Below are 115,343 nucleotides of genomic sequence, written 5' to 3' on the forward strand. Positions count from 1 at the left end.
GGCCTTTGAGGCCAAGGCCGGTAAGAGAGGCTTCCAGCCGCAGAGCAAACCACCAGTTCACACTGGTGGTTTTGATTTTTATAGAATATAGGTATACTAATAAGGGGAAATAGTGGTCAACCCCTGCGATTTTTCATATAATAACAAGAATACCTCTACTTATAGAGGGAAAAATAATCATACAATTTCATGGAGGCTTATCATGATACGGTTTGCAACCGAGAATGAGAATGAAGAAGATATACGACAGATTAATGAGTTAACGTACTCTATTTTAGAAACGATGGATCTTGAATTTATTCAACAAACACCAAAAGAGACGTTTCTAACATTTCTTGCTACATTGTTTGAAAAAGAAGGGAATCGATTTAGCTACCACAACTTTTTATTAAGTGAATTAGAAGGTAGAATTGCTGCAATCGCTATTGTTTATCATTACGAAGATGCAGTGTACTACGATCATCAATTAAGCAGTGAAATCGCTGCGTTTTTTAAGATTCAGACACCGGTTATTCAATTAGAGGCAAAACCAGATGAATATTATCTTGATTCAATTGCTGTAGCAGAAGATTTTCGTAATCAGAAGATCGGAACGATGCTTTTAGAAGCGGTTGAAGAAGAAGCCTATGACAAGGGATATCAAAAACTGTCATTAAACGTGGAACACTCGAATAATCGAGCAAAACGCTTGTATGAACGCTTTGAATTTACTGAACTCGAACAGTTTGATTTATATGATCACCCATATTATCATATGGTAAAACATCTAATTGGCTAACGAATTGCTTATGAGTTAGATGGAAAGTGTGGACTGACGAAGTACTATGACTACAAACAATCAAAATCAAGAGGCTTGGAACAATGAATCCTATCAAGCTTGGGTCAAGCGATTTGGTGTTCCGACTGAAGCTGCACAAAAGTTAAAAGCTCACCCAGAAAAGCCTTTAATTACATTATTACCCCACTTTGGTGAGGTCGCTGGCAAACGAATCATGAATCTAATGGGTTCTAATGGAACAAAGGCAGTACCACTAGCGCTTCTTGGAGCGGATGTTTCGGTTGCTGACTTTTCCCCAGGAAATAAGCGTTATGCGATGGAACTAGCGGAAGCATCGGGTATATCAATCTCCTATGTATTAGGTGACGTGCTCGAGTTACAGTTAGGCGATCAACCACCTTATGATCTTGTTTTTGCCGAGATGGGCATTCTACATTATTTTAAAGATTTGGGTCCTTTCTTTCAAATGATCTATTCTTTGCTCGATGAAGGTGGACAATGTGTCATTCGAGATTTTCACCCAGTTTCCACAAAGCTTATTACATCAAAAGGAACAACAGCTAAGATTCGTAAGCATAAAGTAAATGGAGATTATTTTGATTCCTCGCTTTATGAACAAAACGTTTCTTTCTCAAAGTTTGATACAGAGACAACATCTACGGTATTACTTAGAAAGTGGACGCTGGGAGAAATCGTCACGGCCACTGCCAATTCAGGTTTAATCGTAAGCGAGTTAATAGAAGAACCTAATCTATCAAGTGATGTCTTTGATAAAGGTATTCCAAAAACATTTGTATTAAAAGCAGTTAAGCCATAATAAAAAATGAACGTAAAATTTGACTGATGATCCTTAGGTAGGGTCATCAGTCTTTTATATTTTCATCTATTAAAATGAAATTCCCAATGAGGATGATTCGTAATTAAAGATTTTAACGACTCTTTACCCACTAAGACGGTCTCTTGTTTAATGTAGCATATACCTGTTCCACTTCAGACAATGTAAGCTTGTAAAGCTGCTGCCCATCCTTTTTATAAATGTGATGCTTAAGCAGTTTACTAATTAATTGTTGTTTGCGAATATCAACAGCATCTTCTAGTCTACCCACTTATGCGCCTCCTTTTATCCTTGAATTTGACCTGGTTCATTATAATATGTACACTATAAACAATCTATTCCTATCAGTCAAGTAAGGATTAAAAAGGTGGACATTTTTCTGTGTATTCTGTAATCTGTTAAGAATACATGGAGGAGTTAGAGAGAGAAGGAGAGATACAGCGTATGAGCATTGAACTAATTGAAAAGCTAAAAGCAGAAAAACAACAGGTGATTGATTGGAGAAGGTACTTGCATCAATACCCTGAGTTATCTTTCCAAGAGTCTAAAACATCAGCTTATATCGCTGAAACTCTAAAGGGATTTGGGCTTGAAGTTAAGACCAATGTTGGTGGGAATGGATTATTAGCGTATGTTCGAGGCGATCAAGATGGACCAACTATTGCACTTAGAGCAGACTTTGATGCCTTGCCGATTAATGAGTTAAATGACGTTCCTTATAAATCAACGGTAGAAAATGTGATGCACGCATGCGGTCACGATGGTCACACAGCCGCTCTTTTAGGTGTTGCTAAAGTATTATCAACGGTTCAAGATCAATTAAAAGGAACAGTGGTACTCATCTTCCAACATGCAGAAGAGCTATTACCAGGCGGTGCTAAATCAATGATCGAGGCAGGAGCACTTGATGGTGTTGATAAAGTATTTGGGGCACATGTCTCTTCTGACATTCCTTTAGGAAAAGTGGCTATTCGAGAGGGTGCAATTATGGCTGCTGCAGATTCCTTTTCCATACGTATTCAAGGAAAAGGAGGACATGGTGCTAAGCCACATACGACGGTTGACTCGGTGACCGTTGGAAGTCAATTAGTTACCCATCTTCAACAGATCGTAAGCAGACGCGTTAATCCAATTGATCCAGCTGTTGTAACAGTAGGTGTATTTCAAGCGGGTACAGCCTTTAATGTGATTGCGGATTCAGCTGAAATTAAAGGAACCGTGAGAACCTATAATCCTGACACAAGAACATTTATTGAAAGTGAGATGAATCACATCGTGAGCGGAGTATGTCAAGCTTCTCATGCAGACTATACGATTGATTACCAAAAGGGCTACCCTGCTGTAGTAAATCACGCTGACGAAACAGCTATGGTTCGCTCAATCGCAAGTACACATTTAGGTGAGGATGTACCGGTTGTGGTTGCTCCTTCATTAGGTGGGGAAGATTTTGCATACTATCTAGAGCAAAAACCAGGTGTGTTCTTCCATGTCGGAGGAAGAACAGATGACGTGTCAACTCAGTTTCCGCATCACCATCCGCGCTTTGATTTTGACGAAGAATCGTTACATATGATCGGCAAAATGTTTTTGGCCATCGTAACCGAATATATCGGATTTGAAGAATAAGAAAAAAGAACGACTCTAACCATGTTTATTTGGTAGAGTCGTTCTTTTTTGCGATCATTAACCAGACATATGCATTCAATGGCTTAAACGTAACAGAAAAACCAGTTGATTCTGCTATATCAGAGAGGATGGGCAGCGTCGTATATAATTGAATGAATTGAAAATCTTCCCTCAAAAATTTGTCTAAATGTCACATGTAAGCTCGTAAGCTCTGTTATACTAAAAGCAAAGTATAATGGGAGGAATTGAAATCATGCCAAAAGTCATTGTATACAGTCACGTTCCCGAAGATGTACTTGCCTGTCTAAAGGAAACATTTGAGGTAACCTATTATGAAAAACTAACGGATGATAATTACTCTGAATTTATGAAAGAGCTTACAGAAGCAGAGGGAGTTCTTGGTTCTGGATTAAAGGTTGATCGCGAATTACTTGAGAAAGCTCCCAAACTATCTGTTGTTTGTAACATAACAGTAGGATACGACAACCTTGTGTTAAATGACTTAAATGAATTTGGTGTGTTAGCAACCAATACACCAGAAGTACTTGACGACACAGTGGCGGATACGATGATGTCATTAATTCTTGCTACAAGAAGAAGAATTGTTGAACTCGATCATCTTGTGAAGAGTGGGGATTGGAAGGCATCGGTTACTCCTGACCTTTTTGGGTTCGATGTTCATCACAAGAAGCTTGGAATTATCGGAATGGGAAGAGTAGGACAAACCTTAGCCAAACGAGCAGCTGCAGGCTTTGATATGGAGATTCTTTATCATAATCGGTCAAGAAACCAATGGGCTGAGGATACATATGGTGCGACATACTGTTCTTTAGAAGAACTATTAAAAGAATCAGACATCGTGTGCCTGCTAACACCTTTAACAAAGGAAACACTTGATCTCATGGGGAAAGAGCAATTTTCTTTAATGAAAAAAGACGCTGTTTTTGTGAATGGCTCGAGAGGTCAAACGGTTGATGAAGAAGCTCTATTTCATGCATTAGAAAACGGAGAGATCTATGCTGCGGGTCTAGATGTTTTCAGAGAAGAGCCAGTTCCTGCAGACCATCCACTACTTAAGCTGAAAAATGTGGTTTCGCTGCCTCATATTGGTTCAGCTACTTTGGAAACAAGAAACAAAATGGCTAAGTTAGCTGCCGATAACTTAGTAGCGACGCTTACCGGCAAGGATCCACTGACACCAATTAATCCAGAGGTACGGTCTTAAATTTACTTAAGCAGTGAGGCATAAACTCTTGCATTCACTACAAATGAGAGTATAATACATTTGGCAAGTGAATACTTTCACAACTGCAGGTAGAATCTTGTCAAAAAGTAGTCACAAAGGTATGACAGCTTTTTGGATTGTAGAATTGGAATCTGTTATTTGCAAGGGTTTATGTTAGACTTAATAAATGAGCCAGGCGATTAAAAAAAGTGTCATGAAGGTAAGCTGTAAGACTCTTTTTTGAAAAAATCAGTGGCTTGATCTGGCTAACATGCAGATCTTTATACTGAGAGAGGAGTCCCAAATGAAAAGTGTGAAGTTAGAAAAGACAGTTGAACAGACAACTTCAGTTTCAAATGTATCCTATTACGCGGATATTCTCTTTGAAACCATTAAAACTGGAATTATAAAGTCAAATGTACTCGCTATGGTTGCGGGACTTTGTTTTGCTTTATTTATACATGGAGAAACACTTCTTACCCACATGGGGTCTATTATTCTAGCATTAGTAGGTAGTTCGCTAGTTATTGGTGCGGCAGGTACATTTAACAATTTGTATGACCGCGATATAGATGCAAAGATGGAGAGAACAAAGAAACGGCCGACTGTTACTGGCGCTATTTCAACGAAAGCTGGACTTATTTTAGGTTCTTCCTTTGCAGTGGCGGGGACAGTATTACTTGCATTTGCTAGTCCGTTAGCAGCACTACTTGGGTTTTTAGGGTTATTCCTTTATACTGTACCTTATACGATTTGGACTAAGCGAAGCACGATTTATAATACAGAGGTAGGAAGCTTATCTGGAGCGGTTCCTCCATTAATTGGTTGGGCTGCAGTATCGTCTGATATTTATCATCCAGCAGCTATTGGATTATTTGTACTAATGCTCATTTGGCAAATGCCGCATTTTTATGCGATTGCGATCCGTAAGCTTGAAGATTACCGAGCTGCAGATGTACCGATGTTACCAGTCGTAAAAGGTATCAAGCGTACAAAAATTCAAACGCTTGTTTATTTAGTTGTGTTACTTGCTTCTTCTGCACTCTTCTTCCCATTCAGTAAAACAATTGCTATTACTGCGTTTGTTTTAACACTAGGTTGGATGATTCTTGGCCTAGCTGGATATAAAAAGATGAGTGACTATAAGTGGGCAACGGCTATGTTTATTTATTCTCTTAATCATATTACGATACTCTTTGCATTAATCATTGGGTATTCGCTTATCCTAATGTATGTAAATGGTTAATCTCTTCCTGTTCCGCTCATAGCAGCGGAACAGGCTTTCATGTTTCATCAACCTCATATAGATGAATTTTACTGAAAAGGGGACCTCAAGTTGGATAACTTACTCCTCATTCCAATTGTACTTGCTTTTGTCATGGGTGGAATTGCATTGCTAGTGCGAATGAAAGCAGCGAAAAAGCCCGTTTCTTTAAAGAAAATTATCTTACCACCTATTTTTATGTCTACTGGTTTTTTAATGTTTCTATATGAACCAACTAGACCTGATTCTTTGCAAGTCGCGGAAGCGCTTGCAGTTGGAATGTTATTTTCAATCCTCCTTATCGTGACGTCAAAGTTTGAGATAAGAGATGGTCATATATATTTACAGCGTTCAAAAGCGTTTATGTTTATATTAATGGGGTTATTGGTCATACGAATTGCGGTTCGTGCGTTTCTTGGTCAAAGTATTAATCCCGAAGAACTATCGGGGATGTTTTTCCTTTTAGCTTATGGGATGATTCTTCCTTGGAGGATTGCTATGTTATTTTCATATCGTCGAGTTGAAAAACAACTACATGATCCGGAACATGAATCCATCATAACTGTGAATCAGGAGCCTGCTCCGAATAAGTAGGACAGGCTTTTTTGTTTCTAGGGTTAAAGTATTTGACCCGATCTTACATATAAAAAATTGAAAAGGAGTGCTTTGATGTATAATATGTTCTATCAATCTCATGCTGGTTCTTGGGCTATTATGATTCTTTTATTTCTACTTGCTTACTTCCTTTTTCGCTGGGGAAAGCCGAAGGGATCTAAAATTGTCTACATGATTGTGCGATTATTCTATGTAATTATGCTTGCATCAGGAATCGGACTATTAGTACTACGGTTCGGTAATTATAACAATTTTGGTGACTTTGTATCAGCAAATTGGAGCTTCCTAATCAAAGGTGTATTAGCGATCATGCTAATCGGGATCATGGAAGTCATCATGGGCAAAACAAAGCGTGTTGAACAAACAGGATCGGTTTGGATTGTTTTTATCGTTCTAACAGCAGTGGTTGTCACTTTAGGCTACTTAAAATTATAAGAGTCGAAGAGTTGAATGATATGTCATAGCGAACCTTCAAATCATATGAAGGTTCGCTATTTTTCGTTCATAACCCCATTAAATCTACACGTTTTGAAGTAAATAATGCTATGCTTAAATGAATTCAAGCAGGATCTGTTCCCTGCTATTTGTTGTTCAAGGAATATGTTTCTGTTTTAACAACCTACATAAATGGGAAAATAAGCTGTATAGAGCATCACGAAGTACGTACATATTGCTTAAAAAGAATGTTCATTCACAAAAGAAATGGAGGAATCTGTATGGATACGAATGTATCTTATCCACATATTTATTCACTAAGCGAAACATCTATGGTTGTTCAATTCGCAGATACAATTAATCCAGATACTCATCTGAGGATTTTGACCTTCATTGACCTTATAACGAGAAATCCGTTTCCCGGTTTTATTGAATGCGTCCCAAGTTATACAGGGGTTGCCATCTTTTATAAACCAACAGATGTATTGGCAAATGCACCAACAACACTTTTAAGCCCAAGTGACTTGGTTCGTCAACAACTAGAAGAATACACTGCGGAAAGTGCGGAACACTCTGCATCAGTCTCACAGGAAACAATTGAGATACCGGTTTGCTACGATCTCTCCTTAGGTCCTGATTTGCAAGAAGTAGCAGAGCATAACAGCTTAACAATAGATGAAGTTATTCAAATTCACTCGGAAGGCGTTTATCAGGTGTATATGCTTGGATTCTCTCCTGGTTTCCCTTTCCTAGGGGGGATGGATGAGGCCATCGCAACTCCACGTAAGAAGCAGCCGCGGCTGACAATCCCTGCAGGATCTGTAGGAATTGCTGGAAAACAGACAGGTATCTATCCGATGCAAACACCTGGTGGATGGCAGTTGATTGGACAAACCCCTTTTAAGCTCTTTGATCTTAATCGAAATGAACCAAGCCTACTAAAGCCGGGTCACTTAATCCGATTCACTCCAATATCCTTAGAGGAATTCAATGAGTTAAAGGAGCGTGACTAAATGAGCATCCATGTAATGAAGCCAGGTATGCAGACCACCATTCAGGATCTAGGACGCTATGGGTATATGAATCAAGGTGTTTCAGTAACAGGAGCCATGGATTCTAAGTCCCTCCGCGTAGCCAACCTACTTGTCGGAAATGATGAAGGGGAAGCGTGCCTAGAAATGACACTGACAGGTCCCTCTTTATCATTTGATGAGGATTTGTTAATTGCAGTTGCGGGAGGAGGAATGATTCCTGTACTTAATGGGAAGAGACGATCGTTACATACGCCATTGTTTGTTCCTAAAGGTTCGTACCTTCATTTTGAGCCAATACGTAAGGGCTGTCGTGCCTATCTTTCAGTAGCGGGTGGTTTTAATGTACCTGTACAATTGGGAAGTAAAAGTACGTACATACGAGCGAAAATGGGAGGACTTGACGGTAGAGCATTGGAAAAAGGAGATATTCTGGATCTTCTTCCTATGTCAGACCACGCCAATAAGTTAGTACAGCGTTTAGCTGAAGACCAGAAACCACTTCATTGGAGAGTTGCACAAACAATTGAATCTACAACAGATCAACCTCATCTAATTCGAGTGATGAAAGGGAGTCATTTTGATCGATTCACGACTGAGAGTCAAAAGATTTTTCTGGAAAAGCCTTTTCAACTTTCAACGCAATCTGATCGAATGGGGTACCGACTTGAAACAGAAGAGAGTATTGAACTAGCAGATTCATTTGAATTGTTATCAGAAGCAGTGGCACTTGGAACTGTGCAACTTCCACCTAGTGGAAAACCGATTATTCTTCTTGCTGACAGACAATCAACGGGCGGCTACCCTAGAATTGCTCAGGTGATGCTTGTTGACATTCCGAAGCTAGCTCAGATGAGGCCAGGTGAATGGATTCAGTTTACAGAAGTCTCCTTGCAAGAAGCAGAACAAGTTTATTTACAGTCAGAAAAAGAGTTAGCGGAAATAAAAGTAGCAATCCAATTAAAAGGGATTTAGGTTTAATAAGGAGGATTTAACATGAAGCAAATTGATCTGAATTGTGATTTAGGAGAAAGCTATGGTTCATTTAAGGTGGGAGAGGATGAAGCCATCATTCCTTTTGTCACTTCCATAAATGTTGCGTGTGGCTATCATGCAGGTGACCACAACACAATGGCAAAAACCGTGCAACTGGCAAAGGTTCACGGGGCAAGAATTGGAGCTCATCCAGGTTTTAATGATTTATTTGGCTTTGGAAGACGACCTATTCAAACGACGCCAGAAGACATTTATCATTTTGTTGTATACCAAATTAGTGCACTTGAAGGATTTTGTAAGCTACACAATCTGACGATGCAGCATGTAAAACCACATGGGGCGTTGTTTAATATGGCTGCGGTTGATCCTAAGATGTCTGATGCGATTGCTAGAGCGGTTAAAGATACGAACCCAGATCTTGTACTGTTTGGACTATCTGGTAGTGAATTAATTAAAGCTGGATTGAATCATGGTTTAAAAGTGGCGAACGAAGTCTTTGCTGATCGAACGTATCAACCGGATGGTACATTAACGCCTAGAACATCAGAACATGCGTTAATTACAAACCATGAACAGGCTATTGAACAAGTATTGCAGATGGTTAAGACTTCAACTGTAACAGCTGTTGATGGCAGTACCATTCCGATGGAGGCTGATACCGTTTGTGTACATGGAGACGGGGAGCACGCTCTGTTATTTGTCACAGAGTTAAGAAAACATCTAACAGAACAAGGAATCAACATTACATCTATTTTATAAATAATGGTCTACTCAGAAAGTGATTGGGGTAAAAAAGTAAATTACTAACGAAGACACGAACATAGCAATATATCCGCTACAGGAGAATCCTTCGCACCCACAAGAACGGCCTCAGCCCCTTCCGCGGAAAAAGCGCCGCTACAGTGTCTTCACCGCGTTCTGTTCCGTAGGAGTCTCCGGTTCTCCTTCCGCTCGTTTCGAAAAAAACGAATGGCGAATGATTCAATAAGCGAATCATTCGCCATTTTTCGTTTATTTTGAGTTATGTTCCAGGCTCTTATTATACACTTTTATCTAAATTTGCTTCAGTTTCAGGAGTTTGGTTTCTTGTTAGTGACTGGTACAAGTGATTGATTTCACTCATGCTCAATTCAAATAAGTGCCGATTTTTTAATTTATATACTCCGAGTTCAATAATACTTGAGATTAAATGATCTCTTTCAAACGATTCAGATGAATTCTGATTCATAGGAAACCCTCCTTCTTTTAAATATGAATTAAAGCTGAGCAAATGGAATGAGATACTCCATTAAGGTAGACACGATATACACAAAATACATGAATGGACGTATCTGATTTCACTTCCTCAGTCACTCGTCGTAGCTCTGTTTTGGTTTGGACATACCATTCTACTGGTACCCATTCATTTGATCCATCACTAAAGATAGCCTGTTCCTGTGCAGGAAACGATATAGTGTCCCGCTTATTACGAGTAGGAAGCGATGATACGTTCATTTGCACGGGATACCAGTTGATATATTGAATGCAATCCATAATTAATCCTAAGGTTCCTTTAGACCACTGCTTCTCAAGCTCTTTTTTTGTCCGAATGGTCCAATAAAAAGACTGAATTCCATCTCTATCATGCTTTGAGAAGAAATTTGTTCTTCGAATTTTCGGATTAAGGGACGCTTGTGTGTGTAATAAAGTCTCCTTTACGATAGCCTCAGAATGATGGACTCTTGAACCCTTGTTATGGGAATATAGTAAACTGACCCCCAATTGAGGCTCTAATGCTTGAACGTCCTTTAAGACTTTTGGAAGAAAACTCTGGATATGAACTTGATGCCAAAGCTCGTATTTTTGTATGAGCTTCACAACGCTCTGAACGATATGTTCTTCTTTTAGTTCAAGCAATAATGTGTGCGAGGTATGTTGGTATGTAGCTAAAAAGGTTTCAAGCTCCACAACGGGAGTCAGTGAATTCATCTCTTTTAGTGTTAGCTGTGCTACACGTCGTCTATCTCCAGTAAGTCTTTTTAACGTTGAATCATGAAACAAAACAAGGTGACCGTCCTTCGTTTCTCGAACATCAGTTTCAAGTATATCTGCACCGAATCGACTCGCCCATTTAAATGCAGCTAACGTATTTTCTTGCTTGAGCTGACACGCCCCTCGATGGGCGATGAAAACTGGACGATGAAGAATCCTTAAGTGACTATACGCTTTCCAAAGTGGTATGATCTCACTTTCGATTGGTACGGAAATAGATTGAACACTAGAAACCATAAGGTCGTGAAGGTTTGATTGACTTTCAGCCTGACTCCATATAGAAAATGCATGTTTCCTTAAAGAATGAGAAAGAGAGGATGCAGTCTCTGGTTCAAGCATAATTGTACGGATGCGATATCTATTTAAGTGAACAATTAGGTCGTTTATATTCCAGTTTGTGATGGTACTCTTATACACTCGTCTGTACGTTGGAAAGGCCATCTCAATCTTTTTTAACAAACATAGTTGCGTAGATAAAAAAATAGTCTGAGTTCTTTTAAGTCGTTTAAGCTGTAATTTGAGTACGTCTAATGTTTCTTCTGACTCCACCTGCAGGACCGTTGTGTGGCAGGATGTTATTAGCTTCTTCAATAAAGAAAAAGACATTCTCTTAAGTAGGGTAGCTGAAATAAGAACGCCGGCTGAAGTACCATGGAGGGTATGAATTTGATGTATGTAAGTTGGAGTGACTAATTGTGATGGTAAATGTTGACGAGGCATTCTAATCCCGCTTTCAAATTTGATCATCTTTCTTTTAATAAGTACCCAGTTATTATATAAAGAAAACATATAAAGGCTTTTAAATGCTAGTCATTGTCAAGCAGATCAGATATCTGTAAAATGGGTTCATTCATGAAAAAGGAGAAACCGATGAACCATAATAAAATTTTACTTAGTATAAGTTTTGTTACGCTTAGTTTGTTCATATTATTAGCATTTACATATGAACACTCTTTTTTTCAACAATTTGATGTTTTTATTGTTGAGCATGTCCCGAGTGTAAGGGCAGAATGGATCACATCTTTTATGCTTTTCCTTGCTTTGTTAGGTGGAACAAAAGTCATGGCGGCTTTAACATTGATATTGATGATTATTTTAGTACTCTGGCAGAAAAAATGGACTGCTGTTTTGCCGCCTATGTTAATAATGGGAGGAACTGCCCTATTAAACATGACAGTGAAGGAATGGATAGGAAGAGCTAGACCAGAGATTAATTATCTAATCGAACAACCAGGCTATAGCTTTCCGAGTGGGCACACAATGGCAGCTGTTTCCTTTGGTGGATTATGTATATATTTAATCTACCATTATGTTGATCGAAAGATGATTAGAATACTTTCCATTGTAGTAGCATTAGTCCTATTTGTATTAATGGGGATTAGCCGGATGTATTTAGGTGTTCACTTCTTAACAGATATTCTAGGAGGAACTTTATTCAGCATCACTTGGATTGCCCTGGCCATTTTAATACTAAATAGAATGAACAGACACAAAACACCCGACTTATAGTTGGGTGTTTTTGTATGACAAAAGTCTCTAATTGAAAATCATTCTTGACTAGGGCAATAAAGATGATAAGATAGAGAATGTAATTGATAATGAATATCAACATCATTGCTTGAGGGGGGACAGGGCTGTTTTAACCAACGGTTGCAACCATGAAGTTATATTACTTAATTATCTTGTTCATCCTTCTTTCTATCACATCAGTATTTGTTGGAGTGACAAATGTTTCTCCACTGGATCTTTTCTCACTTACAGAAGCACAGGAGAGAGTTCTAATTGAGAGTAGGGTACCAAGGGTCATCAGCATTATTATCGCTGGAGCTGCAATGAGTGTATGTGGTCTAATTATGCAACAGCTCACGCGGAACAAATTTGTTTCACCTACAACGGCAGGAACGATGGATTGGGCAAGGCTGGGAATTTTAATCTCACTCATTTTTTTCACAAATGCTAGTCCCATTGTGAAGATGCTTGTTGCTTCAACCTTTGCATTAGCGGGTACATTTTTGTTTATGAAGATATTAGATCGAATTAAGCATAAGGGCACCATTTTCATCCCACTTGTAGGAATGATGCTTGGAAACGTGGTTGGGTCAATCACAACGTTCTTTGCACTAAAGTATGACTTAGTACAAAATATGTCATCGTGGCTTCAAGGAGATTTTTCCTTAATTCTTAGAGGCCGTTATGAGCTACTTTACATAAGTATTCCGCTTCTACTTTTAGCCATTGTATATGCTAATCGTTTTACAGTTGCGGGCCTGGGAGAAGATTTTTCAAAAAATCTAGGGTTGAAGTACAAGTCAGTCGTTCAAGTAGGTCTGGTTATTGTAGCCTTGATGACCTCTGTTGTTATTCTGACAGTTGGAATGATTCCTTTCCTAGGGTTAATTGTTCCTAACATTGTATCGCTATACAAAGGCGATAACTTAAAAAATAGCTTAGCGCATACAGCGTTTTTAGGCGTAGTGTTTGTCTTATTCTGTGACATACTCGGTCGAATCATCATCTATCCATATGAACTTTCCATTGGAGTCATGGTAGGCGTGATAGGTAGTGCGATCTTCCTCTATTTGTTGCTCAGGAGGAAATCATCCTATGCCTAAAAAGAAAATGATACTACTCAGTATAATTGCCTTGGCACTGATTGCTATTTTTATGTTTATTCACTTAAATAGCTCTAATCTGGAGTACGTTCTCCCGAGAAGAGGGAAGAAGATTCTTGCCATTGTTTTAACTGGAGCAGCGATTGCCTTTTCAACGGTTGTCTTTCAAACCATTACAAATAATCGAATTTTAACACCGAGTATTTTAGGTCTAGATTCCTTGTATCTCTTAATTCAAACCGTACTGATATTCTTTTTAGGGTCGGGTTCAGGGTTAATGGATACGAACGTGAATTTCTTTCTTTCTGTTGGGTTGATGGTTCTTTTTGCATCGATTTTATATCGATTGATGTTTAAAAGAGAGGATCAAAATATATTCTTACTATTGTTAGTAGGAATTGTGTTTGGGAGCTTATTTGGAAGCTTATCATCGTTTATGCAGATGCTAATTGATCCAAATGAATTCTTGATTATTCAAGATCGTATGTTTGCTAGCTTTAATAATGTGAATGAGGATATCCTGTTATTTTCTCTGATTGGCTTCTTACTCATAGGGATATATGTTATCCGTTTCACTAAATTCTTTGACGTGATGGCGCTTGGTCGCGATGAAGCGATAAATTTAGGGATTCATTACGATCAGATCGTTAAGAGAATGCTAATCTTAATTGCCGTCTTGGTATCGATCTCTACCGCTTTAGTTGGACCGATCATGTTTTTAGGATTACTTGTTGTAAACTTGGCAAGAGAATTTTTAAAAACGTATCGTCACACATATCTATTAATGGGATCAACCTTAATTAGTGTGATTGCACTTGTTGGAGGATTATTAATAGTTGAACGTGTATTTACTTTTGAAACAACCTTAAGTGTCATTATTAACTTTGTAGGTGGTACCTACTTTATCTATCTATTATTAAAGGAGAGTAAAGCATGGTAGAAGTGAAGAATGTAACCAAATCCTACGGTGATAAGAAGGTTGTGAATAATGTATCACTAACCGTTCAAAAGGGTAAGATTACGTCTTTTATCGGACCGAATGGGGCCGGAAAAAGTACATTGCTCTCCATTATGAGTAGACTCATCTCAAAAGATAGTGGCCATGTCTATATAGATAATGAAGAGCTGACTGACCAGAATAATAGCGAACTTGCTAAAAAAATATCTATTTTAAAGCAAACAAATCACATTAGTATTCGGTTAACTGTTCGAGACTTAGTTGGATTTGGTCGATTCCCTTACTCGAAAGGAAGATTGACAAAAGAAGACAAGCGATATGTAGATGAAGCAATCCGATACTTAGAACTTGAATCAATGCAAGATCAATTCTTAGATAAATTAAGTGGAGGACAGCGTCAGCGAGCTTTTATTGCAATGGTTGTTGCTCAAAATACTGACTACGTGCTGCTAGATGAGCCTCTGAACAATTTAGATATGAAGCATTCTGTCCAAATCATGAAGGTCTTAAAAAAATTGGCAAGTGAATTAAATAAAACTATTGTCATTGTGATACACGATATTAATTTTGCTTCCGTTTATTCAGATTACATTGTGGCACTTAAAGATGGTGAAGTTGTAAACCAAGGCCCGACAGAAGAAATCATGAAGTCCAATGTACTTGAAGGAATTTATGAGATTGATATGGATATTAAAGAAATCAATGGCGACAAAATTTGTGTGTATTATTCATAAATAATTAGAGGAGAGTGTAGAAAATGAAAAAGAACTGGACACTAATGGGAGTAACTATTGTATTAGGCGCTATGCTTGCTGCCTGCGGAACGGATAGTAACGCAGCGCAAGGAGACCAGAATGATTCTGCAAGTGAAGCAGGGGAACAACCAGAGGAAGTAGTTGTAAGTCATGAACTAGGAGAAACAACCGTGCCTGTAAACCCCGAGAACGTAGTAGTCTTTGATTTTGGTGCGTTAGACACATTAGATGAATTAGGTGTTGACGTTGCCGGTGTGGCTCAAACAAACGTACCAAGCTACTTAAGTAAATACGAAGACTCCAAATATGAGAATGTAGGTAGTTTAAAGGAACCAGACTTTGAGAAGATTAGTGAAATGGCACCGGGATTAATCGTTATCTCTGGTCGACAAAGCGACGCATATGATGAGCTATCCGAAATTGCTCCTACTATTTATGTAGGTGTAGACAATGCTGATTACGTCAATTCTTTTGAAGAAAACACTCGTATATTAGGAGAGATTTTCGATAAAGAAGATGAAGTTGAACAGAAAATAGAGGAAGTTCATGCAAAAATAGATAAAGTAGCAGATCACGTTGAAGAAAATGGCACGGAAGGATTAATCGTACTTGTAAACGATGGGTCTTTAAGTGCGTATGGACCGAGCTCACGATTTGGATTAATTCACGACGTATTGGGTGTTAAACCAGTTGATGAAGATATTGAAGTGAATACTCATGGTCAAAGTGTTTCATTTGAATATGTAGCAGAGAAAAATCCTGATTATCTGTTTGTAGTTGATCGCGGTGCAGCAGTAAGTGGAGGTGATTCATCAGCTACTCAAGTGTTAGATAATGAGTTAATCAATAACACGGACGCAGCAAAAGAAGATCATATTGTAATGCTTAACCCAGATTACTGGTATTTATCAGGTGGAGGCTTACAATCAACAGCAGAGATGGTCCAAGAGATTGATGATGTTTTAGAATAAATGAAGTAACCCTGGAAATGACTAATTTCCAGGGTTTTTTCGTATTAGAACAAATAAACGTTTGAAAAGAGAGAAATTCGGGTAAAGTAACGGAGTCAAAAGACTTAGTATGTGAATCATTCTAAAGACTTAGTTATTTTTTTGGGGATTAACTCAAAAATTTGACCGCTTTCAAATAGCTCCGTCACTTCTGAAAGCCAATTGTAATATTTCTCTGCTTGCTCTAGTGTGTGTAAATCTGCTTTTACGACAGTGTATTCAGTTGAGTTCAGCTCTTGATTCTGCTCTATATCTAATAACGTATCTCTCATTTGATGAACAGCTTGCAGGTTGTTTACAACAGATACCTTCCATCTTTTCACGAAAGTCGTTGAAAAAGACTTATACCAATCATCAACAGGCTGGTATAAATCCTTGCGTACACCCTTCTTCCAGGCTTTCTCAACCATATTTGCTTCTGATAGTATTCTCATACCTGTGCTCATACTCGTTTTGCTCATTCCAAGTGATTGGCTCATTTCATCAAGCGTCACCGGTTCATTTGCAAATAAAACAGTACCGTACAGACGTCCAACCGACTCGGAGATGCCATATAGATGCATATTCTGAGAAAGCTCCTGGATCAAATCTTCGCGTGCTTTTTCAATTTGATGACATGGGTTTTCTGTTTCTTTGACCAAGTTAAGCGACCTCCTTATGTCTCCTACTAAAGTGTAGCAAATTAAATAAGGAGGAAGAACTGTTATGTGAGCGATGATACGTGAGGAATAAGGAGGATATGTTAGCATTAACATCGTTAAAAGCGTACAGTTTAAACTGTACATAAAATATAATCAATTCGTCCATTATATGAAAATTGCTCAATTTTTTTTAAAACTGTATAGTTAAGAAGTTGAATATGACAGGACGATGACAAAGAGGTGAACAATCTGTGGCAAAAATCAAGGTAGAAGGTTTGACGAAGGTATTTGGAAAAAAACCTAAACGAGCCTTAGACTTACTAGCAAAGAAAAACAGTAAAGACGATATCCTAAAAGAAACAGGAATGACAGTAGGAGTAAACCAAGCAAATTTTGAAGTACATGATGGAGAAATCTTTGTCATTATGGGGTTGTCAGGTAGTGGTAAATCAACAATTGTGCGCTTGCTTAATCGACTCATTGAGCCGACTACAGGTAGCATTATGATTGATGGAGACGATCTTGCGAAGATGGATGATAAGAAGCTTCGGGAAGTTCGTCGAAAGAAAATGAGTATGGTCTTTCAAAAATTCGGATTGTTTCCAAATCGAACAATCCTTGAAAATGTAGAGTACGGACTTGAGGTTCAAGGAGTTCCTAAAGGAAAGAGACGTGAGACTGCAACAACCTCTCTAAACTTAGTTGGGCTAAAAGGGTACGAATCAAGCTATCCTAGTCAGCTTTCTGGTGGAATGCAGCAGCGTGTTGGACTTGCGAGAGCACTTGCGAATGATCCAGATGTTTTACTAATGGATGAAGCCTTTTCAGCGCTTGATCCACTTATTCGTAAAGACATGCAAGATGAATTACTAGATCTTCAAGAAACAATGCAGAAAACAATTATTTTTATTACGCATGATCTTGACGAAGCTCTTCGAATTGGTGATCGTATTATGATTATGAAAGATGGAGCGATTGTCCAAGTAGGCACACCTGAAGAAATCCTGCAGAAGCCTAAAAATGAGTATGTTGAGAAATTTGTCGAAGATGTGGATCGTTCAAAAGTATTTACGGCAGAAAACGTGATGATTCGACCTGAAACTGTAAATCTTGAGAAAGATGGACCACGTGTTGCTCTGCAACGCATGAAGGATGCTGGGATCTCAAGTATCTTTGTAACAAGACGAAACAAAGAGCTTGTAGGAATTGTACATGCGAAGGAAGTGGCTGATCTGATCAAGTCAGGTGAGTCATCGGTTGAATCGATTGTTAAGAATGATTTAACCAGAGTTACACCGGAAACCACTTTGGCTGATTTGTTTGAACAGGTTTCAACAAGTTCAGTACCACTCGCAGTAGTGGAAGAAAACAAATTAAGAGGAATTATCGTAAGAGGAGCCGTACTTGGAGCTCTGTCTGGAAGTGAGGTTGATTTTGATGGATACACTACCACGTCTACCACTATCTGATTGGATTGAGTGGATTGTTGATTGGATAAAAGGTTCTGATGCAATAGGTGTTGTTTTCTCAGGAATAAGAAATTTTATCAGTTTGTGTGTGGATGGTTTTGGTTGGGTTTTATCATTACCTCCATCTTGGGTATGGATCATTTTAATAACTGTAGGTACTTTCTTACTTCATAAACGAAAATGGGGTCTAGCTTTATTTGTTCTCATTGGTCTACTACTAATTGACAATCTTCAGTATTGGAGTCAAATGATTGATACGCTATCCCTTGTGTTAACTGCTGGACTTATTTCTATTATCATTGGAATTCCACTTGGTATCTGGATGGCTAAAAGTTCTATTGTAGAGAGTATTTTTAAACCTATTCTTGATTTCATGCAAACAATGCCGGCTTTTGTTTACTTAATTCCTGCAGTTGCTTTCTTTGGAATTGGAATGGTGCCTGGTGTAGTTGCATCTGTTATTTTTGCGATGCCACCAACAGTTCGATTAACAAATTTAGGAATTCGACAAGTATCTACAGAGCTTGTTGAAGCTGCTGATGCATTTGGATCTACTGGTTCTCAAAAGCTTATTAAAGTGGAGCTGCCTATGGCAAAAGGTACAATCATGGCTGGTGTAAACCAAAGTATTATGCTTGCTCTATCAATGGTAGTTATTGCTGCAATGATTGGTGCACGTGGACTAGGACAATCCGTTTATACGGCTGTTGGTCAGAATAATGTAGGGGTAGGTTTTGAAGCTGGTATTGCTATCGTAATTGTTGCGATTATCTTAGATAGACTGACTCAAGTGTTCAACAAGAACATTGAACAAGGGCATTAATCAATTTTACGATTGGTTAAAATATATAAAGATAAAAGGAGAGGTTCAATTATGAAAATGAATACGAAGAAAATGGGACTTGCTATTGGGTTAACTTCAATCCTTGCGCTTGCAGCTTGTGGTGATAACAACGATGGTGCAGAAACAAGTAATGAAACTTCAGGTAATGATGGATCAGGCTTGAATGAAATCACTGGTATTGACGGTGGTGCTGGCGTAATGAGTGCTGCTCAAAACGCTATTGACACATATGGGTTAGATCTAGCTCTTCAAGCGAGTTCAGGTGCTGCAATGACAGAAGCGCTTGGTAATGCAATTGATAATGAAGAGCCAATTGTTGTAACGGGTTGGACACCACATTGGATGTTTACGACATATGATTTAAAATATCTTGATGATCCAGAAAATGTATTCGGAGAAGAAGAAAGTATTCATACATTTACGCGTGATGGTCTAGCGGAGGATGCTCCAGAGGCAAATACCGTATTAGATAACTTCTACTGGTCAGAAGATGATATGGGTGAAGTGATGCTTGATATACAAGAAGGAACAGACCCTGAAGAAGCAGCTGCCAAATGGGTTGAATCTCATCAAGATCAAGTGGATGAGTGGACTGACGGAGTAAGCGAAGTTGACGGAGATAGCATTTCTCTTGCATACGTATCTTGGGATTCAGAAATTGCTTCTACAAATGTTGTCAAAAACGTTCTAGAATCAATTGGGTATAATGTTGAAATCAACTCTATGGAAAGTGCATTTATGTGGGCAGGAATTGCAAATGGTGAACAAGATGCAATGGTTGCTGGTTGGTTACCACTAACTCACCAAGAGTACTTTGAAGATTACGAGGACCAAGTGGTAGATCTTGGTGTAAACTTCGAAGGTGCAAAAACAGGTCTAGTTGTACCTGAATACATGGACATTGATTCAATTGAAGATTTGAAATAAGGTAGAAAAGCTTTATACTAAAGAGTGCTAGCCCAAGGGCTATGCACTCTTTTTTTATAGGGAAGGAATTTTAAAGATGTTTGAAGTTAATAGCTCGTGGGCACTTATTATTGGGTTACTATTTGTAGGTGGACTGTTGTGGTTAATCCTGCGTCTAAAAAAGCGTAAGCGGTATGACGTTGCTAAAATCACAATGAAAGACATTGATCAGATGTCAGGACATGATTTTGAAGATTATTTATTAGTGCTTTTTACGGCCATTGGCTATGAAACATTTATCACTAAAAAAAGCCGAGATTATGGGGCTGATCTTGTATTTATGAATGAACAGGAACAGAAGGTAATTGTACAAGCCAAACGCTATCAAGCCAAGCTCGGGCTCACCTCTGTACAAGAAATACATGCAGCCAAGTCTTTTTACCAAGCTGATGCTGCGCTTGTGATCACGTCTGCAGAAGATGTAACTGACTCTTGCTGGAACTTAGCTGGAGCCACAAACGTCAGCTTTCTAATGAGAGAAGAGTTGGAGGAATTAATAAAGCTATGTAAGCAAGGAAAGATGGAAAAGGCGAGAAGCATTGTCGAAGAACCCGTGCGACCTGAATCTCCTTCAAATCAAGGAAGTCTCGAACCTGTAAAACACTCCCGCAACCGAATTGTAGCGGGGGAGTATTTTTTTAAGAGATAGTAGCGATATCAACGAAGAGAGAGCGATATCAACGAAGAGAGAGTGGAATCGACGAAGAGAGAGCGATATCAACGAAGAGAGAGCGGAATCGACGAAGAGAGCTCGGAATCGACGAAGAGAGCTCGAAAATCGACGAAGAGAGAGCAGAATCAACGAAGAGAGCTCAGAATCAACGAAGAGAGCTCGGAATCGACGAAGAGAGCTCAGAATCAACAAACAATTACGATCATACAAAGCCCCCTCCATCATGGAGGGGGCTCATCTTCGTTTATTCTGGAATTAATGCGCCAGGACGGCTCATTTTATCACCGATTTTTTTGATGATCGGCTCGAGAGTTTGATCATCGTTCAATAGATCATATTCGTTGATATTGATTTTTAAGACAGGGCATGCGTCAAACTCGGCAATCCATTTTTGGTAGCGATCGTACATCTCTTCCCAATAGGAGAGTGGAGTTTGTTTTTCCATTTCGCGGCCACGTAGCTGGATGCGATCGACGATGTCTTGGAAGCTACCATCTAAGTAAATAAGCAGATTCGGGTGTGGGAAATAAGGTGTCATGACCATGGCATCAAATAAGCTTTTATACGTAGAGTAATCAACGGCAGACATCGTACCTTTGTCTGCGTGCATTTTGGCGAATATTCCTGTGTCTTCATAGATGGAACGATCCTGAATAAAGTTCCCGCCAGCTTCAAACATTGCTTTTTGCTCTTTAAAACGTTCAGCTAAAAAGTAAATTTGAAGGTGGAAGCTCCAACGCTCAAAGTCCGCGTAAAATTTATCTAGGTACGGGTTATCGTCTACTTGTTCATAGGATGTGCGGAAACCAAGCTCGCTTGCTAGTGCTTTGGTTAATGTTGACTTACCAACACCAACGGTTCCGGCTACTGTAATTAAGGCATGATCTGGAATATTATATTTTTCTCGTAGGTTCAATTTCATAATCTCCTTAAGATGTAATCTCGCGAATGAGATTGAAAATGTGTTCTAGGTCTTTTGAATTTTCTACATAGTCGTATTGATCTCCATCGATTTTAATAATCGGGACATGCGGGTACATCGCTGCCATTTGCGAAATGGCTTCTTCATAATCAGTAATGAGCTGACTTAAATAGTCTGGATCAATTTGTTGCTCGATGCTTCGACCTCGTTGATTTATACGTTTTAATAAAGTAGGTAGGCTTGCATGGATATAAACGATAACGGATGGCTCTGGTACTTCCTCCGTTAAAATATCATAGATGCGAACATATTTGTCCAGCTGGTGCGTAGGCAATGTTCGTCTAGCAAAAATCAAATTCTTAAAGACGTGATAATCGGCAACTACCGGTATGCCGAGATCGAGCTTTTCCTGTGTGTCTTCAAGCTGTTTGTATCGATTACATAGAAAAAACATTTCAGTTTGAAAGCTCCATTCCTCGATATTCTCATAGAACTTACCGAGGAATGGGTTTTCTTCAACGATTTCAGTGAGACTGGCATATGAAAATTCAGCTGCCAACAGTTTTGTGAGTGTGGTTTTTCCCACTCCAATAGGACCTTCAACCACAATAAACGGTGTTTGTTCTGACATGTTCATCCCCTACATTTTGACCTTAAATCACTTTTGTTGTCCACTCTTCACAGTTCCAAACCTCTGTTACGAGACCATCGTAAAATTCAGGTTCGTGACAGATGAGTAAGACGGTTCCCTTATATTCTTGTAAGGCTCTCTTTAATTCGGCCTTGGCATCCACATCTAAATGGTTGGTTGGCTCATCGAGAACGAGTATATTTGTTTTGTTGTTCATCAGCTTACATAGTCTAACTTTTGCTTTTTCTCCACCACTCAGCACCATGATCTTACTTTCAATGTGTTTAGTGGTTAGGCCACATCTAGCGAGAGCAGAGCGAACTTCTTGCTGAGTAAATGAAGGAAAAGTATCCCAGATTTCTTCAATGCATGTTTTGTTTGAATCCTTAACCTCTTGTTCAAAATAACCAATCTCTTGATAATCTCCTTTAATCACTTGACCTTCTAGCGGATTGATTAATCCGAGTAAGCTCTTAAGAAGTGTGGTTTTCCCTATCCCATTGGCCCCTGTTAAGGCGATTTTTGAATTTCGGATAAGCTCCAGATTTAATGGTTTTGTTAAAGGTTCATCATAGCCAATGACTAAGTCTTTTGCTTCAAATACATATTTGGAAGGAGTTCTAGCTGTATGAAAATGAAAGTCAGGTTTTGGCTTGTCTTTGGCAAGCTCAATGACATCCATCTTATCTAATTTTTTCTGACGAGACATGGCCATATTACGAGTAGATACACGCGCTTTGTTTCTAGCAACAAAGTCTTTCAGCTGCGAAATTTCTTGCTGTTGACGTTTAAACGCTGCTTCTAGCTGCTGTTTCTTCATTTCATGTACTTCTAGGAAGTGATCATAGTCACCAACATAGCGGTTTAATTCTTGATTTTCCATATGATAAATGAGGTTAACAACTCGATTTAGAAATGGAATGTCGTGCGAAATCAGCACAAAGGCGTTCTCATACTCTTGTAAGTATCTCGTTAGCCAATTAATGTGTTGCTCGTCAAGATAGTTTGTAGGCTCGTCCAGAAGCAGAATGTCTGGCTTTTCAAGAAGAAGTTTGGCTAGAAGGACCTTGGTTCGTTGGCCTCCACTTAGATCGGTTACATCTTTATCTAGGCCGATTTCATCAAGACCAAGTCCACGCGCAATTTCTTCAACTTTTGAATCAACCACATAAAAATCATTCGTTGTAAGTGTATCCTGTATAACACCTACGTCCTCTAACAATTTTTCTAATTCGTCTGGATCTACGTCACCCATTTTATCGTATAGACTATTCATTTCGGCTTCCATGTTAAATAAATATTGAAACGCGCTTTTTAACACGTCGCGCATCGTCTGACCTTTTTGCAGTGTTGTGTGCTGATCAAGATAACCAACACGAACATTTTTAGACCATTCCACTTTTCCTTCATCCGGCATTAGCTTCCCGGTAATGATGTTCATGAAGGTGGATTTTCCTTCTCCGTTTGCACCAATTAATCCGATATGCTCTCCTTTTAAGAGTCGAAATGAAACATCTTGAAAAATGGCACGGTCTCCGAATCCGTGACTTAATTTACTTACTGATAACACGCTCATCTTTTAACACCCTTCTTTGCTAATCTCTACGCTTCAGTTTATCACACTCAGTTCAAGATGTCAGAGGACCAATTGAAGGAAGAGGGAATGAATGATGTGATATTAAAAAGTAGAGAGGTTTGTCCATTTCTGAATCGTGAAAATACCTCTAAGCCATAGAGAATCATCCGCATAGGTTTCGTAGTCAGAGGTATAGATGGCGCCATCATTCGACCATATCCGGTTAAAGTATACACGTGTCTCGTTCATGATTTCCGCATCCTGTGGACCGGTCAAATAAATGTTCGTCTCAAGGTTTAAATCATCAAGATTTCTACGTGTGAAATTGGCTGAGCCACTAAGTAACTGAGAACCCTTTGAGGAATCTAAAAAGAGAATCTTAGGATGATACTGTTCCTTATTCGTTTCATACCAACGTATCTCAAGATGATCTTCCGCTTCCTTCATTAACCTGGCTGCCACTGGCTTGTTGGGTAAGCCTATTTTTTTGTTTCCAAAGGATTCGACGTTTTGGTCTAACACAATATGAACGGCCACTTGATTGTTTGCGGCTTCTATCAATGCGTCAACTATGCTTTGTTCTGATAAATAGAGAAGTCCAATCCAGATTGTATCGCCAGTCGCTGCCTCATTTATCATAGAAAGCGCACGGTCTTTTATTGGACGTTCTGTTAGGATTTCACCATACACATCTGTTTCTGTTTCATCAGCTGAGGAGTCAAGCGTTGGAGCTTCGATCATTGCATTTGCTGAATATCGTGCAACAGCCTCTTCTGTTTTAAGTAAGTCCTCTAAAAGCTCTCCTTTAAAGGCAATGGCTACATTATTATGTAAAGCACTTGCATCGTGAGGATTTCCAGAACTAATTAAAGCCTCTTGATCGGTTAACATGATCTTACGATGATTGGCCTTACCATTTAATGAAGTGAGGTAGGAATGAAGATTCGCATCTTTCCCGTTTGAGCCTAATACGTTAGGGAGTCCACCAATGTTACCTACTGTATCCCATCTAAGAAACAGTTTGTAGAAGGCGGAATAGAGCGGATTGGAATCACGTAATGAGTCAAGGTCACTAATAATCACGGGAATATCAGCTTCTTCTAGCTGTTGCAGGTGATCAGGGACATTCGCTCCGTACATTGTATTAATCGGATCTGTAATGACTGTGATGGCAAGATCAGGATCTTCCTGTTTCCTTTGGATAAGCGCTTGGGTCATATCCTCCGCAAGTGCCGGGAAGCTCTCATCCTCACCATATATACTGTTAAATAAAAACATATCGAATACAACAAATCCTTCTGCTTGCTGAATCATTTCCTTAACGTAATCAAAGATTTCCTGTTCAAAGACTTGATTGTTGTTTTGTGTAAAGGACAAATCAGAGAGGAATGTGGGACTTGTGACCGGTTTTAAGTCGCTTTGATACGAGAGGTCGTTATCCGGCAGTGGACGATTTACACCATAAATGATCGTACTAACATAGAGAATGATAAACACGATGGGGAGAATAAGTAATAGATGTCGTTTAGTAAGAGAAGATCGTTTCATGGCCTGCTCCTTTTTATATAATCTGAACTTACAATACCTTAATTTTGTAAGTCTTAAACAATTGATTTTTATTAGATAGAGTGTGTAGAATAAAGAATAATTAACCAATTACCGAATTTCGTCGAACGAAAGCTTCAAAATTCTTAAAGGAATTATAAAAAGGATATCGAAATTATCAAACGGATTGTTCTAACAATGCGCCGCTTTGTTAGACAGATGAAGGAGTGTCAGGATGAGTCAATTTGATCAAGTGTTTGAACGAAAAGGTACAAATTCTCTAAAATGGGATGGGTTACAAAGTCGTTATGGAGCAAGTGATTTGCTTCCTATGTGGGTTGCTGATATGGATTTTAAAGCACCACAGCCTGTTCTAGATGCCCTACATAAACGTGTAGAGCAAGGCATATTTGGTTATATGACACCTTCTTCAACTGTTGACGAAGCGATTGTTCGTTGGACAGACCGAAGATATGACTGGCAGATTGATTCCCACTCAATCGTTCATACGGTTGGAATTGTTCCGTCTATTAGCAATCTGATAAAGGTTTTTACTGAGCCGGGTGAAGAGGTCGTGATCCAAACACCCGTTTATTATCCGTTTTATGATGTGATTACAAGTAATGACCGAACGATTGTTAGAAATCCTCTGTTGCAAAGAGATGATGGACAGTTTGAAATGGACCTAGATCAACTAGAGCAGTCGATCTCAGAAAAAACAAAAATGCTGGTTTTCTGTCACCCACACAATCCTGGAGGTCGAGTCTGGACAAGGTCCGAGCTTGAGGCATTAGCTGCTCTTTGTAAAAAGCACGACTTACTAGTGGTGTCTGATGAGATTCATGCCGACTTATTGTTTGACGGATACAAGCATATCCCGTTGGCATCAATTAATGAGGATATGGCTGCGCGGACATTCACCTGTCTTGCTCCTACAAAAACGTTTAATTTAGCTGGCATTATTGCATCTTATCTTGTCATCCAACATAAGAAAAGAAGACTTGATTTTAAAAAGTATCTTGAATCTACCTATATGAATGGTCAAAATTCGTTTGCTGGTATTGCAACGGAAGTGGCTTACAACGAAGGAGAAGAATGGCTTCATGAGCTGATGCAATATGTTCAAGCTAATTACCGTTTTGTACAAGACTTTATTGACAAGCATATGTCGAAGATCAAAGTCATTAAACCACAAGGGACGTACTTGCTTTGGCTTGACTTTAGGGATGTGCCGCTTGAGGCAGAAGAGCGCAAGAAATGGCTAGTTGAGAAAGCAAAAATAGCATTAAACCATGGTCCAATGTTTGGGGCTGAAGGTCAACATTATGAGAGACTTAATTTGGCATGTCCAAGAGAGACGCTTCAGAAGGGACTTACTCAATTAAAAGAAGCGTATGAGCAAGACCAATTCTAAAAATAGGAGTGTGTGTCGGAGAGCTGATGAAAAATTTAAATAACGATATGTTAGTGGAGGCGTATGTAAAGGCGAAGGAGCTTCGCTTGAACGAAGACTTTATTATGCTTTTACAAAAAGAGCTAGAACAACGTGATTTACAGCATAAAGTAGATTCACATTTTGCGACTCCGACGATTTAGACGAAGAGAAATCTAAACATAGTTCATAAGACGCTGTAAATGAATTGTTGAAAATTCAAGATTTAAGTCATATCGTCCACATTTATGAATAAGTTGATGGAAAGGATGGCGTATGAAAGTCGCGATGCTTAAAGTTTACGTTCTAATAGAAATGGGGCATGTAAAGTGACATGTAAAAATTTATATGAAGAGTTGGTTGAAGACTGCAGAGCAAAACTTGGACGCGAGTTGACACCTGAAGAGGATAATTTTGTTAAATGGATGGAACAACAGCAGACTGAATCACTCTATAGAAACGTAAAAACTTCATAAATGACGTGATGACAAGACGTGTTTGAATGGAGGCAATAAAGGGGTACATAATTGGTACTCCTTTATTGCCTTTTCATATGGATTCGATTTACTTACAATGTCCACTATGGTTAAATAAGAGGTGAGAGTAATGTTTAGTGGGAGGTGTCAGTCATTATGAAGACCTTTAAGCTTCATGCACTTTATCTTTTAGCAGGAGACAATGAATCCATAAGACAAGAATCGATTCCATTAAAAGATGGTCTCATTATTAGTATGGAAAATAAGGAGCGAACGTGGTTTATTGACGCTGTTGTGTCCGAAGAGGATATGCACTTCTTTGAAGGTGAACAAAAGGCTAATCGCCATGTGTTTCTTAATGTGATCATTACGAGCAAAGACAACCATCCAGCGGCCATGATTACAAGCATCGAATCCATTAAGGAATTAAGTGATGGGTACAGCATTATTTTTAAAGGAAGAATCGTGCTAGGACGTGACGATGTGCTTGAAGATGTGTTGGAGGAACTGTTAACAGATGGTCATTCAACAGAAAGTCTTCTCGAGCGCTTTAAACAACGAACCGAGAATTTAGAATCATATTCAGAAAAAACGTTAAATGAAGTGTATAAAGATTTAAAGGAAAGTGGAAATTACGTTTTATTATAATCATATATGTACTAAAGAAGCGAGAGACCATGGTCTTATCGCTTCTTTTTTTGATCGTGTATAGATATGTGGGATCGCCTCATACTAAGAGTCGGAGTATGTAAAAAAGGAGGAGAATGTGTGCAGAATAAAAGCATATGGGGAATCATTTCGATCTCATCAATTCCGCTCGTTATGACGCTTGGTAATTCAATGCTTATTCCAGTTCTACCAACGATAGAAAAAGAACTTGGGATTAGTTCGGTACAGGCAAGTTTGTTGATTACCGTTTATTCGATTGTTGCTATTATTTTTATTCCACTTGCAGGATATTTATCTGATCATATTGGGCGAAAACAAGTCATCATTCCGAGCCTTATCCTTGCTGGACTCGGTGGTGCATTGGCTGGATTTGCTGCCTGGAAGTTTGATTCTGCATACAGTTGGATTCTCATTGGCAGACTTCTACAAGGAATTGGAGCTGCAGGAGCTGCACCGATCGCCTTTCCTTTAGTCGGAGACATATTTACTTCAGAAAAAGAGGTTAGTTCCGGACTAGGACTTGTAGAAACATCTAATACATTCGGTAAAGTCATCAGCCCAATCCTTGGCGCGCTATTAGCTTCGTTTGTCTGGTTTCTCCCGTTTTTCTCTTTTCCGGTATTCTGTTTCATTTCCATTGTTATGCTTCTGCTCCTTGTACACGTACCAAAGCAAAAGGATAAGCCATTAGCCTTTAAGCCCTTTGTGAAATCAATTAAGAAGACTTTTAAACGTGAGGGGAAATGGTTATTTGTTGTCTTTTTTGTAGGCGGTTTGTGTATGTATTTAATCTTCGGATTGTTATTTTATTTATCAACTAGCCTTGAAAAAGACTATGGCATTCATGACTTAAAGAAAGGATTTGTACTCGCATTTCCACTAGCTGCCTTATGCTTTGCGTCATACGTAACCGGTAAACTTATCGGACAAGATAAATTGTTAATGAAGTGGTATACCGTTGGAGGACTAGCCCTTGTAACAGGTTCGACTTTATGGATCGCATTTTCAGATAACATCTATGTGCTACTCGCAGCTTTGTTTTTAGCAGGTCTTGGAATAGGAGCAGCTCTACCTAGTTTAGATGCATTTGTTACGGAAGGAATTGAACAAAAGCAAAGGGGCTCAATCACTTCATTATATAGCAGCATGAGATTTGTTGGAGTGGCGATGGGTCCTCCAATTTTTGCTGCGTTATTAGAAGTAAATCACTTTCTTCTTTTTTCTCTACATGCATTGTTAAGCTGTATTGCACTTGTTCTAACGTTCCTTTTGCTCAAGCCAGAGAAGTCAGTTAAAGGCTCATGGAGTTAACGTTGGACGCATATTAACAGAAAAGGTATACTGCTAAAAAAAGCAGAGGGAGTCAACTACGATTATGCATACCTTTCTGGATGTTTATCAAAGAACTGTCTATCTCTCGTTCGCAAAAGCTCCCTTTTCCGACTCGCCTAGGCATGTGTGGGTCATTTGCCGTTTTCAGGATCAGTGGTTATTAACAAATCACAAAAAAAGAGGTCTTGAGTTTCCAGGTGGTAAGATTGAGCCTGGTGAGCGGGCAGAGGATGCAGCGAAACGAGAAGTGTTAGAAGAGACGGGCGCTGTCGTTTCAAACCTGTATTACCTAGGACAGTATACGGTACCTGATTTAGACATCTGTAAGAATGTTTACATGGCTACAATCTATGAATTAAATCAGAGCGATCATTATTATGAAACAAACGGACCGGTCTTGGTGGATGAGTTACCAAGTGATATTGGAGAGCATGAAGAATATAGCTTTATCATGAAAGATAATGTGCTAAAAAATTGTCTCCAATACATACATGACCGTCAATTTGAGTGGGTGTGATCCATTGGATAGAATTATTGATAAACAAAGAGTACCTTCACCACATCCGGATATACATCTATACATTCTGACCTATTGGAGTGAGGGGTATAAGGTAAAAGGCTATTTAGCTGAGCCTATTTGGAGCAAGTCTTTACCTGGTCTTTTGTACCTTCGGGGTGGGATCAAAAATGTAGGAATGGTTCGTATTCAACGATTAATTCAGTGGGCATCTGAAGGATTTATTGTCTTTGGTCCTTTTTACCGAGGAAATAAAGGAGGAGAAGGCAACGAAGACTTTGGAGGTCAAGACCGGTTAGATGCGGTGCATGCGGTAGATGTACTAAAAGAGAATGAACGATTTGATCAAGAACAGGGCATTCATGCGATTGGTTTCTCAAGAGGCGGTGTCATGGCGCTTTGGGCTGCTATTCACCGGAAAGAAATAAAAAGCATCATCAGTTGGAGTGGCGTGACTGACATGTTTTTAACGTATCGTGAACGAGTGGATCTAAGGCGAATGATGAAACGTGTCATCGGAGGAACTCCTACTAAATATCCGGAGCGTTATGATTTTCGAACTCCGTTGAATCAGTTGAAGGACATCCATGGATCTGTGCTCATTATTCATGGGGAGTTAGATGAGCATGTATCCATTGAACATGCGTATCAGCTGGAAACCTTGCTCGAGAAAGAAAATAAGCATGTGGAAAGCTGGTATTTTAAAACATTTAGTCACCAATTTCCGATTCGCCAGCAGCAAGTGATCCTGCAAGAAGCAGCAAAATGGATGAAGCGACAATAATGTACAAAGAGAAGAGCCTCCCACATAAGGGAGCTCTTCTTTTTGTGTATTGGATTACTTCGGACCGGCTTGTAAAACGTCTTTTGACAAATCATCAAAATTCAAGATGTTTTGCTTAAATTGGTTGGCAAGCTCTGATGCTTTCTGATCATACGCTTTGGGGTCTTCCCATGTAGTCTTCGGATTAAGAACGTTATCAGGCACTCCAGGGCATTGAGTGGGAACATGCAATCCAAAGAAATCGTCCTGTGTCGTTTCAACTTGTGATAATTCGCCTTGTAAGGCTGCTTGCACCATTGCACGTGTATGAGATAGGCTCATGCGCTCACCAGTACCATATGGTCCACCTGACCATCCTGTATTGACTAAAAATACTTGGGCGTTGTGCGTGTCAATAAATTCACCTAGCATTGTTGCATAATGCTTAGGAGGTAAAGGGAGAAAAGGCGCACCAAAGCACGTGGAGAATGTGGCTTCGGGTTCTGTCACGCCTCGCTCAGTGCCTGCAAGCTTACTCGTGTATCCAGATAAGAAGTGATACATAGCTTGTTCTTTAGTCAGCTTACTAATTGGAGGCAAAACACCAAACGCATCAGCAGTTAAAAAGATAATCGTTGAAGGGTGTCCAGCGATACTTGGCTCAAGTGCATTTGGAATGTAATGGATCGGGTACGCAGCCCGTGTATTTTCCGTTTGTGATACATCGTCATAGTCAGGCTTCCCATTTTCCGCTACAACCACATTCTCGCACACTGTGCCAAATCTGATCGCATTCCATATCTGAGGCTCATTTTTAAGAGAAAGATTGATGCATTTAGCGTAGCATCCACCTTCAATATTGAACACTCCATTTGCTGACCAGGCGTGTTCATCATCGCCAATTAATAAACGATCTGGGCTTGCTGAAAGAGTCGTTTTACCTGTTCCTGATAAGCCAAAGAACAAAGCGACGTCGCCCTCTGTGCTTGTGTTAGCTGAGCAGTGCATCGGGAGAACTCCCTCAAGTGGTAATAAATAATTCATAACAGAAAAGATCGATTTTTTCATCTCTCCTGCATATTCTGTTCCACCAATTAATACAATACGTTTTTCAAATGATATGATCACAAATGCTTCGGAGCGTGTTCCGTCCGTTTCAGGGTCTGCTTTAAATGTAGGAGCTGAAACAATGGTAAAAGCATCCTGCCACGCGTTCTCAGGTGTTTCATCTGATCTGATAAACAGCTGTTTAGCAAAAAGTTGGTGCCATGCGAATTCATTAATGATGCGAATAGGTAGACGGTATGTTGTATCTGCTCCAGCATATCCATGAGTCGCAAAGATTTCTTCTTTTTCTGCTAAGTGAGCTAGGACTTTATCATAAAGGGCATTAAACGTTTCCTTGGAGATCGGTTGATTGACAGCACCCCAGTTAATAAGTGATTCAACCGAATCTTCATTTACGATGAATTTGTCTCGGGGCGAACGCCCGGTATATGTACCGGTTTCGACGCTAAGGGCACCACTTTCGGTTAGCACGCCTTCTTTATTTTGCAGTGCTTTACTTACTAGACTAGGAACAGAAAGGTCATACTTTACTGTAGATTGAGATAGTAGGCCCTCAAGTGTGATGGCTGTATTTAGTATGTTCATTATGTGAAGCTCCTCTCCAATTAGTTAGCGTATTTTTATTCTGATTTTCAATTAGTATAACACATTCAAATTAATAGTCTATACTTTATATCGTTATCCTTTTTAAATGTGAAACCGCAAGACTTGAGAGCCTTGAATGGATTGACTTTCACGGAGGAATGATATATACTTCATGGCGAACGGATCTTATCGGAGAGCCGGCGGAGGGACAGGCCCAGTGAAGCCCAGCAACCACTACTTTTTAAAAAGTGGAAAGGTGCTAACCTGCAAGGCAATTGCCTTGAACGATAAGAGGTTAAAGGACAACATTTCAACCCTTTTCCTCAATATAGAGGAGAAGGGTTTTTTATTGTGTATATTTAATCTCAACCTGTGATTAGGCTGATAAGAGAAGCTTAGACTCAATTGGAAGGGTGATGTTTAACATGACAGAACTTAGAAGCAGACGATTATTCACTTCAGAATCGGTAACAGAGGGGCATCCTGATAAAATTTGTGACCAAATTTCTGATGCAATTTTAGATGAAATCTTAAAGAAAGATCCTAACGCTCGTGTGGCGTGTGAAACTTCGGTTACAACAGGAATGGTTTTAGTTGCAGGAGAAATTACAACAAGTACATATGTGGATATTCCACGTGTGGTGCGAGACACAATTAAAGGAATTGGCTATACACGTGCGAAATACGGATTTGACGCCGAAACGTGTGCAGTTCTTGTTTCAATTGATGAGCAATCAGCAGATATCGCTCAAGGTGTGGACAAAGCGCTAGAAGCGCGTGAAGGACAAATGACTGAAGCGGAGATTGAAGCAATTGGTGCAGGAGACCAAGGGCTAATGTTTGGTTTTGCTACTAATGAAACGAAGGAATTAATGCCTCTTCCGATCTCTTTAAGCCATAAGCTTGCACGTCGTGTGGCGGAAGTACGTAAAGAAGAAATTCTTGACTATCTTCGTCCAGACGCAAAAACTCAGGTAACAGTTGAGTACGATGAGCAAGGAAAACCTGCTCGAGTGGATACAATTGTTATTTCTACTCAGCATGCCCCGGAAGCAACACTTGAGCAAATTCAGCATGATTTAAAAACACATGTGATTAAGCATGTGGTACCTGCTGAATTAATTGATGAAGATACAAAATACTTCATTAACCCAACTGGACGTTTTGTTATTGGTGGACCACAAGGGGATGCTGGATTAACAGGACGTAAGATTATCGTTGATACGTATGGCGGCTATGCACGTCATGGTGGAGGCGCATTCTCTGGGAAAGACGCAACAAAAGTTGACCGCTCAGGTGCATATGCGGCCCGTTATGTAGCGAAAAACATTGTTGCAGCAGGTCTAGCTGATAAAGCAGAGGTTCAGCTTGCATATGCGATTGGGGTAGCTCAGCCTGTATCTATTTCAGTTGATACATTTGGAACAGGTAAAGTATCAGAAGAAGAGCTTGTGTCGCTTGTCCGCAAAAACTTTGACCTGCGTCCAGCTGGTATCATTCGTATGCTTGATCTACGTCGTCCGATTTATAAGCAAACTGCAGCATACGGTCACTTTGGTCGTACAGATGTGAGCTTGCCTTGGGAAGAGACAGACAAGGCTGCCATTCTTAAAGAACAAGCAAGTGTAAAAGTAGGATAATTTATAGAAAAAAACAAGCGTCATCGATTAGATGGCGCTTGTTTTTTGTTTGCTTATTGTATCGGTCAAGGGAAGTTTTACATTTATCCCTGCGCGTTGTGATTAGATTGAAGCTGCTTATAATATTGGCCTTTTTCCACGTATTCTGTGCGAATCCGTTCCATATCCGCACGATCTTCCTCTGTAAGCTCTCGAATGACTTTAGCCGGGCGTCCAAAAGCAAGTGTATTAGGTGGTATCTGTTTTCCTTGAGAAACAAGACTTCCGGCACCTATAAAAGCACCTTCGCCAATTTCCGCGCCATCGAGAATGATAGAGCCCATGCCAATCAGAGCCTTTTCGCGAATTGTGCAGCTATGAAGCATAACTTGGTGTCCAACTGTCACGTCATCCTCAATAATGATTGGATAAGCGGGACTTTGATGAAGCATAGACTGATCTTGGATATTTACTCTTTTTCCAATACGTGTTGGCGACACATCACCACGAATAACCGTTTGAAACCAGATGCTTGATTCCTCTCCAATCTCGACATCACCGGAGATGGTTACGTAATCAGCAATAAAAGCACTGTCTGAAATACGAGGATTTTTGTTTTGATATGAATAAATCATGTAGGCTCATCCTTTCCGTCTCTTAAAAAAAACGCTATACTTAATCTTAACCTAATTCGATACGAAGGTAAAAATCAATAAGGACATATGTGGTAGCAAGGAGCTGATGAGTATGTGGAAATGGGAAGTATCTGAGCCTAGGGGTGTCGTTGTGATGGTTCATGGCGCAGGTGAACATCACGGGCGTTATGAATGGTTAGCAAAAAAGTGGAACGAACATGGCTTTGATGTGATTATGGGTGACCTACCTGGTCAAGGTAAAACAAGAGGCCGACGCGGTCACATTCAATCCTTCCAACAATACTTAGATGCTGTTGAGGAATGGCTAGATGCAGCAAGAGAAAAAAGACTTCCGATCCTTCTTTTAGGACATAGTATGGGAGGCTTAATCTCCATTCGTACCGTAATGGAACGAGATAACTCTTTTATTTATGGTGTGATCTTATCTTCTCCATGCTTGGACTTGAGTCATCCACTACCAAAAGTGAAAAAGGCAGCTTCAAAAGTGCTGCAGCATGTGGCACCGACCTTTAGTGTAAACTCAGGGATTCGCTCTGATCGAGCAACCCGGAATCAAGAAGTGGTTGAAGCCTATTTAACCGACCCATTAAAGGTAAGTAAAGTGTCAGCAAGATGGTATCAAGAGCTTGAGAAAACGATGCGACTTACAAGAAGATATCCAGAGAAATTCCCGAATATCCCTTTGCTTGTGCTTCAGGCAGGCGAGGATTTTCTTGTAGATAAGCAATCGACACAAGAATGGTTTAACCATCTAGTCCTTACCCATAAGAGCTACAAAGAATGGGATGGGTTATATCATGAAATCTTTAACGAGCCAGAGCGAGACGAAGTGTTCCGTCATGCTGTGAGCTTTGTGAATTTAATGTTTCCTTAAGTAGCAGGCATGGTTATGTCTGCTTTTTTGTGTGGAAAGAAGTGAAACGTTCGGAAGGGAAGTGAAACAATAAAAATAAAACAGAATCTACTTAAAAAATAGTTAACCCCCTCCACCCGATGATGGAGGGGGTTAACTATTTATCTAGCTTCACCACGTTTTAGTAGTTCAAGCTTACCTGTTTCAGGATGAATAACGAGACCGTGAACAGGGACTTCTTTTGGCATTAGCGGGTGGTTTTCAACAATGTTTACGCTATGGCTGACACTCTCTTCAACATTACCAAACCCTGTTAAGAATTGTTTAATGTCTACGCCTGCATAATCAAGTGTGTCGATTGTTTTAAGATCAACGCCGCGTTCTTCAGCTTTTTTTAGAAAGCTCTCAGATTCAAGCCCTGCCATTCCACACATGTGGTGACCAATAATCATCACTTCTTCTGCTTGAAGCTCATATACGGCAAGTAAAATACTTCTCATAATACTTCCGAACGGATGAGAAATAACGGCACCCGCATTTCGAATAATTTTGGCATCACCTTGTCCTACGTTCATGGAACGAGGAAGCAGCTCGGCTAAACGTGCATCCATACATGTAAGGATCACTATTTTTTTGTTAGGGAACTTTGTGGTTTGATAGTTTTCATACTCTTTTTCTTCGACGAATTGCTGGTTAAATTCAAGAATGTTATCTAAAATGGACACGTATCTTCACTGCCTTTCAGTATAGTTAGCGTTTCTCAATTGCAACAATAAAAGGTGGAGCATTTTTTTGATTAATAAAACCATACCGCAAAACATGCGCTTTGTCTTGTGGAAGCTGTTCAACAAAGTGTAAAACGTCATCTTTTTCAACGGCACCTTCAGGATGACCGTGGTATATGACAAGGACAATAACAGCTTCAGAGGGCATAACCTCAAACAATTGAGTAATGGCCTTAATAGTTGTTTGAGCTTGAGTGGTAATCTGTTTGTCTCCTCCAGGGAGGTACCCAAGATTAAAAATGGCTGCTTTTAATGATGAAACATGTGCAGGCTGTATGTGATCAACAGCATGTTCATGACCTGTTTGATGAAGAGAAACACGATCGAGTAGATCTTGACTGCGTAATCGCTCACGACTGGACTCGATCGCTTGTTCTTGAACATCAAAGCTATACACATGACCGGTTGTACCTACAAGTCCCGCTAAATAACAGCTATCATGACCATTACCAGCCGTGGCATCCACTGCTGTATCTCCAGGTTTTAATGCTTGTTCTAATAAGATTCTGGCAAAGGGGAGGATACCTTTTAGTTTCATTTAATAGGAGCCTCCGTCTTATAGTGAAATCCCTGCCAAGTCCCGCGATCTTTTAATTCTTTTTCAATGCTATTTAGAACATCCCATTTGTTCATACTCCACATTGGACCGATTAGAAGTTCGGGAGGTCCGTCCCCAGTTAATCTGTGAACAATCATCTCTTTAGGGATGACTTCTAATTGGTCGGCAACTAACTTCACATACTCATCCATGTTCATTAAGTCAACAAGCCCTTTTTCGTATTGCTTGACCATGCCTGTTTTCTTTAATAGATGGAGCAGGTGAATTTTAATCCCTTGAACATCAAGCTTAGCTACTTCTTTTGCGGTTTCAAGCATCATTTCAGGTGTTTCTAAAGGCAATCCGTTAATAATGTGAGAGCATACTCGAATGCCGTGCTTTCGAAGTTTTGCAACGCCTTCTTTATAGCACTCATAATCGTGAGCACGATTAATAATGTTCGCTGTACGCTCGTGAACGGTCTGTAGCCCGAGCTCTACCCATAGATACGTACGTTGATTTAATTCTGCTAAATATTCTACAACATCATCAGGCAAGCAATCAGGTCTCGTTGCAATCGAAAGTCCAACGACACCTTCTTGTTTTAGGATAATCTCGTAATAATTTCTTAATGTTTCAACAGGTGCATATGTATTTGTGTAGGCTTGGAAATAGCCAATATATTTCCCTGTTTTCCACTTCTTGTGCATCCGCTCTTTAATTGTGTGAAACTGGGTGACTAAATCATCACTACGGTCCCCTGCGAAATCTCCTGATCCTCGAACACTACAGAATGTACATCCGCCATGAGCAACCTGTCCATCACGGTTTGGGCAGTCAAACCCTGCGTCGAGTGGAACTTTAAACACTTTGGTTCCAAAGTGGTCACGGAGATGAGCACTCCAAGTATAATACCGTTTATCTATAAAGTGACTAGGAATCGAATCGGTTGTTGAATTCATCAAATCTACCTTCCTGTAAAACAAGTTGAGATCATTTATGCTTATTTTTATCCTCCATTTTATCACGTGAAATTCGTAAGAGCCAATGAATTTAAAAGTAGCGTTCAGTTTTAAAGAGAAATAAATTGCTTTTCTTATTTAGTTGCCATAGGATTACGATTGGAGTTTGCGATTAAGGAGAGTAGAATGCTTTGCCAAAATCAATTTGGATTTTATTGATTACGATGACCATGAGTATTACGGGTGCTTCGTTTATGTGGCCTTTGAATGCCATTATTATTCACGAGGAGTTAGGAAAGTCTTTGACGGTTGCTGGTTTTATCTTACTATTAAACTCTGCAGCAGGGGCATGTGGAAATCTGGTTGGTGGGAGATTGTTTGATGGGATTGGTTCCTATCGTACATTAATTATTGCACTAAGCATTGCTACAGGTAGTGCTTGTTTACTGGCGTTTCAATACAGCTTTTACTATTACATGTTTTTATTAATGGGGATTGGGTTTGGGTCTGGGATGATGATTCCTACTCTATATGCATTAGCAGGATTGCTTTGGCCAGAAGGTGGTCGTCGTCCCTTTAACGCCATGTATGTCTCTTTGAATGTTGGAGTGGCGCTCGGGACTGCATTAATTGGAATCATTGCGCAAAATGAATTAACAAACGTGTTTCGGGCAAATGCGCTTATGCATGTGGTCTTATTTATCTTTGTCATTTTCGCCTTTCGAGGTCTTGAAGCACGGGGAGCTATGACTCAAGGTAAAGAAATACGAGAAAAGATTCCGTTTCGTGTACATTACCGGATTCATGCACTTATTTTAATTAGTATTGCATTTGTAATTTGTTGGATGGGATATACGCAGTGGCAGGCAAACGTTTCTGTGCACACCCAAAATCTTGGAATATCACTTGGTTCATATAGTTTGTTTTGGACAGTGAACGGACTCATGATTGTTTGTGCCCAGCCTATGCTTGCTTGGGTCATTCGTAAATGGATTCAAAAACTCAAAGCGCAAATGATCGTAGGAGTCCTTTTATTTGCACTATCTTTCCTTGTGTTAACACAAGCAGAACAGTTTTCGATCTTCATGGTCGCAATGATTATCCTAACAATCGGAGAAATGTTCATTTGGCCAGCAGTTCCAACGGTTGCAAGTGAGTTAGCTCCAAAAGGAAGAGAAGGCTTTTATCAGGGGCTTGTTAACAGTGTAGCTATGGTGGGGCGTATGATAGGTCCCGTTTTCGGAGGGTTTATCGTCGATATGTATTCAATTTATGTATTATTTTACGTATTAGGTGGCATGCTGATCTTATCTATACCGTTTCTTGTCTTCTATGACAAACCTTTGAAAAAGCAATTAGGACAAACGAGACAGGCACACAAATTGTAAACATTCTGAGCGGTCGCTTGACAGAGCGGGTACAACTTCATACAATACTAATAAGTTCATACGAGATGTTGATGTTAACGAGGACTAGTAGATGATATCTGGGATTTCAGAGAGTTGGCGGAAGGTGCAAGCCAAACGAACAGATCCATTGAACTCGCCTCCGAGTCTTGAGGGTGAAAAGTAGTAGCCTTCAACGGGTCACGACCGTTATTTGTGTAAAGAGTGAACAGAGAATAGTCTCTGTTAATCTGGGTGGTACCGCGGGATAAGCATATATGCTAACTCTCGTCCCTGATAATGCAAGATGTTATTAGGGACGGGAGTTTTTTGTGCTGATGCAAACGGACTCATGTTTACAACGGACTGGACCATAAACTATTACAGGAGGAAGTACGATGTCTTTTTCACATAATAAGATTGAACCAAAGTGGCAAGCACATTGGGAAGAAAATAAAACATTCCAAACAAACACGAAAAGCGATAAGCCAAAATACTACGCGTTAGATATGTTCCCTTATCCATCAGGTGCGGGACTTCATGTTGGTCACCCAGAGGGAATGACTGCGACAGATATTTTATCTAGAATGAAACGGATGCAGGGATACGAAGTCATGCATCCAATGGGTTGGGATGCATTTGGTCTTCCCGCTGAGCAATATGCGATTGATACAGGAAATGCACCAGCTGCATTCACTCAGTTGAACATTAACACGTTCCGCAGACAAATTAAGGAGCTAGGCTTCTCTTATGACTGGGATCGTGAAGTTGATACAACGGATCCTAATTACTATAAATGGACACAATGGATCTTCATCAAATTATATGAAAAAGGTCTAGCATATGTTGATGAAGTCGCAGTTAACTGGTGCCCGGCACTCGGTACAGTCCTTGCGAATGAAGAGATTGTAGATGGAGTGAGTGAGCGCGGGGGATACCCAGTAGAGCGTCGTCCGATGAGACAGTGGGTACTACGTATCACAAATTATGCGGATCGCTTACTTGAAGATTTAAATGATCTTGATTGGCCAGAAAACTTAAAAGACATGCAGCGTAACTGGATTGGTCGTTCTGAAGGGGCTGAGGTTGATTTTGCGATTGATGGCTTTGATGATGTGATTTCTGTGTTTACCACACGTCCAGATACATTATTTGGTGCAACCTATATGGTCTTGGCACCAGAGCATAAGCTGGTAGCAACGATCACCACAGATGATCAAAGGGACGAGATTGAAGCGTATCAAAAGAAAGTGGCAACGAAAAGTGATCTTGAGCGTACGGAGCTTTCTAAAGAGAAATCAGGCGCATTTACAGGAGCATATGCCATTAACCCAATCAACGGAGAAAAGATTCCTGTTTGGATTGCTGACTATGTATTAGTAAGCTACGGAACAGGAGCAATTATGGCTGTACCTGCTCATGATGAACGTGACTATGAATTTGCTACTGCTTTTTCTCTTCCGATTCGTGAAGTTGTTGCAGGCGGAAACATTGATGCAGAAGCGTATACAGGTGACGGAGAGCATGTAAACTCTGATTTCCTAGACGGGTTAGGAAAAGAAGAGGCCATTCAAAAAGCGATCGCTTGGCTTGAAGAAAAAGAAGTAGGAACAAAAAAGGTCACATATCGTCTACGTGACTGGTTATTTAGCCGTCAACGTTACTGGGGAGAACCGATTCCAATCATTCATTGGGAAGATGGTACGTCTACGACCGTTCCTGAAGATCAGCTTCCTCTTGTTCTACCTGAAATGGAAGAAATTAAGCCGTCTGGAGCGGGTGAGTCACCACTTGCTAACGCAACTGAGTGGTTAGAGGTAACAGATCCTAAGACTGGAATGAGGGGCCGTAGAGAAACGAATACGATGCCACAATGGGCAGGCAGCTGCTGGTATTACCTTCGTTACCTTGATCCAGATAACTCTGAGGCACTAGCTGATCCTGAGATCTTAAAGGAATGGTTGCCAGTTGATATGTACATTGGTGGTCAAGAGCATGCCGTTCTTCACTTATTGTATGCGCGTTTCTGGCATAAATTCTTGTATGATATCGGTGTGGTTCCTACAAAAGAACCGTTCCAGCGTTTATATAACCAAGGCATGATCTTGGGTGAAAACAATGAGAAGATGAGTAAGTCAAAAGGAAATGTTGTAAATCCGGATGATGTCATCAAATCACATGGTGCTGATACATTGCGTTTATATGAAATGTTTATGGGGCCACTTGATGGAACCATTGCTTGGTCGACAAATGGATTGGATGGCTCACGTCGTTTCCTTGAACGCATCTGGAGATTGTTCATTGAAGAAGTATCTGGAGATTTAAGTCCAGTGATTCGAGAGGCAGAAGGATCCGAAACATTAACACGTGTGTACCATCAAACAATTAAAAAGGTGACAGAGGACTTTACAGAGCTACGCTTTAACGTAGGAATCTCACAAATGATGGTTTACATCAATGAGGCTTATAAACAAGAAGTCTTACCAAAGGATCAAATGGAAGGTTTCGTAATAATCCTTTCTCCAATTGCGCCTCACTTAGCTGAGGAGCTTTGGTCGAAGCTAGGTCACACCGAAACGATTACGTATGAAGCATGGCCGACATTTGATGAATCGAAGCTAGTGGAGAATGAGATTGAAATCGTTGTTCAAGTGAATGGGAAGCTTAAAACGAAGCTTGTTATTCCAGCAGATGCAACACGTGAGCAAATGGAAGAGCTTGCCCGTGCGGATGAGACTGTTGAACAGGCGATTGCTGACAAGCAAATTCGAAAAGTCATTGCTGTACCAGGGAAGTTAGTCAATATTGTTGTAGGGTAATAGAAAAGCGGAGAGATCATTAAACACGAACATAGCAACATATCCGCTACAGGAGAATCCTTCTCTTTCCACGGGAACGGCCTCAGCCCCTTTCGCGGAAAAATCGCCGCTACAGTGTCTTCACCGCGTTCTGTTCCGTAGGAGTCTCGGGTTCTCCTTCCGCTCGATTTGTTAAACCATAAGAAAGGTGGATGATTCAAGCGAATCATCCACCTTTTTCTAATTGAATCTTATGTTATTGACCAAAATATTTTACTCTCGTTCAGCAGCTGATTTTCCTGCTGTGTAGCCTGTTGAAAAGGCGCAGGTGATGTTGTATCCACCTGTATAACCGTGAATATCAAGTACTTCTCCGCAGAAGTAAAGACCTTCAGCTTTTCTGGAATGCATCGTTTTTGGCTCAATCTCTTTAACTGACACACCACCACCGGTGACAAAGGCTTTTTCAATGGAAAGTGTACCCGTCGCTTGGATAGAGAATTGTTTCATCGTATTCGCAAGCTGGCGCAAAATTTCATGAGAAATGTTAGCGCATGTTGCTTCAGCGTTTATTGAATGTAGCTCGTACAAATACGCTAGCATACGTTCCTGTGTCACGCCTTTTAGAACATTCTTCAGTTGCTTTTTCGGTTCTGCTTTCACTAGCTTCCAAAGCTCTTGGAAGAGGTCTTCACTAGACTTGGCTGGAAACAAATCAAGACGCAGTTCAATCGTTGGTACGTCAAATTTCTTTAACGCTTTGACCACGTATTGGCTACAGCGAAGGGCAGCTGGGCCAGATACTCCAAAATGAGTAAAAATCATATCGCCTTCATGTGTTTTGATCGTTTTTCCTTTTGGGTTGATCACAGAGAGCTCAATCTCACGAACAGAAAGCCCTTGAAGAACTTTACCCTTTATAAATGGGTCCATAGATGTGATTGGTACCTCTGTTGGATAAAGTTCAGTAATGGTGTGTCCAGCCTTTTTGGCCCACGGGTATCCATCTCCGGTTGAACCAGTATGAGGAACGGATTTGCCACCTGTTGCAACGATAATCGAACGTGTTTCAAGAACCTGACCATCCATTAATTTCACCGCATGTACATGTCCATCTTCATAATCAATGGTTTTTACAGCTGAATCTGTCCAGATGGTTACATTCAGTTCTCGAATCCGACGCAATAGGGTGTCAACAACGGTTTGCGCCTTATCATTAATCGGAAACATCCGACCCCGATCTTCTTCTTTTAACTCGATTCCTAACCCTTCAAAGAACTCAATAATATTCTCGTTATCAAAGGTAGCAAAAGGACTATGCATAAACTTCCCGTTTCCAGGAATATGCTCTATTAGCTGCTTACGTTCCATTCGGTTTGTCACATTACATCGACCACCACCAGAGATGGCGAGCTTACGGCCTAATTTATTTCCTTTATCTATTAGAAGAACACGGGCTCCGTGCTCTGCAGCAGCAACAGAAGCCATCAAGCCAGAAGGTCCTCCTCCTATTACAATTACATCAAACATAAAAATCTCCTTATCATTCAGGTCATTTGCTTTTCTTATACTATCACAGATCCGAGAGAAATAATAAAGCAGTCGTGATAAGTTGATGAATTAAGCGATAACTTCAAAAGATCAACACATAAAAGTGAAAATCTGTTAAAATAATTTAATGTGTAAGCGCTTTATTTTATTTTTGAAAGCGGTGGTGGCGTGATTAACTGGGGGTTTAATCAACTTCATAGTATTAAACATAAAATTTTTATGATCGCCATCTTACAATTAGTCTTTTTTTGTTTGATGGGAATTATAAGTTTTCAAGTATTTACAGCTGTGTATGAAGAAGAAGTGTACAACGAATCAGCAAACACCTTAAATATTTCATCAACTGTCCTTGATGAAGAACTTCGTAAAGTTGAACAAATTTCCTTCCAAATTGCAACGGATCCAGTGATTCAAAATTATATGGAAGGCATCAACTCAGAATATATTGGATACGATGTGTATCGCACGAAGGTTTTTTTAATGGAACGCTTAAATGCGTATTACTCTCAAGAACGATATATTTCATCCATTCAAATAGAAGATACATTTGCTGAATATTATATTGTAGGGAATGAACCCATTAGACATTTAGTGGATCAAGGTTGGAAAGAAGAAATGAAAGCTGGTAAAGGGGCTAATGTATGGATGCCTTTATCAGACCAAGGTGTTCTCGTTTCAACAAGAGAAATGAGAAAGTCCAACGACTTAAGCTTAGCTTTTCTCGGGTCCGTCTTTATTACACTTGATATGAAAGAATTTATTTCCGATACGCTCAATCTATCAGATGAGAAAAGCTTTGTCATGATGAAGGATCAAGAGATTATCCTCTCTCAAAACTTCCCAGAGGGGGCAGATCCGCTAATAGAGGATTTATCCGAAGGGAGTTACCAGGTGAAAAAGTGGAATGAGAGTGAATATTTTTTAACGTATCAGCAATCAAGGCATTCAGATCTCTCCTATGTTAATATCCTTCCATTTGACAATGTATCCTCTAAGACCAGTTTGCTTAACAAATTAATGGTTGCTTCATTTATCGTTTTTTTAGTGATCATCTTACTAATTAGTCGAAAACTTGCACGTACCATATCAAAGCCACTCGAAGAATTAACACAAAAAATGAAGCAGGTAGAGGTTGGTAATGTGAAGCCAATGATTGAAGAAAATATGACACATTCATCAGATGAGATTGGGCAGCTTCATACCAATTTTGTTTCCATGATCGGACGAATGAACACATTAATTGACGAGAATTACTCAAAACAGCTTGTTATTAAAGAAACAGAATATCGAGCGCTACAAGCTCAAATAAATCCTCACTTTTTATATAACACATTAGACTCAATCAATTGGTTAGCAAAGATGAACAAACAACAGGACATCTCTAGCATTGCAGAGTCGCTCGGAAATATGATGAGGACGATTATAAGCAAAAAAGAGCCGTTAATCACATTAGAAGAAGAACTAACGATTGTTCATCACTATATGGTGATCCAATCCTATCGTTATAAAAGCAGACTTACTTTTTCAATGGAGCAATCAGACCATTTAAAAAGTCTACAAATTCCTAAGCTGACCATTCAACCTATTGTTGAAAATGCGATTCAACATAGCTTAGAAGAAGTGATTGGAGAATGTCAGATTCATATTTACTTTAAGGTGAGTGGGGAGCATCTGTATATTACGGTTAAAGACAATGGAGTAGGAATGAGTCAGGAAACCATTGAGTCCATTTATGCAGGTACAGTGAAGCCAAAGCGTTCTGGAATAGGTCTTACAAATATTATGGAGCGACTTCGCATTATGTTTGGTGAACCGTTTGGTATTCAGATTGAAAGTAAGGTTGGCGTTGGTACGACTGTCACAGTAAAAATTCCTAGTGTAGGGGAGTGAACCATCGTGTATTCCGTTCTTTTAGTAGACGACGAAATCAACATTCTTGAAGGGATAGCAGCACTCGTTGATTGGAACCGTTGTGGAACTGAGCTCGTTGGAAAAGCGAGTAATGGGATTGAGGCATTGGAGCAAATTACAGAAAAGAATCCAGATGTTGTCATTACAGATATTAAGATGCCTGGATTAAATGGAATCGAATTGCTTAAGCGTGCTCATTCGATGTTTCCGTCCATCAAATGGATCATTCTCTCTGGACATGATGAGTTTGATTATGCGCAAACAGCTATGGAATATGAAGTTAAACATTACTTATTAAAGCCTTCGAATGAATCAAAGATTGAGGATGCCCTTACTCAAATTGTTGATCGATTGGATAAGGAGAAGGAAGATGAAGCTTTTATTGGGAAGATGAAAGAAAAGCTGAATGAAATGTTACCAAAAGCAAAAATGCAGGTGTTAAAGGAATTCTTAACAACAAATACATTTGGGACGCAAGAATTGGATTATTACAAGCATCTGTTTGAACCGAAGGAACTGACAAAGCTCCTAAAGCTTGTTGTTTTAACAGTTGATAAGTCTATACATGACCACAATTCTTATGTTCAATCTGAGGAGTTTGAACACTTTTATGCCCTAAAAGAAATGGCTACGTCAGAAATAGAGAAAACTCAATCTGTCTGGCTTTCAACTACTGTTGGAGAAAAGGTTGTGATTTTAATCGAGAGTTGTTCTGATGATCAGCTTATCTCAATCTTAGAAGATGTGGGACATCACTTTACACACTTTTATCAGTTGACGTTCACAAGTGCAGTAACGAGGGAAAGTACTTTGACGGAATTGAGACAGCTGTACCGAGAAGCCTTACAAGGTCTAGCAGAACGATTTTATTTAGAGGAAGGAGGAATTATTTCAACGGGGCTCATCGATCGGCAGCCGTTTCGTATCGATGAACTTCAATTTAATCATGAAGAACTATTGGTCTTTATTCGAAGCGGAAACATGGTAGAAACGAATCATTATCTTAACCATTACTTCTCTTATATCGCGGAAAAAAAGTACGATGTAGGTATTGTAAAGGCTCATAGCTTAGAGCTATATATGTCTATCATTCGTCAGGCTTCAAATGAATTAATGGATGAATTGTTTGCAGTGGTGGCACAGTTTCAAAGGTTACAAACGTTTCGTCAAATTGAAGAATTTATGATGCAAAACACAAGTAAGGTCGTAAGTGAAAATTACAAATCAACCAAAAAGCAGATAAGTACGACCATTCAAAGACTTTGTGACTATGTTGAATCCTCCTACTGGGATTCAGAATTATCGTTACTACAGCTTTCAACTGACGTCTTTTACATGAATGCAGATTATTTAGGAAAGCTGTTTAAAAAAGAAATGGGGGAGAAATTCTCTCACTATTTAATGAAGCTTCGAATTAAAAAAGCCATTGAACAAATGTGTGAGATTGAAAATAGTAAAGTAGCAGAAGTGGCGGAATTAGTGGGGTTTGGAAACAATCCACGTTATTTTAGTCAAGTCTTTAAAAAGCAAACGGGCTACACACCAAAAGAATATAAAGAGACCTATTGTTTTAGCGCATCTGAAAAATAATCATAAACCTGTTAAAAATACTTCATATTATGCCAGGAGGCGAACAGATGAAAAAATCAAACGGTTTATTCATGGTTTCAGGGGTTGCAATAGCTCTTATCCTCACCGGTTGTCAAGAAAAGGCCACAAGTGAAGTAAAAGATGATGGGATGGAGGAAGTCACGCTACGAATGTCATGGTGGGGATCTCAATCACGGAATGATCTTACCTTGGAGATTATTGAAAAATATGAGGAGCAAAATCCACATGTGACAATTAAGCCTGAATTTACTGGATGGGACGGATACTTCGAGAGAATGGCCGCTCAAGCAGCGGGAAATAACCTACCTGACATCATGCAACAAAACTTCGGGGAATATTTAAATTTGTATGCTAGTCAAGGATTACTAACAGACCTCTCGACCTTTATTGAGGATGGCACCTTAGATGTTAGTCAAGTAGAGGATGACATCTTACAGATGGGTGAAAAAGATGGAAAGCTGCTAGGTATTCCGACGGGGACAAATGGGTTAACGGTTGCTTACAATAAACAGCTATTAGAAGAAGCAGGTATTGCACTTCCGACGAATGATTGGACATGGGACGATTTTAAAGAGATTGCAGAGCAAGCACACGCTGAACTCGACATATACGGATCAGGTTCGCTTGGTACGGGTAATACATTTGAGTACTACCTTAGAGAGAATGGATATACCCTTTTTAATCAAGATGGGACAGCACTTGGGTATGACGATGATCAGTTATTAGTAGATTATTTTACGTTTAATAAGGATTTAGTGGATGCTGGTGTTATACCAGGATTAGATGTGACCAATCAAATTCAAGGTCTAGAAGACGAACTGATTGTTCATAAAAAGTCCCCAATCGCCTTTGTCCATTCCAATCAAATTCTGGCCCTTTCAAATGCAGGAGATTACTCATTTGATTTGAATGTATTACCTGGTGAGAACAGTGAGCGAGGAATGTATTTAAAACCTTCTATGCTTTGGTCAGTTAGCGAAAACTCAACACAAAAGGAAGAAGCAGTTAAGTTTATTGATTATTTCGTGAATGAACAAGAAGTCTACAACATTAGCGGTTCAGAGCGTGGAGTACCAATCAATAATGAAATTAGAGAAACAATGAGGGCGAATCTAAGCGAGGTTGAAGCGAAGATTTTTGATTACATTGAATACCTTACCGAAAATAGCTCTCCTATTGATACGAATTTCCCTTCCGAAGCAAGTGAAATCTTCAACGCGTTAGAACAAGTGGATGAGCGAGTGATGTATGGTCAGATTACTCCTGAAGAAGGAGCAACTGAGTTTAGAGCTGATTCAGAAAGAATTTTAGGAGGGAACTAACAAGATTACAAGAACAGATGGAATTCACTAAAAAACACTGATGAATCTTTTCAGTGTTTTTTTTTTTTGTGTTGAACGTTAATAGATTCTATTGAAGTGAACCCTCATTTTTAATCATCGCTTTACACATTATTTGTTATCTCTGTTTTTTGAACATTTTAGATCTGATTATTTGATTCCCAGAAAAATAAGGATGGTGTACGATTAGTACAGCTTAAGAAAGCGCTTTCAAAATATAAAGGGGGTTGCTTGATGAAAAAGAAATGGATGTTTTTAACGGCTTCTGTATTAACGGCTTCATTAGCCTTAGCTGCATGTGGAGGGGCTTCAGATACGGGTGGAGAAACAACCGACTCTGAAGGTGGTGGCAGTGGTGATGAGCAAATCAAGTTGCGTATGTCTTGGTGGGGTTCTCAGGAACGTCATGACATGACATTTAAGATTATCGAAATGTATGAGAAAGAAAATCCAAATATTAAAATTGAGCCGGAGTTCACTGGATGGGATGGCTACTTTGAGCGTATGGCTGCTCAAGCTGCAGGAAATAACCTTCCGGATATCATGCAACAAAATTTCGGTGAGTACCTAAACCTATATGCAAGTCAAGGGTTACTTGCAGATCTAAATGAATTTAAGGATAGTGGGGAACTTGATTTAAGTAAGGTAGATGAATCGATTGTTCAATCAGGAATGAAAGATGACCAGTTATTGGGAATCCCATCAGGTACCAATGCTCTGACTGCGGTTTACAACGCAGAGATGCTGGAGGAAGCTGGAGCAGATCTGCCAACGGATGATTGGACATGGGATGATTTCGAGGAAATTGCCTACAAGGTTCATGATGAACTAGACACATATGGGACTCGCTCTTATGAAGCAGGTAACATTTTCGAATACTATCTAAGAGAGCAAGGGTTTGCCCTGTTTAATGAAGATGGTACTGCTCTTGGATATGACGATGATCAAATTCTTACAGACTATCTGACAAGAGCAAAAGAAATGGTAGATGCAGGAGTTGCTCCTGGATACGACGTGATTCAGCAGATTCAAGGGATTGAAGATGAATTGATTGTACACAAAAAAGCTCCGTTTGATTTAAGATGGTCCAACCAAATGAAAACAATGTCAATGGCAGCGGATTACACATTTGATCTTAATGTGTTACCTGGAGATAACATAACACAAGGGATGTATCTAAAACCAGCGATGCTTTGGTCTGTAAGTGAGAATTCAGAGCACAAAGAAGAGGCGGTTAAATTCATTAACTTCTTCACGAATACGAAAGAAGTATTTGACACAATCGGATCTGACCGTGGTGTTCCAATTAACAATGAAATTCGCGAACAAATGCGTGCCGACTTAGACGAAATTGAAACGAAAATCTATGATTACATCGATAAAGTAACGGAAAACAGTTCACCAATTGATACAAATTTCCCTGCTCAATCATCTGAAATTCTAAACGAGCTAAATACAATTGATGAGCGAGTGATGTATGGACAAATTACACCTGAAGAAGGCGCTGCTGAATTCAGAAAGTCAGCTGAAATGATTCTAGGAAATTAATGTTGAGGAAGTGATCCTATCATGAATATGTGAAGGGGATCACTTTCTTTGGCTAAAGAAAATGATCTGTAAGGAGTGGAGATTATGGCACAAAACCAGACGGGTAAAGAAACTGTAGTTCCAGTTAAACCGCCTTTTAAAAAGCCGTTTAAACGACCTAAACGATTGCGTACAGGCTATGAAGAAGTGTCAGGGTATGCATTTATTTCGCCATTTATTATTGGATTAATTGCCTTTACGCTTTACCCGATTGTTTATTCACTTTATCTTTCCTTCACGAACTATGGGATGGGTGGAACATATGAATGGATTGGACTAGGTAACTATGAACGAATGTTCACGTCAGATGATACGTGGAGACAGTCATTAAAAGTAACCTTTTTATATGCGGGTACTGCGGTGCCTATACGCCTTGTATTTGCACTTATGGTAGCGGTTGCCCTTAACAAAATTGTCGAAGCTGTAGGTCTTTATCGAACAATGTTATACCTTCCGTCTGTAGTAGGAGGAAGTATAGGAATCTCCATTATGTGGAGACAGTTATTTGGTAACGATGGTGCCTTTAACTCTGTGTTAGCATCGATCGGACTACCGACTCATTCATGGCTTGGTGATCCTGGTACAGCGATTTGGACACTTGTTGCTTTATATGGATGGCAGTTCGGTTCATCGATGCTTATTTTCCTTGCTGGGTTACGAAACATTCCAAAAACGTTTTATGAGGCATCTGCTGTAGATGGTGCTAAGCCTTGGCAGCAATTCTTTAAGATTACGATTCCTTTGTTAACGCCAGTGATCCTTTTTAACACGATCATGCAGACGATCCAAGGATTTATGGCATTTACCCCAAGTTTTATTGTCACGAATGGTGGACCAATGAACAGTACACTCCTATATGTACTGTATATGTACCGTCGTGCCTTTGAATTCTTTGATATGGGTTATGCATCCGCGATGGCATGGGTCATGTTAGTTATCATAGCGATCTTTACAGCTGTTATCTTTAAAAGCTCTGATAAGTGGGTTCACTATAACGATTAACAAAGGAAGGAGACGAACACATGGATACCAAACGAAAAAAACGCATAAAGAAAATTGTCCAACATATTTTAATGATCATCTTTACGCTTATTATGCTTTATCCTTTGGCCTGGATGGTGATGAGTTCATTTAAACAAAGTTCGGATGTGTTTGTGGATGCACACACATTAATACCTAGAGAATGGGCTTTTAATAACTTTTCAGAGGGTTGGCAAGGATTCGGTGGAATAACATTCACCACGTTCTTTAAAAACTCATTTGTGATCACTGTTATTTCCACCATTGGAAGTGTGATTTCCTCAACATTTATTGCGTATGGTTTTGCACGCATAAAATTTACAGGCAAAAAATTATGGTTTGTCTTAATGATGTTAACATTAATGCTTCCATATGAAATGGTTATGATCCCTCAATACGTGATGTTCTCAGGTTTTGGCTGGATCGATACGTACCTGCCATTAATTTTACCGACATTCTTTGGTGTACCATTCTTCATCTTTTTGATTATGCAATTTATTCGGACCATTCCAACTGAGCTGGATCAAGCTGCAAAAATCGATGGCTGTAATACATTCTCCATCTTTTTCCGAATCATTGTCCCACTAGTTGTGCCGGCAATGATGACAGCAGCCATCTTCTCATTTTATTGGAGATGGGATGACTTTATGGGCCCGTTAATTTACCTAGTAACACCTGAGAAATATCCAGTTTCACTTGCTCTTAAGTTGTTCTCAGACCCGAGTGCTGTGACAAACTGGGGCGCAATGTTTGCGATGACAACCGTTAGTATTTTACCGGTGTTCTTAATCTTCTTCATCTTCCAGCGTTACATTGTAGATGGTATTAGTACAAGTGGATTGAAATCTTAACGGGTAAAACATGAATTCAGTGTAATTGATCAGATAGGAGAGATCACAATGGAAATGAATCGACTGTTTACTGGAATCTATAATCTCTGTAAGTGGATCACCTATTTCTTCTGGCTCAACCTGTTTTGGGTGGGTGGAACCTTATTAGGTGGAATTGTGCTAGGCTTTATGCCTAGTACAACAGCTGTTTTTGCGATAGCACAACGAACGGCTGCAGGAGAAGAAGACATTCCTTTATTCAAAACATTTGTCCGTGAGTACCGTCAGTCCTTCTTGCTCTCAAATGGAGTTGGGGGTATTCTATTTGTTATCTCTGCTATCTGGTACATTGATTTTATGTTTGTCAGACAATGGGAAGGTGCGTTCCATTCGGTTATGCACGTTGCGCTCATTGTGATTGGTCTTTCAATAGGAATGCTCATGATGTATGTTTTTCCAGTTTTAGTTCACGATCAAATGTCGATTAAGAAGACACTAAAAAAAGCACTCTTTATTGGTTTTCTGCACCCAGCTAATATGGTGTTTCTATTCGTTAGTCTATTATCGACTTACTATTTTTTAATTTACCTTCCTGGTTTAATTCCTTTAGTTGGAATTAGTTTCTTTATTCACGTAAACATGTGGATCGCCTACAAAGGCTTTGAACGCATTCATGAGATGCACGGGAAGCATCAAAGAAAGCAAGCTGACACGCAGGCATCGGTATAAACTTAGTTGAGAAAAAGAGAGTGTTCTTTTAAAAGACATTCTCTTTTTGTTTTTTAGGTTAAATTATCTAACATAAATAGTGTGATCTCTCTCATTCTTGGGTATAAAGCAAAGAATACTCGATTGATGAAAAAAGGTGGGAGGGATTAGCATGCAGAAGCTTGAAGTTATGCAGTATTTGAATATTCTAGGATTAAAAGAGGAGCAACCTTCTTACACCTTTTTGGCGAAGATTGTGCGAGCGCATGTGTTTTGTTTTCCATTTGAGAACATAGGAAAAGTGATAAATTTTGATCAAAATACATTTCAGGTAGATGCACTTCCAACATTAGCAGAGTTTATCGAACAATTTAATCAGTATCAGTTCGGTGGAACGTGTTATGTATTAAATAGTATGTTAAATCAATTGTTAAATGAGCTTGGATTCACAAGCTATAACATCCATTTAGGTAAGGATCATTTAGCGATCATAGTTACGCTCAATGGAGAACATATCTTTGTTGATTGCGGGGTGGCAGCACCCATTTTTACTCCAGTTCGAATTGAGAAAAATCATATGTATGAGTTCACATACAATCAAGAGACGATCCACATTCGTCATTTGAGTAAACAGAATTATGAATTCGCAAGGTTTATCAAAAGGAAGCTAACAGAAGATTGCTGGACATTTTCCACGAACCCAACAGACCCCTCGTTTATAAAGGATATGGTTCGGCGGTCACACCAACCTACAGCAACGTATATGTCAGAGCTTCGATGTCAGCTTTGGAAAAAGAGCTGCAATATGCGCATACGAAATAATCAATTACGTATCTACTATCCGGATGGAACAACGGAGAAACGAGTGTTCAAAACATCTAATGAGATTGAAGAATGTGTTCATAATGAATTTGGATTCAGCAAACTACCTGTGAAACGAGCCATTTCAATTCTCGAGGCATCTGGCATTCATATCTTTCAACAGGAGGATGCTGCTAAAAATAGTATTGAAGAAAAAGTGTAGAGACATTCCCCTTTTTAACATCGGATCATAAACGATTCCAATTATTTTCTTATTCTGAGTATCATTTGGGTTTTAAGTAAATAAAACAGGGAATAAGGAAGTGGAGATCGTGTAAGGGGGAAATTACCATGTTAAAAAAGAAAAGATTAACGACCACTAATAGAGACAGTATGGTTGATATTACACGTGAAGTCGAAACGGTTGTTAAAGACTCCAACATAAAAGAAGGACAGGTTGTTATATATTGTCCACACACAACAGCAGGGATTACGATTAATGAAAATGCAGATCCTGATGTTAAAGAAGATATGCTAATGAGCTTCCAAGAAGTATACCCGTGGGAGCATCAACAATATAAACACGCTGAAGGCAATAGTGCAGCCCACTTAAAAGCGAGCACTGTTGGTTCATCACAAACCGTCATCGTTTCTGAAGGCAAATTAATCCTAGGCCAGTGGCAAGGGATTTACTTTTGTGAGTTTGATGGCTCAAGAGCTAGAACCTATTATATAAAAGTCAGCTAGTTGGGAGAGTGATCGTGTGAAGGCAGAGGTCATCTGGAAATCAAAAGCAATGCTTGGTGAGGGACCTTTTTGGGATGAGAAGCAGCAAGTTCTTCACTGGGTTGATATTGATGGATGTAAGTTAAACACCTATTCACCTAACGAAAAAGAAAATACTCAGCTTTCCTTTGGCCAAAAGGTAACAGCTGTTGTGAAGCGTAAAAAAGGCGGATACATATTGGCAATGACAGACGGTCTCTATTTATTTGATGCGGATCGTCTAGAAAAAGTTGCTTCCCCTGAAAAGATTGTACCGTATCACCGATTTAATGATGGGAAATGTGACCCGGCTGGACGCTTATGGGCTGGAACAATGGTTATGGAGGGCTCAGAAAAGGATGCTGCGCTTTACAGACTCCATACAGACTATTCATGTGAGAAAGTGATTGAAGGCGTCCAGATTTCAAATGGATTAGCATGGGATACGAAGAACAGTAGTATGTATTACATTGATACACCAACACAACAGGTTGTCTCATATCAATACCATCAGGAAAGTGGAGAGATTGATGGAAAAAAAGTCGTTTATACCTTTCCGAAATCAGAAGGCTCCCCAGATGGTATGACGATTGATCAAGACGGAATGCTTTGGGTCGCGATGTACAACGGCTGGCAAGTCATTCAATTAAATCCTTATACCGAAGAAATTATTCAGCGAGTTGAAGTAGGTGCAAAATGCGTTACGTCCTGTGCCTTTGGTGGAGAAGACTATCAAACTCTTTATATCACAACGGCTTCTAGTAATGACGAGAATGACCCACAAGGTGGTAACTTGTTTGCCGTTCATACTAAATCAAAAGGCTATAAGCCCGATGAATTTGCAGGTTAAGAATCATTTTTTCTGCTAACACTTGTAGAAGTGGAACGATGGTATAACCGAATAGATAAGCTTGAATGATGGGCGATTATTCCACTAGCTGGAATGTTCGCTCTTTCTTTTGCTTTTTAGCTTATTTTTTTACATGATTCGTCACGATTATGCATAATCAAATTATGCTACAATTCAACTTAGATCTTTTTCGGAATGTACAGGAGGAAAACATGGCCGATTCAAATTTGATGCGCGGTACAAAAGTTTTAACCGCTGCAACACTTGCTTCAAAAATTTTAGGCTTTATTTACGTCGTTCCCTTCTCTGCTTTAGTTGGTCAAACAGGGTTAGGGTTATATTCGTATGGGTATACGCCTTATACCATACTTCTCAGCTTAGCAACGTTGGGGTTTCCACTCGCTGTTTCTAAGTTTGTTTCCAAATATCAATCAATGGGTGATTACGAAACGGGATACCGACTGTTTAAATCTGGGTTACTTGTGATGAGCATAACCGGTTTATTAGCCTTTCTTCTCTTATTTTTTATGGCGCCTGTTATCACGCCTCTCGTTTTGCCGAATGAACAGGCAGGTGTAAACTCTTACGAGGATATTACCTTTACAATTCGTATGGTCAGTGTTGCTCTGCTAATTGTCCCAATTATGGGGATGATCCGAGGGTACTTTCAGGGGTCGGGGCAAATGATGCCAACAGCCGTATCTCAAGTGATTGAACAAATTGTGCGCATCTGTTTTATCTTGTCGGCTGCTTTTTTAATTATGAACGTAGGGAATGGTGAAATCGGACTGGCTGTAGGTTTTGCTACCTTTGGTGCATTTATCGGAGGTTTGGCTGGGCTGGCCGTGCTTCTTATGTATCTCTTTAAAAGTCGAACAACCATTATAGGTCTAGCACAAAGCAAACACTCTAAAAAACCATTGCCATTAAAAGCAATGTACAAAGAGCTTATATGGTATGCTGTTCCTCTTTCCATTGTAGGTTTGGCCATTCCGTTATTTCAGTTGATTGATACGATGACCATTAATGGAGCACTTGCACGTATCGGAATGGGTGAGGTTTCCGAGAATTTTGTTGGCGTACTGACGCAATCGGCGCACAAAATCGTATTAATTCCTATGGCTTTAGCAACGGCATTGTCGATTACACTTGTACCAACCATAACAAGAGCTTATACAGAAGGTGATCAAGTTAAACTTCAACGTCTAATCACGCAAACCTTCCAACTGATCCTATTTATCACGTTGCCAGCAGCTGTTGGTCTAGCCGTACTATCAGATCCAATCTTTGTTGCGTTATTTAGTATTGAAGACTTGGCCATTGGAGGAGAAACACTACAATATTACGGTCCAATCACGTTATTATTTTCTCTTTTTTCTGTTACAGCAGCTATTCTTCAAGGAATTAATCGACAAGTGCTTGCGATCACAGCTCTTCTTTCTGGGTTAATTCTTAAGCTTGCATTAAATCATCTGTTGCTTGTCTCAATGGGACCAAATGGAGCTATTTTAGCAACCTACATTGGATTTATCGTAGCTATAGGCGTGACTGTATGGGGAATCGGGAAATATACGTCATTTTCTTATCAGAAGATTGTTCAAAGAGCGTGCATCCTTCTAGGCTTTTCTCTCATCATGGCAGCTGTTGTTTGGTTTATCACGATGGGACTTCGTTTAAGCTTTCCATTAGAAAATCGCTTTAATAGCTTTGTATTATCAGGGGTAGGTGCATTATCTGGGGCCATTGTTTATGCTTATTTAACATATCGCTCCGGGTTAGCTGAGGTAGTACTAGGAGAACGGTTTAGGAAACCAGATTGATGTTTAGAGATTTTGCGTCATTGGCGCACGATTTTCAACAAGTTATGACAGCTTCCTCCTCTTTTTCAAAAGCCCACGCTCTGCTATAATAAAAGGACTGACTATGTTCGGGTGAAGTGGGGGAGGCAATGAAGTATTCAATAATAAAAGATCATGATTGGTTGCTAATCCTGACAGTTTTTGCGCTGGCTTCCTTTGGTGTGTTAATGGTTTTTAGCTCAAGCTATGTGGAAGGTATGTATATGGGAGAAGGAGGAAGTGGAGATCCTTACTTCTTCTTGAAACGGCAAGCTGTCTGGTTTTTACTCGCCACCATTCTTTTTATCTTTTTTATGCACTTTAATTATCATGTGTTTAAGAAATTAACGCCGTTTATTTTAATCTTATCTTTTTTATCGTTATTTCTGGTATTGGTAGGATTTGGTAGTTCGGGCGGAGGAGCTCAACGTTGGTTGCAGCTTGGGCCATTTAGACTTCAACCTTCCGAATTTGTTAAATTAGGCATGGTTATTTATCTTGCTCAAGTCTATTCTCAAAAGCAAGTGTATATTCATAAATTTATTAAAGGAGTCCTGCCGCCTTTAATTGTAGTTGGATTGATCTTTATTCTTATAATGCGTCAACCGGACCTAGGAACGGCAACAGCGATTTTAATGGTTACGTTCTTTATCATCTTTTTATCGGGAGCGCGCTGGATACATATCATTGGTCTAGGTGTTGTTGGTGGTTCGTTATTTACAGTATTAGCAGTTTCCGAATCATACCGTTTTAGACGGTTAACCTCATTCGTTGATCCGTTTGCTGATCCGATGAACGATGGTCTCCAGCTCATTCAAGGGTATATAGCATTTGCGCATGGAGGGCTGACCGGAACTGGATTAGGTGGTAGTGTACAGAAGCTGTTATATCTACCTGAAGCACATACTGATTTTATCTTAGCGATTATCTCAGAAGAACTTGGAATTCTTGGTGTGTTGTTTGTTTTGGCGTGTTATGGGGTGATCCTCTTTAAAGGAGTACTTGTCGGAATTAAGTGTAAGAACCCATTCGGCAGCTTACTTGCTTTTGGTATTGTTTTTCAATTGGCCATTCAAGTGGTCTTTAATATTGGCGCGGTGAGTGGTTTGCTACCAATTACCGGAATTACGTTACCTTTAGTAAGTAATGGTGGATCATCACTACTTGTAACGATGGTATCTATTGCCATTTTGGCGAATATATCACGTCATAACATTCGTCAAAATCGTTTAAAAGAAGATTTTGATAATCAGGTTAAAACAGCCTAGCAGGAGGGCTTAACCTTATTTGTGGAGGAATAACATGCAAGAAAGAAAATCAAGCCTTCAACAGCTTGACTATACGTTATTGTTTCTAATGTTTGTGTTAATGTGTATTAGTTTGTTGGCCATATATAGTGCATCTGGACAATACAATGTCGATCCTAGTTACTTTGTGATCCGGCAGCTTATCTGGTTTGCTGTTGGAGCTGTCATTATTGTTGGTGTAATGTTTGTAGATTATGATTTCTTTAAAAACTTAACAGTGCCTGTCTATGCATTTGGTATGCTTCTGTTATTGATCGTTGAATTTTTTGGGGTCTACCGCAACGGAGCGCAACGTTGGATTAACTTAGGTGTAACAGAAATCCAGCCATCAGAGTTTATGAAGATCTTTTTAATTCTTGCTCTAGCGCATTTATTATATAAAGTAACAACTCATCGAAAAGATACCTCTATACAGGGCGACTTAATCATTCTGTTTAAAATCTTGGCCTTAGGTGTTCCGCCGTTTTTCTTAATTCTGAAACAGCCGGATTTAGGAACAGCACTTGTTATTGCAAGTATCATCGGTGTTATGATTTTAATGTCAGGAATTAGATGGCGAATTTTAATTTTTATGTCTGTCCTAGTCATATTGGGAATTTCAATTCTGGTTTGGCTCTATAATGCTCATTTTGATATATTCAATATTTTTATCAAGTCTCATCAGCTTGACCGAATTCTTGGCTGGTTAGATCCGGATGGAGATACATCGGGGATTGGTTATCAATTAAATTTAGCGTTACAAGGAATCGGTTCAGGTCAGTTTTATGGGAGTGGCTTTATGCAGGGCGTTCAAACTCAAAGTGATACCCTTCCTGAAATTCATACTGACTTTATCTTTGCTGCCATTGGCGAGGAGTTTGGGTTCTTTGGAGCGATGGTACTACTTGTTACGTATTTCTTATTATTTTACCGGATGATTATGATTGCTCTAACATGCAATAATTTGTATGGATCGTATCTTGTAGCTGGTGTCATTGGTCTGCTTGTGTTCCAAGTCTTTCAAAACATTGCAATGACGATTGGTTTAATGCCAATCACAGGGCTTGCGTTGCCGTTTATTAGTTACGGGGGAAGTGCTTTACTTACGAATATGCTCGCGATGGGAATCATTCTGAATGTAAATATGAGAACAAAGCATTATATGTTTGAAGCGAGAGAATCAGTTGCCGAATAAGGTGACTGATTCTTTTTTATGCAAAAAAAGGAATAAACTCTGTCCAAAAAAGGGAGGAGTCGATATAATGAAGGGAATTGGAAATTAGGTGGGGCTATGATGTTAAAATCAAAGATAGATTATAATATGCTTTTTCTTCTCTTTCTCTTTATGGTGATTAGTTGTTTTTACATATATGAAGCACAGGAGCTTCAACAGTATTCAACTAACTTTATGCTCAGGCAATTAATCTTTTTCGTTGCATTATTTATGTTAGTCATTGCCATGTCGTACATTGATATTGATTATATTAAACAGAGCCATTGGTTTTTATATGGATTTGGAATCATTATTTTAATAGGCCTTCTCGTTGTACCGGACTCCCTTGTGAGGGGAGAAGATAACGGGGCGGTACGCTGGTATAACTTGCCTGTGATTGGTTCATTCCAACCTGCAGAGCTAACAAAGATCTTTTTAATTGTTACCTTTGCTAACATCATTGGTAAACATAAAGAAGGTTCATCAAAATGGAAAAGTGATGTCTGGTTAATCATTAAGGTTGCGGCTCTATGCGCTCCTGTTGCGTTATTATTAATTGAGCAGCCTGATATGGGAACAATTATGCAGATTGCAGCGATTGTTTTATCTGTGTTACTTGTATCAAAAGTTAGTTTAAAGTGGATTCTTTCAATGATTCTTATTCCTGTCACAGCCATACTTAGCTTTGTAATGGTTTATTTTACACGGATGGATTTATTAGAGAAATATTTTTTTGTTCATCTTGAAGATTACCAAGTAAAACGTTTTCATGGATGGTTAAATCCGACAGAATATGTGGATGAAGCATTCCAAGTTAATTTAGCGATGAGAGCAGTAGGCTCAGGTCGATTAAATGGAATTGGGGCAGAGAATAATAATTACTATATCCCTGAAGCGCATACTGACTTTATTTTTGCGATAATTGCCCATACTCATGGGTTTATAGTGGCGTGTATACTTATAAGTATTTACTTTATTCTCTTATACCATATTGTTATGATAGGTTTTCAATCAACAAACCAATTTGACCTATGTATTTGTGCCGGAGTGGCAGGATTATTTGCTTTTCAAATCTTTCAAAACATTGGAATGAATATCGGGTTACTCCCAGTTACTGGGTTTTCATTGCCGCTTGTTAGCTATGGAGGAAGTTCGTTATTGACAGCTGGTTTATCACTTGGTTTAGTCTTATGTGTAAAAGCAAATCGAAGAGAATATATGTTTGAAAAGTCTGAGGAAATGTAGGAAATGAGGCAATTAGAATGAGATTAGACAAGCTTCTAGCTGATGCAGGATATGGCTCAAGAAAAGAAGTGAAAAAGCTTTTAAAGTCCGGGGTTGTTTCAATTAACCAGAAAGTAAATAAAGATCCAAAAACACAAGTAGATCCTAGTTCCGAGGAAGTCATTGTTGCGGGCGAGGCTGTTCATTATCAATCTGAGGTTTATTTAATGTTAAACAAACCAAAAGGGGTCATCTCTGCAACGGAGGATTCCATGCATAGAACAGTGATTGATTTAATTGATGAGAAGTGGGCGTCTTACTCCATTTTTCCTGTAGGTCGATTGGATAAAGATACTGAGGGATTATTATTGCTAACAACAGATGGTTCGTTTTCACATCGATTGATGTCCCCGAGACAGCATGTGTCAAAGGTATATCAAGCTAAAATTGACGGAATGGTCACTGATGAAGACATCGAAGCATTTCGCGTAGGTGTTGAGCTTGATGACGGGTACGTAACAAAGCCTGCAGTACTCACTATTTTAGAATCCAATGAGATCTCCAACATCGAACTGACGATAACTGAAGGCAAATTTCACCAAGTGAAACGAATGTTTAAGGCAAGAGAGAAAACCGTATTAGCTCTTAAGCGTAGAGCAATCGGCAAGCTTGATCTCGATGAATCACTTGCGCCTGGTCAATATAGAGAACTAACGGAAGAAGAGTTAGCCTTATTTGAATAAAAGCCAAAAGAGACCGAGGCACACAACGTTGCCTCGGTCTCTTCATGTAACAGGTCTACTATGAAACCCTTGTTTTTTTGTTAGTTGTACTCCATTTTCCACGTGTAGGGCTTGTCACGAGTTTGTTATACTCTAAAACGTTCAAGTCACGTTGGATCGTCCGTTGAGTAATTCCGAACTCTTCAACCAATTCATTCGTCGTGACGGTCCCCCTTTGTTTGATGTAGAGGTAAATGGACTTAATACGAGTCAGCATGCGATCAGTTGAAGTTTTCAAAACACCACTCCTTATACATAATCATGACTAGATCCTGTTGCTAAATGTATGCAGAATAAATCCACATCATGCACGGTTCTTTAATGATTCATGTGCGTCAGGGACGTGTTGTCTTTCTAAAGTGATGTTAGATCAGATTATCTTCTATCTGTTTAATCTGATAAAACATATACTTCCCTAGACACGTATATTTTACAACGGCTTGTCTAATTTATCAAGGATTTTGTTTGTGTATTTTCATGTAATGACAAACTATACGAATGAAAAACCGAACATTGTATTCAGGTGAACGTTCCGACTTTATTAAAAATGTTGCTGAATTCGTTTCTGTTACTGGATAGAAGATCAAATCCCTTTGAACAAAACCGAACATTGAATGAATCTGTATGGAAAATGTTCACTATGCATCCTTTACTCAAAAGTAAATAAGTCAGTTGAAAGATATCGCTCTCCTGTGTCACATGCAATCGCGACTACCGTATCGTGAGGGCTTAAACGCTTAGCCACTTCTAAAGCTGCGAAGCAAGCAGCTCCGGAAGAGGGACCAACTAATATGCCTTCTTCACGTGCAAGTGCTCGTGTCACACGATAAGCATCTTCGTCCTTAATTTTTTGGATCTCGTTATACACCTCTGTATTTAGAATGGGAGGTATAAATCCTGGGCTTGTCCCAACTAATTTATGAGGACCTGGTTTTCCACCTGAAAGCACTGGAGAGCCAGCTGGTTCAACTACATGGATGGTCACATCAGGGTAGAGTTCTTTTAATTCCTCCCCCGTACCTGTCACAGTTCCTCCCGTTCCAGAGGCAGCAACAAATGCTGAAAGCTTTCGATCAACCTGATCCAACGATCGTTTAATTTCATGTGCTGTTGTTTTCCGGTGTGCATCTGGGTTTGAGGGGTTCTCAAACTGCATTGGCATAAAGCTATTTGGAATTTCCTTTACAAGTTCATGTGCCTTTTCAATGGCACCAGGCATTTTCTTTTCGCCATCTGTAAGGACAACTTTGGCTCCGTAAGCTTTTAACAAATTAATACGTTCCTGTGACATCGTATCTGGCATAACGAGAATGGATTTATAACCTCTTGCAGCAGCGTTCATTGCGATACCAATTCCGGTATTTCCGCTTGTTGGTTCAATAATCGTTGAACCAGGTTTTAAAAGACCACTTTTTTCTGCTTCAGCAATCATATTAAAAGCAGCTCGATCTTTAACTGAACCACTTGGGTTTTGCGATTCCATTTTTAAATACACTGCTGCTCCATTAGTGTCTGCCACACGTTGTAAGCGAACGAGAGGAGTATTTCCGATCAGTTCTGCTATGTTGTTATATACGTTCATGCTTCCACTCCTTTGAATCAATGACTGGTAATAGTTTATCATAAGACTAAGGATTCTATGATGAATTAGTCTCCCCGAAAAAATACAGCTCGAAAGTAGGGTACATTCGTTGGATGATCACTTTTTTATTGCATTACCTTTACCAGAAAAAATAAAACAACATCTCAAGGAACAACTAAGAAAAACGTGGCATGAAAATGGCTTTCAAAAGTGGGTTCACGAGGAGGACTATCACATCACGCTCGTATTTTTAGGAGCGGTCTCAAACGAGCAAAGACTGGAGATCGTGCGTTTACTTCGTGAACAGATTAGTCATTGGAAGCCTATAACATTGAAACTCCATAAGATGGGTACATTTGGATTGCCAAAAGCTCCACGTATCTATTGGGTAGGGGTAGAAGAGAATAGCGATTTAATGAGACTTCAAAAGGATATTCAGGATATTGTGGCTTCTTGTGGAATTCGAGTGGATAGTCGTCCTTATTCACCTCATATAACAGTCGCTCGAAAATGGAACAAAGAAACGAATTATGAAGCTAAACACGTGACCTTATTCGATAAACCATTTACAATCTCTCATGTGGATCTGTTTCAGTCCTTCCTAAAATCTGAACCGAAGTACAAACCCATCCACACATTACATCTAGGACGTGTTGACACATGAGAATCATTGCACGAATGGCAATACACCTGCTTATCTTAAGCGGGTTTTATCTTTTGGGGCTCGGCTTGCAATCGTGGCTGTCTATCCCTTTCCCGGGAAGTTTAATTGGTATGCTTCTTTTGTTGGTCTGCTTAATAAGTGGAGTGATCCCAGAAAGATTTGTTGATCTAGGAGCATCTTATCTACTTAAACATCTTTCGTTATTATTCGTTCCTATCATTGCAGGAGTTGTTGTTTTCCCTATTCTTTTCACAAGACATGGACTTATATTAATCTTAATAACAATGTTCAGCACAATGATGATTATTATCGTATCTGGATTAGTTAGCCAGTCCTTTGCACGAAAACAAGAAAGGAAATCCTAATGATTAATCTGTTACTTATGACCAGCTTAACTCTTCTTTGCTATGTTGGAGGAAGATGGATCTATCGACTATTTCCGAATCCGTTATTGCTACCGGTCATTACGGCAACGATTCTACTTTTATTTATTTTATTTTTGTTTGATATTCCGTATGAAACGTATATAGATGGTGCTGGGTGGCTTGAGTATGTTATTGGAATTGCTGTTGTGGCATTGGCTTATCCGTTATATAGACAACTAGCTATCCTTAAAAAATACCGAGTTTCGTTACTCATTGGAACAGCGGTTGGATCAGTAATCGGAGTGTTTAGCACATTTTTACTAACGAGCTTATTAGGTGTGGATCAAGGGACGATTGCTTCGCTCTTACCAAAATCCGTTACAACAGCAGTTGCTATTGATTTGGCTGAAACGGCGGGTGGGGAGTCTTCACTTGCTGCTATTTTTGTGACAGTGGCTGGAGTGACCGGAACCATTCTTTATCCACTGATCTGCAAATGGGTTCGAATTGAGCACGTTGTTGGTCGAGGGGTTGCCGTTGGGAGTGCGTCACACGCAATTGGTACAGCAAAAGCTCTTGAATTTAGTGAGGAAGAAGGAGCGATTAGCTCTGTAGCGATGACTCTATGTGCGATCATGGTTTCCATTCTTATACCTATTGTCGCGATGATCTGGTTTTAAGTGGAGGAAATGTTCGGCTCTCTTGTTCATTAATATGATAAACTAAATGAAAACGAATCTTGCGAGAGTGCCTGAGTCGCAAGCAGTCAACAGGAGGCGGAGCTGTGGCTCACATTATTCGTATTTCTGATTATACATCACGTTATCAAACGGATATTCAACGATATTCTAGCCAATTCACTCGTATGAAAAAGGAACGCTGGCATTATATGCAAGAATCTTGGAAAAGAGAATTCGCTGAAACCATTCGTCTTGAATACGAAGATTTATCAGAATCCTCAGCGATTGCTGAAGTCTGGTCAAAGGCTGTGAACAAAGTTCGGAACTGGACAACGGGAATACATGAACAAAAGAACGAAAAAGAGAGAGAACATGAAGCGTTTCAACAAACAAAGCAAGTGTTTAGAAATGAAACCTTTGAAAAGCAATTGCTTTGGGCTGGAATTCCTGACGAGGATCCGTTAAATCAGGATATGATCATAGACTGGAAGCATGATGAGTGGTTAAAACAACTTGGTATTGAGCTTCCTGACAATTGCTTCTTGTTTTATAAACCCGTACTCTATGTGAAGAAAGCTGAAATAGAACTAGATACGATATTAATTACCCCTACTGAGATCATATGTCTAACCTGCTTAGATGGGGAAGAATTAAGTGTATTTGAAGTGAGCTCAGATCGATATTGGATTGAATACGTGAACCAAGAACGTCGTAAACGACTTAGTCCAATTCCTGCTCTTGAGAGAATGGAGCGAGTCATAGGGAACATTCTCGCTCAGCATGATCGAAGTATGCCTATTCGAAGTGTGGTCATTGCAGCTAACTCAATTATTGATCATAGGACGATCGGAATGAAGGTTGATTTTCTAGACAAGCGATCATTCTCTGATTGGAAATTAAAGCTTGTTCAATCAAATGTTCCGTTAAAGCATCAACAAGTAAAGGCATGTGAAACGCTACTTCAGTATTGTGAAAGTAGGGAGTCAATAGAACCAAATTTAGCTAAACCTGAAATGTTCTCGTGAGATAGCATTGAAAGAGTTGGCTAGTCATCGTATAATAGGGAACTGGTTAAATAAATGCTCGTGAGAGAGATAGTGACTGTCCACGCAATAGTACGAGAGGAGAGTAGTTAGATGAGGACGGGAAGCGATCTTCTACACCAAGTGCGTCCTGAGGACTTCACTTGGTACCTTCGTCAAGTTCCGAATTGGATCGGAAACAAAGAATACATGATCGAACTTGAAGGAATTGATGGTTGTGTAAGTTTCGGTGAGACCATCAGAGAAGCTAAGAAAGGTTTATATGAAGCGCTTCACCTTTGGCTAAAACGTTACGGTGAAGAAGCTCTCCCAGTTGTTCAGAGCGACGGTGCTCAATTAATTCATCTTCTGCCTGAAATGACGGATGTTGAGGTGCGCTATATAAACGAAGAGCTGCAAAAGCTAATCTAATAAAAAAACTGATTCCAGTTGCGGAATCAGTTTTTTTATTAGGAAAAGACAATGGTTTTGTTTCCATGTATAATGACGCGGTCTTCGTGATGCCAATTTACCGCTCGGGCTAAGGCGATCCGTTCAACATTTCTTCCGGCCACTTTAAGCTCTGCACTCGAATAACGATGGTTTACTCGCATAATGTCCTGTTCAATGATTGGACCTTCATCCAGATCGTCTGTCACATAATGTGCTGTAGCACCAATTAGTTTCACACCACGTTCAAATGCCTTTGCATATGGGTTTGCACCAATAAAAGCAGGTAGGAATGAATGGTGAATGTTAATAATTTTTTTCGGGAATTCTTGAACAAAGGTTGGTGAAAGAATTTGCATATAACGGGCCAAGACAACAAAGTCAGCATCATGTTCTTTAATTAAATCAATCGCTTTTCTCTCTGCTTCCTGCTTACGTCCTTTTTCAACTGGAATATGGACAAATGGAATGCCATATCCTTCTACTTCCTCTTTTTGATCTGGATGATTACTGATCACAAGCGGAATATCTACGTGTAATTCGCCTGCTTTCCATTTCCAAAGGAGCTCTAATAAACAATGATTTTCCTTCGAAACGAAAATAACCATCTTCTTTTTGCGAGTTGCACGTTCCATTCGCCAGTCAAACTCAAACTCAGATGCGATTTCTACAAAACGTTCTTTTATTTGGTCAAAGTGATCGTTTTTTGAAGACCAGTCAAACTCAATACGCATGAAAAACATACCGCCCTCTGGATCGGTTGTATATTGATCCGACTGAACAATGTTTGCCCCTTGTTTTTGTAAGAAGCTTGAGATAGACGCGACAATTCCAGGTTGGTCAAGGCAAGCAACCAACAAACGTCCTCGATTAGTAGGTAAAGATTGGATCATGATGTTCCCTCCACAATATGAATAGCACCCAACAAAAAATAAGCGCATGATCGATTCTTTTCTTACATAGGCTTGCTACAGTAAGTCATTTTACTTACCATTCCTCTAACATCCATTAATATGTAAGGTTAGATCATAATGCAACTTATACGGGAAGGAGCTTTTCTTATTGAAGCAAACGACATACCCTACTGTCAATTCTCTTTTTATAAAGGCAGAGTTAATCCATATGCAGGTGGTCAGAGTTGTTTGCAGTAGAAGGCTGACTAAACAGGAACAAGAAAGGCTCTTGATCATATCTGATGAGGGTCCCATTTTCTTTACCATACAAAATCAACAGAACTCATGTCTGACTTTGTGCTTATCCAACTCCTTTCCGTTTGGCTCTCTTTGCATGGTAGGTTTCACGGGTGCCCTTGTTCCCATTCAGATAAAGGATGTTGTTCGTACACATCAGTTTGATCGGCAGTTTGAGTACACAGTAAACGATTTAGGTTTGAGTTATACGACGGAGGGCTCGACGTTTAAAGTATGGACGCCAACGGCCTATTGTGTTGAACTCATACTATTTAAGAGCTGGTTTACCCATACTTATGAATGCGTTCAATTAAAACGTGAAACAAGCGGAGTCTGGACATGTGAACTATTAGGAGATTACAGTGGATATTGGTATCAATATAGAGTATGTAACCCTGGAATCGAACCGGCTGATATTGTTGATCCCTATGCTAAATATGTATCCATAAACGGTCATAAAGCAATGATTGGCAAGCTAGCTCCATTACTAAATCAAAAATCGCTTGACGCGTTACCAAAAGAACAATCTATTCTCTATGAAATGCACGTTCGTGATTTTTCGGTAGCAAATTCGAGCGGCATAAAGGGAAAGGCTACATATAAAGGGTTGGTAGAGAGCGGAACGATAAACGAAGAAGGCTTTACAACTGGAATTGATTATGTAAAGCAGCTAGGGGTTACGCATGTTCAAATCATGCCGGTCCAGGAATTTCCGACAGCCGATGAAAGTAATCTGTTTAAATCCTATAACTGGGGATATGATACCACTCATTTTTTTGCTATAGAGGGTAGCTACTCGGAAGATCCATATCATGGATTTACTCGAGTATTAGAGTTAAGGGAAACCATCAATGAGTTTCATAAGCAAGATATAAGAGTGATTTTAGATGTGGTTTACAACCATGTGTATATATGGGAGCGTTCTAATTTAGAAAAATTAGTTCCTAGCTATTATTTTAGACACACTTCATCCGGAGAGATCAGTAACGGAACAGGAGTGGGGAATGATCTTGCCACAGAAAAAAACATGGTTCGAAAATTAATAGTGGATTCCATTCGTTACATTATCAATGAGTTTAATATTGATGGATTGCGTTTTGACTTAATGGGAATCATCGATCTCAAAACAATGAACTTGATCGTTGATGTATGTAATGAGTATAAAAAAGGTTTTTTTCTTTTAGGAGAAGGGTGGAACCTACAAACTGCTTATCCTGATGACAAGCTGGCTATCCTAGAACAGGCGAAAAAGCTGCCTGGCATTTCGTTCTTTGATGATCAGTGTAGAGATGCATTAAAAGGTTCAATCTTTTCACTGCAGGACAAAGGGTTTGGCCATGAGAATAGTCAACCTGAAAGAGTAAAAGATGCGTTAGGTGGAGGACAGGCTCGATTTAATTCTCCTACTCAAGCTATTCATTATGCTGAAGTTCATGATAACCAAACCTTATGGGACCGTTTAGTAAAAATTTATCCAGATGAAGGTCAATCCATTATACAGCGTCGTCATAGGCTTTTAACGAGTATGATACTGCTCTCTCAAGGAATTCCCTTCATACATGCAGGACAGGAATTCTGTCGCACTAAATTTGGAATTGAGAACAGCTACGCTCATCCAGATTGGATTAATCAGATGGATTGGAATCGACGGACAAGTTACAACGCCCACGTCAGCTATGTGAGAGGATTAATTAAGCTTAGGAAGTCGTATAAAGGGTTTCAGTTGAATACCTTTGAAGAAATAAATGATCAAATGATCTGGTTAAAAACTGAATCTGATTTTATGGTGTACCAATTACAGCACTATTCAAACAATCGTTGTTACTCTCAAAAAATGCTCGTTTTTCATAATGGAAGCCTTCAGGAAAAAACGTTGAATTGTAAAGTTTCAGGGATATGGCAAGTTTGCGTTGACGAAAAAGCTGCTTCTTTGGTACCATTGTATTCACTGCGTGGAGAAGAGCTTAAAGTCTCTCCGCTTTCTACACTGGTTTGTATTCAGTAGTATGAGTAGAGCTAGACAACGTGGCAGCTCTGCTTATTTTCGTTGATTTTTTACAAACGTTCTTGGTTCATTAGCTCAAATGCGATATAATTATATGAATGTGACCGATATATTTGAAAAGTAGAGGAAATTGAAGGTGAATGGGTTGGAAATGTTTTTAGGAGATGGCTGGGAGGTTCAACCGGCCGGAGGTGCAACAGGAGAAGCATATGTAGCCCGGCGAGGTGACCATCAGGTCTTTTTGAAACGAAATTCATCACCTTTTCTAGCGGTTCTTTCAGCTGAAGGCATAGTTCCGAAGCTGTTATGGACAAGACGCTTAGAGAACGGCGATGTCATTACGGCTCAAAGATGGGTTGAAGGTAAAGAATTAAAGGCCTATCAAATGAAGGATAGCCAAGTGGCCAATCTTCTCTCTACCATTCATGGATCGAGCGAATTACTTGATATGTTTAAAAGGATTGGTAATGAACCTCTCATTCCTGAAGTCATGTTAGAGAATTTGCATATTCAAACCGAATTGACGGGGTTGAACATAGATACGATTCAAGAAGGAATGACCTACCTCAGTAGGGAAATTGAAAAAGTAGTCAACTTTCCTAGTGTGGTGTGCCATTGTGATATCAACCATAATAATTGGATGGTAGATGACGAAACAAATAATTTGTATCTAATTGATTGGGATGGCGCAATGGTTGCCGATCCAGCTTTAGATATTGGATTGTTGTTGTACTCTTACATTGCAGAACAAGATTGGGAAGAATGGTTACATAACTATGGCATCCAGCTTGATCAGTCTCTTAGAGATCGGATGCACTGGTATGTTGTTGCTCAAACCATTACGCTAATTACTTGGCATTATGAACGAGGACAACCTGAAGAGGCTAAAAGGTTTGAAGAATACTTGGTTACGCTTCTATAATAGTAAGAAGCTCATCCATTCATCTGGATGAGCTTTTGTTATGAGTGTTATTTCCTGAGAAATGACGAGGATTATGTCGTTTGGTCTAGTGACAGTGAAGTCACCCAATCAGATACGTCATTCGTAAACGGTCGATTATCAAGCTGATGCTGCTCTTGAATCTGCTGAAGGGTTTGTAACATAGAAGGGTCTACGTTTGGATCTCTGGTTAAAGACTGAAGAAGTCGATCAATCTGATGAGCTTCTCCATCAGTCATGTACTGTTCTGTCGATTGATTTTGAAGTAGATCGCATAAAAGCTGTAATTTATGAGAATTTGAGAGGGTCATTTTGTTGACTCCTTTTTAAATGATTTGATGTTAATGTCACCATTTATGCAGTTAATATACAAAAGCAGGAGGATTAAAAATGAGATTAAGACATAAGCCATGGGCATCTGATGAATTAAAAAAACGAGATCACATTGTCATTCAAAATCCAAAGGAAATGGCGGGAAATTGGAAGCAAACCTTTGGCGATTACGATGAAATTCATGTTGAAGTAGGAACAGGTAAAGGAAAGTTCTTAGCAGGGATGGGAGAACTTCATCCAAACATTTTATACATTGGTGTAGAAAAATATCAAAGTGTTTTATATACAGCAATGGAGCGGGTAGAAGAAGCAGGGCTTAACAACGTAAAATTGTTGAGCCAAGATGTAGCAGATTTAGCGGATTTCTTTGCTCCTGGCGAAGTAAATCGTTTTTACATCAACTTCACAGATCCTTGGCCAAAGTCTCGTCATGAGAAAAGAAGGCTTACGTATAAATTATTTTTAGCTTTATATGAGAGCCTTCTGGTAAAGCAGGGAGAAATTCATTTTAAAACCGATAATCAGGGCTTATTTGAATATTCACTGCATAGTTTTTCGCTTTATGGAATGATTTTAAATCAAGTGAGCTTGAACCTTCATGAGAGTGGAATCGAAGGAAATGTAATGACTGAGTACGAAGAGAAATTCTCAAAAAAACAAATGCGCATTTATCGGTGTGAAGCAAAATTTAGAAACTAAAAAAGAAATCCGAGAAAGGATATCCTTTCTCGGATTTCTTTTTGTTATGACTGAATGAATTCTAACAGTGTGCCATTTTTTGTTTCAACAATAAACTCAAATTGAACGGTGCCGTCTGGAGTAGAAGTAGACATTCCACCACGATAAACCTCGTACTGAAGTCCGTAACGTTCGACTGTTTCTGGATTCATATGAATCCATGATCCACTAATCGTATGCTGTGTAGCAGCTGTAGCTTTTGCTTTCTTTAAGGCCTTTTCTGGAGAAATTCGTTCCTTTGAAATAGTAGGACGAAGAAGATATCCCAAAGCAAACCCAATTCCTAAACCAAATGAGAGCTTTTTCAAGGTCAATCATTCCTTTCATAAGTAATCCGTCTATGTCTTATGTGTAGTACGATTGGATGATCTAATCATACCAGTAGTTAAAAATCTGTGCAAAGTTTGTCCATCGTGGAAGAATAAGATGATTTTTTGTTTGCGTAAGAAAGTAGCAATTTGAAATAAGATTCGATACACTAAGAGTATTGTACAACAATACATACAAAGATCAGTTACCCATAGAAAGTGAGGAGAAACGTATGAATCAAGAAACGTTATCTTTATTTAAAACGTTAACAGAACTCCAAGGAGCATCAGGATTTGAACATGAAGTTCGTCAGTTTGTCCGTCAAGAGTTATCAAAGTACACCGATGAAATTACACAAGATCGTTTAGGCAGTATTTTTGGTGTGAAGAGAGGAAATGAACAAGGTCCAACTGTTATGGTTGCAGGACATATGGACGAAGTTGGATTCATGGTCACCTCCATTAACAACAAGGGACTGATTAAGTTTCAAACGCTTGGTGGATGGTGGAGTCAAGTATTGCTAGCTCAACGTGTCCAAATTATGACGGATCAAGGTCCGATTATAGGTGTAATTGGTTCAACACCACCTCATTTACTTGAAGAAGGTCAACGGAATAAGCCAATGGACCTGAAACAAATGTACATTGATATAGGTGCAGATGACAAAGAGGATGCAATCAAGCTTGGTGTGATGCCTGGTCAACAAGTTGTGCCTGTAAGTGAGTTTACACCACTCGCGAATCCAAAGAAGATCTTAGCGAAAGCATGGGACAATCGGTACGGGGTTGGGCTTGCCATTGAATTACTAAAAGAACTTCAAGGGGAAGACATCCCAAATATCCTTTATTCCGGTGCAACGGTTCAAGAGGAAGTTGGTCTTCGTGGGGCTCAAACGGCTGCACAAATGATTAACCCTGACTTGTTCTACGCACTTGATGCAAGTCCTGCGAATGATGCTACAGGTGGAGCAGATGCATTCGGTCATTTAGGAAAAGGAGCCCTTCTACGTATTTTTGACCGCACGATGATTACGCACAAAGGAATGCGTGAGTTCGTTCTAGATACAGCTGAATCAAACAACATTCCATATCAATACTTTATTTCTCCAGGCGGAACGGATGCAGGAAGAGTTCATTTGGTTAATGAAGGCGTTCCATCAGCAGTAATAGGGATTTGCTCACGTTATATTCATACATCAGGCTCTATCATTCACATAGATGACTATGCAGCAGCAAAAGAACTATTGGTCAAACTAGTGAAGACATCGGACAAAGCAACGTTCGATTCGCTTATTGGTCATTCTTTATGAGTCCTTTGAATACAACCCAATTAACGGTTGCCATCGGAACGAAGAATCCAGCAAAGGTTCACGCGGTGAAAGAAACATTATTAAGTGAACCGCTCTCCTTTGTTTCAGTAGAAGTCCCTTCAGGTGTGAGTTGCCAACCTTTTTCTGATGATGAAACAAGACTTGGCGCATTAAATCGCGCGAAAGCAGCATTGGTTGAAGCTGAAACGGATTTAGCAATCGGACTTGAAGGTGGAGTCAGCGAAACAGAGACTGGCTCTCTAATGTTATGCAATTGGGGAGTTATGGTTGATAAGAAAGGCAAGGCATGGGAAGCAAGTGGATTAAAAATCCCTGTTCCAACAGATGTTAGTGATGGGCTGTTAAAGGGTCAAGAGCTCGGTTCAATCATGAACGAGCGTGCGAATGAGGAAGGAACAAACACAAGAGAAGGAGCAGTTGGTGCTTTTACATTAAACTGGATCTCACGTAAAGAGATGTTTAGTCACATTGTAAAAGCTCTATACGGTCAATACCTTGTTGAGCAACAAAATAAATAAAAAAAAAGGCGAGCTTTCCATAAGAATGGAGAGCTCGTCCTTTTTTATTCTTTTTCAAAGATATACGAAAGCGCAGAGATTGCTTGTTCTGGTGTTTCTACAACAACTTGTGCTTTGTTCGATAACTCCTTCAACGCATGGTGAAGCTTTTCTGGGCGGATTAAGATGAGTGGTTTACCTAATGCTACTGCTGTAGAAGCATCCATTGCCGTATTCCATTGGCGATAGGTTTCACTGAATAGCGCAACCACTACATCAGATTTCTGAAGAAGGACCTGAGTTCGTAAATTATTAATGCTTGAAGCCGCTTCATCTTTAAAAACGGCGTTCGGCTGTTCACCCATAATCTCTTCACCGATGTTATCAGAGCGATCGTGATGCTCCATTGGATGATAAAACGTAATGGGTAGATCCGTTGCTAGTTGTTTGATGGTTTCTCTCCATGAGCTGTGAATTTCTCCTGCAAGATAAACGTTTAATTCCATGCTAAATCACTCCTTTATTAGATTGGTAGTTAAAGTATACGAGTTTCAGTTGTTAAAAACAAAGCATCACACTTTTTAACAAGTGTCTTGTCAGGTGTAAAAGTTAAGAGTATGATGAGATAGGTAGATGACAGGGGGAGAAATCGTGAACGCATTTTTAAAAAGAAAAGGAGTTAGGCTTCATTGGCGTGTGTATTTTATAGATGCGATGGGGCAAATGGCTATAGGATTCTTTGCAACATTAATTATCGGACTTATTTTAAGTACTGCAGGTGAACAATTTGGATTGGACAGTCTCATACGCATTGGAGATTTAGCAATGTCCATGATGGGGCCAGCTATCGGCGCTGCTATTGCGCTAGGGCTCAAGGCACCTCGACTTGTTGTTCTTTCAGCCGTGGTGGCAGGAGCTGCAGGAGCGGAGTTTGGTGGTGTATCTGGGAGCTTCGTCGCTTCAGTCATAGCGGTTGAGTTAGGGAAGCTGATCAGTGGTGAAACGAAAATGGATATTATTCTTGTTCCCTTTGTTACAGTGATAAGCGGATATTTGGTTGGGTTCTTTGCAGGACCAGGTGTGCAAACAACAATGACTACGTTGGGGAATGCCATTATGTGGGCAGGTGAACAACAGCCGCTTATCATGTGTATTGTTGTAGCAAGTGTAATGGGGCTTGTTATTACTGGTCCGACTTCAAGCGCTGCTCTTGGAATGGTATTAGAGCTTGAAGGACCGATTGCTGGAGCTGCTACAATAGGCTGTGCAGCCCAAATGATTGGCTTTGCCGTCAGTGGATTCAGAGACAATCGCTTTTCAGGACTGATTCCATTAGGACTTGGGACCTCGATGCTTCTTCTTCCGAAGGTTATTCAAAAGCCGATTATTATCATTCCACCTCTAATAGCCGGCGCCATTTTAGCGCCAATCGGGGTTATTGTATTTGGAATAACAAACATACCTGCTGGAGCCGGAATGGGTACTAGTGGATTGGTAGGTCCAATTATGACGTTTCGAGATATGGGCTTTCATTCTTCGAGTGTGATTGCCGTTTTAATCTTTTATTTTATGGCTCCAGCATTTCTTAGTTTACTTTTCTCGGAATTGATGAGGAAAATGGGTTATATTAGAGATGGAGATATGAAAATCTACACATTATCTAAAGAAAGCTGAGGAGATTTAAAAATGGAACATGTAAAAGACTTAGAGCATTTTAAAAAGATTAGCGAGAGCGAAACTGCAGTATTTATGTTTTCAGCAGATTGGTGCCCGGACTGTCGTGTAATTGAGCCGTTTCTTCCACGAGTGGAAGCTGATTTTCCGACATTTAATTTCTATTATGTAGATCGTGATCAATTCATCGATTTATGTGGAGAGCTTAGCATTTTTGGCATTCCAAGCTTCTTAGCTTATGCAAATGGACAAGAAGTTCATCGCTTTGTAAGCAAGGACCGCAAAACACAAGAAGAGATTGAACAATTCTTGACCGAAGCTGAAGCAAAAAGCGTGTAACAGCAGAAAAACCTCTTTGGGACAAATCCTAAAGAGGTTTTTTTATGGACGAAATAAGATACGGTTTCGTTGGAAAGTTGCCATACACATGGTAAAATCGGTAAAGACTACAATGGATCGCTTACCGATTGGTAGGAAGGAAGAATACGATATGAATATGCAGGAATTTAGAAAGAAAATTGAAGCTCAGCTTGAGCATCCAGAATGGAACATCAAATACAATCAAAAAGAAGCTACACTTAGAATAGAAGATACGGTAACAAATAAAGGAGTCACACTCTCTTTGCGACCACTACTCGCAAAATGGGAAAGAGAAGAGTACGCAGGTGTAGACGAAGCGATTCGATATGTGAAGGTTGGACTTGAATCGATGCGTCAACAAGTTCAATTAAAAGGAAACGAATCTCATATTTTTCCGGTGATTCGAGCAGCTTCATTTCCTGAGGAATCAAAAGATGGCAAAAAGCTTGTTTTCCATGAGCATACGGCTGAAACAAGAGTTTATTATGCGCTTGATTTAGGACAATCGTACACTTTAATTGATCACTCTTTGCTGGAACAAAGTGATATTACTTCAGAATCCTTGAGGGAGATGGCTTTGTTTAATTTGCGCTCACTACCTCAGTCCTTCAAACAACAGGAAGTAGCAGGGAACACCTTTTACTTTATGAATGCAAAAGATGGCTATGAAGCTAGTCGAATTCTCGATCCCTCTTTAATTGAAGAAATGGGTAAAAAGGTGCAAGGCGAATTGGGCATTGCGATTCCACATCAAGACGCTTTGTTTTTTGTCGATCTTGTAAATGATACAGGGTATGATGTGATGGCACAAACGACTTTGACCTTTTTTGGACAAGGTAGAGTACCAGTCACAGCCCTTCCATTTTTAATGGGTGACAATGGAATTGAACCAGTGTTTATCATGGCACAAAAAAAACCTAAAGGCCCATCAAACTAAAAAGTACCTGTGTTATACTAGAAACTAGAAAAGAGATAAAGGAGCACCTTCATGAACGTATTTTATAATCTTAAAGGGGTAGGCGATACATTGCTGATTTCCCTTTTAAATATTGAAGTAGCAGAACAATCTTATGAGCGCACTGGAAACATAGCGAGAATTTTTGATACAGAAACAAACAAAACAATTGGATATAATGTGTTTAATGCTTCCACTTTTGGGGTAATAAATGATTCGGGAGTTGTTGAACTAACTGATTCCGTAAAGTCACTGATTAAAAATGCCTTTTCAAAAGAGGGGATGACTCTTTCATTTGATGGAGCAGATCAACCAACGTTTGTTGTTGGATATGTAACCTCTAAAGAAAAGCATCCTAATGCAGATAAGCTAGGGATTTGCCAAGTCGATGTAGGTCAGGAAACCTTACAAATCGTCTGTGGTGCTCCTAACGTAGAGGCAGGCCAGAAGGTTGTTGTTGCTCTTGTAGGAGCGGTCATGCCAAGTGGTCTACAAATTAAACAAGCCTCTCTGCGTGGCGTAGAGTCAAATGGAATGATTTGCTCAGCCAAAGAGCTTAATCTTCCGAATGCTCCTGAAGAAAAAGGAATTTTAGTACTTGACGACTCCTACGAAGCGGGTCAACCGTTTTCAAGATAAAAATAACAGCAGCCTAAAATGAAAAAGGCTGGTTTAGCAATAGGTCTCCTAAAGCAGCCTTTGTGCATGTGATAAAGCGATCTTACTGCTGCCGGCTTTTTTTTGTTCCAAGGAGCTTAGTGGTTAGAAAGCAGGTGAATGAAAGCGTGGAACCATTGAACCGTTTTCAAAAATGGATCCAACAAACATTCTTTGGATCAGAGCAGGATGTAGAGCCAGAAGATAAAGAACTGGCTGACAAAAAAGTAAATAAAGCCGAACGAAAATCTAGCTATTCTTCTTATCAAGAGTCAACAGATCTTACCCCTCGGATTACGTATCAATATGCAAAGTCTCGTGGTGTAAGGTTCCCTGTAGAGATGGAAGAACAGGCTAAGGAAATGATGAATGATCGAGCAGTGGATGAGACAAAATGGGAAAAGAAGTTTGGAACCGAAGCATCTCAACCAAAGGGCTCAAAGCGAATTCAATATTCTTATCAAGAAGATGTTGTGGAGAAAAAAGAGCGGGTTAAATTCAATAATCCTGATTTTAAACCAACGGCTATACCATCTCCGATTCATGGATTCAGGAAAGTCACGCCTAGTCAGCGAACACAGTTAACCCTACATAACTCTGAAGATGCGTTTCATTCAACACAAGGTGAGGCTCGCCCTACAGGCTCGTGGTTAAGAGAGCGACAAGAGCATAATAAACGGCTAGAGGACGCAGTGTTTGAAAAATTACGGAGACCTGTTAAACCTTTATCTGAATGGAATCATGAGGCTGGTCACACAGAACCAGTCGAGGAAGTTCAAGTGCACGAAATGGAACAGGTGAAAGCAGTTCAAGATCAAACAGAATTAAACGATGACGGTTCTTCACCTAATGAATCTTCTGAGTCTAGTTCCTTTGTAAAAAGTGAAATCATTATTGAAGAGCAAGCCTCTCAAGAAGATAGCATCAGTCAGGATGCGCAAACGGTTGAAGTAGATCAAGCTACTACTGTACATTACAATGAGATTGAAGTGTTGCCGATACCTGAGGATGAAATGAATGATTTTGTTGAGGACAACCAAGGCGAGTACCATGATCAAGTAGAAGTTGTCGTTGAAGAGCCGACCGTTGAAGACACCATTATTACTAATGAGAACAGCATAGCGTCTACTCAAATCGAAGAGGTTGAAATACAAGTGCAGACAGAGGTAACGAAACCTGAGTCAGCACCTGAACAAGTAGGAACCAAGGAATCGGTTAAAGCAGCTAAAGAGCAAGTGAAACCAAAAACGAATGGTAAACCTACGATCCCGTTTAATGTATTAATGATGCCTAAGGATAAGCAATCACAACCGGCTCAGCAAATGAAACAAACTTCTGATGATTCATATCAAAAACCTGGGATCCAGCTACTCCGTTATCCAGAGGCGAAACGAGCGACGGATAACGAATGGCTTGAAGAGCAAGCGACTCTACTTGAGGAAACGTTGCAAAGCTTTCATGTTGATGCGAAGGTTGTTCATACCACAATGGGACCATCTGTAACAAGGTATGAAATTCAGCCAGCCAGAGGCGTAAAAGTGAACAAAGTAACAAACTTAACAGATGATATAAAAATGGCTCTTTCTGCAAAAGAAATTAGAATTGAAGCGCCAATTCCCGGTAAGAACACAATCGGTATTGAAGTTCCAAACCTTCATCCTGAAGCGGTTTGGTTACGAGAGATTCTTAGACGTGATGTATTTATCCAACCGGACTCTCCAATGACTGTTGCTTTAGGGTTAGACATATCGGGTCAACCGATTGTCACAGATCTACGCAAAATGCCTCACGGTTTAGTGGCTGGAGCAACGGGTTCTGGAAAAAGTGTCTGTATTAATTCAATCCTAATTAGTCTTTTATATAAAGCGAGTCCAGATGAAGTGAAGCTTCTTCTTGTTGACCCGAAAATGGTTGAACTGGCTCCTTATAATGACGTTCCACATCTGGTTGCACCTGTTATTACCGACGCAAAGCAAGCAACGATCGCCTTGAAGTGGGTAGTTGGTGAGATGGAGCGTAGATATGAACAATTTAGTCAAAAAGGTGTCCGTGATGTAGGCAGATATAATGAGTTATACTCAGATAATCCAAACAAGCCGGCAATGCCTTATATTTTAGTTGTAATTGACGAATTAGCCGATCTTATGATGGTAGCACCACAAGATGTTGAAGATTCAATCTGTCGTATTGCTCAGAAAGCTCGAGCATGTGGAATTCACTTATTAGTTGCAACACAGCGTCCTTCAGTTGACGTCATTACTGGGTTAATCAAAGCGAATATTCCAACTCGAATTGCTTTCTCCGTTTCTTCTCAAACAGATTCCAGAACGATTCTTGATATGAACGGGGCCGAGAGATTACTTGGACGTGGTGATATGCTGTTTAACGAAAACGGTTCTCCAAAGCCTGTCCGTGTTCAAGGGACCTTTGTAACCGATGAAGAAATTGAAGATGTGATTGCACACGTGAAAAAGCAAAGAAAGCCAGAATTTTTACTCGACACGGAGCAAATGCAAAAAACAGTTGAACAGACAGAGCAGGAAGATGAGCTCTTTGAAGAAGCATGTTATCATGTGATTAATCAAGGAAATGCGTCAGCATCAAATCTTCAGAGAAGGTTTCGAATCGGGTATAACCGTGCAGCAAGATTAATTGATATGCTTGAAGCGAGGGGCGTTATCACAGGAGCAATGGGGAGTAAGCCAAGGCAGGTTCTCATTGATGAAATGTCTGTCGATAAGGTTCTTGGATACACTGACTAAGAAGCCCTTGTCTTAAGACCTCTTATTCTATATCATAGGGAGGGGTCAACATGCATGTTCGTGAAGGTTGTCAGACGCGTATTACAAGCATGAAACATATACTAAGAGATAAAAGCTATTGAGATAAAATAGACGATTAATAAAAAATGAATGAACGCTTTCTCTTGTTTTCTGAGTCTATTGAGAATGAGATTTGGCGGGGAGGTTTACCATATGAGCGATTTTCACTTTGTCGGGATTAAAGGGTCAGGAATGAGTGCTCTTGCTCAAATCCTGCATGACATGAACTATAATGTGCAAGGTTCGGATGTAGATAAGACGTTTTTTACTCAAAAACCACTTGAGAGAAAAGGAATTCCACTTTTACCTTTTGATAAAGCAAATATTAAAGAAAATCAAAAGGTCATTGTGTCAGCTGCCTATAATGAAGACCATATTGAGCTTCAGGAAGCTGCAACTAAGGGTATTGAAGTAGAACAATATCCTACATTTCTTGGTCAATTTATTAATCAGTTTACAAGTGTGGCTGTGACAGGTTCTCACGGAAAAACATCTACTACTGGATTACTTTCTCACATGCTCGGTTCTGTTTATCCTGTTTCCTATTTAATTGGTGATGGTACAGGTAAGGGAGAAGAAGACTCAAAGTATTTTGTGTTTGAAGCGTGCGAATACAGACGACACTTTCTAAACTACAAGCCGGATTACTGTGTAATGACAAACATTGATTTTGACCATCCAGACTATTTTAAAGATGTTGAAGATGTGTTTGACGCATTCCAAGAAATGGCGAAACAAGTGAATAAAGCGATCATTGCTTGTGGTGATGATGAATACCTGCAACGAATTCATGCCAACGTACCTGTTGTGTATTATGGCTTTAAAGATCATAACGATTTTCAAGCTCATAACGTACAAAGTGGAGAAAATGGAACGACGTTTGATGTATTTGTGCGCAATAGCTTATATGGAACCTTTACAATACCTGGTTTCGGAAACCATAGCGTGTTGAATGCATTAGCAGTCATTGCTATTTGTCATTATGAAGGAGTATCCGCTGATGATCTTGCTACTCACCTTCAAACGTTTGATGGTGTAAAACGTCGCTTTAGTGAAAAAGAAATTGGCACTCAGGTATTAATCGACGATTACGCACATCATCCTACTGAAATAGCCGTTACAATTGAAGCAGCAAGAAAGAAGTATCCTGAACATGAAGTGGTTGCCATTTTCCAACCACATACGTTTACCCGGACAAAAACATTCCTTGATGAATTCGCGCAGGCACTCTCGAAAGCAGACTTTGTTTATTTATGCGATATCTTTGGTTCAGCAAGAGAAGATAAAGGGAATTTAACGATTGGCCACTTGCAAGAGCTTATTTCCCAATCTCATGTTTTAAAAGAACAAGATGTCTCTGTATTAGGTAAACATTCAAATAGTGTTCTTCTTTTTATGGGTGCAGGAGATATTCAAAAGTTTCAGAAGAATTATGAAAACCTAGTGAAACAGTAAGGACAAAACAATTAAATGATTTTTAAAAGGCAAATGATTCCTCTTTATGTGAATCATTTGCCTTTTATGTTATCTCCAAAGATCTTTTTTCATTTTATCATTATTTTTTTAATCAGATGAAAAGTAAGGTATGATAGAGGATATCTAAAAAAGCTGTCGAATATGTTTTAAGGTACATATGTTTAATCACATTTAGCTTTGGGTAAATCTAAGGTATGGAGGAGGGATACATCATGGATTGGGCAATACTCTTGTACATAAGTGCCCTGATAGCAGCTGTTGCGTTTGCTGTTTTAGTTATTTTTCTTGTTCGAACACTGCGATCAGCCAATCGTACATTGGAGCACACGGCTAATACCGTAGCAAATTTAGAGAAACAAATTAATGGGATCACAAGTGAAACCGAGCAATTACTTCACAAGACCAACCGATTAGCAGATGATATTCAAACAAAATCAGAAGCAGTGAACACGATGTTTACTTCGGTGAAAGATTTAGGTCAATCCGTTTCACAGTTTAATCAATCGATTCGACAAGTATCAAATACCGTTTCAAGTCAGACGGTTGAACAGTCAGAAAATATCGCTAAAGCTGTTAATTGGGGGACTACGGCCCTTGATTTGTATACAAAGTTTAAGCTGAGAAAGCAGCATCTCAACGAACCAATTAAAACACAAGGAGGAAACGAACATGGGAGACATGAATACTAAGGATTTTCTAATTGGAACACTAATTGGAGGAATTGTAGGGGCTACGACAGCTTTATTTCTTGCTCCGAAATCTGGTAAAGAGCTTCGTAACGACTTAGGGGAGCAAGCTCAGATGGCTAAAGCAAAAACATCAGAGTTTACCTCTACTGCATACGATAAAGGAAACGAATGGGCAACAATTGCGAAAGAAAAGTCATCTAATATCGCAAAAACAGTTTCAGATCAATCAAGTCAAGTAGCTGATAAGGTGAAAGAAGTAGCAAGCACAGTGAAAAATGATGCAAGTCAAACAAAAGACGAAGTAGCTTCTCTTACTGAGGATTTAACAAGTGAATTAAAGGATTCTGGTCAAAAGGTATCTGAAACGGTTAAATCTGAGGTTGATGATTTAGAGAAGAAAGTGGAACAAGAAAAGAATAAAATGAACTAATTTAAAAGAGCTTGAGACAGAACTAGAGATAAATGAAAAAATGGCGGATGATTCCAAGGTTGAATCATTCGCCATTTTATTTTTAATCAAACAAGCGTAAGGAGAACCCGAGACTCCTGCGGTAAAATACGTGGTGAAGACACTGTAGCGGTGCTACCCGCAAAAGGGGCTGAGGCCGTATCCGCGGAAAGCGAGGGATTCTCCTGTAGCGGGTACCTTGCTATGTTCTTGTTTTACTATTTGTATTAATGTTATGTCTCGGCCTCGTTTTTTTAGTTAGCTGGTTATTTTTTCAAACCTTAGCTCTATATTGTCTCCATGCTGTAAGCTCGTTGTAAATTCAACGGGCTCATTATTACGGAGCAATGTAAATGTATGGTTTGAAGTAGGTATGGTGATATCCGTTACTGCAAACAAATCTTGTACAATAAATGGACTGATGTCCACTTCCTTTGTCACAAAGTGATCCATTGAAGTCAGTAGCATATCTGCTGAAACGCTTCGATCTCCCTGATAGAGCTCCACCGTTTTTTTGGTGAGCTGTATCGTTTCATCATTAAATGTAACAGTAATGGATTGCTCCACATTCCCGAGTTGGTGAATTAAGTCAGCAACCGTTACATCAGAGTCATCCTTATCCGGAACAGAGTAATAAAGATGATCGCCATCAGACAATTTCTGATCGAGGGAAGCTGGACGATGATTTAAAAGTAGCGATGAATCTCGATGAGTCAACAATAAGCTTTGCTCGTTAACTGTCACATGAACATTCTTAAAGCTACCTTGATTAATGTTTATATGAGCTAGTACGTCTCGCACAGTTACTTTATTTTGAATGCTGACTTCATCTCGATCAAGTAAAATGGCTGAACGAGATGATCGCTGACCATTCTTTAACAGTGTGTATTCGAACTCTGTTCGTTCTCCATTCACATAACAAGTTAATTGCGACGATTCCTCTACAACTTCACCTATCGTTACATGGGGTGGAGAGCCATCTGCTCCTTTTTGAATAACAATGATATCGCCTTCTGTAATTGAATCAGATAAGCTTGCGTTTTCACCATTTCTTTTAAGTACGGGCGGTAGGCCATGCTTACCAGGAATGGAGTAGAGAGATCCGTCTACTTTAATGACCATTGCAAGACCTGGTTTTCCATGATGCTTTAACACGTCAATCCCCGCAGAAACTAGTGCATCCCCAACGGTTAACTTCTTTGCATCAAATAAGCGTAAATTCATCTGATTCACTTGAACCTGAACATATTGAATCGGGTTACGCTTTGCGGCGATTGCGATGCCTACTGGAGTCACTAATTCTGGTCCAACTGCTTTTTCATCCGTTGAAACAAATTGTTTAATTGCATCCACTCCACGAACGGCCACGCGATCTGCCGGTAATTGCAAAGCGTTAGCAATTAATTCAGGCAGAAAGGGCGTCTGACTTCCTCCCCCAACCAACATCACTGCTCGAGGAGATTTCCCATTTAACCTCAAGATCTCATCTGCGATTTTATGTGCTAGTTCTTGTATCGCTGGTTTGATGGATTCAAATAACTCTGTTGTTGTAAATTCAGTTGTTAAACCGAGGATATCAGTTAATTGTACCCGTTCAGTTTGTAGTGACATTCGTTTGATTGATTCTGCTTCAGGGAAATCTAGTAAATATTCGTCACTAAGAGCTTCAGTGATTTCATCACCGGCTGTAGGTACCATTCCATACGCTTGAACAGTACCATCTGCAGTTAAGGCAATATCTGAAGTACCCGCACCAATATCTACAAGTGCTACATTCAGCCTTCTCATGGAAGTTGGGATTAACACATCTATGGCAGCGATTGGCTCTAGGGTTAGCGCTTCTAGGCTTAAACCAACTTCATGAAGGGCTTGAAGTAAGGATTCAACGACAACCTTAGGAAGGAACGTGGCAATCACTTCAATCTCAGCTTGTTTGCCTGCCTGTTGAAGCAAGCTTCCGATAGGTGTCCCATCTAATCGATATTCTAATACAGAATAACCAACGCAATCGTAACGAGCTGCGGAGGCGTGGTCTGATTCAAGTGCCAATTGATACTGAGCTTGGGTGACAGCACTAAGCTCTAGCTGAGTTAATTCTTCCTTTGTATGTAGAGGATGTTCATCCAGTTGAACAGAATATGTTGCACGTTTAGTCAGAAGCGAGCGTCCAGCAGCTGCAACGCAGGCTTTTTTAAGTGGACCATGTCTTTCTTCTAGACGTTCCTTAACCGTTTGAATGACAGTTGCAACGGCAGGGATGTTATGAATCTGTCCATCTAACATGGAGCGCTCTTGGTGCTCCATTATTTCTATATCAATTAAAGTATGTTGATCGCCTTGTTTTTGGAGGAGCAGACCTACTACAGAGCGAGTACCTATATCTAAAGCAAATAAAGTCGGAGAAACGTCCATGTAATCACCTGTTACCTTTCTTTTATGCTGTTTCTATTTTACTAAAGTTAACAGAGAAAAGGTATACAGAATTCAATAAATTACTTTAGCGCTTAAAAGCGTCTAAGAAATAAAGAGAAATGTCGTGACATTCATGGATACATCATTTATAATGAATATAAGTTAAAGAGAACTTATTTTTTGTGAGGAGTGGAGAGTATGAGTAATGAACAACTAGAACAACTACGTTCTGAACTTGATGACGTGAATCTAAAGCTATTGTCTTTGATAAATGAGCGTGCTGGATTAGTCCAAAAAATCGGCTCAGTTAAACGCGAATCAGGGGTTAATCGTTTTGATCCAGTTCGTGAGCGCAAGATGCTTGATCATATTGCTGAACATAACGAAGGACCATTTGAAACAAGTACGCTTCAACATTTATTCAAGCAGATCTTTAAGGCAGGTCTTGAGCTGCAAGAAGAGGATAACAGTAAAGCACTACTTGTTTCAAGAAAGAAACAAAAAGAGAACACAATTGTTGATCTGAAAGGTGAAACAATTGGAGATGGACAGCAACGTCTTGTTATGGGCCCATGTGCGGTTGAAAGCTACGAGCAAGTAACAGCTGTTGCAAAAGCAATGAAGGAACGCGGCTTAAAGCTTCTTCGTGGTGGAGCGTTTAAACCAAGAACATCTCCATACGATTTCCAAGGACTTGGACTTGAAGGTCTTCAAATCCTAAAGCGTGTAGCTGAAGAACAAGATATGGTTGTTATCAGTGAGATTGTTAGCCCGTCTGATATTGAAATGGCGTTGGATTATGTAGACGTTATTCAAATTGGTGCACGTAACATGCAGAACTTTGAGCTTCTTAAAGCAGCAGGGTCTGTGAATAAGCCAGTTCTATTAAAACGTGGGTTATCTGCAACGATTGAAGAGTTCATTCATGCAGCTGAGTACATTGTTTCTAAAGGAAACAGTCAAATCATGCTATGCGAACGCGGAATTCGTACGTATGAAAAAGCAACTCGTAACACACTAGATATTTCAGCTGTGCCAATCTTGAAACAAGAAACACACTTACCTGTACTAGTTGATGTTACACATTCTACAGGTAGAAGAGATCTGCTTCTTCCAACAGCAAAAGCTGCTCTTGCAATTGGTGCTGACGCAGTCATGGCAGAAGTACACCCGGATCCAGCTGTTGCGCTTTCTGACTCTGCACAACAAATGGACATTCCAACCTTTAACACATTTATTGATGAATTGACAGCATCTGGCCTGTACAAGAATTAATAAATTTATTAAAGCAGCCCCTTCTATTGAAGTGGGTTGCTTTTCCTATGTTGGAGGATTAAAATGGATTGATGAGCTTTTTTGGTAAAAGGAAGCATATTAAATAGTGCCTACGGGAATAACTGTAGTATTATATGAAAACGTTCGATGACTAAGAATCACGAAGAATTATCGGATAGTGTCGAATAAATGCGAAAGACATTGCGGAAGCCTGGTTTGTAGCGTATGATAACAATACAAAATGAGGACATAAGCATGTTATGAGGAGGATCAATGTGAATACAACGATTTATGATGTAGCAAGAGAAGCTGGCGTATCTATGGCAACAGTATCACGAGTTGTGAATGGTAACCCCAATGTGAAACCTACAACTAGAAAAAAAGTACTAGAAGCCATTGAACAGCTTGGTTATCGACCAAACGCAGTAGCTCGTGGTCTAGCTAGTAAACGAACAACAACAGTTGGGGTTATTATCCCTGACATTTCTAGTATTTTCTTTTCTGAGTTAGCGCGAGGAATTGAAGATATTGCAACAATGTACAAATACAATATTATTCTTTGTAACTCTGACCAAAACAAAGAAAAAGAAATCCATCTTATTAACACGCTTCTAGAAAAGCAAGTGGATGGAATTGTTTACATGGGCGGAGAAATTACAGAAGAACACGCTGCACAGTTTAAGCGTTCACCGGTACCAATTGTACTCGCGGCAACGCTTGATCAAGAAAAAGATTTCCCTTCAGTGAACATTGACTACAAGCAAGCAGCTGAGGATGCGGTTACAACTTTAATTGAAAAAGGGCACACGCGAATTGGTATGCTTAGCGGTTCACTTGATGATCCGATCAATGGATTCCAAAAATTCGCTGGTTATCGTTCCGCAATTGAGAAAAAGAATTTAGAATTCGATGAGAATCTAATCGTATTAGGTGACTATACATATGATTCTGGAATCGAGGCTATGGATACCTTTACTACTATGCAGGACAAGCCTACAGCGATATTCGCATCGTCTGATGAAATGGCTCTTGGTGTCATTCATGGTGCTCAAGATAAAGGTTTTAACGTACCTGGTGATTTTGATGTGATTGGTTTTGATAACACTCGTTTATCTGTTATGGTCCGTCCAACATTAACAACGGTTGTACAACCGATGTATGATATCGGTGCTGTATCTATGCGTTTGTTAACTAAATTCATGAACAAAGAAGAGGTAACAGATCATACGGTTCAGCTTCCACACCGTATTGAATTTAGACAGTCAACAAAGAACGATTAAGGTTGGTGAAACTGTTGACTATGACAATTGGATTAATTGGAGCAATGGCTGAGGAAATTGCTCAGTTACGAGCAGACTTAGAAGCAGAGCAGATTCAAGTGCATGCAGGTATTACCTTTTATCTAGGCACATTAAACGGGTGCTCCGTCGTTTTATGTCAATCGGGTGTGGGTAAAGTGAATGCTGCTGTGACGACTCAGCTTTTGGCTGATCGTTTTCAAGTCACTCATCTTGTGTTTACTGGAATTGCAGGCGCATTGGATGAACAATTGAATGTCTGTGATATTGTTATCTCTGAAGATGCGATCCAGCACGATATGGATGCAACTGCATTAGGCTTTGAAAAAGGGCAGATTCCAATGCAATCGACGCCATCTTTATTCAAAGCCAATGAGCATTTAGTTCGCTTGGCTTATCTGGCATCCACACGTGTTCTTTCTTGCCAAGTCAAAAAAGGACGCGTTTTAAGTGGGGATCAGTTTATTGCAGATATAGAACGTTCCGAGAAGTTAAGGGAAGACTTTAATGGTAGCTGTGTGGAGATGGAAGGAGCTTCTGTCGCTCAAGTAGCATCCATGAATGAGATTCCTTTTGTGATTATCCGAGCGATCTCTGACAAGGCGAACGAAGAAGCAACCATGAGCTTTACGGATTTTACGAAGCTTGCAAGTGAACAATCCTACAAACTCGTTTCAGAAATGCTGCACTGCTGGAACAACTAGCGTTTCATATAAACAGCGAACCCTCCAATTGATGGAAGGTTCGCTGTTTTTTGTTAGGATTTACGGAGCTTTTTCTCATTTCGTATAGAAAACAAAGCTTTTTCAACCGTTTGTTGATTCCTTGCTGTGATAATCGGTTTTCGAGGGATTGTAGGAAACATAGACTGATCGTCATGCCATCTCGTAGGTAGGGTGACATCAGATTCGCTTTTCCATCGATCAATCCAATCAGTAGGGATAGGCTGATCTAATATATGCGTTTGTTCTGTCATTTCTAACCAGATGGAACCCCATGCACGTGGTACTACACGCCAATGATCATAACCGCCTCCACCTACTGCAACCCACCGACCCGCACAATACTCATGAGCTAATTCATGAGCAAGTTTAGGGATAAAATGAAAGCTTTTAAGGGAAGTATGTAAATGGGTGAGGGGATCAAGATAATGTGAATCTGCACCGTTTACTGTCAGAATTAAATCTGGTTTAAAAAATTCAACGGCTTCACGAAAAGCTGTTTCGTAGCTAGCGATAAATGAGTCATCTTCTGTAAAGGCTTCCAATGGAATATTCAGCTTAAAGCCATATCCAGATCCAGCCCCTCTCTCAGTAATGCTACCGGTACCTGGAAAAAGGTAACGACCCGTTTCATGGATACTTAAAGTGAACACATCAGGATCATCATAAAAGGACCATTGCACACCATCGCCGTGATGCGCATCCGTATCCACATAGAGTACACGAGCTTGATAGGTTTGCTTTACGTATTCAATGGCAATCGCAGAATCATTATAGATACAAAAGCCCGACGCCTTCCCACGGAATCCGTGATGTAAGCCACCACCTAAGTGTAAGGCATGAGTATATTCTCCATTCATCACTGCATCAACGGCTGCTAATGTACCACCTACTAAGTAGGAGGCTGCATCATGCATCCCTTCAAAAAGCGGAGTATCATCTGTTCCGAGTCCATAATTTCGCGCCTTATCTGCACTTAGCTGATTGGCCCCTGCAAGCTTAACCGCTTCAATATAAGCGGAATCATGGACCAATGCTAGTTCCTGTTCCGTTGCTTTTCTTGCCTTGATAACACTTGAATGATCTAAAGAGCTACAAGTTTCCAATAGGTCCTTTGTTAACGTAAGCCTTCGAGGGTTGAAGGGATGCTTATCGTGAAAGTGATAAGCATGCTCCTCATGGGAATAGACATAGCAAGCATCAGCTTTCTTCATACAAATCTCCATTGAGTTGTGGACCGCGTACAGTGAAACCGGCTTTTTCGATTGCTGATATCACTTGTCTGGCATCGATTGTCTGAGCACGGAATAAAAGCGTTTTTGTTTCTTCTTTTTCAGATGGATAAACCATGACACTGTGGATGTTAATATCTAGCTCTTTAAAAATATGAGCTAGATCTGCTAATTGACCCGGACTATTATTCACTTCCACATCAATCTGTGTACTTGGTTGATCCGCCCCCATAAATTCAACTAGCGTATGAAGCAGCTCCGTTTCTGTTACCATTCCAATAAGTCGATCATCTTCAGTAATAGGAAGGCAACCAATATGGTATAAATAGAATACAGAAGCTACCTCTTGGATTAAATCCTCTGGCTCAGCCGTAATGATATGTGTAGACATGAGGGAAGACACCGGTTTAAGTAAATCCTGGTCATCCGAATGTTGTGCAAAAATAGAAGGTCTAGCATCACGAATATCTCGATCTGACACAATTCCTTGGATATGCCCTTGATCATTAACAATTGGAATATGTCTGATTCGATTCTTTTCAAGTAAATGAAGCGCTTCCTTAATCGTGTTCGTTTCAAATAAAGTCACAACATCACGCTTCATAATATCTTTTACTTTCATGTGAACAAGACTCCTTTACCAAAGTTAATTAATACATAAATCGATTATGGAAGCGTAGTTGATCAAACTGTTGAACCGATTCTTGTCCTACATTTGAACCAATTCGGGCCATTAGACAATTGGCAGGATGTGAACTGATTTCAGGATCATCTGTAGCAAACCAGACGAGGTCGCCTGCACCCATCATTTTCTCCATCACTTTTCGATACTCCCATACATCTAACCCGCTACCCTTTAGGTCCCAGTGCCAGTAGTACTCCGTTGTAATAATAATATAGTTCTCCATCTCTGAATCAAGCATAGAGAGAGACACAAGATTTTTGCCTGCTGCAGCCCCACGATAAGCAGGAGCGATTTCAATGGCTCCAAGTTCTAATAGATTCTCCATATTACCTTCTGACCAGCGCTCCATTGGATCTGGATAAAGGAATGTGACATATCCAACAACCATATCATCGTCAACTACCACATTAATTCTGCCCTCAGCTAATTCAGCAATTTCAAGTAAGGCTTCTTTTTGCTTCTTAGCAGGTCGAAACGAGTTAAGGTCTTCGTGAAATCTATAAGATGCAAGAGTTTCCTTAGAAATCGGACCTTCAATTAACAACTTCTTATCTTTAAACGGAATCAGTCTAGAATGGTATGTCTTTATATGATTCATATTTGTTCACTCACCTTTTTAAGGCTGATACGTTCATTATACACAATTCTAACATGCAACGAGGGGATGCACGAATATTATGAACAGTTTTTTTATGATCATTGTAAACCCTTACTTTCTATTTGTGTATTTGAAAAACGTATATTATACTAATGTTAATTCATTACAGAAAGGAAGAGATATATGAAATTGCAAGCGCTTCCACCTGAAAACGGGCATTTTAATCTAGCAAACTATGATAAAGAATATGAGTCATTTGATTGGAGTCAGGTTGAACAAGAGTTCTCTTGGCATACGTCTGGGAAGGTGAATTTAGCTTACGAGGCAATTGATCGATTTGCTGAAGGAGATAAGGCTGATAAAGATGCGTTGCTTTATAGTGACCAAAAACGAGATGAATCGTATACATTTAAAGAAATGAAAGCTTATTCAAATAAAGCAGGAAATGTGTTAAAAGAAGCAGGGGTAAAGATAGGTGATCGGGTATTCATCTTTATGCCACGTTCTCCAGAATTGTACTTTGCTTTATTCGGAGCGATTAAGCTTGGTGCCATTGTGGGTCCATTGTTTGAAGCATTTATGGAAGGAGCAGTTAGAGATCGTCTGGAAGATAGCGGGGCAAAAGTCTTGGTAACGACTCCAACTCTAATGGAGCGAGTTCCTTTTGAAGACTTACCAGATTTGAAAAAGGTATTGATTGTCGCTGATGAATACGAGGCATCTGGTAATTTTGTTCATTTTAATTCAAAGCTAGAACAGGCATCTGACCAGCTTTCAATTGAATGGGTTGACCGCGAAGATGGATTAATTCTGCATTATACTTCAGGTTCAACAGGAAAACCAAAAGGTGTTCTACATGTACACAATGCGATGCTGCAGCACTATCAAACAGCTAAATGGGTATTAGACTTAAAAGATGACGACATCTATTGGTGCACAGCGGATCCAGGTTGGGTAACAGGTACATCGTATGGAATCTTTGCGCCATGGCTTGCTGGAGTGACAAACGTGATTCGAGGCGGACGGTTCAGCCCAACCGATTGGTATGAAACGCTTGAAAAGAATAAAGTAACGGTTTGGTACAGTGCACCGACCGCGTTTAGAATGTTGATGAGTGCAGGAGATGAAGTAGTTAAGAAGTATGACCTGTCTAGTCTGCGTCATGTATTAAGTGTAGGAGAACCGCTTAACCCTGAAGTCATTCGTTGGGGTTCAAAAGTATTTAACAAACGGATCCATGATACGTGGTGGATGACTGAAACAGGGGCTCAGCTTATCTGTAACTACCCATCTGTTGAAATTCGTCCAGGCTCAATGGGCAAACCAATCCCAGGAGTCCAAGCGGCAATCATTGATGATCGTGGAAACGAGCTTCCACCAAATCGTATGGGCAATCTTGCTATTCGTAAAGGCTGGCCGTCGATGATGAGAGAAATTTGGAACAACCCGCAAAAGTATAAGAGCTACTTTGAGCTTGAAGGCTGGTATATTTCTGGAGATTCCGCTTATCAGGATGAGGACGGGTACTTCTGGTTCCAGGGTCGAATTGATGACGTCATTATGACTTCAGGCGAGCGAGTGGGACCATTTGAAGTAGAGAGCAAACTGATTGAGCACCCAGCCATTGCTGAAGCAGGAGTGATTGGTAAGCCAGATCCTGTTCGTGGTGAGATTATTAAAGCCTTTGTTTCTTTACGAGAGGGATACGAGATTTCTGATGAGCTAAAAGAAGAGATTCGAGTATTTGTGAAAGAGGGCTTGTCCGCTCATGCAGCTCCCCGTGAGATTGAGTTCCGCAAAGGACTTCCTAAAACAAGAAGTGGTAAAATAATGCGTCGTGTGTTAAAAGCTTGGGAGCTTGATTTACCAACGGGAGACTTATCAACAATGGAAGACTAAATACAAACAGCTAGAAGCCGAATGACTCACTAATAGAGTCATTCGGCTTTTTACGTCTTGATTGTTTGAAGACGAAGCGCTTGAAAGATGTTATTTATTTAGTTTTAAAAAAAGCTTGCGATTTAAAAAGTTAAATCGTATAATGAATCTAAATTGATGATTTGAATTTTTAAATCGATTCATATAAACAAATCAAAGAGGTGAATATAATGGATGAACAAGAATTTATGAAAGTCACACTAAAGCAGCAAAAGGTCATTTCCGACCCTCTTCGCTCTCGAATTATTGCGCTACTTCATGAAAGGCCAATGACACCAAAGCAAACCTCTGTGGAACTCGGAAAAAATGCTGGAACGATTTATTATCATATTCAACAGCTTTATAAACACGGAATTTTAGAGATTGATCATACTGAGACGAATAAAGGTGTGGTTGAAAAGTATTACCGATCAAAAGCAACTGTTTTTAAAGGACCAAAGCAGGCAACGGATGATGACCTTGTAGAGGGGAGTCACGCTCATGTTTTACTATCAGATGAGCTAGTGACGGAACTAAATAAGGACATAAGAGAGCTTTACTTAAGGTACGGGAAAAAATCCTTTGAAGAAAGTAAGAATGAAGCAATGAAACAAAAGCCTTATATGATTGAGTTTAACATGAGGAAATTTGAGCACGAAGGAGGAGAAGAAGAATGAAATCTTTTGTGAGAGAACGCAACTTTCTGATCTTTTTAACGGGCTTATTAATTAATGGTGTAGGGGGAGGGGTCTATGCGGTTTCAGGAATGCTTTTAGTGCTTCATTTAACGGAGAATGTATTATTTTCAGGTCTTGCATATTTTTCAATCACACTTGCAAGCGCGCTTGCGTTTCTCGTTGCGCCCTTTGCCAATTATGTGACGTATAAGAAAGGATTAATCGTGAGTGGATTATTAAAGTCAGCCTTACTTTTCACCATTCCATTGCTTTACCTAACTGTTGGGTTAAATGTATTTTATGTTCTCGTTTTATTATTTGTCGTAGCCCTCATTTCACAATTCACCTATCCGATTGAATCGACGATTACTCCAATCATTGTCGGACAGGAGCATATCATTAAAGCAAATTCCTTCTTACATACAATCCGTGAGGGTATGGGAATTGCGTTTCTAGCTGGAGCTGGTATTCTTGTAGTCTTTGTTGGGCCGGTTCATGCGATTTTCATTACAGCTATTTGTCACCTATTAACTGCTATAACTTATCTGTTTTTTAATTTTCAACAACCTTCACTTCCTGAGAGTAAAGATTCATTTCCTCAATTACTTTCTTCGTATACAACAGATTTAAAAGCTGGAATTCAATATATACAACATTCACTTATCCCAAAAATGATCGTTTCCATTGTATTTGTTAACTTGGCGATGGGGATCATGATTCCTAATCTACCTGCGTTTGCTTTAATAAAAGGAAACGAAAATGAAGCTATTTATGGATTATACCTTGCTTCTTTGTCTTTTGGAATGATGATCGGAGCAATTCTTACTCCAAGGATAAAGGAACTAGAATTTGGATGTTTAGTTATTAGTAGTTTTAGTGTAACTGGGATGATGTGGATAGGCGCTGCCATTTTCCCTGTTATTCCGTCTATAGTTCTCTTTTGTACGGGAGCTATTTCCATTGGGGTGATTAACATTCTAATATTTTCAGCTATTCAACAACAGGTGGAGACCTCCTTTATTGGACGCGTGATTACGGTGCTATCAAGTGCAGCGGCCATTGGAGCTCCTTTCGGAGGTTTAATAGGAGGGGTGATTGGATCTGCTTTTACACCCATTGTGCCGGTTTTCATTTGTGGTGTGGCCATGATTATCTTTAGTCTAAGCTGGTTATCAAGCTCAATCTTAAGAAAGCTTCCTAAGATTGAAGAGGCTCGTCTGTTTCCAAACAATGAACTAAAAAAAGCGTGAGAAACAAAAAAGAGTTGGACAGTGATTAGTCTAACTCTTTTTTTATAGATCCGATACAGCCTTTCGATATTGCTCGGGAGTCATTCCTGTTAGTTGTTTAAAGACTCGTGAGAAGTGAGAGGGGTATTTAAAACCAGTCTGATACCCTAGATCCGTAATACTAATCGATTCATTGAGCATCATATGAACCTTCGCTTGGTTGATTCGTTTCTGATGAAGGTATTTGAAAATCGTCACTCCTGTAATTTCTTTAAATATTTTTGAGAGGTAGTATTTGCTCAAGTGTAATTCTTCTTCGAGCTTTTCTAAATGAAAGTCCGTGTGATAGTTTGTTTCAATTAGAGAGATAACCTTTTGAACGTGACGTTCTTTATCCGTTTGTTGCAGTGTCCGTTGTGTGAATGGCTCTTGGTAATATGGAAAAAGAAAACTTAATAAATCCATGAATAACAGTTGAAAGCGAAATGAGGCTACCTCTGTATCCTTATCCTTACACGCCATCATTGAGGTAAGATAGTGCTCCACCTTTTTCTTCTCTTCACCACGAAAAGACAAGTGAAGAGAAGAGAGGGATGTAAATGGATCAACTAGCTTTTCCATATTCATCGGAGCGAGAAGACTCTTAAAATAAGTCTGATCAAAGTGAATAGTGGTTCGTACGTACGCATGGTCTTTAAAAAGCTTCGGACGATGTAATGTTAAGCCATTCATTAAAATTAAATCACCCGCAGACAAATGGAAGATACGATCTCCTACTAAGTACGTACATTTTCCTTCATGAAAATAAAATAATTCAGCCTCCTGATGGGAATGAAACGCCACTTTATAGGAGTGATTCTGTAAATAATTCATGGAAAGGTGGGGGATGTGATACGAGTTCGTATTCATCCAGACTATTCCGAAGGGTGAATGATTTCAGCTTGTTCCTGAGCAAGCAAACACAATTCTGCTGCTTTAAAAGCATGGGCTTGAGTCATGGCGTTTTCTGTCCGGTGAATACAATCAAGGATCAATTCACCGAAAAACGGGAAGCCAACTTCTCCGGAAACGTGTAAATGCTGCTCACCATCATCATTTACTAGATAGACATGATCGCCTCTTGTATCCTTTGCAACATCAATATACTTGCGAATTTCAATCGTTCCTTTTGTCCCAGTTAAGAACAAACGCCCGTCTCCCCAAACGCCTAAACCATCTGGTGTATGCCAATCCACACGGAAGAAATGAGTTGCACCATTTTCTCCTACTAATGTTGCATCTCCATAATCCTCAAGCTCAGGGTACTGTTTTGACGTGTAGTTTCCTACCTTGCTGTGTAAAATGGTAGCGTCTGAGTTACCAGTATAGTAAAGAAATTGTTCAATTTGATGACTACCGATATCACATAAGATGCCGCCATATTTGTCTCGTTTAAAGAACCAGTCAGGGCGGCTAGGTGCATTTAATCGGTGAGGTCCAAAGCCTGTGACTTGAATGACGTCTCCAATTGCACCTTCCTCGACGAGCTGCCCAGCATACACTGCAGATTCTACGTGAAGACGCTCGCTATAATAAACCATATACTTTTGTTTTGTATCTTGGACAACCTTTTTGGTTTCTTCAAGCTGTCCAAGCGAAGTAAATGGGGTCTTGTCGGTAAAATAATCCTTTCCATGTTTCATGACCCGATTGCCAAGTGAGCTTCGTTCACTAGGAATCGCAGCAGCAGCCACTAATTGAATAGTCGGATCCTCTAAAATATCAGCCTCAGAAGTGACGCATTCAACCGATGGGAACTTTGATTTAAGCGCTTTCATTTTTTCGGGATCTGGATCGTATACCTTCGTTAAGGTTGCTCCTGCATCAACTAGCCCTTGACACATCCCGTAAATATGACCATGATCTAAGGCGATTGCAGCAAAATGAAACGTATCTTCCTCAACTACTCGTTTTGGTTTACCCTTGGGTGCGTAATTCATTCCATCGTTACGGTTCATAAGCTCCTCCTTTTTAATGAGACCCTTTGACATTTAGTGATTGCTTTATTGTTTTCTTTTCAAAGGTTGATTGAGTAATCTGTTCGTTTAGTTTCTTGGCATATAACTCTTCATCAATAGGAAGGTTTACCCATCCATCTGTCCATGTAGACAGCTGCATTGCATTTGATAAAGTGAGACCAATGATGCCCTCATTTCCAGGTGCGACCAGCGCTTCATCAAATTGAATGGCACGAACAAAGTTTTGAGTAATCCCCTCATGTGCTAAATTAAGTCCACCTACAGGGACCTCACATTTCCATGATTCCGGCATACCGAATCCACCTGAATATCTTTCATTAAACGTCGTTTCTGATTCTCTTAACCGCCAAAAAGTAAGTTGATCATGCTCAATGACTATTTTTCCACGGTCTCCAGTCAGCTCAAGACGATTTGTTCCAGGCGCTTCTCCTGTAGTGGTAACGAATACGGCTGTTGCGCCATTCGCATATTCGGCATAGGCGGTCACATCATCCTCCACTTCAATGTTTCGATACTTCCCAAAATGGCAGAAGGCACGAATTCTGGAGGGAATCATATCAGTTAACCAATACATGAGATCAAGCTGGTGAGGACATTGGTTAATTAAAACGCCACCACCTTCACCTTCCCATGTGGCACGCCAATCGCTAGAATCGTAGTAGCTTTGTGAGCGGTACCAATCAGTGATAATCCAATTCATTCGTCTAATCGAGCCAAGCTCGTTTGACTGGACCATTTCTCTTAGCTTCAGGTACAGAGGATTCATACGTTGATTATACATCATTGAAAAAACCAATGTGCTTTTTTCGGCTTCTTCGTTCATTTCACGTACTTGTTTTGTGTAAACTCCAGCTGGTTTTTCCACAAGCACATGCAACCCATGCTTAAATGCTGTAATAGCTAAGGAAGGATGACTGTAGTGTGGAGTTGCAATAATGACGGCATCCACTAAATCAGATTGAAAAAAAGCACTCTCGTCAGAAAAAATGGTGACTTGCTCCTCGGAGTACTTGTGTTCAATTTCTTTGATACGATCCACTCGCTCTTCGAGAATCGCCGTTAGCTTAGCGCCTTTAATCCGGCCTTCATACAAGTAATTTGCATGAGCACTCCCCATATTACCTATACCAATCACACCAATACGAGTTATCTCAGTCATCTAGTCACCCCTTTAATCGTCATACTGCTAGTGTAACGGAATATGCGAAAAGATACTTTGTTCTGATTAATGAAAGTGATGTGTCATTTATACGTGGTTGTTCTCTAGAATACAAAAAAGACGAGCATCACATGGATGTCTCGTCTCGTTGTGTTAATTATCGTCTGAGTCTTCATCAGAAGAATCTTCTTCATTACTCTCGTCTGAATCCTCTTCATCCGCGTCTTCATCTGAATCATCATCCGAATTATCTTCTTGATCTGCTTCATCCTCGTCCGACCAATCACTGGCCCGAGCAATGTCAGATGCACCAGACTCGTTACCTACTGAGTCAACAGCTGTTACATAATAGGCATATGTTCCATTTCCTACACTGTAGTTTGTGGACTCATTGCCTTTCACAGATTGAACCACGTTAAAGTCATTGCTACCATTATCAGCTCGATAAATACGGTAACCAACAATATCACTTGCATCATGTTTTGACCAATTTAATGAGTCACCATTAAGTGATACCCCAGATACCTTTCCTGGTGTATTTCCATTATCAGGAGCTTCTTCGTTACCAACCACGCCACTTATTGAGTCAGGTAGATATGATGAGACATCTCCAACACCAAATAAATCGCCTGAAACGGACAATCCTCGTTCTGTAAACTCATCAGGAGTATTGCTGCGAGCCTTGTAGTTTTTGCCGTTAATTGTTACATACCGCTCTGACTTTAAGTTATCAGTAGAATTCGGTAGATATTTTGAATTAAAAAGATCCGTTGTCACAAGGTCAGCCTCTTCACAAGCTTTGGAAGGGGAGGTACCTGTTAAGCTACAGATTTTCTTTGCTACAATTCCTTCTGGTTGCTTAAATGATTCAGAAGGGGCCATGAGCTCAGCGTCCGCTTTATGCGCCGCGTTAGCGATATTCGCCCAGATCTTTTGGTTTCTTGGTCCGTAGCGAAGACCATTCACGGTTTGTTCAATCTGATACTCGGAATCGTAACCAATCCAGACACCAAGCGTCACATTGGGGTTGGTCGCCATAAACCAAGAGTCACGTACGTTTTGAGTTGTACCCGTTTTACCAGCCCAGTCCGCTTTAAAGTTTAGGTTACCTGGAACACTGCTTGCTGTTCCGCCTGGTTTAAGCACATCGCGCATCATATCGATGGTTAGATAGGTGGTTTGAGGCGTGAATACGTCTGTTACTTTTTCTTCATGCTCATATACCACGTCTCCATCGGCTTTTTCAATTCGATCAATCATATACGATTCCACGCGTTTTCCGCCGTTACCAAACGTAGAATACGCATTTGTATTTTCTTCAACGCTTATATTAAGAGTTCCGAGCACTGTAGACTCATACGGGAGCTCTTCGTTTGCTAAAGGGATACCTAAGTTTTGAAGGGTTTCTCTAGCTGTGTCATGTGGCACCATATTCTGTGCACGAACGGCCGGTACATTTCGGGATTGTGCAAGAGATTTTCTTGCCGATTGTAACCCTTTGTGTCCAAAATCAAAATTATTAACTGGTTTTCCATTTGATTTATATTTCATCGGTGTATCAGGTACAACAAGTCCTGGCTGGATTGCACCTATTTCCATTGCTGGAGCATAGCCAAGCAGTGGTTTCATCGTTGAACCCGTTTGTCGGTTTGCTTGAGTTGCATGGTTAAATTGCTTATCAGAGCTACCTTCCTCGCGCCCCGCGACAAAACCGATAATTGCACCCGTTTTATTTTCTTGGAGAACAGCTCCGACTTCTTCGATTTCACCTTTTTTCTCAGGACCAAAGAGGCTGTCATCCTTTACTGCTTTTTGCATCTCATCATACACATCTTGGTTAATCGTAGTATGAATTCGATAGCCGTTATTAGAAAGCTCATTTGAAGCTGCCTGGTAGTAAGAATCAAGTGTCTCAGCTCGCTTTGCATCACTCATCTCGTCGAGGTTTACTTCATCTTCTTTCAATTTTGCCTCGACGACAATTGGCGTTGCTCTTCTCATGACTTCATATGTCAGGTAGTGATATTTCTCCGTGATAGGAGGTGTAGGATCTGTGAAATCCCCTGCAATATCATATTCTAATGCTTCTTGTAATTCTTCATCAGAAATGTAGCCTTCTGAATTCATTCGAGTAAGAACGGTATTCATCCGATTTAATGCAGGATCAAGCGATTCTTTTACTTCACCCGTTGAAGTAAATGGAGTGTATCCGAATGGACTTTGAGGAAGTCCGGCAATAAAGGCAGACTGTGCTAAGTTTAAATCCTTCGCATCGACACCAAAAATTCCAATTGCTGCAGATTGTACACCTGCAATTTGATTACCTGATGCATTTCGTCCAAATGGAACCACATTAAGGTAAGCCTCTAAAATATCTTCCTTACTCATAAAGTGCTCTAAACGCATAGCAAGTAGAATTTCCGTTGCTTTACGATCAAAGGAAACCTCACTTGATAAAATTTGCTGCTTTATTAACTGTTGAGTTAATGTACTCCCACCTGTTTGGGTTGAAGCATTTGCAAATTCTTGATATGTAGCACGTAGAATCGCCTTAGGCACAATCCCTTCATGCTCATAAAAGTACTCATCCTCTGTAGCGACAATCGCCTGCTTAACATAATCTGATATGTCATCTAAGGCTACTTCATGACGCTCTAAATCTGACGGTAACTCACCCATGTAGGTGTCACCTGCAAAAAAGACCTGACTGGTTTCTTCATAATTATGAATTTTAGTCGTCATCTCTTCTGCATTCTGCAGTGGCTCATCTTTTACTAATGAAGCAAAGTAACCTGCTGCAGTACCCCCAACAAAAAAGAGTGACATCAATCCGAAAATAATAAAAAGCAAGAATAGGTTCCAAAATACTTGATAAGTAATGCCTACTTTGCGGAATAATTGAATATCATCTAGTTTTTTATATAGTAGGTGTATTCTCTCTTTCAAACGAGAAAACATGGACATAACATACCTCCCTAAATAATCAGAAACAGTATAGCATAGGATTAGATTAGATGAAATGCTATCAGGAAAGGTTTCTCGTATTTATTGACTATGTCATCTGTTTGTGTTAAAACTGTAACAATTGAATGAAATCACAAGCGCGGAAGGGTCGGAGTATTTCAGTACACATCGATTAAAGAGAGCTGGCGGTAGGTGCAAGCCAGTACGAGATGCTGAAAGAATTACAACCTGGAGCTTTTTCTTTGTGTAGGAGCAAAGAACGGTAAATGCCGTTATAGACTGAGTGGGAAAGCGAATGCTTTTCAACAAGGGTGGTACCGCGATAACCTCGTCCCTTTTTAGGAGACGGGTTTTTTTGTGTGCAAAAAGAGAGATTAATCGGAGGTTGAATGGTATGGCAGAGTCCAAACGAGAGTTAACAGAAGAGCAAAAGCAGTTAGTCGAAACACAAGTGAAGGAATTAATGCGTGGTGTTGTTGAAATTGCGCCTGAACACGCATTTAAAGAGAAGATCGAACAATCAGTAGCAACAGGTGTCCCGCTTAAAATTAAGCTTGGAATGGATCCTTCTGCTCCTGACGTGCATATTGGTCACACGGTTGTCTTGCACAAGCTACGTCAATTCCAAGAATATGGCCATGAAATTCAGCTGTTAATTGGTGACTTCACCGGTCGTATCGGAGATCCAACAGGGAAGTCAGAAACAAGAAAAGCATTAACAAACGAACAAGTAATGGAAAATGCTAGAACCTATGTAGAACAGTACAGCAAAGTGCTTGATATGGATAAAGTAACACTTATGTATAACTCGGAATGGTTAAAAGCATTAAATTTTGAGGATGTCATCAAGCTTGCAAGTAACTTAACGGTTGCTCGCTTATTAGAACGTGATGACTTTGAAAAACGCTACAAATCACAGCAACCCATCTCCATCCATGAATTTTTCTATCCATTAATGCAAGGATACGATTCGGTTGCGATGAAGTCTGACATTGAAGTAGGAGGAACAGACCAAAAGTTCAACTTACTTATGGGACGTCAGCTTCAAGAAGCGTACGGTCAAGAAAAGCAAGTCGCTATGACTCTTCCATTAATTGAAGGACTTGATGGCGTACGAAAAATGTCTAAGTCCCTAAACAACTACATCGGAATTGACGAGGCGCCAAACGAAATATTTGGTAAATCGATGTCGATCCCTGATGAGCTAATGGTGAAATACTTTAGACTAGCAACTGATCTTCCATTAGAAGAAGTAGACATTCTTGAAAAAGGCTTAGCAGACGGTTCGATCCATCCGCGTGACGCCAAGATGAACCTTGGTAGCAAGCTTGTTGAAATGTACCATGGTCAAGAAGCAGCCAAAGAAGCCAGAAGCTACTTCGAGACTGTATTCCAAAAGAACGCCCTACCAGACGATATGCCAGTCGTAAAGTGGGAAAAGGATGCACAAATTGGTATCATCGATCTAGTAGTAGAACTCGGACTCCTTCCATCTAAAGGAGAAGCCCGTCGTATGATTCAAAACGGTGGCGTGAAGATGAATGAAGAGAAAGTAACAGACATTAAGACGGAAGTTACGATAACTGATGGGTTAATCGTGCAAGTAGGGAAGCGTAAGTTTGTGAAGATTACGCTGTAAGAATAGTAGGAGAGAGGCAGCAACCTGAGGAGGGTTGCTGTTTTTTTATATGAAAAAACCTCAACTTGTTGGGTAACAAGTTGAGGTTCGTTAGCAGCTTAACGAGAGTAGAACTCAACGATAAGAGCTTCAGTGATTTCAGCAGGAAGTTCAGAACGCTCTGGAAGACGAGTGAACGTACCTTCTAGCTTTTCTGCGTCAAATGTTACGTAAGCAGGTACGAAGTTGTTTACTTCGATTGCTTCTTTAACAGCAGATAGGTTTTGTGAAGTTTCACGAAGACCAATTTGTTGACCTGGCGTTACGCGGTATGAAGGAATATCAACGCGCTTACCATCAACAGTCACGTGACCGTGGTTAACTAGTTGACGAGCTGCACGACGAGTGCGAGCAAGACCTAGACGGTACACAAGGTTATCTAAACGAGACTCAAGTAAGATCATGAAGTTCTCACCGTGGATTCCGCTCATTTTACCAGCAATATCAAATGTGCGACGGAATTGACGCTCATTTACTCCGTACATGTGACGAAGCTTTTGCTTTTCTTGTAATTGTAATCCGTACTCAGAAAGTTTCTTTCTTTGGTTTGGACCGTGTTGACCTGGAGCGTAAGGACGCTTTGCTAATTCTTTACCTGTTCCTGTAAGTGAAATCCCAAGACGACGGGATAACTTCCAAGATGGACCTGTATAACGTGACATAAGGTGAATCCTCCTGTTATTTTGAATGTTGCAAAATAACAACCTCGTGGCAATCTCCTAGACTAGACGTTCTATTTTCATGCACCTTCGCTTCGACAGCAGGAAGTTACGCGGTACACCTCAAATACGCAGCCGCTTCGAGGAATAGAATCAATCTACACTAAGCTTACCTTGGCTGTCTCATTTCACACAAAGTTGATTATATCTAGAATCATATAAGAAGTCAATGATAGAAGAGGGTAATGCCTCACTATATAAGAAAAAAGTCATAGCAATTTGGAAGGTATTGCATTATAATCAATCTATATTCTCACAAAATATTTAAACTATTTAACATTTTTACCGAAAAAACTGCTTTTAAACGAATGATACGGGTTTATATCCGCCTAAAGTAAGGTATTTGTATACATAGATTCATGAAAAACGGGACGTTAGTCTTGGTCTATGGTGGTGATAGCAATGAACGAGCTACGCAATTTATTTCAATATAACGAGTTTATACCCTTATGGGACGAGTTAGTTCCTTTTGAGGAAGAGCAACGAGTAGGGACAGAGTCATTTATCTACATGATTTGGACGGATTCGGGGCTCGTTTCTGCCAAGCAGATGGGTCCTGCATCTGATGAGCTTAATCGTGCGTTCCTTTCCTATTGTCAACATGACACAGACGTTGGGGCCGAAGAGTACATCTATATCGAATCCAATCGTGCGTTCCAAGTTTCAAATCACCCTCCAATTAAATTTGGAGTGATGAGTCGAGAAGAACTATGTGAAAGAGACAAATTGGGTCTTCTTCTGCAACATATTGAACAAAAGCTGCTGACAAGTGATCGCGTATTTCATGCAGAGCTTCTGTTAAGAGAGGCAAACTATGAGATTTCGTTTCGTGCGTTAATCAATGCTTTGTTTAACGAAAAAATTACTCAAGTGCTTCCTTATGAATTCACACTATTTGAATGGACGGAAGAACAGTTAAAGCACGCGCGAGGTAAAAACTCGTTTCCACCTAACATTCTAAGAGATGCCAAACAGATTATTCATGAACAAGTATTGGCAAAAGGTAAAGCTACCTGTGCCGAGGTATATTCTGATGAGCAAAATCATTATATGGTGCTCCCCATTATCTTTGAGGCGCAGTGTCTTGGTTGTCTGATCTCTGAGTTACCAAAGCAATATCAAAAGAGCGGCACTATTTTTAGAGATATGGCCCTTTGGCTACAACCTCTCTTAGAAAAAGGTTATCAATTGGAACATGGCGAAAGAGAAGCGAAAAAGAAAGACTTACTCCTAGAAGTTACAAAAAAAGTCCACTCAACGATGGATATAAGTGAAGTACTCGCAAAGATTGTCTATGCGATTAAGCAAACCTATCCAACATATGATGTCTATTTAATGCTTTCACATGAGTGGGAGGTTCAAGAGGAATTACCTATTAAACCGTTCATTTATGGGTCAGAAGGATTGCATTCAAAAGCGGAGCAGGCTTTTCTTACTGGGTCCAATCAGGTGGAACGAAATCAAAAGCAGCAAATTCTTGATTTGTTTATGCCACTACGAGGCAAACAAGGCATTTACGGTGTGTTGGAAATCCATGCTTCTCCGTTGCTGCCTCTACCTGAAACAGAAATCTCTTTTATTGAGATTCTAGCGGACACTGGCGGGAATGCACTGGAAAATGCAGAGCTGTATCAACAATCCAGAGATCTTATACATGATTTAAAATTAATTAATCGAGCAACTCATCAAATTAATAGTAAGTTAAACTTGAACGACTTAATTGAAAGTATGACACAACAAATTAAAGAGGCATTTGGAGCGCAAGAAGTCGGGTTTCTATTGTTTGATCGATCCGACCAATCGATTATTCACCAAAGTGGAACACCTTATCTCCTGGCGAATCAGCATGAATTAGATGTTCATTCTATTATCGATCAGCTGTTAAGCAAAAAGGATCCAATTTATATTGGAGACACTGGGTTACATCATGAGATAGAGACCGGTCCTTTTTCTTCGATGCTGGCCATTCCAATGATTCAAAAGGAAGCTGTACATGGTGCTGTCTTTGCGTTTCATCAAGAGTCCTACCATTTTACATTTGAGAGCTTTAAATTGCTTCAATCATTAGTTCATCATTCAACGTTAGCTTTTACCAACACCTTACTTCATGAAGAACTAGAGAAGCTAGTCATTACGGACCATTTAACAAACCTGCATTCTAGGAACTACCTCGAAGAATCGATGGAAGAATCTCTTATGGAACATGAGAAGGGAACCTTTTTACTCATAGATATTGATGATTTTAAGAGGATTAATGATTCGTTTGGGCACCAAACTGGCGATGAAATTTTAAAGCAGGTGGCTAGCATTATCCAATCAAACATCCGCGAGACAGATGTTGCTGCGAGATGGGGCGGAGAGGAATTAGCGATCTACTTACCTAAAGTTGATCTTCGTGTAGGGACAGAAATTGCCAAACGAATTGTTAAAGCAGTCGCCCTTCAAACCAATCCGTCCGTCACCATCTCCTGTGGCGTTTCTCATTGGGATAAGAGCGAATCGCTTTCTCGTTCGTCGGAATGCCTCTTTAAATCAGCCGACACGGGCTTATATAAAGCGAAGGATGAGGGGAAAAACCGAGTAAAGATTGAAATGCCGCGAACAGCAGAGAGTTAGATTATCGATTAAAAAATAAGACTGATGATTCTTAAGTCGAATCATCAGTCTTTTGTGATTTCAGAGATCTAGCGGAAGTTTCCACTAGAGCGGGACACTTAGATAATCATGGTTATACCATTTTTAATTATTAAAGATGCTTCACAAGAATCTCCGCAAACTGCTTCAGATATTTTTCATCTTCTTCGTTAAAGCGCTCCAGACTTGGGCTGTCGATATCTAACACTCCAATTGTTTTTCCATCTTTAATAAGAGGAACAACGATTTCTGAGCGAGACGCTGCATCACATGCAATGTGGCCAGGGAATTGGTGTACATCTGCTACACGAATCGTCTCTTGCTTGGCTGCTGCTGTTCCGCAAACGCCTTTGCCAAAATCAATATGAACACATGCAGGCATTCCCTGGAATGGCCCAAGAATGAGCTTTTGTTCTTCTTTTGTTAGGTAAAACCCTACCCAGTTCACATCATTTAGAAACTGATTCAAAAGAGCACTGGCATTTGCTAGCTTTGCTACTCGGTCAGTCTCTCCTTCAAGTAGAGCATCCAGTTGTTTATTTAATAATGTGTAGGCTTTTTCTTGATTATCAGAATAAGTGGAGGATTGAAACATTCAGTTCACTCGCTTTCATTACGTATTAATCGACTTAAGTTTACATGATGTATGTAGATTCAGCAAAAAAATAGATTTCATAAGGGAATTTGTCAGACGATTTATTCATCGGTTTTGTTTGAGGGTGCAGGGGAATGGGGATAGGAAGCGAAAGAGTACAGAACCAGTTAAATTAACGGAGGGATCGTATGAGTGAAGTAACCAAGGTGAAAATTTTAACATCAGCTACGGCATTGTTTCAAAGGCAAGGGTACCATGGAACGTCTGTCAGAGATATTGCACAGGATGCATCTGTTAATATTGCTTTGGTTTCTTATTACTTCGGAGGAAAGAAAGGCTTATTTGAAACATTACTCATTCAATTTTATGAAGGGTATATAAAAGAATTAGATAAAGAGAGTTCATTGAATGAGTATGATTCTGCGTACGATTGTTTACTTTCCTTTGTTCGTTCGTTAATTAACTATCAGCGTTCACAGCATCTACTTGCTCGGATGGTTCACCGTGAGATGTCTGTTGATTCCACGCTTGTTAGAGAAGTCATGGCTACGTATCTTCAAAAAGAAAAACATGAGTTTTCACGCTTAATTAAACACGGAATGGCTGTAGGAGAGTTCCGTAGACAACCAGTCGATTTTGTCATTATTCAGTTACGAAGCATGATTACGCTACCTTTTATGTCTCCGCAATATTTATGGGAGCTTTTTCAGTTAAACCCTAAGGAGCCGTATTTTATTGATCGATATATGGATCACTTAAAAGCTTGGATTGCATCAGGATTAAGCTCAGATCCAAGTAGTCACGTGCAAGCAAAACCTCATATTCGAATTAAACAAATGTATTGATATTTAAAAGCGAGCTTCCCTCCATGCAGGAACGTTCGTTTTTTGCGTTCAATCGTTTTCGACAAAAAAAGATTGACAGGGAGTAGATTCACATTTATATTATGTGTAACCGGTTACATGATGTGAGGCGAAAAAAGTCATGACAACAATAAAAGATGTAGCAAAACAGGCGAATGTATCTGTTGCTACCGTTTCAAGAGTTTTAAATCAAAAAGGCTATGTTAGTAAAGAATCAGAAGAAGCTGTTAAAAAAGCTATTAAAATCTTAAATTATCAACCTAATGCAGTGGCAAGATCGTTGTATCACAAAACCTCTGGAATTATCGGATTGTTTGTACCTGATATTTCAAATCCGTTTTTCCCAGAACTGGCAAGAGCGGTAGAGGACGCTGCTACTGCAGAAGGCTTCACAGTTGTTCTATGTAACACTGATAATAAACAAGATAAAGAACAAAAATATATTCAAGTTCTTCAACAAAAATATGCTGATGGGCTCATTATTGTCACAGGGACAGAATCAGTCGAACATATTTTATCCACACATATTCCTGTTGTAGCCCTAGACCGATATATTAGTGAGGATATTCCGACGGTGGTTTCAAGTAATAAACAAGGTGCGATCGATGCAACGGAGCATTTAGTTGAGCAGGGCTGTACATTTATCGCTCACCTAAGAGGACCTATAGGGGTGACATCAGCTGATGAACGCTATGAAGGCTTTAAGCAAGTCATAGAAAAGCACTCCATGGCGCATGTAGTCATTGATTCCGGCTTTGAAATTGGTCAATCGGAAATGGCTACACGAAAGCTTCTTGAAATGTATCCCTCAATCGATGGTATTTTTGCGAGTAGTGATGTGACAGCAGCAGGAGCGATGCGAGCGGCTTATAAGTGTCATAAATCCATCCCAACTGATATTAAGGTGATTGGGTTTGATGGAATCTCTTTAGGCGAAATGCTCACTCCGGCGCTCTCAACAGTGCAACAGCCCATTTACGAAATGGGTGAGCGTGCAACTAAGCTGCTAATGACAATGATTGAAAAGAAAGAACTGCAATCATATAGACATGAGTTTAAAACAAAATTGACGATTAGAGAAACCTCGGTAGGAGGAGAGTAACATGGGAAACGTAACAATAGTCGGTAGTATTAATATGGATATGGTAACGAGCACAGCCGTTTTTCCAAAGCAAGGTGAAACGATAAAGGGTGAGAGCTTTGTCACAATGCCAGGAGGAAAAGGGGCAAATCAGGCTGTAGCGGCTGCAAGACTTGGTGCATCTGTCCGAATGATTGGCCGAGTTGGAGATGATCCATTCGGTAAGATTCTTACAGACGGTTTGGGAATTGAGGGAGTTGATGTTTCAAATGTGGAACCGGTTACAGATTGTAGTTCAGGTATTGCGTCAATCATTCTATCTGATCAAGATAACCGAATTATCATCACACCAGGAGCGAATGATGAAGTAACCGTGGAATACATCAATCAGTTTGAACAGGTGTTAGCAGAGAGTGATGTAGTACTTTTGCAATTAGAGATCCCGCTTGATGCTGTTGAGAGAACACTTACGATTTGTCAAAAGCATCGAACAAAGGTCATTTTAAACCCGGCCCCGGCCTACCCGCTATCCGACACTGTTTTATCAATGGCCGATTACATTACGCCAAATGAAACGGAGTACGAGCTGCTATTTAAAGATTCAAATGAATATCAGGGGAAAATCATTGTAACTGAAGGAGAAGCAGGTGTGAGCTGGCATGAAGCTGGTAAGCAGAAACGAGTCGCTGGCCATTCTGTTCAGCTTGTTGATACGACAGGCGCAGGCGATACATTTAATGGCGCCTTAGCCGCTTCGCTTTCAAACGGAGAAAGTCTTGAAAAATCGATTGTTTTTGCGAATGCAGCAGCTGCCTTATCCGTTCAATCATTGGGAGCACAAAGTGGGATGCCAACACGTGAAGAAGTACAAGAGCATTTGTCAAAGAAGGAGTTAACATGAAAAAGCATGGAATGTTAAATCGAGATATTGCAAGAGTGTTAGCTTCACTTGGTCACACAGATCAGATTGTTATAGCTGATTGTGGCTTACCTGTACCACCAGGTGTTGAATGTATTGACTTGTCCATAAAACTCGGAGTACCTAGCTTTTTAGATGTACTGACTGAGCTATTAATGGATATGGAGGTTGAGGCCTTTATTTTAGCTGAAGAAATAAAGACGGAGAACTCATACATCGATCAAATCTTTTCGAGGCAAGAGATCCCTACCTACTATTTACCTCACGAAAAACTGAAACAAGAAACATCAAAAGCGAAAGTCATTATACGCACAGGTGAGAGCACACCTTATGCAAATGTCATCCTCCGTGCAGGGGTCATTTTCTAAAAAGGGGGTTCAAAGATGATTGTTCAAATGGAAGGAATTCATAAAGCATTTAGTGGCAACCACGTTTTAAAAGATGTTTCATTTAATCTCGAAAAAGGTGAAATACATGCGTTAATGGGTGAGAATGGGGCAGGCAAGTCGACATTAATGAAAATTCTAACAGGAATTTACAGCTCTGATGAAGGGTCTATTTCAGTTAAAGGAAAAACAGTTCATTATAAGCATCCAAAAGAAGCGGAGCTTGATGGGATTGCTGTGATCCACCAAGAGTTAAACATTTTGCCGGAGTTAACTGTGGCTGAAAACCTGTTTCTAGGAAATGAACAAACAGTCGGCCGAACAGGCTGGTTAAAAACAAAGGAAATGAATCGTTTAGCAGAAGAGAAGTTAAGTGAGCTTGGACTTCGTATTAAAGCAACAGAGCGTGCGGGAAGATTGTCGGTTGGGAAACAACAATTAATCGAAATTGCAAAAGCGCTTATGACTAACGCCGATATTATTATTATGGACGAGCCTACAGCAGCTTTAACGGATCGAGAAATCGATACATTATTTGAAGCTGTTCGTTCACTTCAGCAAAAGGGTGTAACCTTTGTCTATATCTCTCACCGCATGGAAGAGATCTTCTCGCTTTGCGGGCGCATTACAATTCTTAGAGATGGTCAGTATGTTGGCACAAAGGTTATTGCAAACACAAATTTTGATGAAATCGTCAAAATGATGGTTGGACGAGAGCTCGGTGGCAGGTATCCGGACCACGATCTGATTCCTAGTGAAACAAAGCTTGAAGTGAAAGGGCTTACTCGCCGAGGAGAATTTAATGATATTTCCTTTAATGTTCGCTCAGGTGAGATTTTTGGAATTGCCGGCTTGATGGGGGCTGGAAGATCAGAGGTTGTCGAGACGATCTTTGGCTACCGGAAGGCGGACGCAGGACTAATTGAACTTGATGGACAAGCTTTAAAATGTGGAAATCCATCGGATGCGATTCAACAAGGTTTAGGATTTGTATCTGAAGATCGAAAAACCAAAGGATTAATTACTGATTTCTCAATAAAGGAAAATCTAAACTTAGTGAATTTGAAAGCGATATCAAGTTCTGGATGGGTTCAGACATCTAGGGAAAAACGATTGCATGATGAGCTTGTACAAAAGCTTGGCGTTCGTGCTTCGGGGCCAAATCAGCTTGCCAAGTCATTAAGTGGTGGAAATCAACAAAAGGTCGTCATCGCCAAGTGGCTTGGAACGGATCCTAAGGTGCTAATTCTTGATGAACCAACTAGGGGTGTTGATGTTGGTGCCAAAAAGGAAATCTATCTCATTATGAATGAACTAGCAAAACTTGGTGTGGCCATCATAATGGTTTCCTCTGAACTACCAGAAATTATTGGATTAAGTACTCGAGCTGCCGTCATGTTTGAAGGGAAGCTGATGAGTATTTTAAACCGAGATGAATTAACAGAAGAGACCATTATGCATTACGCCACTGGAGGAGATAAACATGTTCGCAAATAAACATATGAAATCATTGGCCGCCACACTCGGACCATTTATCGGTTTATTTATCATTGTTGTTATTATTAGTATTTTAAATCCAGGATTCTTATCCTTTTCGAACCTATTAAATGTTCTTAGACAGGTTTCCATTAATGCATTGATCGCTTTTGGGATGACCTTTGTTATTTTAACTGGCGGAATTGACTTATCAGTCGGTGCGATTTTAGCCTTATCAGGTGCGGTTACCGCCTCCTTACTCGCTGCTGGTGTCGATCCTGTTCTTGCCATTGCTTTAGGCCTCATCATTGGGACAGGTCTTGGCGCTATTAACGGGTTAATTATTTCTAAAGGAAAGGTTGCTCCGTTTATTGCAACGCTTGCAACCATGACGATTTTCCGCGGAGCAACCTTAATGTTTACCGACGGAAAGCCAATTACAGGTTTGGGTGATTCTACGTTTTTCAAAATGATTGGTGGCGGTTACTTCTTTGGTATTCCAATGCCTGCTATCACAATGCTAGTGAGTTTTGTCATCTTATATATGGTTCTTAAGAAAACGACGTTCGGTCGACGTGTCTATGCAGTAGGAGGAAATGAAGAAGCTTCTATCCTTTCTGGAATCAAAGTAGACAGAATTAAAATTTATGTATATTCCTTAACAGGTTTTCTGGCAGCGGTTGCAGGGGTGATCCTAACGTCTCGCTTAAACTCTGCTCAACCTACTGCAGGTTCCATGTACGAGCTTGATGCCATTGCTGCTGTTGTGCTAGGTGGGACAAGCTTAACAGGAGGTAAAGGATGGATCGTCGGCACATTGATTGGTGCCTTGATCATAGGTGTGTTGAACAATGGGCTTAATTTATTGGGGGTTAGTTCATTCTTTCAACAAGTAGTAAAGGGTAGTGTCATTTTATTGGCGGTTTTAATTGACCGTAAAAAATCAGCTTAAGGGAGAGAGTAGAGATGAAAAGATGGTTAGCGGCAACAGGACTTAGTACTGTACTACTAATGGGAGCTTGCTCAACAGAATCACCTGTTAGTGAAGGAAATGATAATGAGGGCACTGAAGGTAGCAGTGAGGACTTTACGGTTGGATTCTCTGTTTCCACATTAAATAACCCGTTCTTCGTTACGTTAGAAGAAGGAGCGGAAGTAAAGGCATCTGAACTTGGTTTAGACCTGGTGACAGTGGATGCACAGGATGATAGCTCAAAGCAAATAAGTGATGTAGAAGATCTCATTCAGCGTGGAGTTGACCTAATTATTATTAATCCAACAGACTCTTCAGCGGTAACAGCTGCTATTGAAGCAGCAAATAATGCAGATATTCCTGTTATTACTGTAGACCGTGGTGCTGATGGCGGAGAGGTTGTTACACATATTGCCTCAGATAATATCGCAGGAGGAGAGCTTGCAGGAGAATTGATGGTTGAATTAGTTGGTGAAGGTGCGAAGGTGGCTGAACTTGAAGGACTTCCGGGATCTTCCGCTGCACGTGAGCGTGGCGAAGGGTTTAATAATATTGCCGAAGACTCACTTGATGTGGTAGCGAAGCAAACAGCTAACTTCGATCGTGCAGAAGGATTAACGGTTATGGAGAACATTCTTCAAGGAAACAGTGACATTGAAGGTGTATTTGCTCATAATGATGAAATGGCTTTAGGAGCACTAGAAGCGATTGAAGCTGCGGGTGAAGATATTGTCATTATTGGTTTTGATGCGACAACGGATGCAGTAGAAGCAGTTGGTGATGAACGTATGGCTGGTACCGTAGCGCAGCAGCCAACTGTAATCGGCTATGAAGCATTAGAAGCAGCAAACAGTGTATTAAACGGGGAAGATGTAGAAGACTTTATCCCTGTTGATTTAGAGCTTATTAAAAAATAATCAAGCATCAAATAGGCCTCCAGAGGATCTTTATCCCTTGGAGGCCTTTATTATGAAGAAGCTTAAGGTGTTGAAAGCGGAATACCATTATATTCACTCCAAGCAATAGACACTTCCTTTGCTTGATGAGAATCAGACCCAAAAATTAACGGAATACCTAAACCTGATGCTTGAACGGCTATATCATAAGGTGGATAGCTTTCTTTACATAAGGGTTTGCGTAGACCAGCAAGATTATAGTCGAGAGCGTACCCGTGCTCCTTTATCTCTAATAGGAGTTTATTGATCTCATTTGTAAATAAACGAGTTGGACGCACTTTTTTATGAAATTTATTCGCTAGTGTAATATGACCAATTCGTTTTGGTTTATAGGGTCCAAGGTCTGCTTGGATAGATTTTTGTACGGTTTGATAATACAGCTGATGAACAGCATCAACGGAACCTAGAGCCTCAGCCATTTCTTGGAAAAGCTCTGGACTAAAATCCATACACATATATTGATCATGTACCTTAAGAAAGTGCACAGACAAAATACTGTCTGTAAGCATTGGTCCAATTTCATTTAATAAGGTAGAGATTTCTGTCTCGTAGCCTTCAATGAAGTCGACTTCAAGACCAATACCAACTGTTAATTGATCCTTATACTGTGTTCTTATAGCTTGTACCCGTTCAATGTACTGATACAGCTGACTTTTTGGCATGGCACTATCCTGAGTAGGAGCAGGATCATCAAAATTATCGGGAAGTGGAGCATGCTCAGTAAATGAAATACCAGATAACCCTTCCTTAATGGCTTGCTCACAATATCGATTTAACTCATCTTTTGTACCATGTGGACAAAAAGGGGTGTGGATATGTCCATCATATTTAAGCAAATTGATCTCATCCTTTTTATTCAGATAGGCTATTTGAGTTAGACACAGGATAAACAAATCATTCCAACAAAAGAGAACACAAATAGTTGGTTTCATGGTATCATAATACATACTTAATTGTAGAAAGAACTCGATAATCTTACGAAAAAAAGAGGATTTTGAGGATTGTTAGAGAAATTACATATATATGAACTCAGTTACCAATTTCATCATATGAATTTGCACTACTGGAGCTAGAGAAGGGAGTCCCTCAAGTGGTTTATTTAATTCTCGTTATTCTTGCAATCGCGATAATCGCCTATTTAGTAGGCATGTACATACGAAAAAATATCTACAAGGACGTTGATAAGCTGGAGGAAAAGAAGAATGGTATTTCAACCAGGCCGATTCCTGATGAAATAGCAAAGGTAAAGCAGCTTCAAATGGCTGGTGAAACCGAAGAAAAATTTGAGGTTTGGCGAAGCAATTGGGATGAAATTGTCGGTCAGATCATGCCAAATATTGAAGAGACACTTTTTGATATAGAAGAGCACGCAAACAAATACCAAATAAAAAAGGCGAAAGAGCTTGTTCAGTCTACTCATGAGCGTTTAGATACAATCGATAGCGAACTTGACATCATGATTGATGAAATCGAACAGCTTGTTTCAAGTGAACAGAAAAACCGCAATGAAATCGGTGAGTTAAGGGAGAAGTATACGAAGCTTTCAAGTGATCTTTTGAAGAAGCGCGGATCCTTCTATGAAGCGATTGGGTTATTAGACGAAAACATGAGTCATGTAAAAGCGGGACTTGCTTCATTTGATGAAGCGACAAAATCGGGTAGTTACCTACAAGCCCGACAAGAACTTCTTCAACTAAGAGATATCTTGGTTCAAGTAGAAGCTCAAGCAGAGGTTTTACCAAAGATGATCGTACAAATTAGAACAACGCTACCAGCTGAAATAAAGAATTTAGAGCTTGGTATTTCAGATATGAAAGAAAAAGGCTATCAGCTTGATCCGTTAGCGCTTGAACCGAAGCTCGAAGATATGAAACAAGAAGTCGAAGAGATACAAATCTTATTAAAGAATCTTGATACCGAATCAGCAGAAGAGCGAATGAGTGTAATCCATAATCAAATTGAACAGATTTATGACACGCTTGATGAAGAAGTTCAATCTAAGAAAAAGACACTAGAGCAACTTCCTAACTTAAAACATCAGCTTGACCGAACAAGCCAGGAATTACATAATCTTTTAAGTGAACTTGCACATGTTCAAAAAAGCTATCGACTCGCTCAAGAGGAAGTGGATTCAAAGGAACACCTTCAAAAGCAGTTAACAGAGATGACAAACCAGCTTCAAGTCATTGTTGACGTAACTGAAAACGAAAAACAAACCTTTACCTCTATTCATGAAATGGTCTTAGAGTGGGAAGAGCGTTTGGATGAATTAGCAGAGTATATTAAACAAGGCACCGGAAAGCTCTATGAATTACGTGAAGAAGAATTAAAAGCAAAAGAGACGATTTCAAGACTTCGCTCAGTTGTATTAGAAGGAAAACGAGTGATACGAAAGAGTAATATTCCTGGCCTTCCAGCCAGAGCACTTGAGCAACTGGAAGCAGGAGACAAAAACATTCAAGAAGCAGTTGAGCTCTTAGACCAGGTTCCGCTTGAGA

General features: G+C 39.8%; 109 protein-coding genes, 1 riboswitch and 2 other annotated features (1 of these 112 running past the window's edge). Of the genes, 78 read left to right on the top strand and 31 right to left on the bottom strand.

Features of this window, described 5'->3' with window-relative positions:
- Nucleotides 1-202 precede the first annotated feature (202 nt).
- Nucleotides 203-778, top strand: a complete 576-nt coding sequence (locus JNO66_RS15090; protein ID WP_203089400.1) for a GNAT family N-acetyltransferase — start codon at nt 203-205, stop codon at nt 776-778.
- A 46-nt stretch (nt 779-824) separates the two neighbouring features.
- Nucleotides 825-1,595, top strand: coding sequence for a class I SAM-dependent methyltransferase (locus JNO66_RS15095; protein WP_203089402.1), 771 nt, complete (start codon nt 825-827; stop codon nt 1,593-1,595).
- 130 nt (nt 1,596-1,725) lie between these two features.
- Here JNO66_RS15095 and JNO66_RS15100 read toward each other — a convergent pair whose 3' ends face one another.
- Nucleotides 1,726-1,884, bottom strand: a complete 159-nt coding sequence (locus JNO66_RS15100) for a Fur-regulated basic protein FbpA (protein WP_203089404.1) — start codon at nt 1,882-1,884, stop codon at nt 1,726-1,728.
- Between the two features lie 173 nt (nt 1,885-2,057).
- On the opposite strand from JNO66_RS15100, the gene JNO66_RS15105 reads away from it, so the two are divergent.
- The 8 genes from JNO66_RS15105 (at nt 2,058) to JNO66_RS15140 (ending at nt 9,564) form a co-directional block, all read left to right on the top strand.
- Complete coding sequence (locus JNO66_RS15105) at nt 2,058-3,239, top strand: M20 metallopeptidase family protein (protein ID WP_203089405.1); 1,182 nt, start codon at nt 2,058-2,060, stop codon at nt 3,237-3,239.
- A 250-nt stretch (nt 3,240-3,489) separates the two neighbouring features.
- A complete protein-coding gene (locus JNO66_RS15110; protein WP_203090220.1) occupies nt 3,490-4,464 on the top strand; it encodes a 2-hydroxyacid dehydrogenase in 975 nt (324 codons plus the stop codon).
- 304 nt (nt 4,465-4,768) lie between these two features.
- Nucleotides 4,769-5,710 carry a heme o synthase gene (gene cyoE / locus JNO66_RS15115; RefSeq protein ID WP_203089406.1) on the top strand — a complete coding sequence of 314 codons (942 nt, stop codon included), beginning with the start codon at nt 4,769-4,771 and terminating at the stop codon, nt 5,708-5,710.
- 90 nt (nt 5,711-5,800) lie between these two features.
- Entirely contained in the window at nt 5,801-6,322 is a 522-nt protein-coding gene (locus JNO66_RS15120) for a CcdC family protein (RefSeq protein WP_203089407.1), read from the top strand.
- Nucleotides 6,323-6,397: 75 nt separating this feature from the next.
- Nucleotides 6,398-6,778 carry a DUF1516 family protein gene (locus tag JNO66_RS15125; protein ID WP_203089408.1) on the top strand — a complete coding sequence of 127 codons (381 nt, stop codon included), beginning with the start codon at nt 6,398-6,400 and terminating at the stop codon, nt 6,776-6,778.
- A 281-nt stretch (nt 6,779-7,059) separates the two neighbouring features.
- Nucleotides 7,060-7,791 (top strand): 5-oxoprolinase subunit PxpB, encoded by a 732-nt coding sequence (gene pxpB, locus JNO66_RS15130; protein WP_203089410.1) that lies wholly within the window; start codon nt 7,060-7,062, stop codon nt 7,789-7,791.
- Nucleotides 7,792-8,784, top strand: coding sequence for a 5-oxoprolinase subunit C family protein (locus JNO66_RS15135; protein WP_203089411.1), 993 nt, complete (start codon nt 7,792-7,794; stop codon nt 8,782-8,784).
- A 21-nt stretch (nt 8,785-8,805) separates the two neighbouring features.
- The gene (locus tag JNO66_RS15140) at nt 8,806-9,564 is read left to right on the top strand and encodes a 5-oxoprolinase subunit PxpA (protein ID WP_203089412.1); all 759 of its coding nucleotides are present in this window, start codon (nt 8,806-8,808) and stop codon (nt 9,562-9,564) included.
- A gap of 280 nt (nt 9,565-9,844) precedes the next feature.
- Here JNO66_RS15140 and JNO66_RS15145 read toward each other — a convergent pair whose 3' ends face one another.
- Together JNO66_RS15145 and JNO66_RS15150 are read right to left on the bottom strand one after the other, a co-directional pair.
- The gene (locus JNO66_RS15145; protein WP_203089413.1) at nt 9,845-10,033 is read right to left on the bottom strand and encodes a Fur-regulated basic protein FbpA; all 189 of its coding nucleotides are present in this window, start codon (nt 10,031-10,033) and stop codon (nt 9,845-9,847) included.
- 17 nt (nt 10,034-10,050) lie between these two features.
- The gene (locus JNO66_RS15150) at nt 10,051-11,556 is read right to left on the bottom strand and encodes a glycerophosphodiester phosphodiesterase (protein ID WP_203089415.1); all 1,506 of its coding nucleotides are present in this window, start codon (nt 11,554-11,556) and stop codon (nt 10,051-10,053) included.
- A gap of 150 nt (nt 11,557-11,706) precedes the next feature.
- Between JNO66_RS15150 and JNO66_RS15155 the strand changes: the two genes are divergently transcribed.
- The 5 genes from JNO66_RS15155 (at nt 11,707) to JNO66_RS15175 (ending at nt 16,132) form a co-directional block, all read left to right on the top strand.
- Complete coding sequence (locus JNO66_RS15155) at nt 11,707-12,345, top strand: phosphatase PAP2 family protein (protein WP_203089416.1); 639 nt, start codon at nt 11,707-11,709, stop codon at nt 12,343-12,345.
- A gap of 149 nt (nt 12,346-12,494) precedes the next feature.
- A complete protein-coding gene (locus JNO66_RS15160) occupies nt 12,495-13,448 on the top strand; it encodes an ABC transporter permease (RefSeq protein ID WP_203089417.1) in 954 nt (317 codons plus the stop codon).
- A complete protein-coding gene (locus JNO66_RS15165; protein WP_203089418.1) occupies nt 13,441-14,388 on the top strand; it encodes an iron chelate uptake ABC transporter family permease subunit in 948 nt (315 codons plus the stop codon). The genes JNO66_RS15160 and JNO66_RS15165 overlap by 8 nt, the downstream gene beginning before the upstream one ends.
- On the top strand, nt 14,382-15,140 hold the full coding sequence (locus tag JNO66_RS15170) for an iron ABC transporter ATP-binding protein (protein ID WP_203089419.1): 759 nt from the start codon (nt 14,382-14,384) through the stop codon (nt 15,138-15,140). Before JNO66_RS15165 ends, JNO66_RS15170 begins: the two co-directional genes overlap by 7 nt.
- A 23-nt stretch (nt 15,141-15,163) precedes the next feature.
- Nucleotides 15,164-16,132: a siderophore ABC transporter substrate-binding protein gene (locus JNO66_RS15175; RefSeq protein WP_203089420.1), complete on the top strand. Its 969-nt coding sequence runs from the start codon at nt 15,164-15,166 to the stop codon at nt 16,130-16,132.
- Nucleotides 16,133-16,248: 116 nt separating this feature from the next.
- On the opposite strand, the gene JNO66_RS15180 is transcribed toward JNO66_RS15175, so the two are convergent.
- Nucleotides 16,249-16,812, bottom strand: a complete 564-nt coding sequence (locus JNO66_RS15180) for a GbsR/MarR family transcriptional regulator (protein ID WP_203089421.1) — start codon at nt 16,810-16,812, stop codon at nt 16,249-16,251.
- 251 nt (nt 16,813-17,063) lie between these two features.
- Between JNO66_RS15180 and JNO66_RS15185 the strand changes: the two genes are divergently transcribed.
- The 4 genes from JNO66_RS15185 (at nt 17,064) to JNO66_RS15200 (ending at nt 20,740) form a co-directional block, all read left to right on the top strand.
- A complete protein-coding gene (locus JNO66_RS15185) occupies nt 17,064-18,281 on the top strand; it encodes a quaternary amine ABC transporter ATP-binding protein (protein WP_203089423.1) in 1,218 nt (405 codons plus the stop codon).
- Entirely contained in the window at nt 18,250-19,104 is an 855-nt protein-coding gene (locus JNO66_RS15190; RefSeq protein WP_203089424.1) for an ABC transporter permease, read from the top strand. Before JNO66_RS15185 ends, JNO66_RS15190 begins: the two co-directional genes overlap by 32 nt.
- Nucleotides 19,105-19,155: 51 nt before the next feature.
- On the top strand, nt 19,156-20,052 hold the full coding sequence (locus JNO66_RS15195; RefSeq protein WP_246483319.1) for a glycine betaine ABC transporter substrate-binding protein: 897 nt from the start codon (nt 19,156-19,158) through the stop codon (nt 20,050-20,052).
- Nucleotides 20,053-20,128: 76 nt separating this feature from the next.
- Entirely contained in the window at nt 20,129-20,740 is a 612-nt protein-coding gene (locus JNO66_RS15200) for a restriction endonuclease (protein WP_203089425.1), read from the top strand.
- A gap of 268 nt (nt 20,741-21,008) precedes the next feature.
- On the opposite strand, the gene JNO66_RS15205 is transcribed toward JNO66_RS15200, so the two are convergent.
- The 4 genes from JNO66_RS15205 to JNO66_RS15220 form a co-directional block, all read right to left on the bottom strand.
- Entirely contained in the window at nt 21,009-21,680 is a 672-nt protein-coding gene (locus tag JNO66_RS15205) for a deoxynucleoside kinase (RefSeq protein WP_203089426.1), read from the bottom strand.
- A gap of 13 nt (nt 21,681-21,693) precedes the next feature.
- A complete protein-coding gene (locus JNO66_RS15210; protein ID WP_203089427.1) occupies nt 21,694-22,317 on the bottom strand; it encodes a deoxynucleoside kinase in 624 nt (207 codons plus the stop codon).
- A 22-nt stretch (nt 22,318-22,339) separates the two neighbouring features.
- Nucleotides 22,340-23,893, bottom strand: coding sequence for an ABC-F family ATP-binding cassette domain-containing protein (locus JNO66_RS15215; protein WP_203089428.1), 1,554 nt, complete (start codon nt 23,891-23,893; stop codon nt 22,340-22,342).
- A gap of 102 nt (nt 23,894-23,995) precedes the next feature.
- Nucleotides 23,996-25,441, bottom strand: coding sequence for a phospholipase D-like domain-containing protein (locus tag JNO66_RS15220; protein WP_203089429.1), 1,446 nt, complete (start codon nt 25,439-25,441; stop codon nt 23,996-23,998).
- Nucleotides 25,442-25,673: 232 nt separating this feature from the next.
- On the opposite strand from JNO66_RS15220, the gene JNO66_RS15225 reads away from it, so the two are divergent.
- From JNO66_RS15225 to JNO66_RS15250, 6 genes are all read left to right on the top strand, one after another.
- The gene (locus JNO66_RS15225) at nt 25,674-26,852 is read left to right on the top strand and encodes a MalY/PatB family protein (RefSeq protein ID WP_203089430.1); all 1,179 of its coding nucleotides are present in this window, start codon (nt 25,674-25,676) and stop codon (nt 26,850-26,852) included.
- Nucleotides 26,853-26,878: 26 nt separating this feature from the next.
- Entirely contained in the window at nt 26,879-27,034 is a 156-nt protein-coding gene (gene sda / locus JNO66_RS15230; RefSeq protein WP_203089431.1) for a sporulation histidine kinase inhibitor Sda, read from the top strand.
- 468 nt (nt 27,035-27,502) lie between these two features.
- A complete protein-coding gene (locus JNO66_RS15235; protein WP_203089432.1) occupies nt 27,503-27,994 on the top strand; it encodes a YwpF family protein in 492 nt (163 codons plus the stop codon).
- 120 nt (nt 27,995-28,114) lie between these two features.
- On the top strand, nt 28,115-29,326 hold the full coding sequence (locus JNO66_RS15240; protein ID WP_273753569.1) for an MFS transporter: 1,212 nt from the start codon (nt 28,115-28,117) through the stop codon (nt 29,324-29,326).
- 64 nt (nt 29,327-29,390) lie between these two features.
- Entirely contained in the window at nt 29,391-29,864 is a 474-nt protein-coding gene (ytkD, locus tag JNO66_RS15245) for an RNA deprotection pyrophosphohydrolase (protein WP_203089434.1), read from the top strand.
- Nucleotides 29,839-30,648 (top strand): alpha/beta hydrolase family protein, encoded by an 810-nt coding sequence (locus JNO66_RS15250; RefSeq protein WP_203089435.1) that lies wholly within the window; start codon nt 29,839-29,841, stop codon nt 30,646-30,648. The genes ytkD and JNO66_RS15250 overlap by 26 nt, the downstream gene beginning before the upstream one ends.
- A 54-nt stretch (nt 30,649-30,702) precedes the next feature.
- Here the strand turns inward: JNO66_RS15250 and pckA are convergent, their stop codons facing one another.
- Nucleotides 30,703-32,280: a phosphoenolpyruvate carboxykinase (ATP) gene (pckA, locus tag JNO66_RS15255; protein ID WP_203089436.1), complete on the bottom strand. Its 1,578-nt coding sequence runs from the start codon at nt 32,278-32,280 to the stop codon at nt 30,703-30,705.
- A 183-nt stretch (nt 32,281-32,463) separates the two neighbouring features.
- Nucleotides 32,464-32,574: riboswitch (SAM riboswitch) on the top strand.
- 131 nt (nt 32,575-32,705) lie between these two features.
- On the opposite strand from pckA, the gene metK reads away from it, so the two are divergent.
- On the top strand, nt 32,706-33,920 hold the full coding sequence (gene metK, locus JNO66_RS15260) for a methionine adenosyltransferase (RefSeq protein ID WP_203089437.1): 1,215 nt from the start codon (nt 32,706-32,708) through the stop codon (nt 33,918-33,920).
- An 83-nt stretch (nt 33,921-34,003) separates the two neighbouring features.
- Here metK and JNO66_RS15265 read toward each other — a convergent pair whose 3' ends face one another.
- Complete coding sequence (locus JNO66_RS15265; RefSeq protein ID WP_203089438.1) at nt 34,004-34,534, bottom strand: gamma carbonic anhydrase; 531 nt, start codon at nt 34,532-34,534, stop codon at nt 34,004-34,006.
- A 112-nt stretch (nt 34,535-34,646) separates the two neighbouring features.
- Here JNO66_RS15265 and JNO66_RS15270 point away from each other — a divergent pair, with 112 nt between their 5' ends.
- Nucleotides 34,647-35,429 carry an alpha/beta hydrolase gene (locus tag JNO66_RS15270; protein WP_203089439.1) on the top strand — a complete coding sequence of 261 codons (783 nt, stop codon included), beginning with the start codon at nt 34,647-34,649 and terminating at the stop codon, nt 35,427-35,429.
- A 140-nt stretch (nt 35,430-35,569) separates the two neighbouring features.
- On the opposite strand, the gene JNO66_RS15275 is transcribed toward JNO66_RS15270, so the two are convergent.
- Genes JNO66_RS15275 through JNO66_RS15285 form a run of 3 tightly spaced genes read right to left on the bottom strand, consistent with a single transcriptional unit; the run spans nt 35,570 to nt 37,693 of the window.
- Nucleotides 35,570-36,133: a beta-class carbonic anhydrase gene (locus JNO66_RS15275; RefSeq protein WP_203089440.1), complete on the bottom strand. Its 564-nt coding sequence runs from the start codon at nt 36,131-36,133 to the stop codon at nt 35,570-35,572.
- Between the two features lie 25 nt (nt 36,134-36,158).
- Complete coding sequence (locus JNO66_RS15280; protein ID WP_203089442.1) at nt 36,159-36,731, bottom strand: class I SAM-dependent methyltransferase; 573 nt, start codon at nt 36,729-36,731, stop codon at nt 36,159-36,161.
- Entirely contained in the window at nt 36,728-37,693 is a 966-nt protein-coding gene (locus JNO66_RS15285; RefSeq protein WP_203089444.1) for a TIGR01212 family radical SAM protein, read from the bottom strand. The genes JNO66_RS15280 and JNO66_RS15285 overlap by 4 nt, the downstream gene beginning before the upstream one ends.
- A 191-nt stretch (nt 37,694-37,884) precedes the next feature.
- On the opposite strand from JNO66_RS15285, the gene JNO66_RS15290 reads away from it, so the two are divergent.
- Nucleotides 37,885-39,081: an MDR family MFS transporter gene (locus JNO66_RS15290; protein ID WP_203089446.1), complete on the top strand. Its 1,197-nt coding sequence runs from the start codon at nt 37,885-37,887 to the stop codon at nt 39,079-39,081.
- A 65-nt stretch (nt 39,082-39,146) separates the two neighbouring features.
- Nucleotides 39,147-39,377: a binding site (T-box leader), on the top strand.
- A gap of 99 nt (nt 39,378-39,476) precedes the next feature.
- On the top strand, nt 39,477-41,897 hold the full coding sequence (gene leuS / locus JNO66_RS15295) for a leucine--tRNA ligase (protein WP_203089454.1): 2,421 nt from the start codon (nt 39,477-39,479) through the stop codon (nt 41,895-41,897).
- A gap of 252 nt (nt 41,898-42,149) precedes the next feature.
- On the opposite strand, the gene JNO66_RS15300 is transcribed toward leuS, so the two are convergent.
- Entirely contained in the window at nt 42,150-43,406 is a 1,257-nt protein-coding gene (locus tag JNO66_RS15300; protein WP_203089456.1) for a BaiN/RdsA family NAD(P)/FAD-dependent oxidoreductase, read from the bottom strand.
- A 240-nt stretch (nt 43,407-43,646) separates the two neighbouring features.
- Here JNO66_RS15300 and JNO66_RS15305 point away from each other — a divergent pair, with 240 nt between their 5' ends.
- From JNO66_RS15305 to JNO66_RS15375, 15 genes are all read left to right on the top strand, one after another.
- Nucleotides 43,647-45,317: a sensor histidine kinase gene (locus JNO66_RS15305; RefSeq protein ID WP_210340906.1), complete on the top strand. Its 1,671-nt coding sequence runs from the start codon at nt 43,647-43,649 to the stop codon at nt 45,315-45,317.
- Between the two features lie 6 nt (nt 45,318-45,323).
- Complete coding sequence (locus tag JNO66_RS20930; protein WP_203089460.1) at nt 45,324-46,928, top strand: response regulator transcription factor; 1,605 nt, start codon at nt 45,324-45,326, stop codon at nt 46,926-46,928.
- Nucleotides 46,929-46,975: 47 nt separating this feature from the next.
- A complete protein-coding gene (locus JNO66_RS15315; protein ID WP_203089461.1) occupies nt 46,976-48,271 on the top strand; it encodes an ABC transporter substrate-binding protein in 1,296 nt (431 codons plus the stop codon).
- A 252-nt stretch (nt 48,272-48,523) separates the two neighbouring features.
- Nucleotides 48,524-49,837 carry an ABC transporter substrate-binding protein gene (locus JNO66_RS15320; protein ID WP_203089462.1) on the top strand — a complete coding sequence of 438 codons (1,314 nt, stop codon included), beginning with the start codon at nt 48,524-48,526 and terminating at the stop codon, nt 49,835-49,837.
- Between the two features lie 84 nt (nt 49,838-49,921).
- A complete protein-coding gene (locus tag JNO66_RS15325) occupies nt 49,922-50,878 on the top strand; it encodes a carbohydrate ABC transporter permease (protein ID WP_203089463.1) in 957 nt (318 codons plus the stop codon).
- A gap of 20 nt (nt 50,879-50,898) precedes the next feature.
- Nucleotides 50,899-51,747, top strand: coding sequence for a carbohydrate ABC transporter permease (locus JNO66_RS15330; RefSeq protein WP_203089464.1), 849 nt, complete (start codon nt 50,899-50,901; stop codon nt 51,745-51,747).
- Between the two features lie 48 nt (nt 51,748-51,795).
- A complete protein-coding gene (locus JNO66_RS15335; RefSeq protein ID WP_203089465.1) occupies nt 51,796-52,455 on the top strand; it encodes a YesL family protein in 660 nt (219 codons plus the stop codon).
- Between the two features lie 151 nt (nt 52,456-52,606).
- On the top strand, nt 52,607-53,458 hold the full coding sequence (locus JNO66_RS15340; RefSeq protein ID WP_203089466.1) for an arylamine N-acetyltransferase: 852 nt from the start codon (nt 52,607-52,609) through the stop codon (nt 53,456-53,458).
- 128 nt (nt 53,459-53,586) lie between these two features.
- On the top strand, nt 53,587-53,982 hold the full coding sequence (locus JNO66_RS15345; RefSeq protein ID WP_203089467.1) for a secondary thiamine-phosphate synthase enzyme YjbQ: 396 nt from the start codon (nt 53,587-53,589) through the stop codon (nt 53,980-53,982).
- A 16-nt stretch (nt 53,983-53,998) separates the two neighbouring features.
- Nucleotides 53,999-54,850, top strand: a complete 852-nt coding sequence (locus tag JNO66_RS15350; RefSeq protein ID WP_273753562.1) for an SMP-30/gluconolactonase/LRE family protein — start codon at nt 53,999-54,001, stop codon at nt 54,848-54,850.
- A 212-nt stretch (nt 54,851-55,062) separates the two neighbouring features.
- Nucleotides 55,063-56,670: a putative polysaccharide biosynthesis protein gene (locus JNO66_RS15355; RefSeq protein ID WP_203089469.1), complete on the top strand. Its 1,608-nt coding sequence runs from the start codon at nt 55,063-55,065 to the stop codon at nt 56,668-56,670.
- Nucleotides 56,671-56,798: 128 nt separating this feature from the next.
- Nucleotides 56,799-57,956: a putative lipid II flippase FtsW gene (gene ftsW / locus JNO66_RS15360; protein ID WP_203089471.1), complete on the top strand. Its 1,158-nt coding sequence runs from the start codon at nt 56,799-56,801 to the stop codon at nt 57,954-57,956.
- A 34-nt stretch (nt 57,957-57,990) separates the two neighbouring features.
- Complete coding sequence (gene rodA / locus JNO66_RS15365; protein ID WP_203089473.1) at nt 57,991-59,169, top strand: rod shape-determining protein RodA; 1,179 nt, start codon at nt 57,991-57,993, stop codon at nt 59,167-59,169.
- Nucleotides 59,170-59,268: 99 nt separating this feature from the next.
- On the top strand, nt 59,269-60,432 hold the full coding sequence (locus JNO66_RS15370) for an FtsW/RodA/SpoVE family cell cycle protein (protein WP_203089474.1): 1,164 nt from the start codon (nt 59,269-59,271) through the stop codon (nt 60,430-60,432).
- Nucleotides 60,433-60,449: 17 nt separating this feature from the next.
- On the top strand, nt 60,450-61,154 hold the full coding sequence (locus JNO66_RS15375) for a pseudouridine synthase (RefSeq protein ID WP_203089476.1): 705 nt from the start codon (nt 60,450-60,452) through the stop codon (nt 61,152-61,154).
- A 58-nt stretch (nt 61,155-61,212) separates the two neighbouring features.
- On the opposite strand, the gene JNO66_RS15380 is transcribed toward JNO66_RS15375, so the two are convergent.
- Nucleotides 61,213-61,431, bottom strand: a complete 219-nt coding sequence (locus tag JNO66_RS15380; protein WP_143846456.1) for a DeoR family transcriptional regulator — start codon at nt 61,429-61,431, stop codon at nt 61,213-61,215.
- 411 nt (nt 61,432-61,842) lie between these two features.
- Entirely contained in the window at nt 61,843-62,775 is a 933-nt protein-coding gene (gene cysK / locus JNO66_RS15385; protein WP_203089478.1) for a cysteine synthase A, read from the bottom strand.
- Between the two features lie 109 nt (nt 62,776-62,884).
- On the opposite strand from cysK, the gene thpR reads away from it, so the two are divergent.
- From thpR to JNO66_RS15410, 5 genes are all read left to right on the top strand, one after another.
- Nucleotides 62,885-63,439, top strand: coding sequence for an RNA 2',3'-cyclic phosphodiesterase (gene thpR, locus JNO66_RS15390; protein WP_203089480.1), 555 nt, complete (start codon nt 62,885-62,887; stop codon nt 63,437-63,439).
- On the top strand, nt 63,436-63,804 hold the full coding sequence (locus tag JNO66_RS15395) for a CidA/LrgA family protein (RefSeq protein ID WP_203089483.1): 369 nt from the start codon (nt 63,436-63,438) through the stop codon (nt 63,802-63,804). The genes thpR and JNO66_RS15395 overlap by 4 nt, the downstream gene beginning before the upstream one ends.
- Nucleotides 63,804-64,484 carry an LrgB family protein gene (locus JNO66_RS15400; RefSeq protein WP_203089485.1) on the top strand — a complete coding sequence of 227 codons (681 nt, stop codon included), beginning with the start codon at nt 63,804-63,806 and terminating at the stop codon, nt 64,482-64,484. Before JNO66_RS15395 ends, JNO66_RS15400 begins: the two co-directional genes overlap by 1 nt.
- Nucleotides 64,485-64,588: 104 nt before the next feature.
- Nucleotides 64,589-65,509, top strand: a complete 921-nt coding sequence (locus tag JNO66_RS20935) for a nuclease-related domain-containing protein (RefSeq protein ID WP_203089487.1) — start codon at nt 64,589-64,591, stop codon at nt 65,507-65,509.
- Nucleotides 65,510-65,620: 111 nt separating this feature from the next.
- Nucleotides 65,621-65,938, top strand: a complete 318-nt coding sequence (locus JNO66_RS15410) for a type II toxin-antitoxin system HicB family antitoxin (protein ID WP_203089489.1) — start codon at nt 65,621-65,623, stop codon at nt 65,936-65,938.
- Nucleotides 65,939-65,976: 38 nt separating this feature from the next.
- Here the strand turns inward: JNO66_RS15410 and purU are convergent, their stop codons facing one another.
- Nucleotides 65,977-66,849, bottom strand: a complete 873-nt coding sequence (purU, locus tag JNO66_RS15415; RefSeq protein ID WP_203089491.1) for a formyltetrahydrofolate deformylase — start codon at nt 66,847-66,849, stop codon at nt 65,977-65,979.
- A 169-nt stretch (nt 66,850-67,018) separates the two neighbouring features.
- Between purU and pulA the strand changes: the two genes are divergently transcribed.
- Together pulA and JNO66_RS15425 are read left to right on the top strand one after the other, a co-directional pair.
- Nucleotides 67,019-69,151 (top strand): type I pullulanase, encoded by a 2,133-nt coding sequence (gene pulA / locus JNO66_RS15420; RefSeq protein ID WP_203089493.1) that lies wholly within the window; start codon nt 67,019-67,021, stop codon nt 69,149-69,151.
- Between the two features lie 145 nt (nt 69,152-69,296).
- Nucleotides 69,297-70,073 carry a phosphotransferase gene (locus tag JNO66_RS15425; protein ID WP_246483331.1) on the top strand — a complete coding sequence of 259 codons (777 nt, stop codon included), beginning with the start codon at nt 69,297-69,299 and terminating at the stop codon, nt 70,071-70,073.
- 71 nt (nt 70,074-70,144) lie between these two features.
- Here the strand turns inward: JNO66_RS15425 and JNO66_RS15430 are convergent, their stop codons facing one another.
- Nucleotides 70,145-70,402: a YtzH-like family protein gene (locus tag JNO66_RS15430; RefSeq protein WP_203089495.1), complete on the bottom strand. Its 258-nt coding sequence runs from the start codon at nt 70,400-70,402 to the stop codon at nt 70,145-70,147.
- 79 nt (nt 70,403-70,481) lie between these two features.
- Here JNO66_RS15430 and trmB point away from each other — a divergent pair, with 79 nt between their 5' ends.
- Nucleotides 70,482-71,123: a tRNA (guanosine(46)-N7)-methyltransferase TrmB gene (trmB, locus tag JNO66_RS15435; RefSeq protein WP_203089497.1), complete on the top strand. Its 642-nt coding sequence runs from the start codon at nt 70,482-70,484 to the stop codon at nt 71,121-71,123.
- A 44-nt stretch (nt 71,124-71,167) separates the two neighbouring features.
- Here trmB and JNO66_RS15440 read toward each other — a convergent pair whose 3' ends face one another.
- Complete coding sequence (locus JNO66_RS15440; protein WP_246483320.1) at nt 71,168-71,470, bottom strand: PepSY domain-containing protein; 303 nt, start codon at nt 71,468-71,470, stop codon at nt 71,168-71,170.
- A gap of 233 nt (nt 71,471-71,703) precedes the next feature.
- Between JNO66_RS15440 and JNO66_RS15445 the strand changes: the two genes are divergently transcribed.
- The gene (locus JNO66_RS15445) at nt 71,704-72,780 is read left to right on the top strand and encodes a M42 family metallopeptidase (protein ID WP_203089501.1); all 1,077 of its coding nucleotides are present in this window, start codon (nt 71,704-71,706) and stop codon (nt 72,778-72,780) included.
- Nucleotides 72,777-73,319 (top strand): DUF84 family protein, encoded by a 543-nt coding sequence (locus JNO66_RS15450; RefSeq protein ID WP_203089503.1) that lies wholly within the window; start codon nt 72,777-72,779, stop codon nt 73,317-73,319. The genes JNO66_RS15445 and JNO66_RS15450 overlap by 4 nt, the downstream gene beginning before the upstream one ends.
- A gap of 44 nt (nt 73,320-73,363) precedes the next feature.
- Here JNO66_RS15450 and JNO66_RS15455 read toward each other — a convergent pair whose 3' ends face one another.
- Nucleotides 73,364-73,804 carry a YtoQ family protein gene (locus JNO66_RS15455; RefSeq protein ID WP_203089506.1) on the bottom strand — a complete coding sequence of 147 codons (441 nt, stop codon included), beginning with the start codon at nt 73,802-73,804 and terminating at the stop codon, nt 73,364-73,366.
- Nucleotides 73,805-73,949: 145 nt separating this feature from the next.
- On the opposite strand from JNO66_RS15455, the gene JNO66_RS15460 reads away from it, so the two are divergent.
- The 8 genes from JNO66_RS15460 (at nt 73,950) to JNO66_RS15495 (ending at nt 82,361) form a co-directional block, all read left to right on the top strand.
- Nucleotides 73,950-74,972 (top strand): PTS transporter subunit IIC, encoded by a 1,023-nt coding sequence (locus JNO66_RS15460; RefSeq protein ID WP_203089507.1) that lies wholly within the window; start codon nt 73,950-73,952, stop codon nt 74,970-74,972.
- 12 nt (nt 74,973-74,984) lie between these two features.
- The gene (locus JNO66_RS15465; RefSeq protein ID WP_203089508.1) at nt 74,985-75,311 is read left to right on the top strand and encodes a thioredoxin family protein; all 327 of its coding nucleotides are present in this window, start codon (nt 74,985-74,987) and stop codon (nt 75,309-75,311) included.
- Nucleotides 75,312-75,399: 88 nt separating this feature from the next.
- Nucleotides 75,400-76,269, top strand: a complete 870-nt coding sequence (locus JNO66_RS15470; protein WP_307730740.1) for a DUF1444 family protein — start codon at nt 75,400-75,402, stop codon at nt 76,267-76,269.
- A 51-nt stretch (nt 76,270-76,320) separates the two neighbouring features.
- The gene (gene ytpR / locus JNO66_RS15475) at nt 76,321-76,926 is read left to right on the top strand and encodes a YtpR family tRNA-binding protein (protein ID WP_203089509.1); all 606 of its coding nucleotides are present in this window, start codon (nt 76,321-76,323) and stop codon (nt 76,924-76,926) included.
- A gap of 146 nt (nt 76,927-77,072) precedes the next feature.
- The gene (locus tag JNO66_RS20840) at nt 77,073-79,706 is read left to right on the top strand and encodes a DNA translocase FtsK (RefSeq protein ID WP_308807452.1); all 2,634 of its coding nucleotides are present in this window, start codon (nt 77,073-77,075) and stop codon (nt 79,704-79,706) included.
- A gap of 213 nt (nt 79,707-79,919) precedes the next feature.
- Nucleotides 79,920-81,221: a UDP-N-acetylmuramate--L-alanine ligase gene (gene murC, locus JNO66_RS15485; protein WP_203089510.1), complete on the top strand. Its 1,302-nt coding sequence runs from the start codon at nt 79,920-79,922 to the stop codon at nt 81,219-81,221.
- Nucleotides 81,222-81,454: 233 nt separating this feature from the next.
- Nucleotides 81,455-81,931 (top strand): DUF948 domain-containing protein, encoded by a 477-nt coding sequence (locus JNO66_RS15490; protein WP_203089511.1) that lies wholly within the window; start codon nt 81,455-81,457, stop codon nt 81,929-81,931.
- Nucleotides 81,912-82,361, top strand: coding sequence for a YtxH domain-containing protein (locus JNO66_RS15495; protein ID WP_203089512.1), 450 nt, complete (start codon nt 81,912-81,914; stop codon nt 82,359-82,361). The genes JNO66_RS15490 and JNO66_RS15495 overlap by 20 nt, the downstream gene beginning before the upstream one ends.
- 276 nt (nt 82,362-82,637) lie before the next feature.
- Here JNO66_RS15495 and JNO66_RS15500 read toward each other — a convergent pair whose 3' ends face one another.
- Complete coding sequence (locus JNO66_RS15500) at nt 82,638-84,791, bottom strand: cell division protein FtsA (protein ID WP_203089513.1); 2,154 nt, start codon at nt 84,789-84,791, stop codon at nt 82,638-82,640.
- A 198-nt stretch (nt 84,792-84,989) separates the two neighbouring features.
- Here JNO66_RS15500 and JNO66_RS15505 point away from each other — a divergent pair, with 198 nt between their 5' ends.
- The 3 genes from JNO66_RS15505 to JNO66_RS15515 all read left to right on the top strand — a co-directional run bounded on the left by JNO66_RS15505 (nt 84,990) and on the right by JNO66_RS15515 (nt 88,068).
- Complete coding sequence (locus JNO66_RS15505; protein WP_203089517.1) at nt 84,990-86,066, top strand: bifunctional 3-deoxy-7-phosphoheptulonate synthase/chorismate mutase; 1,077 nt, start codon at nt 84,990-84,992, stop codon at nt 86,064-86,066.
- A gap of 275 nt (nt 86,067-86,341) precedes the next feature.
- Entirely contained in the window at nt 86,342-87,346 is a 1,005-nt protein-coding gene (gene ccpA, locus JNO66_RS15510) for a catabolite control protein A (protein WP_203089518.1), read from the top strand.
- 20 nt (nt 87,347-87,366) lie between these two features.
- On the top strand, nt 87,367-88,068 hold the full coding sequence (locus tag JNO66_RS15515; RefSeq protein WP_203090235.1) for a 5'-methylthioadenosine/adenosylhomocysteine nucleosidase: 702 nt from the start codon (nt 87,367-87,369) through the stop codon (nt 88,066-88,068).
- Between the two features lie 53 nt (nt 88,069-88,121).
- On the opposite strand, the gene JNO66_RS15520 is transcribed toward JNO66_RS15515, so the two are convergent.
- Genes JNO66_RS15520 through JNO66_RS15530 form a run of 3 tightly spaced genes read right to left on the bottom strand, consistent with a single transcriptional unit; the run spans nt 88,122 to nt 90,601 of the window.
- A complete protein-coding gene (locus tag JNO66_RS15520) occupies nt 88,122-89,300 on the bottom strand; it encodes an acetoin utilization protein AcuC (RefSeq protein WP_203089520.1) in 1,179 nt (392 codons plus the stop codon).
- On the bottom strand, nt 89,287-89,940 hold the full coding sequence (locus tag JNO66_RS15525; protein WP_203089529.1) for a CBS and ACT domain-containing protein: 654 nt from the start codon (nt 89,938-89,940) through the stop codon (nt 89,287-89,289). Before JNO66_RS15525 ends, JNO66_RS15520 begins: the two co-directional genes overlap by 14 nt.
- A gap of 28 nt (nt 89,941-89,968) precedes the next feature.
- Entirely contained in the window at nt 89,969-90,601 is a 633-nt protein-coding gene (locus JNO66_RS15530; protein WP_203089531.1) for a GNAT family N-acetyltransferase, read from the bottom strand.
- Nucleotides 90,602-90,784: 183 nt separating this feature from the next.
- On the opposite strand from JNO66_RS15530, the gene acsA reads away from it, so the two are divergent.
- The 3 genes from acsA (at nt 90,785) to JNO66_RS15545 (ending at nt 94,445) form a co-directional block, all read left to right on the top strand.
- On the top strand, nt 90,785-92,500 hold the full coding sequence (gene acsA / locus JNO66_RS15535) for an acetate--CoA ligase (RefSeq protein WP_203089533.1): 1,716 nt from the start codon (nt 90,785-90,787) through the stop codon (nt 92,498-92,500).
- A gap of 209 nt (nt 92,501-92,709) precedes the next feature.
- Entirely contained in the window at nt 92,710-93,195 is a 486-nt protein-coding gene (locus JNO66_RS15540; RefSeq protein ID WP_246483321.1) for an ArsR/SmtB family transcription factor, read from the top strand.
- Nucleotides 93,192-94,445 carry an MFS transporter gene (locus tag JNO66_RS15545; protein WP_203089535.1) on the top strand — a complete coding sequence of 418 codons (1,254 nt, stop codon included), beginning with the start codon at nt 93,192-93,194 and terminating at the stop codon, nt 94,443-94,445. Before JNO66_RS15540 ends, JNO66_RS15545 begins: the two co-directional genes overlap by 4 nt.
- Nucleotides 94,446-94,487: 42 nt before the next feature.
- Here JNO66_RS15545 and JNO66_RS15550 read toward each other — a convergent pair whose 3' ends face one another.
- The 4 genes from JNO66_RS15550 to JNO66_RS15565 all read right to left on the bottom strand — a co-directional run bounded on the left by JNO66_RS15550 (nt 94,488) and on the right by JNO66_RS15565 (nt 100,565).
- Nucleotides 94,488-95,297: a helix-turn-helix domain-containing protein gene (locus JNO66_RS15550; protein WP_210340909.1), complete on the bottom strand. Its 810-nt coding sequence runs from the start codon at nt 95,295-95,297 to the stop codon at nt 94,488-94,490.
- 41 nt (nt 95,298-95,338) lie between these two features.
- A complete protein-coding gene (locus tag JNO66_RS15555) occupies nt 95,339-96,421 on the bottom strand; it encodes a Gfo/Idh/MocA family protein (protein WP_203089539.1) in 1,083 nt (360 codons plus the stop codon).
- A 13-nt stretch (nt 96,422-96,434) separates the two neighbouring features.
- On the bottom strand, nt 96,435-97,601 hold the full coding sequence (locus JNO66_RS15560) for a Gfo/Idh/MocA family protein (RefSeq protein WP_203089541.1): 1,167 nt from the start codon (nt 97,599-97,601) through the stop codon (nt 96,435-96,437).
- Nucleotides 97,602-97,754: 153 nt separating this feature from the next.
- Complete coding sequence (locus JNO66_RS15565; protein ID WP_246483322.1) at nt 97,755-100,565, bottom strand: transglycosylase domain-containing protein; 2,811 nt, start codon at nt 100,563-100,565, stop codon at nt 97,755-97,757.
- Between the two features lie 131 nt (nt 100,566-100,696).
- Nucleotides 100,697-100,904 (top strand) — a binding site (T-box leader).
- Nucleotides 100,905-100,959: 55 nt separating this feature from the next.
- Between JNO66_RS15565 and tyrS the strand changes: the two genes are divergently transcribed.
- Nucleotides 100,960-102,204: a tyrosine--tRNA ligase gene (tyrS, locus tag JNO66_RS15570; protein WP_203089542.1), complete on the top strand. Its 1,245-nt coding sequence runs from the start codon at nt 100,960-100,962 to the stop codon at nt 102,202-102,204.
- 98 nt (nt 102,205-102,302) lie between these two features.
- Here the strand turns inward: tyrS and rpsD are convergent, their stop codons facing one another.
- Entirely contained in the window at nt 102,303-102,905 is a 603-nt protein-coding gene (rpsD, locus tag JNO66_RS15575; RefSeq protein WP_203089543.1) for a 30S ribosomal protein S4, read from the bottom strand.
- Between the two features lie 459 nt (nt 102,906-103,364).
- Between rpsD and JNO66_RS15580 the strand changes: the two genes are divergently transcribed.
- Entirely contained in the window at nt 103,365-105,578 is a 2,214-nt protein-coding gene (locus tag JNO66_RS15580) for a diguanylate cyclase domain-containing protein (RefSeq protein WP_203089545.1), read from the top strand.
- Nucleotides 105,579-105,708: 130 nt separating this feature from the next.
- On the opposite strand, the gene JNO66_RS15585 is transcribed toward JNO66_RS15580, so the two are convergent.
- Nucleotides 105,709-106,191, bottom strand: a complete 483-nt coding sequence (locus JNO66_RS15585) for a GAF domain-containing protein (RefSeq protein WP_203089547.1) — start codon at nt 106,189-106,191, stop codon at nt 105,709-105,711.
- Nucleotides 106,192-106,379: 188 nt separating this feature from the next.
- Between JNO66_RS15585 and refZ the strand changes: the two genes are divergently transcribed.
- The 7 genes from refZ (at nt 106,380) to rbsB (ending at nt 112,806) form a co-directional block, all read left to right on the top strand.
- Nucleotides 106,380-107,036: a forespore capture DNA-binding protein RefZ gene (gene refZ / locus JNO66_RS15590; protein ID WP_203089549.1), complete on the top strand. Its 657-nt coding sequence runs from the start codon at nt 106,380-106,382 to the stop codon at nt 107,034-107,036.
- Between the two features lie 139 nt (nt 107,037-107,175).
- Complete coding sequence (locus JNO66_RS15595) at nt 107,176-108,156, top strand: LacI family DNA-binding transcriptional regulator (RefSeq protein ID WP_203089551.1); 981 nt, start codon at nt 107,176-107,178, stop codon at nt 108,154-108,156.
- Nucleotide 108,157: 1 nt separating this feature from the next.
- Nucleotides 108,158-109,036, top strand: coding sequence for a ribokinase (gene rbsK, locus JNO66_RS15600; RefSeq protein WP_203089554.1), 879 nt, complete (start codon nt 108,158-108,160; stop codon nt 109,034-109,036).
- Nucleotides 109,033-109,422: a D-ribose pyranase gene (rbsD, locus tag JNO66_RS15605; RefSeq protein WP_203089564.1), complete on the top strand. Its 390-nt coding sequence runs from the start codon at nt 109,033-109,035 to the stop codon at nt 109,420-109,422. The genes rbsK and rbsD overlap by 4 nt, the downstream gene beginning before the upstream one ends.
- A gap of 15 nt (nt 109,423-109,437) precedes the next feature.
- Entirely contained in the window at nt 109,438-110,937 is a 1,500-nt protein-coding gene (locus JNO66_RS15610; protein ID WP_203089568.1) for a sugar ABC transporter ATP-binding protein, read from the top strand.
- Complete coding sequence (locus tag JNO66_RS15615; RefSeq protein WP_203089569.1) at nt 110,924-111,868, top strand: ABC transporter permease subunit; 945 nt, start codon at nt 110,924-110,926, stop codon at nt 111,866-111,868. The genes JNO66_RS15610 and JNO66_RS15615 overlap by 14 nt, the downstream gene beginning before the upstream one ends.
- Before the next feature lie 14 nt (nt 111,869-111,882).
- Entirely contained in the window at nt 111,883-112,806 is a 924-nt protein-coding gene (rbsB, locus tag JNO66_RS15620) for a ribose ABC transporter substrate-binding protein RbsB (protein WP_203089571.1), read from the top strand.
- A gap of 62 nt (nt 112,807-112,868) precedes the next feature.
- Here rbsB and hisJ read toward each other — a convergent pair whose 3' ends face one another.
- Nucleotides 112,869-113,681 (bottom strand): histidinol-phosphatase HisJ, encoded by an 813-nt coding sequence (hisJ, locus tag JNO66_RS15625; protein ID WP_203089573.1) that lies wholly within the window; start codon nt 113,679-113,681, stop codon nt 112,869-112,871.
- Nucleotides 113,682-113,935: 254 nt separating this feature from the next.
- Between hisJ and ezrA the strand changes: the two genes are divergently transcribed.
- Nucleotides 113,936-115,343, top strand: the 5' portion of a protein-coding gene (gene ezrA, locus JNO66_RS15630) for a septation ring formation regulator EzrA (RefSeq protein ID WP_203089575.1). The gene runs 281 nt beyond the window's last position; the window shows 1,408 of its 1,689 coding nt (coding positions 1-1,408); its start codon is at nt 113,936-113,938; its stop codon lies off the right edge, out of view.

It is taken from the genome of Alkalicoccobacillus gibsonii, from assembly GCF_016798245.1.
Taxonomy (GTDB): domain Bacteria; phylum Bacillota; class Bacilli; order Bacillales; family Bacillaceae_D; genus Alkalicoccobacillus; species Alkalicoccobacillus gibsonii.

Excerpts from the sequence above, each read along its gene's own strand:
- acsA (WP_203089533.1), top strand. The coding sequence starts at position 90,785 with ATGAAATTGCAAGCGCTTCCACCTGAAAACGGGCATTTTAATCTAGCA.
- JNO66_RS15470 (WP_307730740.1), top strand. The coding sequence starts at position 75,400 with ATGGTAAAATCGGTAAAGACTACAATGGATCGCTTACCGATTGGTAGG.
- JNO66_RS15270 (WP_203089439.1), top strand. The coding sequence starts at position 34,647 with ATGTGGAAATGGGAAGTATCTGAGCCTAGGGGTGTCGTTGTGATGGTT.
- JNO66_RS15285 (WP_203089444.1), bottom strand. The coding sequence starts at position 37,693 with ATGAATTCAACAACCGATTCGATTCCTAGTCACTTTATAGATAAACGG.
- JNO66_RS15175 (WP_203089420.1), top strand. The coding sequence starts at position 15,164 with ATGAAAAAGAACTGGACACTAATGGGAGTAACTATTGTATTAGGCGCT.
- ytpR (WP_203089509.1), top strand. The coding sequence starts at position 76,321 with ATGAACGTATTTTATAATCTTAAAGGGGTAGGCGATACATTGCTGATT.
- ftsW (WP_203089471.1), top strand. The coding sequence starts at position 56,799 with ATGAAGTATTCAATAATAAAAGATCATGATTGGTTGCTAATCCTGACA.
- JNO66_RS15195 (WP_246483319.1), top strand. The coding sequence starts at position 19,156 with ATGAAAATGAATACGAAGAAAATGGGACTTGCTATTGGGTTAACTTCA.
- cysK (WP_203089478.1), bottom strand. The coding sequence starts at position 62,775 with ATGAACGTATATAACAACATAGCAGAACTGATCGGAAATACTCCTCTC.
- JNO66_RS15325 (WP_203089463.1), top strand. The coding sequence starts at position 49,922 with ATGGCACAAAACCAGACGGGTAAAGAAACTGTAGTTCCAGTTAAACCG.
- rpsD (WP_203089543.1), bottom strand. The coding sequence starts at position 102,905 with ATGTCACGTTATACAGGTCCATCTTGGAAGTTATCCCGTCGTCTTGGG.
- rodA (WP_203089473.1), top strand. The coding sequence starts at position 57,991 with ATGCAAGAAAGAAAATCAAGCCTTCAACAGCTTGACTATACGTTATTG.
- JNO66_RS15540 (WP_246483321.1), top strand. The coding sequence starts at position 92,710 with ATGGATGAACAAGAATTTATGAAAGTCACACTAAAGCAGCAAAAGGTC.
- JNO66_RS15450 (WP_203089503.1), top strand. The coding sequence starts at position 72,777 with ATGAGTCCTTTGAATACAACCCAATTAACGGTTGCCATCGGAACGAAG.
- JNO66_RS15430 (WP_203089495.1), bottom strand. The coding sequence starts at position 70,402 with ATGACCCTCTCAAATTCTCATAAATTACAGCTTTTATGCGATCTACTT.
- JNO66_RS15400 (WP_203089485.1), top strand. The coding sequence starts at position 63,804 with ATGATTAATCTGTTACTTATGACCAGCTTAACTCTTCTTTGCTATGTT.
- JNO66_RS15250 (WP_203089435.1), top strand. The coding sequence starts at position 29,839 with ATGACCGTCAATTTGAGTGGGTGTGATCCATTGGATAGAATTATTGAT.
- JNO66_RS15220 (WP_203089429.1), bottom strand. The coding sequence starts at position 25,441 with ATGAAACGATCTTCTCTTACTAAACGACATCTATTACTTATTCTCCCC.
- murC (WP_203089510.1), top strand. The coding sequence starts at position 79,920 with ATGAGCGATTTTCACTTTGTCGGGATTAAAGGGTCAGGAATGAGTGCT.
- JNO66_RS15210 (WP_203089427.1), bottom strand. The coding sequence starts at position 22,317 with ATGTCAGAACAAACACCGTTTATTGTGGTTGAAGGTCCTATTGGAGTG.
- JNO66_RS15155 (WP_203089416.1), top strand. The coding sequence starts at position 11,707 with ATGAACCATAATAAAATTTTACTTAGTATAAGTTTTGTTACGCTTAGT.
- JNO66_RS15375 (WP_203089476.1), top strand. The coding sequence starts at position 60,450 with ATGAGATTAGACAAGCTTCTAGCTGATGCAGGATATGGCTCAAGAAAA.
- JNO66_RS15335 (WP_203089465.1), top strand. The coding sequence starts at position 51,796 with ATGGAAATGAATCGACTGTTTACTGGAATCTATAATCTCTGTAAGTGG.
- rbsD (WP_203089564.1), top strand. The coding sequence starts at position 109,033 with ATGAAAAAGCATGGAATGTTAAATCGAGATATTGCAAGAGTGTTAGCT.
- JNO66_RS15135 (WP_203089411.1), top strand. The coding sequence starts at position 7,792 with ATGAGCATCCATGTAATGAAGCCAGGTATGCAGACCACCATTCAGGAT.
- JNO66_RS15300 (WP_203089456.1), bottom strand. The coding sequence starts at position 43,406 with ATGTTTGATGTAATTGTAATAGGAGGAGGACCTTCTGGCTTGATGGCT.
- trmB (WP_203089497.1), top strand. The coding sequence starts at position 70,482 with ATGAGATTAAGACATAAGCCATGGGCATCTGATGAATTAAAAAAACGA.
- JNO66_RS15215 (WP_203089428.1), bottom strand. The coding sequence starts at position 23,893 with ATGAGCGTGTTATCAGTAAGTAAATTAAGTCACGGATTCGGAGACCGT.
- JNO66_RS15315 (WP_203089461.1), top strand. The coding sequence starts at position 46,976 with ATGAAAAAATCAAACGGTTTATTCATGGTTTCAGGGGTTGCAATAGCT.
- JNO66_RS15330 (WP_203089464.1), top strand. The coding sequence starts at position 50,899 with ATGGATACCAAACGAAAAAAACGCATAAAGAAAATTGTCCAACATATT.
- JNO66_RS15345 (WP_203089467.1), top strand. The coding sequence starts at position 53,587 with ATGTTAAAAAAGAAAAGATTAACGACCACTAATAGAGACAGTATGGTT.
- JNO66_RS15560 (WP_203089541.1), bottom strand. The coding sequence starts at position 97,601 with ATGACTGAGATAACTCGTATTGGTGTGATTGGTATAGGTAATATGGGG.
- purU (WP_203089491.1), bottom strand. The coding sequence starts at position 66,849 with ATGATCCAATCTTTACCTACTAATCGAGGACGTTTGTTGGTTGCTTGC.
- JNO66_RS15125 (WP_203089408.1), top strand. The coding sequence starts at position 6,398 with ATGTATAATATGTTCTATCAATCTCATGCTGGTTCTTGGGCTATTATG.
- leuS (WP_203089454.1), top strand. The coding sequence starts at position 39,477 with ATGTCTTTTTCACATAATAAGATTGAACCAAAGTGGCAAGCACATTGG.
- JNO66_RS15550 (WP_210340909.1), bottom strand. The coding sequence starts at position 95,297 with ATGAATTATTTACAGAATCACTCCTATAAAGTGGCGTTTCATTCCCAT.
- JNO66_RS15280 (WP_203089442.1), bottom strand. The coding sequence starts at position 36,731 with ATGAAACTAAAAGGTATCCTCCCCTTTGCCAGAATCTTATTAGAACAA.
- JNO66_RS15445 (WP_203089501.1), top strand. The coding sequence starts at position 71,704 with ATGAATCAAGAAACGTTATCTTTATTTAAAACGTTAACAGAACTCCAA.
- JNO66_RS15595 (WP_203089551.1), top strand. The coding sequence starts at position 107,176 with ATGACAACAATAAAAGATGTAGCAAAACAGGCGAATGTATCTGTTGCT.
- sda (WP_203089431.1), top strand. The coding sequence starts at position 26,879 with ATGAAAAATTTAAATAACGATATGTTAGTGGAGGCGTATGTAAAGGCG.
- JNO66_RS15465 (WP_203089508.1), top strand. The coding sequence starts at position 74,985 with ATGGAACATGTAAAAGACTTAGAGCATTTTAAAAAGATTAGCGAGAGC.
- JNO66_RS15190 (WP_203089424.1), top strand. The coding sequence starts at position 18,250 with ATGGATACACTACCACGTCTACCACTATCTGATTGGATTGAGTGGATT.
- cyoE (WP_203089406.1), top strand. The coding sequence starts at position 4,769 with ATGAAAAGTGTGAAGTTAGAAAAGACAGTTGAACAGACAACTTCAGTT.
- JNO66_RS15555 (WP_203089539.1), bottom strand. The coding sequence starts at position 96,421 with ATGAACCGTAACGATGGAATGAATTACGCACCCAAGGGTAAACCAAAA.
- JNO66_RS15235 (WP_203089432.1), top strand. The coding sequence starts at position 27,503 with ATGAAGACCTTTAAGCTTCATGCACTTTATCTTTTAGCAGGAGACAAT.
- JNO66_RS15145 (WP_203089413.1), bottom strand. The coding sequence starts at position 10,033 with ATGAATCAGAATTCATCTGAATCGTTTGAAAGAGATCATTTAATCTCA.
- pckA (WP_203089436.1), bottom strand. The coding sequence starts at position 32,280 with ATGAACATACTAAATACAGCCATCACACTTGAGGGCCTACTATCTCAA.
- JNO66_RS15355 (WP_203089469.1), top strand. The coding sequence starts at position 55,063 with ATGGCCGATTCAAATTTGATGCGCGGTACAAAAGTTTTAACCGCTGCA.
- JNO66_RS15140 (WP_203089412.1), top strand. The coding sequence starts at position 8,806 with ATGAAGCAAATTGATCTGAATTGTGATTTAGGAGAAAGCTATGGTTCA.
- JNO66_RS15340 (WP_203089466.1), top strand. The coding sequence starts at position 52,607 with ATGCAGAAGCTTGAAGTTATGCAGTATTTGAATATTCTAGGATTAAAA.
- JNO66_RS15520 (WP_203089520.1), bottom strand. The coding sequence starts at position 89,300 with ATGAAGAAAGCTGATGCTTGCTATGTCTATTCCCATGAGGAGCATGCT.
- JNO66_RS15455 (WP_203089506.1), bottom strand. The coding sequence starts at position 73,804 with ATGGAATTAAACGTTTATCTTGCAGGAGAAATTCACAGCTCATGGAGA.
- JNO66_RS15090 (WP_203089400.1), top strand. The coding sequence starts at position 203 with ATGATACGGTTTGCAACCGAGAATGAGAATGAAGAAGATATACGACAG.
- JNO66_RS15170 (WP_203089419.1), top strand. The coding sequence starts at position 14,382 with ATGGTAGAAGTGAAGAATGTAACCAAATCCTACGGTGATAAGAAGGTT.
- JNO66_RS15410 (WP_203089489.1), top strand. The coding sequence starts at position 65,621 with ATGAGGACGGGAAGCGATCTTCTACACCAAGTGCGTCCTGAGGACTTC.
- tyrS (WP_203089542.1), top strand. The coding sequence starts at position 100,960 with ATGGCAGAGTCCAAACGAGAGTTAACAGAAGAGCAAAAGCAGTTAGTC.
- JNO66_RS15490 (WP_203089511.1), top strand. The coding sequence starts at position 81,455 with ATGGATTGGGCAATACTCTTGTACATAAGTGCCCTGATAGCAGCTGTT.
- JNO66_RS15150 (WP_203089415.1), bottom strand. The coding sequence starts at position 11,556 with ATGCCTCGTCAACATTTACCATCACAATTAGTCACTCCAACTTACATA.
- rbsB (WP_203089571.1), top strand. The coding sequence starts at position 111,883 with ATGAAAAGATGGTTAGCGGCAACAGGACTTAGTACTGTACTACTAATG.
- JNO66_RS15200 (WP_203089425.1), top strand. The coding sequence starts at position 20,129 with ATGTTTGAAGTTAATAGCTCGTGGGCACTTATTATTGGGTTACTATTT.
- pxpB (WP_203089410.1), top strand. The coding sequence starts at position 7,060 with ATGGATACGAATGTATCTTATCCACATATTTATTCACTAAGCGAAACA.
- JNO66_RS15320 (WP_203089462.1), top strand. The coding sequence starts at position 48,524 with ATGAAAAAGAAATGGATGTTTTTAACGGCTTCTGTATTAACGGCTTCA.
- JNO66_RS15395 (WP_203089483.1), top strand. The coding sequence starts at position 63,436 with ATGAGAATCATTGCACGAATGGCAATACACCTGCTTATCTTAAGCGGG.
- JNO66_RS15580 (WP_203089545.1), top strand. The coding sequence starts at position 103,365 with ATGAACGAGCTACGCAATTTATTTCAATATAACGAGTTTATACCCTTA.
- rbsK (WP_203089554.1), top strand. The coding sequence starts at position 108,158 with ATGGGAAACGTAACAATAGTCGGTAGTATTAATATGGATATGGTAACG.
- JNO66_RS15265 (WP_203089438.1), bottom strand. The coding sequence starts at position 34,534 with ATGATTTATTCATATCAAAACAAAAATCCTCGTATTTCAGACAGTGCT.
- ytkD (WP_203089434.1), top strand. The coding sequence starts at position 29,391 with ATGCATACCTTTCTGGATGTTTATCAAAGAACTGTCTATCTCTCGTTC.
- JNO66_RS15095 (WP_203089402.1), top strand. The coding sequence starts at position 825 with ATGACTACAAACAATCAAAATCAAGAGGCTTGGAACAATGAATCCTAT.
- JNO66_RS15525 (WP_203089529.1), bottom strand. The coding sequence starts at position 89,940 with ATGAAAGTAAAAGATATTATGAAGCGTGATGTTGTGACTTTATTTGAA.
- JNO66_RS15545 (WP_203089535.1), top strand. The coding sequence starts at position 93,192 with ATGAAATCTTTTGTGAGAGAACGCAACTTTCTGATCTTTTTAACGGGC.
- JNO66_RS15160 (WP_203089417.1), top strand. The coding sequence starts at position 12,495 with ATGAAGTTATATTACTTAATTATCTTGTTCATCCTTCTTTCTATCACA.
- metK (WP_203089437.1), top strand. The coding sequence starts at position 32,706 with ATGACAGAACTTAGAAGCAGACGATTATTCACTTCAGAATCGGTAACA.
- JNO66_RS15505 (WP_203089517.1), top strand. The coding sequence starts at position 84,990 with ATGAGTAATGAACAACTAGAACAACTACGTTCTGAACTTGATGACGTG.
- JNO66_RS15530 (WP_203089531.1), bottom strand. The coding sequence starts at position 90,601 with ATGAATCATATAAAGACATACCATTCTAGACTGATTCCGTTTAAAGAT.
- JNO66_RS15105 (WP_203089405.1), top strand. The coding sequence starts at position 2,058 with ATGAGCATTGAACTAATTGAAAAGCTAAAAGCAGAAAAACAACAGGTG.
- JNO66_RS15615 (WP_203089569.1), top strand. The coding sequence starts at position 110,924 with ATGTTCGCAAATAAACATATGAAATCATTGGCCGCCACACTCGGACCA.
- JNO66_RS15610 (WP_203089568.1), top strand. The coding sequence starts at position 109,438 with ATGATTGTTCAAATGGAAGGAATTCATAAAGCATTTAGTGGCAACCAC.
- JNO66_RS15500 (WP_203089513.1), bottom strand. The coding sequence starts at position 84,791 with ATGGACGTTTCTCCGACTTTATTTGCTTTAGATATAGGTACTCGCTCT.
- JNO66_RS15370 (WP_203089474.1), top strand. The coding sequence starts at position 59,269 with ATGTTAAAATCAAAGATAGATTATAATATGCTTTTTCTTCTCTTTCTC.
- JNO66_RS15585 (WP_203089547.1), bottom strand. The coding sequence starts at position 106,191 with ATGTTTCAATCCTCCACTTATTCTGATAATCAAGAAAAAGCCTACACA.
- JNO66_RS15495 (WP_203089512.1), top strand. The coding sequence starts at position 81,912 with ATGGGAGACATGAATACTAAGGATTTTCTAATTGGAACACTAATTGGA.
- JNO66_RS15225 (WP_203089430.1), top strand. The coding sequence starts at position 25,674 with ATGAGTCAATTTGATCAAGTGTTTGAACGAAAAGGTACAAATTCTCTA.
- JNO66_RS15305 (WP_210340906.1), top strand. The coding sequence starts at position 43,647 with ATGATCGCCATCTTACAATTAGTCTTTTTTTGTTTGATGGGAATTATA.
- JNO66_RS15565 (WP_246483322.1), bottom strand. The coding sequence starts at position 100,565 with ATGTCCATGTTTTCTCGTTTGAAAGAGAGAATACACCTACTATATAAA.
- JNO66_RS15515 (WP_203090235.1), top strand. The coding sequence starts at position 87,367 with ATGACAATTGGATTAATTGGAGCAATGGCTGAGGAAATTGCTCAGTTA.
- refZ (WP_203089549.1), top strand. The coding sequence starts at position 106,380 with ATGAGTGAAGTAACCAAGGTGAAAATTTTAACATCAGCTACGGCATTG.
- JNO66_RS15165 (WP_203089418.1), top strand. The coding sequence starts at position 13,441 with ATGCCTAAAAAGAAAATGATACTACTCAGTATAATTGCCTTGGCACTG.